We start from the raw sequence: 115,343 nt of genomic DNA, 5'->3' as shown, positions 1-115,343 counted from the left end.
ACCACCGCCGCCTTTGCGCCACCGCTCGAAACTGCCGTGGCAGAGGCGAAAAAACAGGGACTGGAGGTCCAACTGGTGGAGTTTACCGACTGGACCGCGCCTAATGTCAGCGTGGAAAATGGTGACATCGACGTTAACCTGTTCCAGCACAAACCTTTCCTTGAGAACGCCAATAAAGAGGGCGGTTTCCACCTGGTGCCTTATGCGCCAGCCATTATTAATAACATCGGCCTGTACTCGAAAAAACATACCTCGCTGGACCAGATTCCCCAGGGCGGTACGGTGGCGATTGCCAATGACCCAATTAACGGCGCGCGTGGTCTGCTGCTGTTGCAGAAGGCCGGGTTGATCACCCTGAAGCCTGGCGTGGGGCTGAAAGCCACCGTCGATGATATTGCCAGCAACCCGAAAGATTTGAAGATTATTGAGGTGGAAGCGGTACAACTGTCGCGTTCACTGGACGAGGTCGATTTGGCGCAGGGCTACCCGCATTATCTGCGTCTGGCAAAAACCATTGATCCGGAAAAAGCGCTGCTGTTTGACGGGCTGGAACACCCGGAATATGTGATCCAGTTTGTGATTCGTGACGGTCATCAGGACGACCCGCGTCTGGCGAAGTTTGTGGATATCTATCAGCATTCGCCAGTGGTGCGCGCCAAACTGGATAGCTTTTACGGCAAGCTGTATCAGCCGGGCTGGAGCCAGTAATCATGGTGAGCCTGACGTTACCCGGTGAGCAGGACGCTGTGCTGGATCCTGCGCACGAAGGATCGGGTAAGGCGCATGTACAGATACTGGGTCTGAGCAAACGCTATGCCGGACAGACGCAGGACGCGTTAAAAAACATCAACTTGCAGGTTAAACGCGGCGAGATTTTCGGCATTATCGGACGTAGCGGTGCCGGTAAATCGACCTTGATCCGCTGCCTCAATCGGCTTGAAGCACCGAGTGCCGGGCAGGTGGTGATAGATGGCATCGACATCGGTACTTTGCGTGACCGGGAGCTGGTGCAGTGGCGACGCCGCACCGGCATGATTTTTCAGCACTTCAATCTGCTGTCGGCGAAGACGGTGCGGGAAAACATTGAGCTGCCAATGAAAGTCGCCGGGGTGCCTGCCGCCGAGCGTCAGCGCAAAGTCGATGAACTGCTGGCGCTGGTGGGGCTGGAGCAGCGTCAGCACGCCTGGCCTGCTCAGCTCTCTGGCGGCCAAAAGCAACGGGTCGGTATCGCACGCGCGCTGGTACATGACCCGGAATTGTTGTTGTGTGATGAGGCTACATCGGCACTCGACCCGGAAACCACCCGCGCCATCCTCGCGCTGCTGAAGAAGATCAATCAGCAGCGCCATATCACCATTGTGTTGATCACCCATGAGATGGATGTCGTGCATGACTTATGTCATCAGGTGGCGGTGATTGATCAAGGCGAAATCATCGAACGTGGCCCGGTGTGGCGTGTGTATAGCGACCCGCAACAGGAGACGACCCGACAGCTCCTTAACCCACAACATCAGGCATTACCGGAATATCTTGTGCCGTTGCTGACGTCGCAACGCCAGAATACGCAGTCGCGTCTGCTGGTTCGGTTGCGCTACACCGGTCAGGGGGCTTCGCCGGATCTTGGTGCACTCAGCCGTCGGCTCGCAGGTGAGGTTACGTTGCTGTTCAGCGCGATTGAATGGGTGGAAAACAAAGCGACCGGCCAGCTGTTGTTGTTGCTGGATACCAGCCATGACCGTGCGGCGACACAGCAGGCATTAAACGGCATCGCCGACCAACTGGAGATTGCAGGATATGTCACTGGGCTTTGAACGTTTGTGGACCGGATTGTTGGACACGCTGTTGATGGTAGGCGTGTCGTCGCTGTTTGCGCTGGCGCTGGGATTGCCGATGGCGGTGATCCTTGTGGTGACCGGACGTGGCGATCTGTTCCCCAATCCCTTATTGAACCGGTTGTTGGGCTGGGTGGTGAATCTGTTTCGCTCCATCCCGTTTCTGATCCTGATGGTGGCGCTGATCCCTTTTACCCGCTGGGTCGTTGGCACCACCTACGGCGTATGGGCGGCAACGGTGCCACTGACCCTGGCGGCCACGCCGTTTTTCGCGCGTATTGCCGAGGTGAGTTTACGCGAAGTGGACAAAGGATTGACCGAAGCAGCGCAGGCGATGGGGTTCCACCGCTGGCATATCGTCTGGCATGTGCTGCTGCCGGAAGCGCGGCCAGGCATCGTCAGCGGTTTTACCATCACGTTAGTCACAATGATCAACGCCTCTGCTATGGCCGGAGCGATTGGCGCGGGTGGACTGGGTGACCTGGCATATCGCTACGGTTATCAGCGCTTTGATATGCAGGTGATGCTGACGGTGATTGTGGTGCTGGTGGCACTGGTCACGCTGTTGCAATTGTTTGGCGACCGTTTATCGCGTCGTCTCAATCATCGTTAACGAATCGTCAGTTGGCTGAGTGTCTCAAGCAGCGCATCCACTTTCGGCAGCAGTTGCTTGCGGCGCGGCCATACCAGCGTCAGCATTAGGCCATCAGGTTGATGGGCGGGCAGGATAATCTCCAGTTCGCCGCGCGCCAGCGGTTCGCGTATTAGCCAGGAGGGCATCTGCGCAACGCCCAGTCCGGCGCGCACCGCCTGCACCTGTGCATCCACATCTCCCATCGCCATACGGTGCGGTACGCTGCGCCATTGCACATGACCATCCTCGGCTTGCAGCAACCAGGGTTTGGTACTGCCATCGATGCGCTCGTATAAAATCGCCGGATGTTGCAACAGGGCGTGGCTGTTGGTGGGACGACCGGCGCGCGCCAGATAATCCGGTGCAGCGCAGAACACCATGCGTTCGCGCCCCATCTGACGGCAGGCGAGTGAGACCGGAATATTCGGCGTATCGCCAATACGCACCGCCACATCAATCCCTTCATCGAACAGATCCACCATCCGATCGGAAAAACGCAGGCTCAGTTTCAGTTCAGGATGTTGCTGGCAAAACGGCACCAGCAGAGGCATCACTGCCAGACGACCATAAGTGTTGGGCACCGCCAGCCGTAATTTGCCAGACGGTATGCTGCGCTGAGCCGCCAGCACTGCCTCGGCCTCTGCCAGTTCTTCCATAATGCGGAGACAGGTCTGGTAGTAAGCATTACCGGCATCGGTCAGCTTCAGACTGCGCGTGGTACGTTCCAGCAGTCGGGAGCCGAGGCGTGTTTCCAGCCGGGTGACGCTTTTGCTCACCGCCGAGCCGGTGATATGCAGGCGTTCTGCCGCCGCTGAAAAGCTGCCGCATTCGACGCTGGCAACAAAGGGGACGATATCTTTCAGACGTTGATCGTGCATCTATTCATGAACTCAGGTTGTGAATGATGTGAATTAATGCCAGAGATGAGAATTCAATTCTTCATTACGCTAATGATTACGCAAACTAAGGAGAAATGAAATGCAGAAGCAGGCGTTAATTGTTGGTATCAGCGGCGTGATTGGTCGTGCGCTGGCCGAGAAACTGTTACGTGAAGGTTGGCAGGTGACCGGGTTGTCGCGTGGGCGTGGCGCCGTGCCAGAAGGATGCCACAGCCTGACCGCGGATCTGACCGATGCCGTAGCAGTACGTCAGGCATTGGCTGGAGTGAAGCCGGATGCGGTGTTCTTCAGCATCTGGGCGCGGCAGGCAAATGAGAAAGAGAACATTCGCGTTAACGGTGCGATGGTGCGCAACGTCATTGAGGCGCTGGGCGAGCGGTTGCACGGTGTACATGTGGCGCTGGTGACCGGGTTGAAACACTATCTCGGGCCGTTCGAAGCCTATGGCAAAGGGGCGGTGCCGGTTACGCCGTTCCGCGAGGAGCAGGGGCGTCAGCCGGTCGATAATTTCTATTACGCGCAGGAGGATGAGATCTTTGCCGGTGCGGAGAAATACGGTTACCGCTGGAGCGTGCACCGTCCTCATACCATTATCGGTTATGCCCTCGGCAACGCGATGAACATGGGCCAGACGCTGGCGGTGTATGCCACGTTGTGTCGCGAAAAGGGCTGGCCGTTTATTTTTCCCGGCTCACCGGAACAGTGGCACGGCGTATCGGATGTCACCGATGCCGGTTTGCTAGCTGAGCAACTGGTATGGGCGGCGACCGCACCGACGGCAGCCAATCAGGACTTCAACGCGGTGAACGGCGACGTTTTCCGCTGGAACTGGCTGTGGCCGCGTCTGGCGGCGTATTTTGGTATTGAAGCCGCCGACTATCCACCACAGATGATGCCGTTGGAAGGACGTATGCAGGCAGCAACTGACGCATGGCGCGAGATTGCGCAGCGTGACGGATTGCGCGAGGCGGATATCGATAAGTTGGTTTCATGGTGGCATACCGATGCCGATTTAGGCCGTCCGATGGAAGCTTTTACCGATATGAGCAAGAGTCGCAAAGCCGGGTTTATTGGCTATCAAAGTACGCTGGATGCGTTTGTTCAGTTGTTCGAAAAGCTCAAAGCGGAGCGGGTAATTCCATAACGTTACATAAGAGGTTGTCACGGATCGCATAACTGGAAAAAAAAGCACGAGTTAGCGCAGCGGCATGGACAAAAATTTGGGATAAGTCAGGCGGTTGGATTAGAATCGCAGCGGGTGCTTGAGGCTTTCTGCCTTAAGCATTTGCCAACGGCAGAAAGAGAAAAGCCCCAGTTAACATAGGACGTCTTGCCGGACGTTTTACATTAAACTGAGGCCACTTCTAATGCCACACGCATTTAGAGTAGCCTCTTACGGACCTTCGGGTCAAGGAGAAGTAGGCTATGAAGCAGCATATGGCGCGGATTGTCGCCCTGATCGTTATCTGTACCGCCGTTGTAATGGCGGTGCTGGTTTTGAGGAAAGACCTTTGTGAGGTCCGCATCCGAACTGGCGATACGGAGGTTGCTGTTTTCACAGCTTGTGAATCTGTCAAGTAAGAGAGCCGGCGGGGAGCGATCCCCGCCAACTCTTTAGGTTGTTACGGCTGGCCTCAATGCACCCGCTCCTCAACATTTACCTTATCGCCACCCAACGTTTCCCCACCAGTACCGTCAGGACCACAATGCTGGCAATCGCTGCCAGATGCATAAAAAAATCCACCTTATGCAGGTGCACCGGATGGCAAAACGCCAGCAGCGTTACCGCCATGCAGGCGACACCGAATCCGGCCATTGCCAGGCTGCGTACCGGATTTAGCGCCCGGGTGCGGCGCAGGCTGGCAATCATCATCACCATCATCGGCGTGCTGACCACCAGCAGAAAGGTATAACAGTTGGTGCCGTCCCCGACATGCAGCGGCGGCTCGACGCGGGGAATATTCAGGATACTGAGTGCCAGCCACAGCAAACCCAGCGGCAGTAAGGCCTTCCAGCTGATGCTACGGCGTCCGGCAATGCTCATATTAAAGGCGCTACTGATCGCAAGCCAACCGAGCAGGAACGCCAGCGCCAGTTGCACCATTGCCCAGTGCGCACCGGGTTGTGACCAGTCCGTCAGGCTACGTTGTACCAGCAGGCTGGCGAGTACGCCGCACGGCAATGCAATCGCCAGCCAGACCAGCACGCGCCACCGGGTGGGTAACGGGCGCTTCACCGGCTGTGCGGCCTGGCTGAGTTTTTCTATCAACAGGTTGTGGTCAGTCATGATGTGCTCCAAAGCGGCGTAAATTGGTCAGCGCGCGATGCAGTAACGATTTCACTGCTGCGACGCTCAGGTTGTTATGCGCAGCCGCTTCCATCAGGCTCATTTCGCGTAAATGAACATGTTCGACAATCTCCCGCTGGCGTGAAGGCAGCTGGCGCAAATAGCCGGCCAGCTCCTCCTGTGAATCCTGACGCGGTGGCGTCGTAGGGGCAGGCACGTCAGCCAGATGATCGTCGGCCACCTCCCAGCGTTGATGCCGCCCACGACGGCGCAACGCATCCACGGCGCGTGCCGAAATAATCGCCATCAGCCAGGGTAAGAACGGATACGCGGGATCGTAGGTATGACGCACCCGATGCACCGTTAGCAGCACATCCTGAATGACGTCCTCGGTCAGCGCGTCGTCAGCGAGCTGTTTTCGTACCTGCGATCGAATCACCGGCACCAGCGCTTTCAGCAGTCGGGTATATGCAGACTGGTCGCCCGCCTGCGCCCGTTCCATCAGTGCAGGCCAGTTGTCGCGCTCGGTATCGCTTGTATCCATATTCCGCCTTGTTGGGTCAGGCTTTTTTGTTCGCCGCCTGAGTCAGCGCATCAACCACAATGCCGGGGGTAAGCACCTGCGGCAGTACTTTTGGCGGCCCGCCATTGGCCGGATATACCAGATACATCGGCAGACCGCCCTGGCCGAACTCACCCAGTGCGTCATCGACATCGGGGTTAAATTTGGTGGAATCAGCCACCATGTAGACGGTGCCGGTTTTTGCCAGCGCCTCTTTCACGGCCTGGGTTGATAGCGAGGTTTTCTCGTTAACCTGACAGGTTATACACCAGGATGCGGTGAAATCGACAAAAATGACTTTACCGTGCCCGCGCTGCTCGGCGAGGGTTTGCGGCGTCCATTTTTCTTTGGTCAGGGTGGCGGCAACCTGATCGCCTGGCAATGCGGCTCCTGGCTTGATCATCCCCGGCAGAGGGGCCAGTACCGCCATCACCAGCACGGCGGTGATGGCAAACAGCACCTTATGGCCTTTGCCGGCAAAACGGCGTTTCTGCGCCATGCCGTATAACCATCCGGCAAAACTCAACACCACCGAACCGGCCAGCAAGGTTGCCAACGCGCCACTGCCTGCCTGCTGTGCCAGGATCCATACCAGCCAGGCATAAGCGCCAAACATCGGAAAGGCGAGGCCGCGTTTCAGAATATCCATCCAGGCGCCAGGGCGCGGCAGGAATTTTGCCAGCGCCGGAAACAACGACACCAGGGTAAAAGGGGCTGCAAACCCGAGCGCCAACGCAAAGAAGATCACCAGCGCTACAGCCGGGGGCTGGACCAGTGCATAACCGATGGCACTCGCCATAAACGGCGCAGCACAAGGGGTGGCGACGATGATCGCCAGTGCACCGGTCAGGGCTGAACGCACAAAGGCACCGCGTCCGATATCGATCGCGCCTACCTGCTGTACCGACAGACCCACTTCAAACACGCCCAACAGATTGAGGGCTGCCGCGAGAATCACCAAAGCCAGCAGAGCGATCACCAGAGGGGATTGCAGCTGGAAACCCCAGCCCACAGCCGCACCACCGGCGCGCGCTGCCAGTAAGATACCTGCCAGCGCCATCATGGTCACCACCACACCGAGCAAAAACGCCAGTCCTTCACGGCGGGCGCTGGCGCTGTTATCGGCATGGCGTAGCAGACCCAATGCTTTCAGCGAAACCACCGGGAAAACGCAGGGCATAAAGTTAAGAATAATGCCGCCAATAAAGGCGGCCAGCATGGCGGTTAACATCGCTGGCCTCGTCGATTAGTTAGTCGCGGTTTGCGGGTGGGCGTCGCTGTACTGCTTCACGGCTGCAAGGGCTTTCTCGATATGTGTATCGGGGTTTCTGTCAGTATAACTCAGCAAAATGTCGCCATTTGGTGCGATCACGTAGGAGGTTCTGTCAGACAGCGTCTTGCCCTTCATCTGCATGGTGGTCTGATATTCCGCCGCCACTTTGGCTCCCGGATCGGCCGCTACCGTGAATTTATCGCGACACTCCAGTTTCGAGAAGTCGCTGACCTGGTCGGTATTTCCGGCGGTGACACCGATCACCGTCGCCCCCATTTTTTTGAAGCTATCGGTAGCTTCAGCAAAATCATGGGCTTCGAGGGTACAACCTTTACTGAACGCGGCCGGGAAGAAGTAAAGTACCACCGGACCTTTCTGCAACGCCTGTTGCAGTGAGAAGGTCAGCGGTTTGCCTGCCAGCGCGCCTTGCAGTTCAAAGTTGGGGGCTTTGGCTCCGACCGGCAGCGCGGCCAGCGCCGAGCTGGAGAGGCCTAACGCGGCAGCTATAGTCAGGGTACAAACGAGATGTTTCATGCGTTTCATTATCTGCTCCTGCGGGGTTGAGGGTATTCCGGTTGTGTGACGCTGTTAATTCAATTCGCTGGAGCTGTCAGGAAAGTTTCGGTGTGAATAAATTTTTTTTGCGGGTGTGTCAATCTGCGGAAAAAAGTGCCGATAACAGGGCTGTGATTTTTTATGCGGGTAGAAAAGGGAGAAAATTTCAATGCGTGTTACACATAAAATCAGCCTGGTGGCGCTGATGTTGTTTTCATCATCAACCTTTGCGGCACCCATAGACGGGGTGGCTAGTGAGCCATTTAAAATCGACAACGAAGTTATCTGTCTGAAGGAAATTCAGCAGCAGATGACGCCGTATCTTAAATCCTTCGAAGAAGAGAAGGGCGTTAAATATAAATTTATCGTCAAATCCGGGCTGAGTTATCAAGAGATGGCGGGTTTACGTCTGGAAGTTAAACGTATTGATGGCGGATTGAACGATCACATCGCCGATATGGATTATTACTGGGTGCAGGAGCGTGGCAGTATGTGCCAGCCCGCTTATCTTATTCTCGACAGAACAGAGAAATAACTATCCACGGCGATGACTGGCGCGTGGTTGTTGGCAGAACGTTTATTGCTGCAATCGCGCCAGCATGCGCAGGCTATTGGAAAACAATGCGTCGGCGATACGTGGTGGAAAATCAGCCGGTAAAATACGCTCTACCTGGTGGATCGCGGTGGGTAATTGCGCAATAAAGAAATCAATAATGTCCACCATCCGGTTTGGGTCGAAATTCACCGCTTTGGCGGTTGCGATAAAGTGACGCGGGAATATTTTATCGATCTCCATTTTTTTGCCTTTCGTCGCTTTCAGTCCCATCGCCAGTTTCAGGTCACGGATATTTAATCCCGTACCGCCCAGCACAGGATAAGCAGAGATGACATCATAGAAAGGCGTCAACCGATAGCTACCGCCTCTTTCAATAAATACCGAGAAGTTTTTCGCATGTCCGTCTGTGGCGCCAATCAGCCATTGGAAGACCTGGAATTTCATAAATGCATCACGATCTTCCAGTGCCTGGCTCGACCCCATCAGGAACGCCATGATATCGGCAATGCCTGGACCACCATCAGATTCATACTTCAGAGCAGAAGGCAGCCCAAAGGTTTGGCACATGTCCTCCTGGGGTAAACGCAGGAGTTGTGTTTTGTGGGCATTCCAACGGCGATCAAAACGCTCCACCGCCAGGGCACGGATATTACCGGCATGAATAATGGTGGCCGCAGGCACATTGAAACCGAGCGCACGGGCAAGGGCCAGACAGGCATATTCATTCTCAACACTTTCGCGCATATCCAACGTGGCGAAGGGTTGTTTAATCTCGCCAATTGGTAATTTAATGATATGTGAGGTGGGGGTGGAGCCGTGCGGGATACTCCAGCCTTCGGCAGTTTTCAACAATGCCGTTTTTTCCTGGGCACCCGCCACCGAAATGCGAAAATCTTCTTCATCCCGGATCATACCGAGCGGTATATCCGTCTGGTATGCCGATAAAACGCGGATCAGTTTCTCTTCATTGAGCGTTTCATACTGTAAACCCTGGTTCGAAGGGAAACTGTCTGCGGGGAGTAACATCACGGCACCCACGCTGTCTTTGCCAACTTCACGCAACAGGTCAAAAGGTTGACGTGATTTTGCCCTGTAACGGGCAACAATCCGGTCGCGAATCAAGGGACTATCTGGCAGCAGGTTATCAAAATAGTTGATAACGCTCTCTGAAGTGATAACAGGCAATTGCAGCGGCAGGGACAACGAAAGTGGGCGTGCAAGCCGGTTATCCAGCCAACTCTCGGCATACTGGAAGGTATGCGCACCATTGCTTTGTCGGGTGAACACGCCAACACGTTCACCATTCATCCATGCCATCAACGCCTGTTTCACCAGTCATTCTCCTGATCGTAAATCGCTGGTGTTTCGTTTGCCTCAAGCTTCTCGTAGATATCCAGCTTCAGTTCGAGGGATTGCAGGATCTTAAATAGCGTCGCCAGGGTTGTCAGGTCGGGATTATTTTCAAAATGGGAGATGGTGGCTTGTTTCAACCCCACTTTTTTGGCGAGTTGCGTCTGCGTCCACTGATTTTTCTGCCGTATCAACCGGACGTGGTTAGCAAGTTGTTTTGGACTATAAATCATCGTGAATCCTTACCGTATTCAGGATCGGGCTGGGCAGATAACGGATTATCCCTTGGTCAGGATATCATCCAAACTATCCCTCCTGGAGGATAAAGTCAAGATTATCCCCTTTAGAGGATAATGATACATTTATCCCCTGAAAGGGATAAGCGCAGTGAGCACCTTTTACTTATAACCCCAACTAAACTCCCTATGTCCTGTGCAGCGGGGCGCTCTGCTATAACAACACCCGTTATGATAATGAGCACGGACCCCGTTTATGGATATTCGTAAAATCAAAAAACTGATCGAGCTGGTGGAAGAGTCCGGCATTGCTGAGCTGGAAATCGCGGAGGGTGAAGAGTCGGTTCGCATCAGCCGTTCACCTGCCAATATCAGCTACCCGGTGCAGCAGCAGGCCTATGCTGCGCCTGTGATGCAACCCGCCGCCGCTGTCCCCGTTACCGCTCCGGTAGCGGAAGTCGCTAAACCTGACATCAGCGGTCATATCGTACGCTCACCGATGGTCGGCACCTTCTATCGTACCCCAAGCCCGGACGCGAAAGCCTTTATCGAAGTCGGCCAGAAAGTTAACGTCGGCGACACCCTGTGCATCGTTGAAGCGATGAAAATGATGAACCAGATCGAAGCCGATAAATCCGGCGTGGTGAAAGCGATTCTGGTGGAAAGTGGCCAGCCGGTTGAATTTGACGAGCCGCTGGTTGTCATCGAATAACGAGGCGAACCATGCTGGATAAAATTGTCATTGCTAACCGCGGTGAGATCGCGCTGCGCATTCTGCGTGCCTGTAAAGAGCTGGGCATCAAGACTGTGGCGGTTCACTCCACGGCAGACCGCGACCTGAAGCACGTACTGCTGGCTGACGAAACCGTCTGCATCGGTCCGGCGCAGTCGGTCAAAAGTTACCTCAATATTCCGGCCCTGATCTCCGCCGCCGAAATCACCGGCGCAGTTGCGATCCATCCGGGGTATGGCTTCCTGTCTGAGAACGCCGATTTTGCCGAGCAGGTCGAACGCTCCGGCTTTATCTTTATCGGTCCGAAAGCCGACACCATCCGCCTGATGGGTGACAAGGTATCGGCGATCACCGCGATGAAAAAAGCGGGTGTACCGACCGTTCCGGGTTCTGACGGCCCACTGACGGAAGACATGGAGAAAAACCGTGCCTTCGCCAAACGCATCGGCTACCCGGTGATCATCAAAGCCTCCGGTGGTGGCGGTGGTCGTGGTATGCGCGTGGTGCGCAGCGACAAGGATCTTGAGCAGTCCATCAACATGACGAAAGCGGAAGCCAAAGCGGCTTTCAACAACGACATGGTGTACATGGAGAAATATCTCGAGAATCCGCGTCATATCGAAATCCAGGTGATGGCCGACGGTCAGGGCAACGCCATCTATCTGGCGGAGCGCGACTGCTCGATGCAGCGTCGTCACCAGAAAGTGGTGGAAGAAGCGCCGGCACCGGGTATCACCCCGGAACTGCGTAGCTTTATCGGCGACCGCTGTGCCAAAGCCTGTGTCGATATCGGCTACCGTGGCGCGGGCACCTTTGAGTTCCTGTTCGAAAACGGCGAGTTCTACTTTATCGAGATGAACACCCGTATTCAGGTAGAACACCCGGTCACTGAGATGATCACCGGTGTTGACCTGATCAAAGAACAGCTGCGCATTGCTGCCGGTCAGCCGCTGTCCATCCGTCAGGAAGATGTGGTGATCCGCGGTCATGCGGTGGAATGCCGTATCAACGCCGAAGACCCGAACACCTTCCTGCCGAGTCCGGGCAAGATCACGCGCTTCCACGCGCCGGGTGGCTTCGGAGTGCGCTGGGAATCGCATATCTATGCCGGTTATAGCGTGCCGCCGTACTACGACTCCATGATCGGCAAGCTGATCACCTACGGTGAAAACCGTGACGTGGCGATTGCGCGCATGAAGAATGCGCTGGCGGAGCTGATCATCGACGGTATCAAGACCAACGTCGAACTGCAGATGAAAATCATGTCCGACGAAAACTTCCAGCAGGGTGGGACCAATATCCACTATCTGGAGAAAAAACTGGGACTTAGCAACCTGTAAACCGGAGGTCAGTTTTGTCAGCACTTTCCTATGTGACGGGCGACCGTCACTCTGCCTGGTCAACCTATCTGACTCAGGTCGAACGCGTATTGCCGTTGTTGGGCGATCTCAGCCGCTGGGCCGATACGCTAACCCACCCTAAACGCGCGCTGATCGTTGATATTCCGCTGGAAATGGACGATGGCACGGTACGTCATTTTGAAGGGTATCGCGTACAGCACAACCTGTCGCGCGGGCCGGGTAAGGGGGGCGTGCGCTTCCATCCTGACGTCACCCTGGAAGAAGTGATGGCGTTGTCAGCATGGATGACCATCAAATGTGCCGCGCTAAACCTGCCGTTTGGCGGCGCGAAAGGGGGGATACGTGTCGACCCTGCGCAGCTTTCACGGAAGGAGCTGGAACGTCTGACGCGCCGCTATACCAGCGAGATTGGCAACATGATCGGGCCGCAGCAGGATATCCCGGCACCGGACGTGGGTACCAACGCGCAGGTAATGGCGTGGATGATGGACACCTGGTCGATGAATGTCGGTGCGACCACGACAGGCGTGGTAACCGGCAAACCGGTGCATCTGGGTGGTTCGCTGGGACGCGTGAAAGCCACCGGACGCGGGGTGTTTGTTACCGGTTGTCGTGCGGCGGCGATGTTGGGGCTGGATGTTGCACACAGCCGCGTGGCGGTGCAGGGCTTTGGCAATGTGGGTAGCGTCAGTGCGGAGCTGTTTCACGCGGCAGGGGCGAAAGTGGTTGCGGTGCAGGATCACAGCGCGACGCTCTGGCTGGCAAGCGGGTTGGATATCCCCGCATTACAGGCATGGCAGCAGAACCACGGCAGTATCAAAGGTTTTCCACAGGCAGACCATATTGCTGACGAAAGCTTCTGGACGCAGGATTTCGATATCCTGGTGCCTGCCGCGCTGGAAGGGCAAATTACCGCCGAACGCGCCAGCGGGTTAAGCTGTCGCCTGGTGATTGAAGGGGCGAATGGCCCGACGCTGCCGGAAGCGGATGATGTATTGCAGCAGCGTGGGATTGCGGTCGTCCCGGACGTGATTGCCAATGCTGGTGGCGTGACCGTGAGCTACTTCGAATGGGTGCAGGACTTCTCCAGCTTCTTCTGGAGTGAAGAGGAGATTAATCAGCGGCTCGACGGCATTATGCAGGGCGCGATTGATACCGTCTGGCAAAAAGCGGGGGCGTTGCAGGTCACGCTACGCACTGCGGCATATGCGTTAGCCTGTGAGCGTATTCTGCTGGCGAGGAAAGATCGCGGGTTATATCCGTAAAATTCCTGGCTGATATTGCGCGATAAATCGCACCGCTACTGTAGGAGGAGTTGTAGCGGCGCGATTTATCGCGCTTTTTAAGCAGCGTACAGTGCACGCTATCTTCACATCAGAACTGATACACCAGCCCCAGCGCTAACTGGTCGTCATTCGGCAGACCAAGCTTGTTATTGTCGTCGAGCAGGTTGATTTTCCATGCGACAAACGTCTTCATATTTTTGTTGAAGTAATAAGTCAATCCGGGTTCGAGGAACTTCAGCAGATACTCATCGCCAACACCTTCAATATCTTTCGCTTTGGTCTGTACCCAGGCGATGGACGGGCGAATACCGTTGATAAATTGATACTGCAAGGTGGCTTCAAAACTTTCGGTCTTGTTCGCGAAACCGCTTTCGCCAGTCAGGCTGTTGCTGATGGCATAGGCGTTACGTGTCTGGCCGTAAAAAGTGCCGAAATACCACTGATTGTTGTCATATTTCGCGCCAACTGCCCAGCTCTCGCCGTGCGCACCATGACCATAAACACCGTCAGCATTTTGCGCATTGGTGCGATCAAGATTGGCATAACCACCGACAACGCTGATGCCTGAGTCCAGCGCATAACCCAGAGACGTGGCCCAACCATCGCCGTTGGAGGTACTGATGGCATCACGCTCGTTTTTGCCCTGATATTGCAGACCGAAGCTCAGACCATCCACCAGACCGAAAAAGTCACGGTTACGGTAAGTCGCCACGCCAGTAGAGCGGCCTCGCAGGAAACCATCCGCGCTGCCGGTTGCACCACCAAACTCTGGCAGGACGTCGGTATAGGCAATGGCGTCATACACCAGACCATAGTTGCGGCCATAATCAAAGCTGCCGTACTGCCCCACTTTTAAACCAGCAAAGCCCAGACGGCTTTTGTTGCCCTTCTGCGCATCGCTGCCACCTTCGCTGTTATTCAACTGAATTTGTTGTTCCCACTGACCATAACCGGTAATCAGGTCGTTAACCTGGGTTTGGCCTTTGAAACCAAAACGCATATAGGATTGATCGCCATCGAGGCTATCGTTGTTGGAAATATAATTTTCAGCCTGTACCTTGCCGTACAGATCGAGTTTATTACCATCCTTGTTATAAATTTCTGCCGCATGGCCCACACCAGAGATTAACAGGGCGCTGGCGATACAGGATTTAATCGAAAGCTTCATCATTTATTCCTCGTTTTTGCATTTGTCATCTTGTTGGGATAACTCATCTCACTAACTTAATAATTAGTAATGAAATTAAGTTCGAAAAAGCGCCGCTGGCAGGCAGCCAGCGGTGAAGCGCATACACAGGTTTTTGCAAATGAATACAGATGATGAGGGTCGAGAGGTTTATATTTCTTATGTTTGAGTCATCTGTTAAGCGCGTTAACGAAACGTGCTAAATACCGTCCTACCATAGGGGCAGAAATAAAGGTTGCGATAAGATAATTTTGTTTTGGCTGGATAGTATTTACTTATTGCCTGCTCAGGCCTTTTCTTGTGGGTGCTCATATAAAACACCTATCTGGCGAAAGGCATTCCTTCTTACCGGTAAAAAAATAAAGTCGATATATTCTTGAAATAATAACGCAGGCGTTAACCAGCGATGAGAGTAAGATGAATATACGGCGTCTGAAGTCTTTTATTACCATTGTGGATATGGGTAGCATTACCCGTGCGGCGGATGCGTTGCATATTGCGCAACCTGCACTGAGCCAACAACTGGTGGCGCTGGAGGAACACTTTAAACGGCAGTTGTTGATTCGCAGCCAGCAGGGCGTGATGCCTACCGAGGCGGGGAAAGTGTTGTATGGTCATGCCAATGCCATGCTGCGTCAGTTTGCGCAGGCGGAGGTGGATGTCCTGAGCGCCGGGCAGTTGCTATCAGGACGGGTATCGGTCGGGCTGGCACCGTTCAGTGCCGCTTCCACGCTGGCGATGTCGTTGTTGAGCGAAATGCGGCAACGCCATCCGGGCATTCTGCTGCATTTGGTCGAAAGTGTCGGGCAAGCCTATAGCGAGTTGGTCGCAAACGGGCGGCTGGAGATGGCGCTGTTGCACGGTTGTGGCGGCATCAAAGGGCTGCATTACCAACCGCTACTGGAAGAGTCTTTGTATTTTGTCGCCCACGCTGATTTTGATTTCGACGATGACGGCGGTCCGTTGCAGGTTAGCCAGCTCGCGGCTATGCCGATGGTACTGCCACCCGCTTACAACTTTGTGCGTCGTGCAATAGATGAAGCCTTCAGCCTGCACCAGCAAACCATCAATATTGTCGCTGAACTGGAAGCAGTAAAAAGCATCGCCAGGGCCGTGGATGCTGGCCTGGGTTGCACCATCATGCCAAAGGCGATTGCCGAGCATATTCAGTCGGAATCGCGCAATGTGATTATTCGATCCATCAGTGGCCCGGCCATCAGCCAGACGCTATCGCTCTGTGTATCGGACCGCACGCCGTTATCGGAACCGGCAGCGGCGGTACGCGAGCTGTTAATTGAGCTAACGTCGGGGTTGACGCAGGTAGGGAGGATCCTTAGCTGACTAAACAGGCCTGATGCCGCGACAAAACAAACTCAGCGTGTGGGCGACAATCTTTTCACGGTTGAACGCCGGATCGTTGGCAAAGCGTGAGAAGGGCACCAGCACCATACTGAGAATTGACGTCATCAACAGTTGCGGCTCCAGATCCGGGTTGAGTAGACCTTGCTGCTGCCAGCCCTCAATCAGGCTTTTAACTTTATCGCGCTCCGTATGACCGAAGCGATTTTTAATATGCTGGCCTAATCCTCCCTGACCTTCGGTAACTTCCTGCATCCACAGCGGCCCAAACCAGTGATGGGTGGCGATAATATCGGCAATCTCGCGGATAAACGCGCTGAAAGTAGTGACAGGGTCACGCGGCTCATTAACGAAATGCGCCACCAGACGCTGGCGCAGCGGCAAAAAACGTTCCTCAACCACCACATCCAGCAGGGCTTCGCGCGACTTAAAGTAATAATTCAGCATCGCCGGGCTAACGCCTGCCTTACGCGCAATGGCATTCAGCGACGTCTCCGCAATGCCGTGTTCCGCATACAACGACAGGGTGATATCCAGCAAATGTTCGCGCTGTTGGGCATTGATTGCGCCGCCGCGTGGACGACCGGGACGGCGCGGTTCGGATTTAGCTGATTTTCCCTCAGAAGGGACTTTCTGTGCGGTCATTTTTGCTTACTCACTTGTATCCTGTCAGACTTCGATCAATATTAATTGTGTATTTAATTAATTTCAATCTGGTGTCCCCTATGAAATCCGAATCTTTGGCACAACACGCTGCCAGCGGCGACCCGGCGCGTCAGTCATTTGGCTGGTTACTGGGCGCATTAATGCTGGTAATGCTGTTATCGGCCCTGGACCAAACCATTGTTTCCACAGCCTTACCGACCATTGTGGGTGAGCTGGGCGGGTTGGATCGCCTGTCATGGATTGTGACAGCCTATATGCTGGCTTCAACCCTTGTTGTACCGCTGTACGGTAAATTTGGCGACCTGTTTGGCCGTAAGCGCGTGCTGCAAATCTCGGTGATTCTGTTCCTGGCAGGCTCCGCGCTCTGCGGGTTGGCGCAGAACATGGAACAGCTGATTTTTACCCGCGCCTTACAGGGGCTGGGCGGTGGCGGCCTGATGGTGGTGAGCATGGCGGCAGTGGCCGATGTGATCCCGCCTGCTGAACGCGGTAAATATCAGGGATTATTTGGTGGCGTGTTTGGTCTGGCAACGGTGGTTGGCCCGTTGCTGGGTGGTTTTATCGTGCAACACGCCTCCTGGCGCTGGATTTTCTATATCAACCTGCCGCTGGGTTTGTTTGCGCTGCTGGTGATCAACGCGGTGTTTAAGGCCGACAGCAAACGCAAAGCACATGAAATCGACTATCCCGGTGCGTTTTTCCTCAGTCTGGCGCTGGTGGGGATCACCCTGTTCACCAGCGAGGGCGGCTCGGTGCATGCCTGGTCCGATCCACAACTGTGGTGCATCCTGGCATTTGGCGTGGTGGGGTTGATTGGTTTTGTTTACGAGGAACGTCGCGCCTGGGAGCCAATTATCCCGCTGACGCTGTTCCGCAACCGCAGCTTCCTGCTTTCCAGCCTGATCGGTTTTATTGTCGGAATGTCGCTGTTCGGCAGCGTCACGTTTCTGCCGCTTTACTTGCAGGTGGTAAAAGGGGCGACGCCTACCGGAGCCGGATTGCAGTTGTTGCCGCTGATGGGCGGCTTGCTGGTGACCTCGATTATCAGCGGTCGCATTATCAGTCATACCGGCAAATATCGCCTGTTCCCAATTGCCGGTACTTTGCTGGCAACCGTCGGCATGGCGCTGATGACTACGTTGACGCTGGACGACCCCACCTGGCATATCTGGCTGTTCTCCAGCATTCTCGGGATGGGAATGGGGATGGTGATGCAGGTACTGGTGCTGGCGGTGCAGAATACCGTCTCGCCGGACAGCATCGGTGTGGCAACCTCATCGGTGACCCTGTTCCGCTCGGTTGGCGGCTCAATTGGCGTGGCGTTATTTGGCGCGATATTCAGCCAGGTGCTGAAATCAGGCCTGACAAAGCTGATGGAAAAGGGCGCCGAGCTACCGCGCAGCCTCGACCCGGAAGCCATCCACCATCTGCCAATTGAGGTACAGACGCCGTATTTGCAGGCCTTCGGTGATGCGGTACACGCCGCTTTTATGATGGCAGCGGCCGTGATGTTGCTGGCATTTTTGTTGTCGTTGTTTATGCCGGAATCGACGTTACGACACAAAAACGCCTGATAACTTTTCAGACCATCGCTTTTGCGGCATAGTAGTGCCGCATCGCGATGCGCCTGGATCAGCAGACAGGCAATAACTGAGCTGGCTAACCCTTATGTTTATCAACTGAGAGGAGCCAGCCATGTGCGCTGCCCGTATCTGGATCAAAAACCCCTTAGCAGTCTTTCTCCCTGAACAACTCGATGGCCGTGGTGGTCTGGTGATTGAAGATTCGCGTATCAGCGAAATTCTTCCTCTCGGCGCGTCACCGTCGCAGCCTTGCGATAATGTGGTGGATGCGCGTGACCATGTGGTGTTGCCTGGCCTTGTCAACGCCCATCATCACTTCTATCAAACCCTGACCCGCGCCTGGCTGCCGGTGGTGAACCAACCGCTGTTTCCGTGGCTAAAAACTCTCTACCCGGTGTGGGCGCGTTTAACGCCGGAGGCGTTGCATCTGGCTAGCCAGGTGGCAATGGCGGAGCTGTTGCAGTCCGGCTGCACCACCGTCAGCGATCATCATTACCTGTTTCCGCAGGGCATGGAGCAGTCGCTGGATGTGCAGGTCGAGGTGGTGCAACAGTTGGGTATGCGCGCCTTGCTGACGCGCGGCTCGATGAATCTTGGCGAAGAACAGGGCGGCCTGCCGCCGCAGCACACCATCCAGGATGCTGACACCATTTTGCAGGACAGCCTGCGCCTGATTCAGCGCTATCACCAGCGTCATGACGGCGCGCAAATTCAGATTGGCCTTGCGCCTTGTTCACCGTTCTCCGTCACCACCGATTTGATGCGGGAGATCGCCCGTCAGGCGCAGCAGCACGATGTCCGTCTGCATACTCACCTTGGCGAAACGCTGGATGAAGAAGCCTTTTGCCAGCAAACCTTTGGGATGCGCACCGTCGATTATCTGGAGCATGTGGGCTGGCTGAGCGATCGCACCTGGCTGGCACATGGTATTCATTTCAATGACGACGAAATCAAACGTCTCGGTGCCGCCGGAACCGGAATTTGCCATTGTCCGGTATCCAATATGCGGCTGGCGTCGGGGATTTGCCCGACGGTGGAGCTGGAAGCAGCAGGCGCACCGGTAGGGTTAGGTGTTGATGGTTCGGCCTCGAATGATGCCTCGAACCTGATGTACGAAGCGCGCCAGGCGTTATATCTGCAACGGCTGCGTTATGGCGCACAGCAGATCACACCACAACGGGTATTGCGCTGGGCGACCGCAGGTTCTGCTCGTCTGTTGGGGCGCAGGGATATTGGTGAGCTGGCGGTCGGAAAGCAGGCCGATCTTGCGCTGTTTAAACTGGATGAGCTGCGTTTTAGCGGCAGTCACGATCCGCTTTCGGCGTTGATTTTGTGTGGCGCGGAGCGGGCAGACAAAGTGATGGTGGGGGGCGAGTGGCGCGTGTCGGACGGTGAAATTATCGGGCTGGATAGCGAGGCGTTGATGGTAAAACATCGCGCTGCCGCCAGGGCCTTGATTGCCGGAATGTAATCCATACGCCTGTATCGGCGCGATTTATCGCGCCGATACGGGCGTTACCCTGTCACATCCGCGCGGCGTTGCAGCGTTTTCACCGCATCCGCGGCGGATTGTCCCAGCTCGCGCAAATCCAGACCCGCAATCAGATCATCCTGCATAATGATGTTGCCCTGGCAGAGCAGCGCTTTGATGCGCGCCCGTCCACCGCAGGCAATTGGCCCAATCGCCATATCATGCAGGCCGAAGTAGCGCGGATCGTCCAGTTGGTAGATGGCGATATCAGCCGCCATGCCCGGTGCGATTTCCCCGGTGTGCAGTCCCAGCACCTGAGCGCCACCCTGCGTTCCCCAACGGAGGACATCTTCAATGCTGGCGGCATCGCCACCCCCTTCAAACCGGCCACCGGCATAACGCGGTTGCGCCAGCATGCCTTTACGCGCACGTTGCAATTGCCAGGCCGCGTGCGTTTCGCTTTGCATATCGGCCGCTTCGTTCGACGCCGCGCCATCGACACCAATGGAAACTTGCACACCAGCCTGTTCCAGCGCAACCAGGTCGGCAATGCCACTACCCAGACGGGCGTTGCTTTGTGGGCAGTGGGCAATGCCACTGCCCGCGGCACCCAGCAAGGCAATCTCCTCAGGCAACAGTTTGACCAGATGGGCGAACCAGACATCGCGGCCAATCCACTCATGTTCGGCGCAGAACTGCAAAGGCGTCATACCAAATTTGGCTTTAGCGGCATCGAGATAATCCACGGTTTCGGACAAGTGGCTGTGCAGACGAATGCCAAGCTGACGCGCCAGACGGGCGCTGTCGCGCAGTTCCTGTGGCGTGGTGGAGTGCAGCGTAGTGGTGGGGGCCATCACCACCTGGCGCATGGCGAGAGCATCCGCCTGATGATATTGCGCCACCAGCCGTTCAACATCGGCCATCATGGCGTCGAATTTTTCCGGGCGCAGCGCGGTGGGCAGATCACTTTCTAACCCACGACTTTGGGTTGCGCCACCCCGGCATAAGACAAAACGCACGCCAAGACGCTGCGCCTCTTCAAACAGGATCTGCGCGCCATCGAACGGCATATCTGGCCAGTAAAGGTAGTGATGATCGGCAATGGTGGTACAACCGGAACGCACCAGTTCCACCAGCCCGATCCGTGCTGCAATGCGGAAGGTGTGTTCATCAAACGCGCCGCGAAAACGGTAGGGCGTGGCCGCCAGCCAGGCCCCGAGGCTTTGATTTAGTCCCTGGGGCTCGCCCTTCAGCAACGACTGGAACAAATGATGATGGGTATTCACCCAGCCGGGATAGACCACACAGTCGCGCGCGTCGATGACCTGCTCACCGGCCTGGGCGGTCAGGCTACCCATTTCCAGGATCAAACCCTGGTCGATTCGGATATCACGCGCCGGACTGCGCGGCTGCTGGCGGTTGCCGGTGAGAATGGCAGAACAGTTTTTTATTAGCATCTTGCAACCTGCCTTACATCGCCGCCTGGCGATAGAACTGGGTGGTAAAGGCTTTTTGCCACGGGGTGGCGGCATCCAGCAGTCCGGCTTTCACCATAAAGTCGCGTGTGGTTTGCCAGCGTTGTGGCGTCATCACCCCCAGCCCCTGTTTCGCCGCATCACCACCATCAATCAGATGCAGCGCCTTCATCTGAGAAACGCCAAACGCGAGGATGGCATCGGTCATCTGCGGGTTCTCTTTTTTGATCAGCGCATTCCCGGCAGCAGGATCGGCGAGGTAAGATTTCCAGCCCTCCATCGAGGCTTCCACAAAACGTTTCATCACATCAGGTTTTTGCTGCAACAGGTCGTCACGGGTAACCAGAATGCCGCCGTAGGCCGGATAACCGTAATCGGCGAACAGGTAAAATTTGCTGTCCGGCTGCGCGGCTTTGATCTGTTGCACTTCCGAGGTGGCGTAAGCTTGCTGGGCGGTATTTTTATCGGCGAGGAACGGTTGCATATTGAAGGTATAAGGGCGCACCTGACCATCGCTGAGTTTATATTTCCCCTTTAGCCAGGGCCACCAACTGGCCTGGCCACTGGCGGACACCAGCACGGTTTTGCCTTTCAGCCCTGCCAGATCCTTCACGTCACCGTGGGTCATGATGCCCTGAGGATCAAACTGGAATGGCGCAGCGATGGCTTTTAACGGGAAATTACGCTGGATGCCCTGCAATACCTGAAGATCGTAGCTGACGATGACATCGGCGCGGTTAGCCAGCAGCAACGTCATATTGTTCAACTGTGGCCCGCCGGATTTTACCTCGACATCTAAGCCATATTTTTTATAGATACCGGTAGCCACGGCCTGGTAATAACCACCTTGTTCGGCCTGCGCCACCCAGGTGGTTTGCAGCACCAGCTTATCCGTCGCATGGGCGAGGGCAGAGGCAGCGATAAGCGCTGTAAACAGGGACAAACGGAAGGACGACATTGACATAACAAACCCCCAAAGCAAACGCATACATTGTGTCTGTTATCAGGGGATGATGCGGCGTATGAACCTGCTCACGATGCATAACACCGTCCCCTGACGAGGTACAGCCGAAGCTGTAGAGCAATGTTCCGCATGACGAAGACGCCACGCTAACCGCTTATACTCTGCATCGAATTTAGCAAAGCCCATGCCATTCTCGTGTTCATTGCTTATCCGAATGAATTTATTGAAGAAACGTGATGGCAGAGTGGGTATGTTGGTGTTGTTTTGCTTTTTTGTGATGCATTGGTTGCTGATTTGCACTTCCGTGGTGCATCTGCGCCCGTGGCGGCACGATTTATCGTGCGTCTTTTGCAAGTGATGCCCAACACCTGCGCGATAAATCGCGCCGCTACGGGCGGTGCGTTTTTTGGCATAGTTATTGCCTGTGATAAAAATGAGTAGAAGCTGTCAGCCGCGGTGATTACCCGGTAGGTCATTGCTCGATCGCCCGCCAGACGGGCGCGGGGATGGCCTGTCCGTTGTTGCGCAGGTCATCCGTTATCTGTTTATAACGAGGTGTACCAATGGAAAAGACAACAGCTTACGCCATGCATGAACTCACCAAAGAATCGCGCATGGGCGCACGCGGCAGTGAAGCGGCGCGCGAAATACGCATCATCGACCTCTCCGATTTTGACCAGCGCAAACACGAAATTGCCGACCAACTGTGGCAGGCCGCCACCGATATTGGTTTCTTCCAGGTGGCCGGTCATGGCATTCCACTGAACGATATTAACGCCGCCTTTGCCAATGCCGAGCGCTTCTTTGCGCTGCCGGAAAGCGACAAGGCGCGTCATCCCCTCAGTCGCAATGCAGGCTGGGAATACCGCGCACAGATTCGTCCTTCCACTGGCAAACCTGACCACAAAGAGTCGTACCAGATCACCCTGCCGCGAATGGATGGCCTGTGGCCGGATGACAACACCTTGCCCGGCTTTCGCGCTGAAGTGATGAAATTCGAACGTCAGTGCTGGGCGGTGGGGATGCAACTGCTCTCCTGCTTTGCCCTGAAACTCGGTTTCCCGGAGGACTTCTTCACCCGTGCACATGAACCTTCCCGTGAGACTTACCAAAGTACGCTGCGTATGCTGCATTACTTTGCCATCACCGGGGAGGTGGACGGCCCGTGGCGTGCCGGTGCGCATACCGATTTCGATTGTCTGACCTTGTTATTTCAGCGTGACGGGCAGGGTGGTTTACAAGTGTGTCCCGGCAAAGAAATGGAAGACCAGGTATGGACGCCCATTACCCCACTGGAAGGTGTGATTACCTGCAATATTGGCGACATGCTGATGCGCTGGAGTGATGATAAATTGCCGTCGAATTTCCATCGTGTCGCCAATCCGCTGCCTGGTGTTTCCGTACCGGCGCGTTATAGTCTGGCGTTTTTCTGCCAGGCAAATGAAGACGTGATAATTGAAGGACCGGAGAAAAAATATCCACCGATTTCGGCGCAGGATTATCTGGCGCAACGCATCAGCGCCAACTTTTCCGGTAAATATTGACAATAATTTGAGCTAAGTTTTATTTCTACCGGGCAGAATGGTGATAATCATCCTGCCCGTGCTGACTATTTCGCCAAAATAAGATTTAACTATTTACCGCAGGAAATATCCTGGTATTGTGGTGTAAGCTGTAGTAAGTCAAAAGTAAGGTCGTGTAAGTCTGGTTGGTTCTGATGTTCCGGTCATCGGTCCTGCGGTATAAACCTGAATCTTTATTGAGTGAGCGACATATTCAGCCATGAACCCCTCAGCCATCACCCAAGCGCTGGCCGCTATCATTTTTCTCTCTGTCGCGGGATGTTCATCCCATCGTGCTGAGCAGGTTAATAATGATTCAACAGAGCAACAGCCCGATCTTATTCCGGTGATTGCTGCGCTGCACGATCAAATGCATTCCTGGCAGGGAACGCCTTATCAGTGGGGCGGCACGCAATTGTCGGGTGTGGATTGTTCCGGCTTCGTCTGGCGAACATTAAAAGATCGTTTCAATATTCCGATGGAGCGCGTCACCACCCGTGAATTAATTCAAATGGGTGAGCGGATACAACCGGGCCATATGCAGCCGGGCGATCTGGTATTTTTCCGCATAAAAAATGAGTTGCATGTGGGTTTTTACGACACCGATCAACAATTCCTCCACGCCTCAGCCAGCCAGGGTGTGATGCGTTCCTCATTAAACAATCCGTACTGGAAATCGGTATTTATTCAGGCGCGTAGATTGCACAAAGAGTACAACGCCGAAATTACGCTGAATAAAACCACCTAGTTCCTGCCGGAGAGATACACTGTTTATCAATGCGTCAATGTTAAGGATGCCAGGTGAACAGTACTCAACCGCAACGTCGGCGTGTTTCGCCGGAACGCGCTATTTTCTGGTCCGATCGCGATGCGATGATCCGGCAGGCATTATCACAGAGCCTGCCGTGGCTGGCCTTCGTTAATATCAGCTTTGCTCTGCTCATCATCTTGCGTGATCAATTATTTGATCATTTTGATGCGAGTTTATCGTCGCATCAAACGCTGATCCCGGTTATCGAGACCGGTATTTATCTGATCATCGCCGCATCCTTGTTATTGCTGGTGATACCTGCGCTGCGCCTGGCGCTGTTAATCGTGATCAGCCTGATCTGGTCACTCTGCTGCTACTGCTTCGCCGTTTACTGGCAACTGCCGTTTACTTATCCACTTGGCGTCATTTTGTTGCTGACGGCAATGGCTGCGCTCTATTTCTACCCAGCGGGATTGCTGGGCTACGTGTTGCCACTCTGGCTGGCGTTACCCATAGCCAGTTTTCAACTTAATCAGGGCATTAACCATCGCTTTACGATTATCTGGCTGATCTTCACGCTGATCCTGCTTTATGGCCGCTACATTTTGTTGCGTTGGTTCAATGAGGCGTGGCAGCGCTATGAACAGAATCAGCTGCTGATCTCGCGGCTGGATATGCTGGCACATCAGGATGCCTTAACCGGCACCGCCAACCGTCGTGCACTGGAACAGCACCTTGAGCAAGCGATCACGCAACATCGGTCGTTCAGCATCATCATGCTTGATGTTGACTACTTCAAACGCTACAACGACCACTACGGCCATCAGGCGGGAGACGCGTGTCTTGCGGCGGTGGCGGCAGTGCTGAAGGATGCGGTGCGTACCCCGGAAGATGTGGTGGGGCGTTATGGCGGCGAAGAGTTTGTGGTGATGTTACTGGATGCCACAGCGGCACAGGCTGAAGCGGTTGCTGAACGTATTCAACAACAATTGCAGCAGCGAGGGCTGGAACATGCGGCGTCAGAGGTGGCGGAGCATGTCACCGTAAGTCAGGGTATCGCCAGTGCGGCCCCTGAACGTACGGCGGAGCAATTAATTGCACAGGCCGATCAGGCGTTGTATCGAGCCAAACAGCAGGGCAGAAATCGCTGGGTGCATTAGCGTTGCCTGTTGTTCGGTAACAGCCCCGGTAAAGGCACCACCTGGCAGAGATAGCGCAGACGTCGCCAGACATATCGCACGCTGCGCCAAAGCCACTGACGGCATAGCCACAGCGCACCACAAAGCAGGCCTAACCCCGCCAGCGACAGCAGATAGGTTCCCCACGCGGTTCTGGCGGTTACCTGCAACACTTTCTCACTGCCTGCATTGCGGGCAGGGGAAAAACTGTAAGTTGCGCCAGGTAAATCAGCTTGCTGCCACTGTTGATGAACAGTATCCCACCAGCGTAATTGCAAAGGGGGAATCGACAACACACCAGGCTGTGAAGGCAGGTAACGCAACCGTTCTACGCGCTGCACCCCGACCTGTTCACCTCGTCCACGGGTGATGACGCTGTTTTGTGGTGCCAGTCGCTGCGTGTCACTGCCGGGAATGGCGTAGAGAAGTTGTGGAATTTGTGACGATGTCACATCGGTGGCGCTTAGCGTCACCACCCGTTCAATCACATCACCAATATGAAGCTCTTTATCTCTGGCGGCGGAGTAGGTCTGCCATTGCTGCTGGAGAGTCAGACTGGCTGCGGGCAGGAAACGATCGGGCTGCCGGACATCAGCAGGCCAGCTGACAGTTTTTTCCAGCGCTGCCAGTTGCACGGTTTTAGGCGGTTGTCCCGTAGATTGCAGAGTGATCTTCATGGCGGGGAGTCGCAACCTTCCCTGATCCCAGGCCGTGACTTTACGTTCCAGCCGCACGCCACTCCAACTGATGCCGTGACTCTGGCGACTCACCAGCTGATTGGGTGGCGTGGTGCTAAGCAGAACACCATTGTTGATAATCATCGCAGGCCAGCTGGGAGGCGGGTTAAACCAGCTGTCGGTCCAGAAAGTGACGGCAACGGTAGCAGGCTGACCCGGCACCAGTTTATCGGGCGCAATCAGTTCACGCGTGATATCCATATCCGCGTGCGCGACTGGCAACATCAGCAACAGCAGGCTGAATAACGTTTTCACGGTGCCTCCTCTGGCGCTGAATGATAGAGATTTTCCAGCAGGCCACCGGGTGACAGGGAGAGATTGTCATACCATTGCGTCAACTGCGGTGTTGCACCAACTTGCGGTTGGATGTCTTGTTGATTGACACCCTGGTCGGCTTTGAGATCTTGCTTGATGGCATCAGGATCGTAGTTGTTATCTTCTGACTGACTGGCCTCGCGTTCGCGCTCTTTTTGCCGGAGTTGCATGACTATTTCGGCGATTTTATGGCGATTATCGCGGGCCATTGCCCAGTCAGGACGCAGGCTCAGGGCCTGGTCGTAGCTGTTCAATGCCTGCTGCCATTGTTTCATCTGGGCATAGCAGTTGCCTGCCCACAGCAGGCTTTCCGGGCTGGGGGACAACTGGCGAAACGCAGCCAACGCAGCCGGGTAATCGGCGGCGAAATAGAGGGCGATGGCGCGGCGTTGCGCATCCTGGAAATGGTCAGCCGCTGCGGCATAATCGCCGTTATCAAAAGCGTGCTGCCCTTGCATATCCGGGGAAATCCAGACATCAAGCCAGGCGGCACGGCTATCAGGTGCTGCGATGATCAGCACTGGCACCAGCAGCAGACACAGCAATTGCCTGCGCCACACCAGCATCAACGCCAAAAGTGGCACTATCAGCCAGTAACCGCTGTCTTTCCATTGCAGATCTTTGCGCGCATTTTGCTGCTGACTGGCATCTTGCTGGATATGACTTTTCACCGCCTGAATATCCTGGTTGTCGCTGACAGACATCAGCGACACCGGAATTCCTGCATCGCGCAGTTGCTGGAAACGGGAAACATTCAGGCGCGAGTCGATACCGCGTCCCTCAAGCGACTCCGGTAGCGCACCACCGCGTGCGGTGCCAGGCACCCAAATCTGTAATGGCAACGCTTGTTGTTGCAGCCAGGCGGCATCTGCGGCGCTGAGGTTATCAGCGATCAGCAGCAGGGAGCGAGGGGTGCGGCCATCATCAGCAGGCAGATATTTATTTGCCAGCCGGAAGGCCGCCTGTAACCCGGAACCCTCGGCATCGGGCAACTGCTGCGGCTGCTGGGCGTTAAGAAACAGTGAATAGAACGCCGGATCATCGGTAAGCGGGGTAGTCAGAAACGCCTGCGCGCGAAATACCACCAGGCCAAAACGGCTGCCGGGCATCTGCTGCATCAATGTTGCCACTTTCTGTTGTAAGCGTTGCTGGCGCGTGGGGGGAACGTCCTCTGCCAGCATACTGAGATCCTGTTGCAGGATGACCATCACGTTACTTTTCGGTGTCAGTGCATCAGGCAGCACTCTCTGCCAGCTGGGACCGGCCAGCGCCAGCACACCGAGGGCAAATAACCAGGGCAACACCTGCTGCCAGCGGCGTGCTTTTTTGACGACTAAAGCGTCAGCCAGCGGTTTGTCCATTAATTGATACCAGGTGCTGCGCGCACGAAAGGTCATCAGCACCAGCAACGGACACAACAGCAGTCCCAGCAAGCGCCACGGATAGAGGAAATGGAAGTCGCTTATCATCGCCGCTCCTGCCAGGTTCGCCATACAGTCATCAACAACAACAGCAGCAGCGCCATCGCTAACGGCCAGTGAAACAATGGCCGATGCCACGACCAACCCAATGTTTTCACCTGCTGTGGCGTCAGTGCATCGATTTGCTGCCATACCTGTTGCAGTGTTGTGCTGCCGTTGGCGGCCTGCCACATCTGTCCACCGGTTAGCCGGGCAATTTCCCGTAGCAGATCAAGGTCGACTTTGTCCTCTCCACTGCTGTTGACGTCACCAAAAGCGATGGTATGCACCAGCACATGATGTTCAGCCGCCAGTTTTGCCGCCAGCGTCGGAGCCAGTTGTGACGCGGTATCGTTGCCATCCGTTAACAGGATCACCATCTTGCCAGCGTCAGTGGCGAGACTATTGTCTAGCTGTTTCACCGCCACCCCTAGCGCATCACCAATCGCGGTTTGCTGGCCGATCATGCCCGGACTTAACTGGGCGATACGCGTTTGTAACGCCTGCTTATCTTCGCTGATCGGTGCAAACGGCCATGCCTGGCTGGCGAAAATCACCAAGCCAATGCGATCGTCTTTGCGTTTATCAATAAACGCCCGCACGGTTTGTTGTACCGCGTGCAGGCGTGTCATACCGCTTCCTGCATCGTTTTTTTCCATCGAACCCGACACATCCAGTGCCAGCACCATATTGCGCATTGGCTGGGTGATCAGTTGAGGGGGCATCACATATTCGGGACGGGCAAGGGCACAGACCAGCAACAACCAGACCGGCCAGAATTGCAGGCGCGATAGCCATCCCGGCCTGTTACGAGGAGTGGCGGGTTGCAGAGTGTCGACGAGGGCGGGTAAAAAAGGGACGCGCACCACATCCTGCGCCGGGACATCGGCCGGTAATAACCGACGAACCAGCCAGGGAAGCGGCAGAAGTAGCCAAATCCACGGCCAGGCAAACTCAAGACGCGTCATCCACTCAGACATCGGGTAATCCCTCCAGCCACTGGCGGATCTGCTGACGCAGACGTTGGTTGAGTTCAGCGTCCAGTTGCGTATCGCGCTGGCAATAGCGTTGACTGAGTTGCGCCCGCGCGCTTTCATCCAACGGCAGCTGCTGCAAAAGGTGTTGCGGGGTCTGCCACTGGCTGACATCCCGTCGGGTGTGGTGCACCAGTAAAACGCGTTTGATCAGCAGCAACCAGTCATCGGCAGTATGAATACTCGCCATCGCCTGACGTGCCTCGCGCCGCCAGCGGTTACGCCGGAAGCGGGCCAGTCGTAGCAGCAGCCAGCCCAACAGCACCGCCAGACAAACCAATGCCAGCACGATCCAACCGGGTGGCAGTGGCAGCCAACCCGGCGCTGCGGGCAGTGGGGGATGTTGCAAATCCGGTACGCTAAATCCTTTTGCCAGCATGGATATTCTCCCGCTGTAGTTGTGGCAGCAGTGGCTGTCCAACGACGATGTTTTGCACCTGAATGCCAATATGTTCTAAACGTCGTTTCTGCTCCGCCAGTCGGGCGGTGACCTGCTCCTGAATTGCCGTGCTTAACATTGGTGTCAGGGAAAATGCCACCTCTGTCCCGGCATAGTGCGCGGCCAGATTGCCGTGAGCAGGTAAACGCAAATGCAGGTCGTCGAGAGTGACGTAAGCGGTGATTTCACAACGTTTCCGCAAGCCGGCCAGCAGGGCTTCACTGCGTTTATCCAGATCATGAAAATCACTGATCAGCGCCAGCCAGCTACCCGGAGGCAACAGGGTGGACAGGCGCTGCAACACCGAAGCCAGGGTGACGGCACCGCTACGATTCTGGCGATAGCGTTGCGGTAATTGCTGGTTGAGCTGGCTGAGATCGTCAAACAGGCGTGGCAAGATGACGCGCGGTGAGCGACAGGGATGGAGTATCACTTGATCATCGCCAAACAGCGCGGCACCCAGTCGGTCCCCATCATGCCAGCTGCGCCAGGCCAATAATGCCGCGATGGTTGCGGCGGCCACTGATTTCGTCTGCTGTTGGGTGCCAAAAAACATGTCAAGTCGCTGATCGACCAACAGGAAAACCGGGCGTTCACGTTCCTCGTTATACAGCCGAATCCAAGGCGAGCGGAGTCGTGCGGTGGCCTGCCAGTCAATCAGCCGTACATCGTCGCCGGGCTGATAACGACGCAGGCTGTCAAAATTCAGGCCACGGCCCTGTTGACGTGACGCCCGTTCTCCGACGAGAGCGCCAGGCGGGATTTGGCCGGGAGGATTACGCAACTGCTGCGCCGCACCTGCCAGCGCCATGAGCGCGGTTTTATCTATCGTCACCGCCTTGTTCATCATGCCACCACCGCATCAAGCAGCATGCGCACGGCATCATCGGCAGTGCAGTTATCTGCCGCCGCCTGATAACTGAGCAGCAGGCGATGGCGCAGTACCGCTGGGGCGATGCGCTGAATATCCTCTGGCAGCACAGCATCGCGCCCCTCCAGCCAGGCGTATGCCCGGCCACAGCGATCAAGTGCCAGGGTGCCACGCGGGCTGATACCGAGGCTGACATAACTGGCAAAGGCGTCACTGACTTGCTGCGGCTGGCGCGTCATTGTCACCAGATTGACGATATAGCTTTCCACCGTCGGGGCGACATAGACGCTGGCGATGGCCTGCCAGCAGGCGGCGATCTCCTGCTGGCTGAGGGAAAGTTCTGGGGCAACTGGTGCCGTAGTTGTGGGATTCGCCTGATATTTTGCCTGCTGTTCGGCGCGTACCAGTTGCATAACCCGTTGTTCATCGGCTTTGGATGGGTAATTGACGATGATCTTCATCAGAAAGCGATCCAGTTGCGCCTCGGGCAACGGCCATGTCCCTTCTTGATCTACCGGATTCTGGGTTGCCAGCACCATAAATACCCCCGGCAGCGGCCAGGTTTTTCCAGCCACGGTGACATGGCGTTCCTCCATCGCCTCCAGCAACGCAGACTGAACTCGGGCCGAGGCGCGGTTGATCTCATCGGCCAGAATCAGGTTGCCAAACACCGGTCCCGGACGGAAACGAAACTGGTCTTCTTCCCGTGTAGCCTGTTGCTGATAAATCTCGCTACCGGTGATGTCGGACGGCAGCAGGTCCGGGGTGAATTGAATACGGCGATACTCCCCCTCAAGGTGTCGAGCCAGTTCCCGCACCGCACGGGTTTTTGCCAGGCCAGGTAAACCCTCCAGCAAAACGTGACCATCACAGAGCAACGCGATAATCATCATGCGTACCAGTTCCTGCTGACCTAATACCTGTTGATTCATGCTGGTTTCGAGCGCCAGCAACTTGTCTCGCAATTCCATCAGGCATGCTCCCGTTGCTGTTGTTGGATCAGGGTGGCGATGCCCACCAGGATCGGTTGCGCAAAATCGAAAAAGGCTTTGATGCCAGGGCAGAGGTAGTTCAAACCCAGTTCGCCCTCTTTGCTGCGCACCAGACGATTTTTTGGGCATTCGCCCCAGCACAACTTCAGATAAGGACATTGCTTACAGACTTGCGGCAAGGTATCGCGTTTACCCATGCCAAAGGCTTTTTGCCGTTCGGAAAAGGCCATATGTGCCAGGGTGTTGGTGTGAATATTGCCGAGTTGATATTCCGGGTAGACGTAATGATCACAGGCGAAGATGTCACCATTTTTCTCAATGGCCAGACCTTTGCCGCAGAATTCGGAGGTGACACAAATCTGTGCGGGCTTACCCATCGTCTGCGCTACCGCCGTCTCAAACAGGTTGACCTGCACCCGGCCCAGATCGTTGTTCACCCACTCTTCAAACACGGCGATCAGAAAGCGACCCCAGTCATCGGGATCGACTGACCAGTCCGTCACGATGGAATCAAGATCGCCAGGACGCGCGCGGCGGCTGCCGGTTACCGGGATGCTGTCATCACGCCAGAAATGGGGGGCAGTTTGTTTAAATTCCACTGGCTCGACGCAAGGATTGAACTGGATATAGGTTGCACCCAGCTCACGGGTAAGAAAACGATAAACGTCCAGTGGGAAGCGCGCGTTGGTGCGGTTAACTGTCACCAGCGCATTGAAAGGCACCTGATGGCGTTTCAGCGCCGCGACACCGGTCATCACCTTGTCGAACGTAGGTTTGCCGCTGCGCGTCAGTCGATAGCGGTCATGCAGTTCGGCCGGGCCATCAATCGAGAGGCCTACCAGAAAACGATGTTGTTTAAGAAAACGCGCCCAGTTGTCATTCAACAGGATACCGTTGGTTTGTAGATCGTTTTCAATGCGTTGACCGGGTTTCTGGTATTTCTTCTGCAAGGCAACCACTTTCTCGAAATACTCCAGACCCATCAGCGTCGGTTCACCGCCTTGCCACGAGAAAACCACCTGATCGCCATCCTGACCCTCGATATACTGGCGAACGAAGGTTTCCAGCACCTCGTCGCTCATCCCGGCTGACCGATCCTGATGTAGCAGGCCTTCTTTATGGAGATAAAAGCAGTAGGTGCAATCGATATTGCAGCGCGAACCGGTGGGTTTCGCCATCACATGAAAGCGGCGTTGATACGCCGGACCTTTGCCGTTGTACTTTTCGGCTGAGGGGAGTGCACGTACCGGAATGGTGGTGGTGTATTTCATCTTGCCCTCCTGAACGGGCGGTAAACCGCCCGTTGTATTGGTGACAACATTAATTGGTGGCTGGGCTGCCTTGATCGATCAGCGACTGAACATCGGAAACGGTAAAGGAGCCAGGTTTCTGTCTTGGAGGGAACTCTTTAAAACTTTGTAGCATCTCTCCGACATATTTCTGTGCACCGCCCATCAGGAACAGCCGACTGTAGAACCAGTTGCCGTAATCCATACCGGTATCGCCTTTTTCCAGTGGGTCCACATCCATATCGAAGATCAGCGGCACGCGCAGTTTGGTGAAGGGGTAACGCCAGACATCCAGCCCACTGTGTTCCTGGATCATAAAGTGCGCTTTCCAGCGACCGTATCGGATAGCCAGCAGATCGCCATCATCGCTCCAGTAGAAAAACTCCTTACGTTGGTCCGGTCCTTTGCCTTGCAAGAAATCCAGTTGGTTATAACCATCCAGATGGACTTTGTAAGTCATTGCGTTGGTCTTGTAGCCTTTAAGGAGTTGCGAGCCAATATTGGGATCACCCGCAGCGGCGACCAGGGTTGGGAACCAGTCATAGCTGGCGAAAATGTCGTTAATCACGGTGCCTGGTTTGATATGACCAGGCCAACGGATCATGGCAGGGACGCGGAATCCTCCCTCCCAGCCGGTATTTTTCTCCCCCCGGAAGGGGGTCATCCCGGAGTCTGGCCAGGTGGCGAGCATTGGGCCGTTGTCGGTGGTGTATATGACGATGGTGTTATCTTCGATGCCAAGGTCTTTAATTTTCTTCAGTACCTCACCAATCGTCTTATCGTGCTCAACCATACCGTCAGCGTAGGTACCCAGACCGGTTACACCGATGCTATCCGGCTTGAGGTGGGTTTTATTGTGCATACGGGTGGTGTTGTACCAGGTAAAGAAAGGTTTACCGGCCTTCACCTGACGTTCCATAAAATCGTTATTGGCCGCCAGCGTTTCGTCATCAACAGTTTCCATACGTTTAACCGTGAGCGGCCCGGTGTCTTCTACCTTACCGTCAGCAGTGCTTTTGATGACGCCACGCGGTCCAAACTGTTTACGGAAAGCCGGATCTTTCGGATAGTCCGGGTTTTCTGGCTCCTCTTCGGCATTCAGGTGATAAAGGTTGCCCATAAACTCATCAAAACCATGTGCAGTTGGCAGAAATTCATCCCGATCGCCGAGGTGATTTTTCCCGAACTGCCCGGTGGCATAACCCAGTTGTTTCAGGATGGTGGCTATAGTGGGATCTTCTTTCTGCAAGCCCTGTGGTGCACCAGGCATACCGACTTTACTCATACCGGTGCGGAAGGGCATTTGCCCGGTAATAAAGGCCGATCGGCCCGCAGTGGAACTTTGTTCGGCGTAGTAGGAGGTAAATTTGGCACCTTCTGCCGCAATGCTATCAATATTGGGTGTTTTATAACCCATCATTCCCTGGTTATAGGTGCTGAGATTCCAGTAACCGATATCATCGCCAAAGATCACCACAATATTGGGTTTACCTTTGTTTTGCTCCGGCGCTGTCGAAGGCGTGTTATCGGGAGCGGCATGGACGCTCCACGAACAACAAGCCGCAGCCAGCATGGAAGAGGCGAGCAGCGATTTGCAAAAAGGAATTTTTGACATGTCTGTGCTCCGTTATCTAGTGGGTACGGGCTACTAAACAAGAAAAACATTAAGGCGTTATTCATACGCCCCTCCTTTTCCCCGGCTTAAAAAACGCAATTGAAGCAGTTGTGACAAATCATCTGCCGCATATTTCAATGAATATGCAGTCACGGATACCTGTATTAATCCATCGAGTCATAACGGCTCCTGAGTATCTTTTTGCGCAGGCGGAGCGAACCAGTTTTCCGGTTTAACCAACACCGCACCCTCCGGTTGAGTGACGAAATTCGGCGACATAATCTGTACGCCAAATTCGTTGAACACATCCTGGATATGACTGTGCAGCTCAGTTCTGGCTGTGGCGAGCGAAGCACCTGGCGGCAAGCGCACCTGAAGCTCGTAGGCGATGTACCAATCCATCAGCGCCAGTTGGCGCACCAGCGGGGGTTCCTGATGATCGATGATCCGCGTTCTGCTGGCGGCCAGCTCCAGCATGCTGTGTACCTGCCGCCAGGGAGTGTCATAGCCGATGGTGACGCTGGTGGTCAGGTTAATGCCCGCACCTTTTTGCGTCGTGCTCAGGTTGGTGATTTTTCCGCTCACCACCACCGCATTGGGTACGGTGACTTCGTAGTTTTCCCGCGTCACCAGTTTGGTCGACAGCATACCGACTTCGGTCACCACACCTTCGTTATCATTGATACGAATGACATCCCCTTTGCGTAACGCGCGTGAATAAGTCAGTACCAGGCCACTCATGGCGTGGTTCATGACGCCTGCCGATCCCAGCGTCAGCATCAGGCCAAAGAACACGCTGATACCTTTAAAGGCCAGCGAATTTGCCCCCGGCAGAAAGGGGTAAGCCGCTGACAGGGCAAACAACCAGATAGCCACGCTGATTAATCGCCGCGTGACGCCAACCGTTTCCGGATGCAAGCCGGGAATATGCAGATTGCCGTGTTCCACGCGTCGCAGCACCAGCCGAATAACGCGGGTGACAAACGCGGTAATCAGGAAAATCACCACAACAATAAACAGCCCTGGCAATGCCGACAGCACGGCAATGCCGATACCCTGCAACAGGCCCAGCGCGTAATTGCCCAGGTCCATGCCCCAGACACGCGTGTAGGGAAACATCCGCAGTACCCAACTCAGCCACACGTAACCCGTACCAAGGCAAATGATCAGCAACAAGGTTTGATAAATGCGGAGACGCACTGGCCCGAGAAAACTGCGTACCGACGCGGGCAGGAGAGGTTTGCGATTGGCGGGGCGGGTTGTTTCACTGCGGGCAAGCCATTTTGTCAACCGCCAGCACAGGACCAGCAACAGGATAAACGCTACCGCACCTACCAGGCTTTTTGCCAGGGAGGTCAGGATATAACGGGGTGAATATTGTTCCTTTAACGACAGGCGTATGATTTCGAGACGCTGGCGTACCACCTCGGCGGCCTGTGGCAGCGTCATATCATCACCCTCATCGAGGTCGGCCTGAACCAGTACCATAAAGGGCTTCTGATTGACCGAAAATACCATCGCCTGCTGGTGGTAACGGGTCAGTAATTGCGTTGTGACCGGCTGTTGCAGGTCAGTGACCGTAAGTGTGCGCAACTGCTTGACGATGCGCTGTACCCGTTCTTCCGGCGTGGTCAGACCAAAACCCGCCTGCAACATCACTACGGGTTGATTCAGCAAGGTCAGGGTGCGTGCCTGTTCCTTAGGTGTGGGCGACTGGCGTGGTTCCGCACTCAACAAGCTGAGAGGAATAAGTAAAAGCAGCCAGCAAAGAAGATAAACGCCGCTTTTCATCGTCGATTCTCCATCAGAACTGGTAGCTGTAATTCATGCTGAAAAAATAGATGTTGGGATCCTGATAACTGCCTTTGACCAGCGGCGAAGAGACTGACGACGATTCCATATTGAGATACTCAAAGGCTGCGCCGATATTGCTGGACGCGGTTAATTGATATTGCGCGCCAATGCCATAGCGCCACGCGGCACCGGAAGGCATGGTCATCGAGGTATCGTCCTGGTTTTGGTAAAAGCTGCTGTCGTAAGCAATGCCTGTGTTGAAACGCCATTGGGCATTCGGACGAAACTGTACGCCCAGAGCGGTATGCCAGGTATCCTGCAATTTATTTTCCCGTGTCAGCGGTTGGCCGCTGACGGTGATCTGATTTGCGCCATAGGCACTCCAGTCCTGCCAGCCCAAATCCGCCAGCAGTGACCATTGTTGATTGAGGTCATGCACGGCACTCAGCATTAACTGAACGGGGGTATTCACCTGGGCCGCAATCGGAAAGGTATAAGAGACATTATTCAACTGCGGAAAGCGTGCTTCCCCGTTGATATTGAAGTGGTATTCGGTTTTGCTGGTATAGGTCAGGCCAATGCGTGTGGCATCGGTCACCTGCATCAACAGCCCGGTGCGGAAATTCAGCGCCCAGTCATGATCGGTCGTTTTCTCATCTTGCCCATCCACGTTGCGCGTTAGCGAGAGAAAACCATAATTGATGCCAAGTCCCAACCCCCAGGAGAGTCGATCATTGATTTTCCAGGCAATCGCCGGACTGAGCGTCATACCCACCAGCGTGCTTTTTTTGATCAACCGATCGCCAGCCCACTCGCCAAAATCCAGCCCGAGTCCGTAGTTACCGTATAAGCCGATACCTGCCGACCAGCTGTCGTTGAGACGCTGGTGGTAAAACAGGCTGGCACCGGGAAACCAGCCAATGGTGTTGCCGGGGCTGTTGCCGCGCAGGGCCGCATCATTGTCGAGGGTGTAGGGGGTATCGCCATAGAGCGCTTGTAAGCCACCGGTGATCATCCGGTCCGGCAGGTGCGTCATCCCTGCCGGATTGGTCATCAGGGTGGAGGCATCTTGCGCACGGGCAGCCTGTCCGGCACCCGCCAGACCGATATCCTCAGTGGCAATTTCATAGAGATAGAGGCCACTGGCGTGGCTGGTGCCGGTAAGCAAAAGACAGCACAAGGATAAATTTACGCGCTGCATGATGGCCTCACCCGGTTAATGACTCATAAAAGCGGACTTATCGGGGCAGTTAACCTGCGCTATCTGTTGCCGGTAAGTATCTTTGTGCTGGGCTTTCAACGCCTGAGCAGCATGAATCACGGCATCATGGTTATCTTTGCTGTTAAGAAAAACCTGGCGGATATGCTCATCTGTGGTTCCCGCCGGAATGTGGCAATGTTGTTTCAGGTCGCCAATGATTTGCTGTTCTCTCAGGGCATAAGCGAGATCGTCATAGGGTGATTTCGCCAGACTTATCAGGGGACAAAGGTTGATCACTAAAACTAACAAAGGTAAGTAACGCATAACGCCTCCTCAATGACTGTGCTCACTCACAGGTGGGAACACGGTATTCCAGTCTGCTTTCATACTGATCACCGGCCAGCCTTGTTTCTTCGCTTCGTCCAGACCTTTATCCAGCCTGCCGATGCTGGATTTACGGTCATAGGCATATTCACGGTCAGCATCATCGTGATGCAGATAGAGAACCAGATTGGTTTTCGCTCCAGCGGCGACGTATTGCAGCATCGGCAAATCACCGTCGGAGTTGCCAAACGCCAGAATAGGCATACGACCAATATTTCGATAAATCGCGATAGGCTTATTGGCGCCATCATCGATAAAGTTAATCGCTCCTTGCTTAATCAACCGGGGTTTACCGTCTTTACCGATTTCAAAGGTGAGTTTGTCAGTGGAACCGATCACCTGCTCTGGCGGGATGCCATAGGTTTTTTCCGCCCAGGGGCGCATAAAGTCAGTGCCACCACCCGAAACGATGTAGGTTTTGAAACCGTTGGCGCGTAGATAACTCAGCAATTCCAGCATCGGCTGATAAACCAGTTCGGTATAGGGGCGTTTGAAACGCGGGTGACGTGCGGTTTGCAGCCACTGCGTCACACTGGCTTTGAAATCCTCGGTCGTCATCCCTGCATCGGCAGCATGTTCAATCGCCATCAGACCCTCATTACCTGTCGCCGCGACAGCCTGCATATCGTTTTCCAGTATCCCTTTGAACGGTTGTTGGTTTTTCCATTCGGGATGCTGGGGAGCCAGCGCTTTGATGCGATCCATCAGGTAGATCAACTGAACGTAAGCGGGCTGTTCAATCCATAAGGTTCCGTCATTGTCGAATACCGCAATCCGCGCCTCTGGCGGCACATATGCGGCACCGCCCGGCTGTGTGGCTTTTTGGACAAAGCTGACCAGCTTTTCTTTCGCGGCTGAGTCGTTCCAGCCAGGCAAAACGGCTGCCGCATTGACAAGCGGCAAGCAGAAGCCAATCCAGAGAATCAACACCGCAATGGCATGTATAGGTTTCTTCACTTTCAATACCTCATCCAGGGGGACACGATGTTGAACGAGAACTCAAATTTGTCCATGTTGCCTGACAACGCATTCACTTTGGCGGGATTACCGCTGATTTTGGCAGCACCTTTATCCAGCGCCTGTTTCAGCATGGACAGGTGCTTTTTTATTTCATTCATAAATCTCTGCTTAGTGGGATAAAAACTTAATCAGTACCAAGTCTTGCTGAAATCAAGGCCAGAGAAAAATAGAAAACAGGAAGAAATACGTCGGTGTAATAGTTTCAAATTCATTGCTGTTTTGAAGTAACCGTAGCCGATGAATTATAGTAATCAAGCGAAGCGCTAAATTATTTTTATGGTTTTTAATCGGTTTTGGATGCAATGTGATAATTAATAATTATATTTTTTTGTCCTTATTAAGTTTTAAATAGATGGCTTGCAATTTTTCAAACTCAGTCTAAAAATTTAATTGCTGCAATAATCATCCAAAATTCAATACGCTTTGAGGTGTGATAATGAAAAAGTTGATGGCAAGTATGCTAGCGATCGTCACCGCTTCGTTAATTTGTGGTTCAGCCTTTGCGGCAAAGGAAATCAGTAAAGCTGAAGCGAAGCAATACGAGAAAGTCGGGACGGTAAGTTCTACCAAAGAACATACTTCTCCGCGTGCGGCGATGGAGGAAATTTCAAAAAAAGCGGATGAGATGGGCGGAAAATATTTTGTCATTACCTCGGGTAATGAGGGTGACAAAGTCCGTGCCACGGCAACGGTTTATAAATAAATACGCAGCGCCCTGTTAATGCAGGGCGCTGCCCTTATTTATCAGAACTGATATGACACGCTGACCGAGACATTACGCGGTTCACCGTAAACGTAGCCACTCATATATGTGTAATACGTACGGTCGAACAGGTTATTCACGTTAGCCTGCACAGAAACCTGTTTAGTGACCTGATAGCGGGCAAACAGGTTAGCCAGCGGGTAGCTGCCCTGGTAAACGCGTTTCGTGCTGCCATCGGGGGCCGAGACATCTTCAAACACACGGTTTTGCCAGTTGATACCCCCACCAACAGTGAGTTCCTGAAGCATCGGCAGGCGATAGCTGGTAAACAATTTAAAGTCAGTTTGCGGTTGATCCGGGTTATAACGGCCCTCCGAGTCTCGCGCGACATAGCGGGTTGCGCCAAAGGTCATTTGCAGGTTATCGGTGAGCGCGCCGTTCAGCTCAAACTCGGCACCCTTACTGCGTGCTCCTTTGGTTGTGGAATAAGCCTGCTCGCTACTGTTATTAACATAAACACCATCTATTGCCTGACCGACATTGTTTTGTTCAATACGGAAGATAGCCATAGTTGCAGTCAGACGACCATCAAACCAGGCGGATTTCAGGCCGGTTTCATAACTTTTACCCGTGACTGGGGACAGATAATGTCCACTGGTGTCACGATAGGTTTGCGGCTGGAAGATAGAGGTATAACTAGCGTAAGCCGACCAGGTATCGTTGATGTCATACACCACACCCGCATATGGCGTGATGTTGTTTTTATCCATATTGCCACTGCTACCATTGGTGCTGTATTGGGTGTAACGTGCACCGACAATCAACGACAGCGGATCGGCAAGTGAGAAGCGAGCGGCTGTGTAGGCCGATTTCTGGCGCACCACGTCATCTGCGTTCTGGTACCAGTCACCCCACGTTGGCTCTGCGACATCGCCATTCCAGTGATTGTTAAAGATACCGATATCACTGGCGGCGATATCACCGGCATCCTCATCCGTAATGCCGTTGCTGCTATATGTCACATTATGCTGACGGCTGTAACTCACACCGGCCATCAGTTGATGCTGACGTCCGAACAGCTCGAACGGACCGCTGGCATAACCATCCACCGAGGTCAGCTCACGCTTGCCGCGGTCCATACTGCCAAACCCATCGGCACCTTCACCGGTGTCCTGGTCCGGGTTCGACAAATAACCCACATACAGGAGTTTATCGCTGAAAGTGTTTTCAGCATGTGTGCCGTTCAGGCGGAAAGTCCAGCCATTATCGAAGTTATGTACCAGATCGGCATACACTTTGCGTGCGGTGGTGTGGTAGTAGGTCCAGTCGGCAGCAGAGTTCAGGCTGCGCGTGTAATGGGTCAAGGCACCATTGCTGTAAAACACCGGATTGCCACCCCAGGTGGGGTCTTTGGTGTCAGCATCCTGATAATCATAGCCGAGTGATAACGTGGTGTTGTCGGTGATATCCGCATCCACCACGCCATAGAGGAATTTGGTGTTTTTGCTGTAACGATCCAACCAACTGTCTTGGTTCTGATAACCCGCAATCACGCGACCACGCACCGATCCTGATTCATTCAACGGGGTGGAAACATCCGCGACATAGCGTTGTTTATTCCAGCTACCGTAACTGGCGCTGAGCGTGCCGGTGAACTCTTTGCTGTCGGCGTGTTTACGCACCATATTGACGGAGGCCGATGGGCTACCCGCTCCTGTCATCAGGCCGGTTGCACCGCGAACTACTTCGATACGATCATAAATTGCGGTATCTGACGCTGCATCGCCATAGTTCCATGCATCCCCGACGGTGGTTGGAATACCGTCAAAGGTAAAGTTGTTCAACTCGAAACCACGCGAGAAATAGTAGGTGCGCTCACTATCAATCAAGTTACTGGTGATGCCCGTGGTGTTATTCAGAACATCATTGACCGTTTGCAGTTGCTGATCCTGCATACGCTGCTGGGTAATGACGCTGACGGATTGCGGCACATCGCGCGGGGTCAGCAGCAGCTTAGTGCCGGCACGCGTGGTTTTTACCTGGTAATCGGTCTTGTCCTGTGCGGTGGTGTCGCTACTGGTGTTGGCATTAACCACCAGATCTTGCTGAGTCGTCGTAGTATCTGCCGCCAGTGCTGGATTGAGTAGGGTGTGTACCGCCATTGCCAACAATGACACGGTGAAGGTTTTGCGGATACCAGACGCGCTAAAGCCCGCGCGAGTTTCCCTGCGATTCGAAGACATAATATTTCCCGCCAAAATAAACGTGGTCTGCTGTTGTGTCGCTTCTGATTTTTATTACGCCACAGCCATGCTGGGCATTTAACGCTAAGAAGCGCATAAATTGAGAAAGCCAATGATAATCATTTGCTTTAAAAATTCGAAAAAGGTTTCATTCAAATGTGTAAACATTTGTATAGGTGATTTAAATCAATTGGATAGGGGCGTAGTTACCCATTTAATTGCTATCGTTTACTTAATTCAGCCGGGGATTTAGCGTTGAAACCGGGTATTTTTCAGCTGAAAATCGCGTTTACGTTACAGGTGATTCATCTCCGCTAACCCATTGTTTACGGCTAATTTGCTTAGTTTTCGTTAATGCGTATTATTCTCATTCTTTCTACGTTCCTTCCGTGATGGCTACGGCCTGCCGGAATCCGTTTATCCATTGATGGAGTTCAGAATGAAATCGTTTTTCAGCCCGCGTCAGGCCGCCATTGCAGCCGCCGTCATCGCCGCCTTTAGCCTGATGGGCTGCCAGGCTCCGGCCAAAAAAGCCGAAGCACCTGTCGCCGCTGCGGCGGTGAAACCAGCGGATACCCAGTTGACCCAACGCGTACTGGGTGATGGCCTGTATGAACTGGCGTACTCACCGGCAGCGAATGCGTTGTTTGTTGCGAGTGCCCAGGGCTTTAAAGACGTGAACGGCGGGATGATTTATCGTCTCGACCCCACGACCCTGGCGACCAAAGGCGAAACCCATACCGATCTGAAAAACTTCGGCATGGCGATTGAGGGTGAAGGTAGCGTGTTCTACACCACCAACTCGCTGGATGGTGGCGTGTCGAAAGTCGATGCACAGAGCGGCAAAGTGCTGGAACGCCTGATGTTGGGTGGCAAGAAAGATAAAGACGGTGATGTGCCGGGTGCGCGCGAAATGCTGCTGCACGGCAATGAATTGTACGTTGGCCGCGTAGCCGATCCGGGCTTTATCTCGGTGGTAGATACCAAAACCTTCAAACTGAAAACCACCATCAAGAACGCCGGTAAGTGGGTAACGGGGATCATTTACTCGCCGCTGACCGATCGTGTTTATGCTGCCAATGGCGCAGGTGAGATTGTGGTGATTAATCCGCGTACGCATAAAATCGAGCAGCGCTGGACAGCGGGTGATGGCAAGGAATATCTGTTCCTGAATATGGCCGAAGATCCGGCCACCGGTCGTCTGTTCGTCACCGACGATTCCAAAGGCAAAACCACCCTGGTATTCGACGAACACAGCGGCAAAGTGATCAAGCGTATTCCGGGCGATGCGCTGGGCATTAAGTTCAACGCCAAACGCAATGAGATCTATATTTCGCAGCGCGAGTCGAAGAAAGTGTTGCAGCTGGATGCGACCAGCTATGCGGTGAAAAACAGCTGGTCATTCGACACCAATCCGAACAGCCTGCTGGTCTCTGCGGATGGTCAAACCCTGTATGTTTCCCTGAAACAGGCGTTCAATAAAGACAACTCCACCCAGGGTAAAGACAGCGTGGCACGGATTGCGCTGAAATAAGTACACCTGAACGTAGCAGCGCGATTTATCGCGCTGCTACGTATAGTATGTAGCAAAAAAATGCGCGATAAATCGCGCCGCTACCCAGGCCCCCTCTGACCATGTCGCAATCTTTCTTCTCTCAGCAAGCATTTGATATTCGCCTCGAATGGGGCAGCAGTGCCGCAGAACATCTGGCACAGCACGTCGACTGCGTGATTGTGGTGGATGTGATGTCGTTTTCTACCTGTGTCAGTCTGGCGAATGAGAAGGGTGCATTGATTGCCCCATGGCCGTGGAAGGATGATTCGGCTCAACGCTATGCCGCTGAAATTGGCGCTCAGGCTGCCAGTATTGACCGTCGTTTCTCTGATCGTACTTTTACTTTATCCCCCGCATCCTTATTAAAAATCACCCCCGGAACCCGACTGGTGCTGCCATCACCAAACGGTTCAACTGTCGCGTTTAAGGCGTGGGAAAAGGGCGCGCAGGTGTTCACTGCCGGACTGCGTAATCGACAGGCCACGGCTGTTGCCTGTCGGCATTATCACAGCATTCTGGTGATCCCCTGCGGTGAACGCTGGCCGGATGGTAGCCTACGTCCGGCGATTGAGGATTATGTGGCGGCAGGTGGGATCGTTGCTGCTTTGGGGGAACGCCTGCGTTCACCGGAAGCGGAAATGGCGCTGGCGGCGTATCAATCTGCACGGCAGCACGATTTTGCTCCGTTACAGCAATGTGCATCGGCGCTGGAGTTGATTGAAAGGGGTTTTGCCGACGATGTTGAGCTTTGTCTGACGCTCGATAAGAGTGACACCGCCAGTCAACTGATTGACAACTTTTTTACCCCCTGCATTTCCTCGTAGCGGCCCCCCCACGTTCATTTCCTGACCGATCCCACTCATCTCTGACGCAAAAACTTCATCTCGTACGGTTTTTGTTTAACTTTCATTTAATATATTAATAACCAGTGCAATTATGAGTCATTTAATTAATGTTGCGTTGTGTGATTGTTAATATTCGAAGCAAATAAATAACAGCTAACAATGATGTCTTTCGCCATCGCCTGGGCGGTGGTGTTGAGTAATGTGAAAAGTCAGGGAAACAACATGTTGCAGTCAGACGATCTTTCCGCCGGAAAGATCCAACTCTCACGCCGGAAAGTGCTGCTTTCTGGTGCGGTGATCATTGCCAGTGGGCTGGTCACCTCGGCGTTACCGTCGTTTGCGTTTGCCCAACCGTCACCCGGTTTTGCCCCTTTTATGCAGATCTCCCGCCTGCTGGTGAATCATCAGCTGGATGATGCCGTCGGTCAGCTCATGCTGGCACTGCTGGAAAGCGAAGAGCAGGGCTTGCTGGAGAACATCAACCAGCTTCTCGCCATCGCCCGGGTGCGCAACGCTTTTAAGGTGGAAGATTTCTTCCCGGACATCCCGCAGGGCGCATTACAAAACCTGGCGTACAAAATCATCTTTGGCTGGTACACCGGCAGCCTCGCCCCAACGCGCTCCACTAAGACCTTCGCTTATGAACAGGCGCTCACCTGGCACACCACGTTGGATGTGATCACCATTCCGTCTTACGGCATCAGTGGTCCCAACAACTGGCAGCGCGCTAACACGCCGGTCCTTCCCGTACCGCAATTCTGAATCTGATAAGAAGACAATTATGGCAGCCCCAAATCAGTCACCTGTGGTGATCGTCGGTACCGGCGTGGTCGGTGTGGTGATCGCAGAGCAACTGCTGGACGCCGGTATTCCAGTCCTGATGCTGGAAGCCGGTCCGCGCGTCTCGCGTGCCGAGATCGTGGAGAACTACCGTAATCTGCCGCTGGCAGCTAAAGGTAACCCGATAGAGTGTTATCCCTCGCGCGAATGGGCGCCGCACCCGGAACCCGCGGGTGCCGGTAAAGGTTACCTACAACTGAGCGGCAATGATTCCTACGCCCAAAGTTACGTGCGCTATGCCGGTGGTTCGACCTGGCATTGGGCGGGCACTTGCTGGCGTCTGACTCCTGCCGATATGCAGCTACATACCCGGTATGGCGTAGGTCGCGACTGGGCTTTCGACTATGACACGCTGGAACCTTACTACGTACGCGCCGAGTACAAACTCGGTATCTGTGGTCCGGCTGACCCAGCGTTGCAATGGCCACCGCAGCGCTCAAAACCCTATCCAATGCCAGCGCTGCCGTTTGGTCCTGGCGAAGCGCGTTTTACCGAGGTGGTACGCGAGAAGCTGGGTCTGCATAACATCCCGACAGCGCAGGCGCGTAACAGCGGCACATCATACGATGACCGTCCCGCCTGCTGCGCCAATAACAACTGCGTTCCGGTATGTCCGGTCGGGGCCAAATATGATGGCGCGACCGCGTTGTCACGCCTGGAAGCCAAAGGGGCGACCATTCTCGATAACGCAGTGGTGTGGCGCATTGAAACCAATGCCAAAAACCACATCGAAGCGGTGCATTACTATGACCAACATAAGCAAACCCATCGTGTCAGCGGCAAGCTGTTTATCATCGCCTGTAATGGTCTGGAAACGCCCAAACTGCTGCTGATGTCGGCGGATAGTCGCAACCCGAACGGCATTGCCAACAGCTCGGATCAGGTTGGGCGCAATATGATGGACCATCCGCAAATCACCATGACGGTGACGCTGGAAGAACCCTACTGGGCAGGTGTGGGGCCGGTGGTCAACAGCGGGATTATGGAAACCTCGCAGGGGGATTTCCGTTCCGAGCACGCCGGAGCCTATTTCCGCTTCAACAACTTTGCCCGCAACCGTTTTGTCACTTTTGGCGCGTTGCAGAAAGGGCTGGTGGGCAAAGCGCTGGACGAAGAAATCCGTCGCATGACTGCCTGCACCGCTGACATTGTGTTGGCGCATGAAATCCTGCCGGATGCCAACAACCGTCTGACGCTCTCCGACAAAAAGGACTGGCTCGGCCTGCCGAAACCAGCGATTCATTACGACGTCGGCGACTACGTCCGTCGTTCTTATAACGACTACTCGAAACCGATTGCCGACCGCATCGCTGAGGCGATGGGCGCTATCGACAAGAAATTTTCCAAACAGTTTAACCAGAGCAAACACATCATGGGCGGCACCATGATGGGCAATGATCCGGCTAATTCGGTAGTGGATAACGTCTGTCGTGCGCACGATCACCGTAACCTGTTCCTGCCGGGCGGCGGTGCGATGGCGAGTACCGCTTGCGGCAACAGCACCCTGACCATGGTGGCGCTGGCATTCAAAGCGGCTGATGCGATCGTCAAACAGGCACAGGAGGCGTGATGATGCTGAAGTTAAAACCTGCCGCCCTGGCGCTGATGTTGGTTTTTGTCGCTGGTGCGGCGCATGCCGCCAGTGATGATGCACTGGTGAAAAAGGGTGAATATCTGGCGGTGGCCTCTGACTGTACCGCCTGCCATACCGCCTCAGCTGCGAAACCGTTTGCCGGTGGCAAGGCCATTGCTTCGCCGGTTGGCGCTATCATCGCCACCAATATCACGCCGTCGAAAACCGACGGGATCGGCGATTACAGCGAGCAACAGTTTGCTGATGCGCTGCGTAAAGGTATCCGGGCTGACGGCGCACATCTCTATCCGGCGATGCCTTACACCGCGTATGCCACGCTGACTGACGACGATATTCATGCGCTGTATGCGTATTTTATGTCGGGCGTGCAGGCGGTCGATCACCCCACGGCACAGACGCATCTGCCGTTCCCGCTGAACCTGCGGTTTTCCATGATGTTCTGGAATGCGTTGTTCCTGAAAGCGCCAGGTTATCAGCCGGACGCCGCACAAAGCGCCAGCTGGAACCGGGGGCGTTACCTGGTGGAAGGGGCGGCGCACTGTAGCACCTGCCATACCCCGCGGGGTTTCCTGATGCAGGAGAAAACCGCTGATGCCTTTACCGGTGCACAGGTGGGTTCGTGGTATGCACCGAACATTACCGCTAATCCGGTCAGCGGCATTGGTCAGTGGTCGCAGCAGGAGCTGGTGACTTATCTGCGTACCGGCCGTCTGGCGGGCAAGGCGCAGGCGGCGGGTAGCATGGCGGAAGCCATTACCCACAGCTTCCAGCATCTGTCGGATGCCGATCTGACGGCGATCGCCGAGTATATGCAGAGCGTGCCGGATCATACCGCCTTCGCTTCCGGCCCTTCGCGATTCACCCAGGGTACGCCCGGCAACAACCTTGTCGCCTTCCGGGGGCAGGCTTTTACGCAACCGGTCAGTGATGAGGGAGCACGGCTTTTCTCGGGTAACTGCGCCTCCTGCCACGGCAGCAGTGGGCAGGGTACCAAAGATGGTTTCTATCCCAGCCTGTTCCATAACAGCGCCACGGCAGAGCGTAATTCTTCTAATCTTATTGCGACTATTCTGTTTGGTGTCGAGCGTGATACCGCGCAGGGCAACGTGTTTATGCCGCCCTTTGGTGCACAACCGAACGCACTTAACCACCTGAATGATCAACAAGTCGCCACCTTGTCGAACTGGATTCTGCATCGCTACGGCAATCAAGGCGTGACAGTGTCACCTGAGCAGGTGGCTGAAATCCGCGCTGGCGGTCCTTCGTCGCCGCTGGTCCTGCTGGCACAGCTTGGGGTTGCTGGTGCTGTACTGGTCGCGATCATCCTGCTGATTTGGCTGTTATGGCGGCGTAAACGTTAACCCCTTACCACTGGAAAATAGTATGAAGCTCTACTCACGCCGTCGTGTGCTGAAGATGGCCGGCCTGGTGGTCATCACCAGCGCCGCAGGTCATCTGTTGCCGCTCCCGCGTCTCAATGCCGCGCAATCGCTGGCCAATGCATCCGCGCAGGCGGATTTTATTCAGGTTTCTCAATGGCTGACGCAGCAGGAGAACCTCAACAGCGCCGTTGCTCATGCGTTGCTGATTGCCCTGAATCAAACCCAACAGAATTTCATGGCCGGACTGACGCAGCTTAAAGCCTTGCTGCAAAGCCAGCCGGAGCTGCTGCAACAGGAGCAACTGACCTTTGCCGCCAGTGATGCGGCCAGCGAGAAACTGGCGCAAGCGATTCTCGCAGGTTGGTACAACGGCGTGGTCGGCAAAGGCAAACATGCGCTGTACGTCACTTACGTAAATACGCTGGCCAACCAACTGGTGAATGACAAACTGGTGCCGCCGAGTTTCTCGTATGGCAAATGTGGCAGCTGGGCGCAACAGCCCTGATTTTTAAGAGCAATGTCGTTAATGAATAATAAAAATTCTGCCGATGTGGTGGTGATTGGCGCGGGCGTCAATGGATCACTGCTGGCAACCCGACTGGCAAAAGCGGGTAAATCGGTCCTGTTGCTGGAATCGGGTCCGAAAGTGGGTCGTGACGAGCTGGTGGCGCGTTTTCGCGCCTCGGCGTTCAAATCCGATTTTATGTCGCCATATCCGTTTTCCGAGCTGGCACCGCAGCCGCGTTACACGCCGGAACCGAATGATTACCTGCATCAACTGGGGCCGCACCCGTTTGCCGCTCAGTACATCCGTATGTTTGGCGGGACCAGCTGGCACTGGGCAGCGCAGTTATGGCGTTTTGTTCCCAACGATTTCCGTCAGCAAACGCAATATGGCGTGGGTAAGGACTGGCCGTTTGGTTATGACGAGCTGGAACCTTACTACTACGAAGCGGAAGACATTGCCGGAGTGGGTGGATCACCCGATAACGGCTCTCCGCGCAGCAAACCTTACCCGATGGAACGCGTACCGGCCTCCTGGCTGCAACAGCGCGTCACTGCGCGGCTGGCACCGGATTTTACCGTACTGGATGACAGCACCGGGCGTAACAGCCGCAGCTATGATGGCCGTCCCGCCTGCTGCGGTAATAACAACTGTATGCCGGTGTGTCCGATTGATGCGCAGTATCACGGCGGTCTGGCGGCACAACAGGCGCAGGACAGCGGCGTGCAGGTGATCACCGAAGCGGTGGTGTATCAACTGGAGCATGATGCACAGGGTAAGATTGTCGCCGCCAACTACTACGACTGGAATAAAGTCAGCCATCGCGTAACCGCAGAAACTTTCGTGCTGGCAGCCAACGCCATTGAAACGCCAAAGCTGCTGCTGATGTCGGCCAGCGACAGGTTTCCACAGGGAATTGCTAACGCGCGCGATAACGTGGGGCGCAACCTGTGTGATCACCCGGCCATTGGCGTTACCTTTGATGTGGATGAAGAAATCTGGCCTGGCCGTGGGCCGGTCAGCCCGTGCTCCATCGGTCAGTATCGCGATGGCGATTTCCGCCGCGAACATGCGCCATTCCGTATCGATATCTCCAACGCCTCCCAGGTCGCGGCAGTGACCAAAGAAGTGCTGGCGGAAGGCTTCTTCGGTAAGAAATTGCAGGAGGAGATCCGTTTTCGTGCGGCGCGTCGCCTGAGTATCAAAAATGCGATGGAGCAGCTTCCCGATCCAGATAACCGTGTCACGTTGAGCAGCAACAAAGATGCGCTTGGCTTGCCGACACCGGCGCTGTACTGGAATGTCAGCGATTATGAGTTGAAGGGGACGGAAAAAACCCGCGCGTGCTATGACGCCATCGCGGCAAAGCTGGGGGCGACCAACATCAAACACAGCAAAAGCGGCAAATTTTCCAACCGTCAACATATCACCGGCACGCTGTCGATGGGGATCGATCCGGCGACCAGCGTCACCGATGCCTGGGGACGCGCGCACGATCATCACAACCTGTTTATGGTTGGCACCGGCGTGATGCCCACGGTCGGCACCTGTAACGTGACACTGACTGCGATGGCGCTGGCGCTGCGCACCGCCGATAAAATTTTGCAGGAGACGCAACATGGCTAAGCAATGGAAAGCATGGCTGGCTGCGGGTGTGCTGGCTGTGGTCGCAGGTCAGGCTCAGGCTGCCGATCAACAGGCGCAGATCAAACGTGGCGAATATCTGGCGATTGCCGGTGACTGCGGCGCCTGCCACAGCGAGGAAGGTAAAGCGCCGTTTAGCGGTGGGCATGCCATCGCCAGCCCGTTGGGCACTATCTTCAGCACCAATATCACGCCGTCGAAAACCGCCGGGATTGGGAATTACAGCGAAGCGCAGTTTGCGGCTGCGTTGCGTCAGGGGGTACGCGATGACGGCAGCCAGCTCTATCCGGCGATGCCATACACCGCCTATGCGAAACTGAGCGATGAAGATGTGGCGGCGTTGTACGCGTATTTTATGCACGGCGTGCAGCCGGTGGATGAGCAGCCGCAGAAAACCGCGTTGCCATTCCCGTTCAATCTGCGTTTCAGTATGGCGGCGTGGAACTGGCTGTTCCTCGACAAACGGCCCTTCCAGCCTGACGCCACGCAATCGGACGAGTGGAATCGTGGTGCTTATCTGGTACAGGGGTTAACCCATTGCAGCACCTGCCACACGCCGCGTAATTTCCTGATGGCGGAGCAGTCGGCAAAAAATCTTCAGGGGGCTTCGCTGGGTACCTGGTTCGCGCCGGATATCACCGCCGCCACGTTGCAGGGCAAACCGCACTGGACGCGTGAGATGCTGGCTGACTACCTGGCGACCGGTCATGCCAGCAATGGCGCGACGGCGGGTGGACCGATGCTGGAAGCGATCGATAAAAGCTTCTCACGCATGACGCCGGAAGATCGCCAGGCGATCGCCACTTATCTGCTGCCGGCAGAGGCGGCAACCCAGGCGAGCGCGGCGAAACCGGGCCTGACGCCGGTGCAGGGCGATGATACGCCACAGGCCAGCCTCAGCAGTGGTGCCGCCCTGTATCGTAGCAACTGCGCCGCCTGTCATAACCTTGCGGGTCAGGGATTAAATGGTCTGCCCGCGCTGCAAAATCATCCGGTGCTGAATAAGCCAACGGCAGATAACGTAGCAATGGCGGTGTTGCAGGGTGTCTGGCCGGAAAAAGGTCAGGGGATGATCGGTTTTGCCGCGTCGCTCAGTGACGCGCAGATTGCCGATATCACCAATTACGTGATGCAGGATATCGGGCACAGTCAGGTGCAGATCAGCGCCGACCGGGTGAAAACCCTGCGGGCGGGTGGCGCCGCATCACCCTTAATGTGGATGGCGCGAGCGGGTATGGCGCTGGCAGGGGTGGTGATCGTGCTGGTGTTGTTGTGGTGGCGCAGAAAACGCGTGCATTAACAGCACGTACCCGGCATAGGGGCGCGAGCAATCGCGGCGCTATGTCGGGTGCGCCTCTTCAAATATTTTGAATGCTTTCAGCAAAAGCCCCCGCTGTTACTCACCACGCGACAGATTTATTCTTCCTCACATCAGGTCACACGATGCCACAACGGCAAAAATATCGCGTCAATCAGAGGGGAATCATATGCATAATAATCATGAAGTCGCAGCCCAGGCGGCGGCATTTGTTCAATCGCTCAAATCACATCGCCATGCCAATATGCCCGCGATTCGTTTCCGCCACTGGCCGCAATTTATCTCGACGGTGCGCGAATTAATGGAAAAAAATTAACACAACCTGACCAGTGACAATATTTCCTGCTTCTGTATTTGCAAAACCTTCAGAAACTTCCCAGACTTTAAGCTCTATTTAAATGTTTCTTAAGGATAAACCATGCGAAGTTTTCTGGCGGCTTTGTATGTGGTTCTGTTTTTCTCTGTGGCCCCCGTTCAGGCTGAAGGCACCCTCAGCAACGGATGGAACTGGTTAACCAATGATATTTCCCAGACCTGGGAACAACCGCAAAATTACGATCTCTATCTACCGTTTATCGCCTGGCATGCCCGTTTCGCCTACGACAAAGAAAAAACCGATAACTATAACGAAACGCCGTGGGGCGGTGGTTTCGGTGTCTCCCGTTATAATGACGAGGGCAACTGGAGCGCGCTCTACGCCATGATGTTTAAAGACTCGCATAATATGTGGCAGCCGATTGTCGGTTACGGGTGGGAAAAAGGTTGGTATCTCGATAATGCGCATGATTTTCGCCTCGGGCTTGGTCTGACGGCGGGTATCACCGCGCGTGACGACTTTGCGAATTACGTGCCGCTGCCGATTGTGCTGCCGCTGTTCTCGGCGGGTTATAAGCGCGCAACCGTGCAATTTACCTATATCCCCGGCACCTACAACAACGGCAATGTGCTGTTCGCGTGGTTACGTATCGGTTTTTAAATCACGGGAAATTATATGGCGATGTCGCGCGTGCAACAGTGGCTGAACCGGCCAGGGCCAACTCTGATCTCGCTGCTGAAACTTATCCTGGCGGGCATCGTGATCATCGCCGTCATTTTCCTGATTGCGCGTATTTATCAGTCTGAACGTGGTGCACCGCTTCAAAGCTGGCATACCTGGTCAGCGGATGAGATGAACGAAAAAGAGATCGACCACGCCACTTTCGCCGATTATCAGGCGCGGGAAGCGGCGATTTTCGCCGAGATGCAACGCGACATTACCAACACCCTGGACGACGCAGAAAAAACACCGCTCAATCGCTACTACGCACAAAGCCTGGTTTATCCGGCGCGCTTTCAACCAGACTGGAATCGTTCATTTATTCTGATGCCGCAAAGCACGCCGCGCGGCGCGGTGGTTCTGCTGCACGGTCTGACAGACTCCCCCTACAGCATGCGCTATCTGGCAGAAGATTATCGTCAACAAGGATTCGTGGCGGTGGTGCCACGTTTGCCGGGGCATGGCACGGCACCGGGCGCGTTAACCCGCGTCAACTGGGAGCAGTGGCTGGCGGTGACCCGACTGGCGGTGCGCGAAGCGACAAGGCGTGCCGGTACAGCGGTGCCGCTGCACCTGGTGGGATATTCCAACGGCGGAGCGCTGGCAATGAAGTATGCGCTGGATGCGCTCAACGATCCTGCGCTGCGCCAGCCGCAACAGATTGTACTGCTGTCGCCCATGATTGGTGTAACGACCTTCGCCCGTTTTGCTGGCCTGGCGGGCCTGCCTTCGGTGTTACCGGCTTTTGCCAAAGCGGCCTGGCTGAATGTGATGCCGGAGTTTAACCCCTATAAATACAACTCGTTTCCGGTCAAAGCGGCGCGCCAGTCGTGGCTGCTGACGCAGGCGCTACAACAACAAATTTTGTTGCAATCACGCCATCAGGGGCTGGCTAGCCTGGCGCCGGTATTAACCTTCCAGTCAGTGATGGATTCCACCGTCAGCACCCGCGCGGTAGTGGCATCGTTGTACCGTCATCTGCAAAGTCGCGGCAATCAGTTGGTGATTTTCGATATTAATCAGGCCGCTGAACTGCGCGCCTTATTACGCCCTGATTTGAACAACGCCGTCAGCAACCTGTTACCGCCTGCACCGCGTCCCTATGCGACAACGGTGATCACCAATGCGACACCCGCCACCGCCGACACGGTGGCGCGCGACACGCCGGCCAATCAACGGGCGGAAACGGTGCAGCCGCTGCATATCGCCTGGCCGCCTGGGATGTACTCCTTGTCTCATGTGGCGGTGCCATTCCCGCTGACGGATTCGTTGTACGGGCTGCAACCTGCGGAGAAGAACCAATTTGGCATCAGCCTGGGCGCGATTTCATTACGTGGTGAGAGCAATACGCTGAGCGTCGGGCTGGATACCCTGATGCGCGCCAATTCGAATCCGTTTTTTGACTACATGATGGCGCGAATTAACCACCATATTGCCTGTAGCCACCAACCTGATATCGCAACCTGTTTTGGCGAGCAGTAAAAAAAGCAAAAATGTTCCGAATAGAAATGGCGGCTGCGCTGTTTACTCTCTGACAAGGTCACTTCGATGCCATTTCGTGAGGATACATGATGAAAACGAACAACAGGGTTCGCTGGTTAATCCTGCCTGCTTTGCTGATGGCGCTACATCTCCCTGCCGCGCTGGCTGCCGGGGACGATAGCAGTGAAAGCAAAACGCCAGATTGCCCGAAAGGCCAGGTATGGGACAGCAAATCCAAACGCTGTGTACCGGATAAAACCAGCGCGCTGACCGAAGAAAAACGCCACGGGATGAATCTGGTCTGGTGGCGTAATGCGGGATACCAGTTTGTCCTGATTGGACGTAGTCCCAGTGCGCAGTTGATGCGCACTGCCACAAAGTTAAGCCATATCCCGTAACGGCGCGATGTATCGCACGGGTTTAAAAACGCAGCGACAGGCAGGTCAATCCGCCATCCATCTTGCGAATCTCACTGGTATCCAGCGCGATGATGGGCATATTTAGGGTACGCAACTGCGCCAGCGTTGCCGGGTAACCGGTTGGGGTAATCAGCGTATCATTGATCAGCAGGGTATTTCCGGCGTACATTTCGTCGTCGGGAATGACCAGATGATTGTATTGCGCAAATTGCGGCAGGCGCGCAAATTTTTCTGTGGAAATCAGCGTGTTTTTTCCGACATAGTTTATCGCTGACTTCAGATGCAATCCTTCATCCACTTCAACAGACGTGACACTGTAACCATGAGGTTCCACCAGACTGGCAAATTCGCGGATCCCGGCCTCATTGGTCCGTGTGGTCAGCCCGATATAAAACGCCTTATCGATCAGCATGACGTCGCCACCTTCCAGCGTGCCTTTGTCACTCATTATCTTCAGTGGGCGAAAATCCTTCAGCACCGCTTTCATCGACTCGACTTCACCCGCGCGGGCGGGTGCACCAGGATGGGTGATAACCGCCAGTTCCGGGATCACCACGGCGGTATCTTCAACAAAATGTGCATCGGGAAAATCCGCTTCGGCGGGTAACAGCGTCACCTTCAATCTGAGCGTTAACATGGCGTTGAGATAATCCCAGAACTGACGGCGGGTGAGTTCAGCGTCCGGTGCGCCCAGAGAGGCGGTGGTCAGGCCCGCCGCGCAGTTTTCAGCCGGGAGTCGAGCAATAATTTGCGTAAAAGCCATCTGTTTATCCTTAAGTCGTGGGGTGTCTGACCACAAATCTATCCTTTTCAACTGGCGAAAGACAACTTGACAACGCGGTCCGCAGAATGGTTGTATCATACAACCTTATTTAACCGACGTTGATTAACATGACGGATACCACCCTTATTCAGACCATTCGTGCCGCATCACGCTTGATGGTGCGCGAACTGGGCTTTATGCAAACCACATTGGCGGCGACCAACTATTCCGCTTCGGCGGTGCATACCTTGCTCGAAGTCGCCAACCACCATGCAATCACGGCCGCTAAGCTGGTACACATCCTTGGTCTGGAGAAATCCACGGTCAGTCGGATGTTGGGGAAATTGATCAACGCCGGTGAGCTGGCCGAATTACCTTCTGACGAGGACGGCAGGGTGAAGCAACTGGTGTTGACTGAGCAGGGCAAGGCCAGTGTCGCCAGAATCAATGCTTACGCCAGCGCGCAGGTGGAACAGGCGTTGGTGCAATTAAATCGGGAGCAGCAGCAGGCGGTCGCCCGGGGACTATCCGCGTACGCGCAGGCATTACAGGCGCGCCGTGATCATGCGGTCACCACGCCGGAGATCGTCATTACCACCGGTTATCAGCCTGGCTTGATTGGCAGGATCGCGGAAATGCACGGCAGCTACTACGCACGTCAACATGGGTTTGGTCATTTTTTTGAGGGCAAAGTCGCCAGTGGTCTGGCTGAGTTTACCGGTCGCCTGACCTCACCCCGTAATCAAATCTGGGTCGCCAGTCAGCAGGGCCGTATTGTCGGTTCAGTGGCGATAGATGGTGAAGATTTAGGTAACAACGAGGCGCATTTGCGCTGGTTTATCCTTGACGATGGCTGTCGTGGCGCGGGATTGGGGCGTCAGTTGCTCAGTGCAGCCATGACATTTTGTGATCAGCAGGCGTTTGCTGCGGTTCAACTCTGGACCTTCCGTGGCCTGGATGCCGCCCGTCGGCTGTATGAATCCTTTGGTTTCACCCTGACAAACGAATGGCAGGGTGACCAGTGGGGGCAAAGTTTGCAGGAACAACAGTTTACGCGTCAGGCTAAAGCACGGTAACGTGCTTTTTTGCCAGCAGCTGTGCCATGTCAGCCTCCAGCGGTTGGTCCACGATCAGCGTACTGGCGAGGGAGAGATCGCCAATCGCGAAGGCCGAAGCCGAATTCATCTTTTCTTGCGAAACCATCACGACAGTATCAGCAGCCCTGGCGGCCAGTGCACGTTTCACCCCAGCCTCTTCATAATCGCCGGTCGTCAGACCGGCAGTTTTATGTACGCCTGTGACGCCCATAAAAAACAGGTCTGCGTTAATGCGGGCAATTGACTCCAGCATCGCTGCACCGACGGTAACAATGGAGTGCCGAAACAGGCGACCGCCAATAATGATGACCTCCACCCGTGGGTAATTCAGCAACCCCATCGCAATACTTGGGCTGTGTGTAACTGCGGTAAAGGCAAGATCCGCTGGCAGCAGTTTGATCATCTCTGCCGTTGTGGTGCCGCCATCAATAATCACCACCTGGCCCGGCTGAATCAGCTGGACCGCTTTCCGTGCAATCTGTTGCTTTGAACTTATCTGCACGTTTTTGCGTGTTTCGAACGGTGCAATCGCCGCTGAGACGGGCAGGGCTCCGCCATGTACCCGCTGCAACAAACCTTCTGCTGCCAGCTCTCTGAGATCACGACGGATAGAGTCTTCCGATACGGCAAAGCGTTGGCTCAGTTCACTGGATTGCACCTGTTTTTCCTGACTCAGAATGTCAAGAATTTGCTGTTTACGCTGACTGGATAACATGCACCTTTTTTCCTGATTGTGCTTGTATGTGCACGATTATGCATGCTAGCGTAAAAAATGTCATCTTCAACAGGAATAAATCATGAAAGAAACATCATCGCGTGTCAGGCACATCAGAGAACAACTGCTCTCGGATAATTGGTATACGTTGAAAAAATATACTTTCGAGTTTTTACGCGCCGATGGCCGTTGGCAGGAACAAAGCCGGGAAGCCTACGATCGCGGTAACGGGGCGGTAGTGTTGTTATTCAACCGTGAAAAAAACAGTGTCGTGCTGACCCGGCAGTTCCGTTTACCGATTTATCTCAACGGTCACGACGGTTTTCTGATTGAGGCGGCCGCAGGCCTGTTGGACGATGCGTCACCCGAAGAACGTATTATTGCTGAAGCCCAGGAAGAAACCGGCTTTCGCATTCAACGTATCGAAAAAGTGTTCGAAGCCTTTATGAGTCCGGGTTCGGTAACGGAAAAACTCTATTTCTTTCTCGCGGAATATCAGGAACAGGACCGTAACGGCCAGGGAGGCGGACTAGCCGAAGAAGGCGAGGATATAGAAGTTCTGGAATGGCCGCTTACTCTCGCACTTAAGGCGATTGAAACGGGTGAAATGATGGATGCCAAAACCATCATGCTGTTGCAACATCTGGCGTTGCGCCTGCAAGCGGAGAAAACGTCATGCTGATTTAATTATCCAGACACACAGAAACGAAAGGTTTTTGTGTGTCCCGTCGTGGTGTTTATCCTTTCCTGCCGATACGGCGATGGCGCTATTATTTTCCTGCTGAATAGCGATGATAACCCTCGAGAAAATTCATGGGGCAGACTGCGCCAGAGATTGATTTTCATACCATAAACCTTTATCAGAGCGGAGGATATTGGCATGAATTCTTTCAGGTGAAAATTAATCGAACCTTAATAAAAAATAAAAACGCGCTGGCATTAGTGTAATTAATAATATTTATCATCCACACTCTCCCCATCCCCACAGGGACGATTCCTGTTATGATTTGGTTAAAATCGGTCGTTGGTTTTATTACAGGAGCGCTCCATGCTGGACATCATGCATTTCCCCCTTTTTCTCGCCTCGGTGTTTTTACTTTGTATTACGCCCGGCCCTGACCTGGCGTATGTGGTGGGGCAAAGCGTGGCGAATGGACGACGTTCCGGGGTGATCTCGGCGGCAGGCGTGGCACTGGGTAGCTGTACCCATGCGATTGCCAGCGCCATCGGATTGACCGCGCTGATTGCCGCCTCGCCGCTGCTGTTTACGGTGATCAAATATATCGGTGCCGCGTATCTGATTTTTCTCGGCAGCAAAATGGTGTGGAGCACGCTGATACGGCGACAGGCCGCTTCCGGCGCTGACGAACCGGTCGCTAAATCCACCGCCAGCACCCGCAGCCTGCTGTCGCGTGGCCTGATCACCTCCATTACCAATCCCAAGGTTTTACTGTTTTTTATCGCCTTCTTCCCACAATTTGTGGTGATTGACGGCGCGCATCATGCGCAATCTTTCCTGATTCTGGGCCTGACCTATGCGTTGATTGGTTTCGCCACCGATACCTGTTTTGCGCTGTTAGCCGGTGGGGCTGCCAGCGCGGTCGCGAAAAATGCTGCGATGCAGCGCCTGCTGGATCGGGTGGTGGGCATCACCTTTATTGGCCTGGGGATTCGTCTGGCGTTGACCCGTCGCGGCTAACCTTTTTTCTGGAGAGGCAATTCATGGCAACAGCGGTTATTGGCATCGTCAGTGACGAGTTCACCAATCCCAACAGCGTAAAGATGCTGAATGAAGTGACGCGGCAATTAAACGCGCGGGGTTGTCTGAGCCTGCTGCTCAACGTCGATTCACGCGAGCATTACCTGACGTTACTCAATCAGGCTGGTGAGTTGGGGATCACCGGATTGATTTTCCTCACCGCCCTGTATGGCGAAGAGACGAGGTCACTCCCGGCTATCTGGCTGAGTGGTGAGCGGGCGCTGCGCGTGGATGGCTACGCGGCGGGAGAAGAAATAGGTCGCCTGTTATTGGCTCAGGGGCATCAGCGCTTTGGTTTTATGCGTGGACGTGAAACCCAGACGCAACCGCGTCAGATGCAGGGCTATGCCGCCAGTCTCGAGGCCGCAGATAAAACGCTGGATCAACAATTCGTGGCGGGTAACGACGACCGTGAGTTGGCGTACCAGGCAATGATGGCCTACCTGAAAAAAGCGCGTGCATCAGAACGTATCAATGCGTTGTTTTGCGAGAATGATGTGCTGGCTTTCGGTGCCATGCAGGCGGTGCGGGACTTCGGTCAGGGCGTGCATATCGGCGTGGTCGGTTTTGATGATGTTGACGAGGCGCGTTCCTCTGCCTGGCATCTCACCAGCTGGGCGCAGCGTCGCGATTTGCTGGTGGCGGAGGCGTTAAATCGCCTGCTGGACAACCGTATCGACAACAGCGGGGCATGGCAACAGGGCGAATTGCAGGTGCGTCATTCGCATCATGGCAAACACGTTCATGGCGAAATGTCACAATGCGGTTGTGCCAGCCGCCATTAATCGGCAAAACCGCGCCGCATGTTCCGTCGCGGCGCGATTTATCACGCACCGTTATGCAATTCTGCACGCACCGTAGCGGCGTGATTTATCACGCATAATTAATGACGATATAATTAAATTCGGTCCTAATCAGTTTCTCGCTGAAATTATCCACAGGTTGAATGATGATTAATTTAATTGTGACGCCTTGCACACATCACAAATAATAACAGGATAAATATCGTTCGTTAGCGGGTGGAGTTATTAAGCTTAAGGGCGCAGAGTATGTCTCTATGCTCAACTGCGACATTCAAAACTTAATAACCAGCCAACTATCTGAAAGGTACTCACATGTCTGAAAATCGTGGAGTGGTCTACATAGGTAAAGGTAAAGTTGAAGTCCAGTCGATTGATTATCCAAAAATGCACGATCCCCGAGGGAAGAAAATAGAACACGGGGTGATCCTCAAAGTGTTATCCACCAATATCTGCGGTTCCGATCAACATATGGTGCGTGGGCGAACTACCGCCCAGGAAGGCCTGGTACTCGGCCATGAAATCACCGGCGAGGTGATTGAACTCGGGCGCGATGTCGAAAGGTTCGCTCTCGGTGATGTGGTGTCGGTGCCGTTCAACGTGGCCTGTGGCCGTTGCCGTTCCTGTAAAGAACAACATACCGGTGTCTGCCTGACGGTCAACCCGGCCCGGGCCGGGGGCGCGTATGGTTACGTGGATATGGGCGATTGGGTCGGCGGCCAGGCGAAGTATGTGCTGGTACCTTATGCCGATTTCAACTTACTCAAGCTGCCGGATCGTGAGCAGGCGTTAGAGAAAATCAAAGACTTAACCTGTCTTTCCGATATTCTGCCGACCGGCTTTCATGGCGCAGTCACCGCTGGTGTCGGCCCCGGCAGCACCGTCTATGTGGCAGGGGCTGGTCCGGTGGGGATGGCGGCTGCGGCGTCAGCCCGTCTGCTGGGGGCGGCGGTGGTGATTGTCGGTGATATGAATGAGGCGCGCATTAAACATGCGGCACAACAGGGTTTCGAAGTGGTTGATCTCAGTAAAGATACCCCGTTGCATGAGCAGATTGCTGATATCCTCGGCGAGCCAGAAGTGGATTGCGCCATCGATGCCGTTGGTTTTGAGGCGCGTGGACACGGCCATGAAGGCGCGCAGCATGAAGCCCCGGCCACGGTGCTTAACGCGCTGATGCAGGTGACACGGGTGGCAGGAAAAATCGGGGTGCCCGGTCTGTACGTCACCGAAGATCCGGGTGCGGTCGATCAGGCTGCCAAAATGGGTAGCCTGAGCATTCGTCTCGGACTGGGCTGGGCGAAATCACACGCCTTCCAGACCGGTCAGGCACCGGTGATGAAATATAATCGCCAACTGATGCAAGCTATTCTGTGGGATCGCATTCCGATTGCCAAAATAGTGGGTGTTGAAGTGATTTCTCTGGAAGATGCACCGCGCGGTTACAGTGAATTTGATTCCGGCGCACCGAAAAAATTTGTTATTGATCCGCATTTTTCTTTCTCGAAACCCTAGCCAGAGAACCTATTTTTTGTGTGAGAATGTCATCGGGTAATTGTTAGAAAACTGCGCCAGTATTTAGCAGAGAAATAGGGTACTGGCGCAGGGTGAGATTCAGGTTAAATAATTTACCTTTCCTGACAATTTATTATTCGCCATCGGTGGAACGGGTTAATTCTTCCCAGCGATCCATCTCCTCATGTAACGTTGCCAGCTTATTTCGCACCAGCGTCAGCGCATCACTGCCCAGTAACAAATGCGACGGCGGATTGTCGCTGGCGATAATGGCCAGCATCGCCTGTGCGGCTTTTTGCGGATCGCCCAATTGTTTGCCGCTTTTCTCCACGCGCGCCCGGCGGATAGGATCGAACAAGGTATCGTAATCAGGGATGCTGCGCGCGCTACGAACCATTGAACGTCCCGCCCAGTCGGTGCGGAATGAGCCGGGTGCCACGGCAGTGACGAAGATGCCAAAAGGCTGGAGTTCTTTGCCCAGCGCTTCGGAAATGCCTTCCAGCGCAAATTTGCTGCCGCAATAATACGTAATGCCGGGCATGGTGATAAATCCGCCCATCGAGGTGATGTTGATAATGTGGCCGCGACGGCGTTGGCGCATATACGGCAGTACCGCTTTGATCACCGCCACGGCACCAAACACGTTGACGTCAAACTGACGGCGCATCTCCTCCAGCGAGGACTCCTCCATCACCCCTTCATGGCCGTAACCGGCATTGTTGACCAGCACATCAATCGCTCCCTGGTGGGACTCCACGGCATTGATGCAATCTTCAATGGCGGAGAAATCGGTCACATCCAGCAGGCAGGCGCTGGCATAGCCAGGTTTCAGCGCTTCAAACGCCTGCTTTGCCGCCTGATTGCGTACGGTGCCAATCACCCGATGGCCCTGGCTCAATGCCTGTTGTGCCAGCGCACGACCAAAGCCGCTACTGACGCCGGTGATAAACAAGGTCTTGGTTGATGACATAAGATTCGCTCCCTAAAAACGTGAAAATGCATAATATTCTCACCCATGACTTGTATTGAGGCCGTATCTTCTGCTTTTATTGCCTAATCTTATGAGGGGGTGGGTTATGAGCGATAATATCCAGGCGCAGATGGTGACGTTGCTGCGGGCGCTGGCTCCGCAGGAAGGCTATAACCTGACCGCGCTGGAGCAGGTACGTATCCTGCGTTCTGACCGACCGCTGGCGCGCACGCCGGTGCTGTACGATCCGGGCATCGTGATTGTTTGCCAGGGCAGCAAACGCGGTTATCTGGGCCATCAGGTGTATCTTTATGACGAGCAGCAATACCTGGCGGTATCCGTACCGGTGCCTTTTGTGATGGAAACAACGGCGTCAGCCGAACGGCCATTGCTCGCCATCTACCTGCATCTGGATTTCGCGGTGGCGGCGGAGCTGATGCTGCAACTTGATCAGCAGGGCGGTACGCTGCCGATCCCTGCGCCGCAAAGTATGATGTCCAGCCCGATGGATGCCGTAATGAAAAGCACCGTGTTGCGTTTTTTGCAGGCGCTGCATGACCCGCGTGATGCGGTGATCCTCGGGCCAGCATTGATGCGTGAGTTGTATTATCGCGTATTGACCGGCGCGCAGGGCAGCGTATTGCGCGCTGCGTTAAGTCAGCAGGGGCAATTTGGTAAAGTCAGTAAAGCGTTGCGCCATATCCACGCCTGCTATGCGCAGCCGCTGCAACTGGCGCAACTGGCCGCCGCCGCGGGGATGAGTGTGCCGACTTTCCACAGCCATTTCAAAGCGATAACCGGCGTAGCCCCGATGCAGTACGTGAAGTCAGTGCGACTGCATCAGGCGCGGATGTTGATGGTGCGCCAGACGCTGACCGCGGCAGCGGCCAGTTTCGCCGTGGGATATGAAAGCCCATCGCAGTTTAACCGTGAATTTAAACGCCTGTTTGGCCTGCCGCCCGCCGAGGAGAGCCGCAGGATGCAGCAACATTTTGCCGTGCCGCCGGAACAGCCGGACGCGATATTTATTTCATCGCATTAACCACGCGCGATAAATCGCGCCGCTACGGACCGGTTTGCGTAGCGGCGTGATTTATCACGCCCGGTCTGTCATCCACTGCTCAATAATCTCCCCGTATAACGCCTCCGCTTCCGTCAGCCGTGACAGCAGGCAATATTCATCGGTCTGATGCGCCAGGGTCGGTTCACCCGGCCCCAGTATCACGCAGGGCGGTGAACCGAGTGCCGGCAGCAGCAGCGAGGCATCGGTAAAGTAAGGCACAATACGTGTCGTAAGGGGTTCGTCGTGCAGCGGCTGACATAACTGGAAAATCTGCTGTATCCAGCGTTGCTGTGCGGCACTCAGCACCGCAGGCAGATCCACCAGGGTGGTGATAAACACCGTTTCACCCAGGGTGGTGGCCAGGCGCTGGCGGATCTCAGCATGTTGCAGATTCGGCGCGGTGCGGATATCCACATCAAAGGCGGTGCGGTCCGGCACCGAGTTGATATTTAATCCGCCCTGAATGCGGCCGACGTTGAGCGTCGGCTGCTTCATTAACGGATGTGGCGCACCCGGTGAGAAATGCTGAATCTTGCCCAGCGCCTCGGCTGCGAGGTAGATGGCGTTGATACCAAGATGCGGCATCGCACCATGAGCGGTTTTGCCGCGCGTTTCACAACGTAGCCACAACGCACCCTTATGCCCGATCACCGGATAATTGGCGGTCGGTTCACCGACAATCAACGCCCCCGGCTGGGGCAGCGTTTGGCTGGCAATCAAGGCGCGAGCGCCGTCACAACCGGTTTCTTCGCCGCCGGTGAGGTACAACACCACGCCGCTGCCCGCCATGATGGCATCTTTATGTCGGACGCAGGCGAGGATAAACGCGGCAATCGCCGCTTTCATATCGCTGCTGCCTCGACCATACAGGCGGTCATCGCGCACATCGCTACCAAAAGGATCGAACTGCCATTCGGCGTTACCGAGTGGGACGGTATCCAGATGGCCGGTAAAACCGAGTGGCGCTCCACCCGCTGCACCGGGCAGGGTGGCGATGAGATTGGCGCGCCGATCGCCGAAGCTGTGGCGCTGCACGGTAAATCCTGCCTGTTCGAGGTAATCTGCCAGCCAGGCCATGCAGGCGGCCTCGTCACCCGGTGGATTGATGGTGTTAAAACCCAGCAATTGCTGGGTTAAAGCGACGACTGCGCTCATGCGTGTGCCCCGGTGAGCCAGTCGAGACAGTTGATCCACAACTGACGAAAACCGGACCATTGGGCAAACTCCGGTGGCAGCCAGTGGGCCGACATGTCGCTGGTCCACACCAGGGTGCGTCCCTGTTGGTACTCACGCACCGCCAGCAGTGGATGGGCGGTGCCCGCCACTGTCGCCAGCAACTGACCTTCCGGCTGCATCTCCACTTCGTTGTAGCCCAGCAACCACGGCATATCGCCAGGCAGATTCTCCAGCACCGCATGGGGGGTGGTCTGCTCCAGATAACAACCTTCCGGTCGCTCCACCCGGTCATCCCAGGCGAGACAACGTACCGGCAAGGTCTGCTCCACCGCTGTGTTGCGATAACGCGCGCCACCGTTAATGCCCTGGAAGCTGTAGTAACCACCAATCATCATCAGTGCGCCGCCCTGTGCGACATAATCATGCAGCAGCGTCAGGCGATTGGCGGTGCGCTGGCTTTTCAGCCAGGTGGCCGGATGCAGCAACAGGGTATTGGCCCCGATATCCGACAGAATAATCACATCCCACGCCTGCAAAGCTTCCAGCGTCAGCGGAAACTGCTCCGGCGCTTCATGTACCGGCATATGGGTGATCTGATAAGCGCTATCCGCTAACGCGGCAAGAAAATCTACCGCGCCGTTGTGCCAGGTAGCGGTAGCAAACTGATCAAAGCCTTTGATATGTGTCGCGGTGCTGGTCCAGGATTCACCTACCAGCAAAACCTTTTTCGTCATGATTATCTCCATTACGCGCCAAATACCCGCTGCGGGTTGGCGATCATCAACGTTTCTAACTGCTCGCCGCTGACGCCATGACGGCGCAAACGCGGTACGAAGTTTTTCAGGATATGACCGTAGCCGTGCCCGCCGTAACGGGTCAGCATGGTTTTCAGGAACACATCCTGCGATAACAAGATCTGATTGATGTAACCGTCGTCGATCAGGGCACAGATGGCGCGGGCGTTCTCTTCATCCGATGGCGATTGCGCCTCTTCATCGGCGTAGTAATAGCCCATGCCAATCATGTCGTACTCGAGATACGCACCGCGATCCGCCAGCTCACGCTGATAGGTTTTATCGGCGTGGCTGGGGTTCATATGGCACAACACGGTATGCCGCAGATCGGCCCCTTCCTGTTCCAGGATGTCCAGCACCTTGTGGCCCAACCGTTCCCAGCCGGGCAGATGCACCTCAATGGGCACGCCGGTCGCCGCGCTGGCGCGCCCGGCAGCACGCAGGGATTTCTCCTCGTCTGCCGTGAAGCGGCTGGACACGCCAATCTCGCCAATCAACCCGGCCAGCACTTCGGGTTTTTCCGCCAGGCCACCCAGGTCATAAATCAGTTTCTCGGTGAGTTGTTCCACGCTGGTGGTTTTCACCCACTCCGGGTGCGAGGGTTGCAGATACAACCCGGTGCCCATCACGATATTCAGGCCGGTCAGACGCGCGATGCGTTGCAGGGCTTTGGGATCGCGTCCAATGCCGATATTGGTGGGATCGACCACGGTTTCCCCGCCCAGCGCGCGGAACTTCATCAGCTCCTCGATCGCCACGTCGACGTCAAACAGCTGGCAGTTATCTCGGCTCATTAGCGGATTCAGTGACAGATCACCGAGATTTTCGATGCGAACCGGCATCTCGGCGATATGGCGATCGCTGCAACAGCAGGGCGGTACCCACTTGCCCGAGGCATCGAGCAAAATATGTTCATGCATCAAGGTGACGCCCATCTGATCCAACGGCAACGGGCCGAGGACGGTCATCACGTAACCACTCTGCACGCCGAGCGGCAGGGGGTCGGGATGACGGAAAATCGAACCTTTCATCAGCTATCCTTTGGCGGTGGCGCGGGCCGGGTTGAGAATGCGCGTGTTAATCCAGATGGCGAGCAGGATGATCGCGCCGGTGGCGATTTGCGTGTAGAACGGCGAGATATGCGACAGGATCAACCCGTTCTGGATAATGGCGATGGAAAGTGCACCGAGCAGCGTGCCGATCACCGTACCAAATCCGCCAAACAGGCTGGTGCTGCCCAGCACCACCGCCGCAATCACCTGCAATTCAAAGCCTTCGCCCTGGTTGGAGGAACCGCTACCGAGGCGGGCTGTGATGATCATCCCGGCCAGCGCGGCGGCCATACCGCTGATGATGTACACCCGCATCACCACCGCTTTGGTATTGATACCGCTGCGACGCGCCCCTTCCGCATTCGCGCCGATGGCGGTGACGTAGCGGCCAAAACGCATATGGTTCAGCACCACATGACCGACAATCAGCACCACAATGCCAATCAGCGCTGGCATCGGAATACCCACCACCCACGCACGCCCCATAAAGGTGAAGGGGCTGTCGCCAGGAACCGGAATCGAATAACCCTGCGTGATCAGCAGCGCCACACCACGTACCACCGCGAGGGTGGCGAGGGTGACGATAAACGCCGGGATCCCTTCATACGCGATAAAGAATCCATTGATCGCCCCGACCAGCGCGCCCATTGCCAGCCCGCCGATCAACACGCAATACCACGGCCAGCCCCAGCTGTTGAGGGCAATGGCGGATAACGCGCCCACCAGCGCCAGCGTCGAACCGACCGAGAGATCAATACCGCCGGTGGTGATCACCAGCGTCATTGCGGTGGCGACAATCAGTAACGGCGCGCTCTGGCGAATGATGTTGAGCCAGTTAGGCGTAGTAAGAAAATTGCTGGTGATCAGCGAAAACACCACGCAGCAGAAAACGAAAAACAGCGCAATGCTGACCACGCCCGAATGGTTATGTAGCAGGCGTTTGGGTAGCGAATGCTGAATCATGCGTGTACCGGAGAGGTTAACCATACTCATACTCGTTCCCTTAGTGGGCGTGGGCAGACGGCGCGCTAAACTTCTCACCGACGATCAGGTTGACGATTTCACTCAGGCTGGTGTCGGCAACCCGACGATCCGCCACGTTGGTGCCTTCGTACATCACCATGATGCGATCGCACACCAGGAACAGATCCTGTAACCGGTGGGTGATCAGGATGACGCTGACGCCACGCGCGCTGACGCGTTTGATCAGCGCCAATACTGCCTCCACTTCGGCCACTGCCAGCGCGGCGGTCGGCTCATCCATGATCAACACTTTTGGGTTGAAGGCGGCTGCACGAGCAATGGCGATCGCCTGGCGCTGTCCTCCGGAGAGATTACGCACCAACAGCCGGGTATCGGGAATCGAGATCCCCAAACCCTTCAGCATTTCGCGTGCATCGGCGTGCATTTTTTGTTGATCGAGAAAGGGCACACCCAACAGGCGTTTCATGGGTTCACGCCCCATAAACAGGTTACCCGCCACGTCTACCGTGTCGCACAGTGACAGATCCTGATAAACCATTTCGATATGGCAACGACGGGCATCGGCCGGATTGGCAAAACGCTGCTCCTCGCCATCGATGCGAATGGCACCACTGGTGGGGACCACCGCGCCAGAAAGCACCTTGGTCAGCGTGGATTTACCGGCACCGTTGTCGCCTACCAGACCCAGCACTTCGCCGGGGGCCAGCTCCAGATTGACGCCGCGTAGCGAGCGAATCGATCCGTAGGTTTTGGTGATATTGACCATCTCAACCCGTGCCGGGGCGGCACGTTGCTGCTGTTGCATCTCAACACTCCCCTTGTGAATCAAACGGAGACGTTGCATCAGCGGGCGTATCACGCGGTAAAGGTTCACATCTTGTAAACCGGTTTACCCGATGCGCGTAATACGTGCCGCTGACCAACGCATGTCTTGCAGAGATATTTGTTCGCCAGGAGAAAGATAGCAGAGACTGTGCCAGGTGAAAAAATCACCTGATTGAATGCTGTCTAACCGATTGTTTACATAGATGAAAAATTTTTATTTTTCGAGTAAACCGGTTTACTAAACGACAGGAATTTTGCTGATGCTGAGCCAGCAGGGTGCAGCGATGCGCCATTTTAGCGCACAGGGTTTAACCGGCTGATGGAGTCACGGGCGATCCATTCCACCGGAAAGCGGGTTTCCTGTGCAGCGGGAAGATCGCCGTGCAAGAGCGCCAGCATCTGCTCCACGGCGGCACGCCCCATTTCGCGTGCGGGCTGGCGGATGGTGGAGATGCGCGGTTGCGTGAATTCGGCATAGCTGGCGTCATCGAAACCCACCAGCGACAATGCATCCGGGGCGCGTAAGCCCTGTTCACGTAACCCATCCAGCAGGCCAAGCACCAGGTAGTCACTGGCGGCAAACACCGCAGTGGGACGCTGTTCGGCGGCAAAGAAATGGTGCAGCGCCTGGGCACCAAAACTGCGTTCATATTTGCCAAACAATACCCACTCCGGCACCACTTCCAGCCCGGCTTGCTGCATGGCGGCGCAAAAACCCTGGTAGCGTTCGCGCACGCTCATCAGCGCATCCGGCCCACCGACAAAGGCGATATGACGATGGCCGGCTGCGATCAGTTGTTCGGTTGCCAGCTTGCCGCCCTGCACGTTGTCGGCGAACACTTTGGGTACGCTGCTGCCAGGGATATCTTCGTCGAGTAACACAATTCGCTGCTGACGCTGCACCTCTTTGCGCAGCAGGCCGTTATCCGGGCGGTTGGTGGTAAACAGCAGGCCATCCACCTGGCAGGTATCCAGCCAGCGGATAAACTGGCATTCCTTGTCGGGATTGTTGCGGGTGATGCACAGCACCAGGCTGTAGCCATGCTGTGAGGCGGCTTCTTCGGCGGCATCCGCCAGTTCAGCAAAGAAGGGGTTGGTAATATCGGGCAGCACCAGGCCCAGGGTTTCGCTGCCGCCTTTGCTCAGGCGACGCGCCAGTGAGTTGCCTCGATAATCGAGCTGGCGAATCGCATTTTCGATACGTGTGACGGTATCCTGCGGCAGCACCAGCGAATGATTAAGATAACGCGACACGGTGGCTTTGGATAAGCCGGCCAGTTGCGCGACATCGGAAAGTAATACGCGTTTTTTTGTCATGAATGCACACCTTTTATCGGCACAGCATTAACACATTTTTCCCTGCCAGCGACAGCGTTTTAATACAAAATATTTACTTGACATTGTTTGGTGTTCAGAGAATGTTATTAGCCTGTTTACCCGATGTCGTTTTTCCTTTAGCGCTTTTCACTCGCTCACTGAACGGAGTTCATGACGGAAAAGTAATAAAGGCCGCCTGTGCAGGCAGCAAAGTTATTCTTTGCTGTTAAAGATATTTGTCCCGCAAAAAACTTACCCACTTGGGGTGCAGACTCTTTTTGACGAGGGCAACGATGATGTTATTTAACACCAGCAAGAAAAATGTGTTTTCCTGTGTTGTGCTTCTCTCTTCATTAATCACCACTTCCGCGCTGGCGGCATCAGCAGATTATGCGTTGGTGCAAATCAACCAGCAGGCGCTATTTTTTAATCTGATGAATAAAGGTGCGCAGGAAGCGGCCAGGGCCAGCGGTAAAAATGTCGTTATCTTTAATGCCAACGATAATCCGGTTTCACAAAATGATGCCATCGAAAACTATATCGAGCAGGGCGTAAAAGGCATTATGGTGGACGCCATCGATGTCAATGGCATTATGCCAGCGATTAAAGAAGCAGCGGCGAAAAATATTCCGGTGATTGCCATCGATGCGGTATTACCGGCAGGCCCGCAAGCGGCGCAGGTCGGGGTGGATAACGTCGAAGGCGGTAAGATCCTCGGTAAATATTTCCTCGGTTATGTCGACAAAAGTATGGGTGGCAAAGCACGGGTTGGCGTGGTTGGCGCGTTGAACTCCGCCATCCAGAACGCTCGCCAGAAAGGCTTTGAAGATACGATTAAAAGTAATAAAAACATCAGCGTGGCGGATGTGGTCGATGGCCGCAACATCCAGGATGACGCGATGACGGCAGCGGAAAACCTGATCACCGGCAACCCGGATCTGACCGCCATTTACGCCACCGGTGAACCGGCGCTGTTGGGCGCGATTGCGGCGGTAGAGAACCAGGGCCGCCAGAAGGATATCAAGGTGTTTGGCTGGGATTTGACCGCGCGCGCGATCAACAGCATCGACCAGGGTTATGTGGTGGCGGTGCTGCAACAAGACCCGGAAAAAATGGGTGAGGAAGCGGTGAAGGCGCTCAACGCCCTGACGTCGGGTAAGACGGTAGCCAAACAGATCCAGGTTCCGGCGACGGTCGTCACCAAAGAGAACGTTGGCAGCTACCGCTCAATGTTTAAATAAGATCTCAATCGTAGCGGCGCGATTTATCGCGCAGCTTTTTCCAGCATCGCGCACCGGATCGCGTGATAAATCGCGCCGTTACGGTTGCGGGATACGAGAAAGAAGGGTTTGCAGTTCTGCGCGTGTCGGGAAGGCACGCCAGGTGCCGCGTCGGCTGACGGTAATGGCGGCGGCGGCAGTCGCGTGGTGTAACGCCAGGCTATCCGGCGCGGTTTGCCGCAGCAGACTGGAAGCAAGCAGCACGGCGAGGAAGGTATCACCTGCGCCGGTGGTATCAATAACCTCAGCCTGAATGGCAGGCACCTGCCAGTGCTGTTGGTCACGTTGTAATTCGGCACCGGATGCACCAAGGGTGATGATCAGACTGCCGTGTGGTGGCAGCCTGGGTTTCAGCAACGCCGCTTCGCCCTGGTTAACCACGGCGATATCGACCCACGGCCAGCAATCCACAAACGCCGGGTTGACCGGGGAGGGGTTGAATACCGTGGTCATGCCACGCGATTTTGCCAACTGGAATAGCGCCAGCGTGGTGGGTGCGTTGAGATTGCCCTGTTGCAGAAAAATATCGCCGGGTTGTGCGGTCTTTAACCAGTCGCTGACCCGTTCCGGCGTCAGGCTATTTGCCGCGGCGTTGCTGGTCATAATGGCGTTATCACCGTTAGCGGTGGTGAAAATAACCGAGTTATCACTGAAGGGAACACTGGCAACGGCAGGTAATAACAGCAGATTTTCATCACTGGCGCGCTGGCGTAACCATTCACCCTGCGAATCTTCGCCGGTCGCGGTGATTAATGATGTGGTAAGACCACAGCGGGATAATATCATGGCCTGATTGGCACCTTTACCGCCAACATCGCTATGAACTTTATTTCCCAGGGCGGATTCGCCCTCGGCAGGAAAATGATCAACCTGCCAGAATTCATCGACGGTAATATTACCGCATACGTAAATATGCATGGTTTTCTCGAAAAGGTGATTAAGATGGCAGTTATCTCAGCAGAAAAGGGTAATGCAATACAAGCGATATTTTCACGTCAAAAAGCAGTGATTGGCGTTATTCATTGCGATGCTTTTCCCGGTACGCCAAAATATCGTGGATCGTCAGTGGGTGATATTATTGATCGCGCGTTGCGTGATGCAGATAATTATCTCTCCGGCGGCGTGCATGGTTTGATTGTTGAGAATCATGGCGATATTCCATTTTCTAAACCCGAAGATATTGGCCCGGAAACCTCGGCGCTGATGGCGGTGATTACCGAAAAGATTCGCAGCCGCTTTGGCGTGCCGTTGGGTATTAACGTGCTGGCGAATGCCGCCATCCCGGCGCTGGCAACGGCACTGGCGGGCGGGGCCGATTTTATCCGGGTTAACCAGTGGGCCAATGCCTATGTGGCCAACGAAGGATTGATCGAAGGGGCTGCCGCGAAAGCGCTGCGTTATCGCAGCCAGTTACGTGCCGAGCATATCCGGGTGTTTGCTGACAGCCATGTCAAGCACGGCAGCCACGCCATTGTTGCCGATCGTTCCATCCCCGAGCTTACCCGTGACGTGGAATTTTTTGAGGCGGATGCGGTGATTGCTACCGGGCAACGCACCGGCGACAGCGCCACCCTGAGCGAGATCGACGAAATTCGCAGCGCCACCTCGCTGCCGCTGCTGGTGGGGTCGGGCGTGACACCGGGTAATGTGTGCGAAATCCTCGGACGTACTCAGGGGGTGATTGTCGCCAGTGCGCTGAAGCGGGACGGCGTATGGTGGAACGAAGTGGAACTGGCACGCGTGAAGCATTTTATGGGCATTGCGAAAGCGGCGTTGGGGGAATAACCATGTCATTCACTGACCGCTTATTACAGGAGCATCAGGGGTTATGGCAGGCGATGCAGCAGCATCGCTTTGTGCTGGATATTGAACAGGATCAGCTGGATAGCGCGGTATTCAATCGTTACCTGGTGTTTGAAGGCAACTTTGTCTCCACCGCGATTGCCATCTTTGCGCTGGGTATCAGTAAAGCCCCGGATATCCGTCAGCAGCGCTGGTTGATCACCGTGTTAAACGCACTGGTGGATACGCAGATTGCCTGGTTCGAAGAGGTGTATACCCGGCGCGCTATTGATCCCGCCAGCGTACCCGCAGACGTACCGGGGGTGAAACGCTTTGACGCCGGGATGTTACACACAGCGCAGCAGGGAAGTTATGCCGAGATCATCACCATCATGTTTGGCGCGGAGTGGATGTATTACCACTGGTGCGCACGGGTGGCGCAACAACATCAACGCGATGCGGATATCCGCCGCTGGATCGAACTGCATGCGGAAGAGGCGTTTTACCAACAGGCCAGTTGGTTGAAAGCGGAACTGGATGCCTGTGCGCTCACATTGTCGGAAAGCGAACTACAGCGACTGTCGTCGCTGTATGCCGATGTGCTGCGCTGGGAAATCGATTTTCACAGCGCCGCCTATGGTGATTAACCGAGGTTAGCCGGGAAGTCGGCGGGCAGCTCGCTCGCCGCACAGGCAATCACGCTGTCGTCATCAGGACCACAGTCGCGCACAAAGGTAATGGTGGCAAACTCGTCAATGACGGTGGTGGGATAAACCGGCCCCTGTTCGCGATACGCCGCCATTTCTTGCAAATGGTCGTTCTGGAAACAGACGGTTTTTTCCGGATTCAGCATCACCCATTGCGGGAAGAAAATGGTGCCGTGGAACACGCGGTCAGCAAGGTTAGCAATCAGGCTGACGTCGGTGCCGGTCGGTTCCGTCCAGGAAATTTTATACACGTCAGCCGCCACCCGCACGATATACGCCTGCTGACCTTTCACCCAACGGTTACCCACCAGCCCGCTGTGAATGCGGTAATCCAGTGTGGTGGCATTTTTCACGTAGATCTCATAGTTCCAGCCATTGTCGTAGGTGTAGACCAGATGTTTACCGATAAAACCGCTCAAATCTTCTTTATTGAAATTGCTCATTGTTGATCTCCTTCAGTTGATGCACCTACGATATCGCTGTAAAAATTGAATGAATAACGCTAATTTTGGATGGTTTTCATCTAAAAATTGGATGTGTTTATGTTCAGAACCACGCTGGAGCAGTGGGCAATCCTCGATAAGGTGGTGGAACTGGGGGGATTTAATCAGGCGGCAGAGGCGATGAACCGCAGCCAGTCCTCCGTCAGCTACAATCTTTCGCTGTTGCAGGAACGTCTGGGCATTGCGCTGTTACGTATCGAAGGGCGCCGGGCATTGCTCACCGCACAAGGCGAAACCTTACTGGCGCAGGTGCGCCCGTTGCTCAATGCTTTTCACGCGCTGGAAGTGCGCGCGGCCAGCCTGCATAACGGAGCGCGCACCCAACTGGAACTGGTGGTGGATAATATTTTCCCGCGCCAGACGTTGTTCCGGGTGTTGCAGCAGTTCCAGCAGTGCTATCCGGCCACACAAATTCAGCTTACCGAAGTGCTGGAATATGACGATCCCCTGCATCCCGCCGTTCCCGATGCGGATGTGATGGTGATGACGCGACGTGAAGATGTCTCCGGGCGGGGACAATGGCTGATGAACGTCGATTTTCTGGCGGTGATCCACCGCGATCACCCGCTACTGTCGCTGCCGCAGCCGCTCACCGAGTATGATCTGTCGCGCTATCCGCAAATTCGCATCGGCACTTCACGTTCTCAGGCACCGCATGCCTCGGTGGGACAATCTGAGCAGTGGTTTTTCTCCACGGTTGATACCGCCATTGAGGCGGTGATGCATCAGGTGGGGTACGGCTGGCTACCGCAGGGGCGCATCGCCGAGGCGTTGCTGCTTGGCGTGCTGCAACCGTTGCCGCTCAATCACGGAGGCCGCCGGAGTACGCCAATGCATCTGATTGTAAAAAAGGAGCTGATTCCGCTGGATGATCAGGTGATCGCCTTGGTTAACCTGTTCACCCGTTATTGTTCAGGGCAGGGTGCTGTCACCGGCACCTAAGGCACGTTGCATAATCACCGTGTCCAGCCAGCGGCCATGTTTGAAGCCGACCGAGTGTAAGGTGCCGGTCACGGTAAAGCCGGCAGAGCGGTGCAGGGCGATAGAGGCGCTGTTCTCGCTGTTGCCGATCACGCCAACCATCTGACGATACCCCTGTTGCTCGGCCCATTGCAGTGCCCGCGCCAGCAGCTGACGGCCAATGCCGCGTCCGGTGAAGCGCTGGTCGATATACACCGAATCTTCCAGACTGAAGCGATAGGCAAAGCGTTCACGCCAGCGCGACAGGTAGCAGTAGCCGAGTACCACGCCATCTTCCACCGCCACCAACCACGGCAGTCCGGCGGCCGTGATTTTGTGCAGGCGCGCCAGCATGGTGGCATCATCGGGGGGATCGGTTTCAAAAGTGGCGCAACCATGCAGGACATGGTGGGCATAAATTTGTTGGATGCCGGGGATATGTTGTTCTTCTGCCTGCAAAATTTCCATCGTTACCGCTCTCGTTTGTTATCTGCTTTCAGGCTACCCTGTTGGCTTACTCAATGGCAGCGCGACCTGCTTATGCGCGCTATAAGGAATTTTTAGAGATGGCCAGTCTCAATCTTGATCATCTGGACACCTTCCGGTTAGTGATTAGCCGGGGAAGTTTTTCCGGTGCCGCCGATGTGCTCGGCCTGTCGCAACCGGCGGTCAGTCTGCAAATTCGTCAACTGGAGCAATCGCTACAAACCCGGCTGATTGAACGCACCGGGCGCGGGGTGCGCGCTACGGCGGCGGGGCTGGCGTTGCTCGAACATGGCGAACATATTGCCAGCGCTATCGCTGCCGCGCTGGCGGCGGTGACGCAGCAGGCGGAGGAAATCAGCGGGACGGTGATCATCGGGACGGGCGCGACCGCATGCATTCATCTGCTGCCGCCCTTGCTGCAACAACTGCGCCAGCAGCACCCGCAGTTAAAAGTGGATGTGCGCACCGGCAACACCGCGGCCATTATACGTGCGGTGGAGGAAAATCAGGTGGATATTGGCCTGGTGACGTTGCCGGTCGCCAGCCAGAGCGTGCATGTCAGCGCGTTGTACGAAGAAAAGTTCCGACTAATTATGGCGCGCGACAGTGCAGCGGTGGTCGAGCCTGCGGAACTGGCCCCGTTGCCGCTGATTGTGTTCGAACCGGGTAGCGGTACACGCGCAGTGATTGATGGCTGGTTTCGCGAGGCCGGGGTGCGCGCCACGCCGGTGATGGAGTTGGGTAGCATTGAGGCGATCAAGCGGATGGTTCGAGCCGGGCTGGGTTACAGCCTGGTGCCGGCTATGGCGCTGGCGCAGGAGGATGATCGGGCCGGGTTATGCGTGCTGGAACCGCAGCCCGCCTTACAGCGTACGCTGGGCACCGTGATGCGCCAGGACCGCATCGTCAGCCGTGGGATGACGGCAGTACTGGAGGTCTTGCGTCATTCACCCACGATTTTCTCCCTTGCGCGATAAATTGGTGCTCACATCGTAGCGGCGCGATTTATCGCGCGATGTTTCAGCGGTTAACGCAGGGGCAGTCGGTACATCTTCTGTTGCATCAACTCTGCCTGGCGGCTGTTCATCACCGGCCACGCCTGGTGGGGGAACAGATACAAACGTACGCTGGCGAGATGGAACAGCGGCGTCAGCAGGCTTTCATCCCACATTGCCAACCGTTCCAGCATCAGCAGCAGGATATCGATTTCATCCAGCAGGTCCGGGTGCGGCGGAGTCTGTAGCGATTTGAGGCGGCGTTTCAAAAACAGCCCCAGTTCGTGAAACATCTGTCCACTATCGAGCTGATATTTTGCCAGCAGATCCTTATGGCGCGCGTAGTAGTCAAAACTGTTTACCCCCAGCCACACCTCGGTCAATAACATGCCGGCAGCGGTCATATCCGGTTGCGGATCGAGGCGCAGACGCGGCAGCACCACGTTCAGCTTATCCAGCATCAGGCCGATATAGCGCTGACGTCCGAGCAGAGAAGAACCATTTCGCTCCGTCTCTTTGATAAAGCGCAGCAGCTCACGCAAACCGATACGCACTGCACGACGCGCGGTCCAGGACGGGCGCTTGTTACGCATAATCGCCGTCAGGATCACCGCAAACAACACCCCGGTCATTGAGGCGATGGCGGTGTTAAACAGCGCCACCAGGTCAGGGCGAAGATGGTGGCCGAGGCCGATAAAACCGGGGATCTGGATGGCGACGCTCAGGCCGATCATATTGGTGGTGGGACGGGCAATCATCATTCCCAGCAGAATAAGGCCGGGTGCCAGACAAATCATCAGCGCCTCAAATGAGGTGGCCTGGGGCAGCAGAATTGCCACATACACCACGCTGATAATGATGGCGACGATCACGCCACGCACAAACAGCTTCATCGAGGTGAGCGGGGTATCGAGACTGGCAAAAAAGGAGCTGAGGATTGCCGCCATTACTGGCGCGGAGGCACCATCACGCCAGCCAGTTGCCATCCACAGCAGACAGGAGCCGAAGGTGGCGCAAAACGCGGTTAACGCCGAGAGGCGAATTAAACCCTTGTCATAAAAGCGATGGGTGCGTTTGCCGCGTGCCAGCGAGGTGTCGCCGGACAGGTCGCTGACCAGCCCTCCCACACTTTGATACGCCCCGGCAATGCGAACAAAATCCGTCAACCTCTCCAGCACGCCGGTCAGCAACAGACAGGATTCGGTGGGTAATTCCCCCTGTCGCCAGGCTTGGTTGAGTTCCGCCTGACAGGCGGCCAGCGCTTGCTGAATGTCGTGGGTGTCGCCCACCGCTTCTCCATCATGCAACCACAGCAAAAACTGGCGAAAGGTTTGCGCCACATTTTCCGGGAAGGTGATGTTCAGTTCTGCTAAGCGTTGCAGGCGAATCTCGATGGCGATCAGTGTCGGGATCAGATAGGACAGATGTTGGTATTGCACGCTGACGAGGCGAATCAACTGGCGTGCGGCATTCCCTTCATACACGCAGTGGGTGATCAAAATCTCCACCTGTTGCGGGTTGGTCGCCATGCGGATCAGAATATCGTCACGTTCCGGTGATTTCGCCGTCGGGATACCGGAGAGCAGGTCGCCGCACAGCTTACGGGCGTTGAGATACCACTGGCTGACGCTTTGTTCCAGCAGGCTGCGCATCGACACCGGAAACAACAAACCATGCACCAGGCTGCTACAGACGATGCCGAGGGTAATCTCCTCAATACGAGACAACACCGTGCTGGTGATCCCCAGCGGGGTGGTGACTTCCGGGAAGCCCATGATCGCCGCGCTGTAACCGGCCAGCATAAAGACATAGCTTTTCGGCGTGCGGTCGTGCAGCGACAGATACAGGCAGACGCTGACCCACAGCGAGACGCACAGGCTGAACAGCAACGGGTGTTCAACCGTCAGCGGAAAGATAAAAAAGATAAACACCCCACCCAGCAGCGTACCGAGCAGACGGAACACCGATTTGGAGATGGTCGAGGCGGAATAGAGTTGCGACGCAACAAACACGGTGGTCAGTGCCCAGGCCGGTTTGTCCTGATTCAGTTCCAGTGCAAAATACAATGCCAGAAAGGCGGCCAGACAGGTTTTTACAGCAAAAAAAACGGCGTTTTTTGAAAACCACGGCATGACAGTAATAAGACCAGGAGACGCTAAGTGCGGCGTATCCTGCCAGAATAAAAAAACTGCTCACCTCGATAAATACGACAAATTGTTTCGTAATAAAAAAAGATGTTTTTACGGGGTGATCTATTGAGGGCTAATTATTAAATTTCCCTAATGCGGCATGGAGCATAAAAGGCAGGGGAATGGGCCGATTAGACGCTATTTTGTCCATCTTGCAGCCTTTGTGGGGTTTTAAGCGCCCTCGGTCATCAGTGTGGTAAATGTGATCTGGATCATGTTTTTCCGTAAAAGCGCCTTCAGCGCGCAATAACCATAAAATAATTTCGCGCTGAAGGCGGCGTTTCCCTGCGCCAGATCAAGCCATTACGGGCAAAAATCCGTTTTGACTTAAAATCTGTTGGGCGACAGGGGATTGCAGAAAATCTGCCAGTGACTGTGCTGACGGCTGACAAAGCGCCCAGGCGTATTCGGCCCGAATGTTACAGGCTGGCGGAATGGTGAAGATGTGCAGCTCAGGACATACGGTCAGGCGCGGTGCGTAGCTGGTGTAACCGATAAACATATCCGCATGATCCTGTGCCAGCAGCCATCGGGCAGCCAACTCGCCGGGTGGCACGATCAGGCTTTGTGGCCCACCGACCAGGCAACGGGCTTTGTTCTCCAGTAAGCGACCCATGCCGTGCTGCCGCTGCTCAATGGCGGCAAACAATTGCCAGGTATAGTCGCCGGAAGGATCGCTATGCGGCGTGGAGGTGGCGAGTCGCAGGTCAGGGCGAGTCAGCACGGTTAACCAATCTTCTCCCGGTCTGACCCGATCGCGCTTCACGGTCAGGCACAGGCTATTGGCGGCAAAGCGGCCGGTTTGTTGCGCCAGCCCGCATTGCCGCAAGTGCTCCGCGTGGGCGGTGTTCGCAGAGGCGAACAGGTCACAGCTTTCCCCGGCCAGAATACGTTCACGCAGCAAACCCGCCGGGCCGAAATCAGTGTCGACCGGTGATCCCCAGGCCGCTACTAACGCTGGCCAGACGGGCCGAAGGCTACCTGCTGCCAGGACGCGCAACGTTGTCATGATAATGTGTCCGGTAAAATTGTTGATACCAACGATCGGCTTCCTTCTGCATGTTGATGTCGCGGAATTTTTCCGGGTAGAGTTTCTTCGCCATCCACAATTCACCCAGCCCGATGGCTTCCGGCATCGGATAACCCCAGGCTTTGGCATATTCCGGCATCAGCCAGACACGATGGTGCTTCACCGCATCGATGCTCTGCCATTGCGTGCTGTGCGTGATCTCATCCACCACCTGTGGGTAGCGGTCCTGCACAAAAATGACCTGCGGATTCCAGGCAATCACCTGCTCCATGCTCACCTGTTTGAAACCCTGAATGGTGGCAGCGGCGACATTCAACGCCCCGGCGTGAGACATCATTAGCCCGGTATATTTTCCGGCACCGTAGGTGGTGAGATCCGGGTTCGCCATATAAGCCCGTACCCGTTGTTGCTCAGGCACGGAACGCAGACGATCGGTGACCTTCTGACGACCGGCGAACGCGGCGGCAATCAAGGCTTTGGCCTGCGCTTGTCTGTTGACCACTTCGCCAATCAGCGTGATGCCCTCCTTAATCCCCAGATTGTAGGCCTGCTCCTCATCCTGCATGGCAGGGTTGATTTTGCCTTGCTGACCGGCGTCGTCATGGCGCAGCGAGATGGCGATCACCGGAATGCCCAGCGCGGAAATTTTATCGATCATCTCCTTCGGCGCGTAGTTGGTGACAAACACCACCTGCGGATGCAGCGCCACCAGGCTCTCCATATCAACGTGAGTGAGATCGCCGAGCATCGCTTTGTGATTCAGTTCCGGCACCAGCGTGGCGTAGCCATCGCCGAGTTGTTGTTTCCAGTTGGCGAGAATGCCGACGATTTTGTCGGTGGCATTGAGTTGCACCAGCAAATTGAGGGTTTGATGTTGCAGTACCACCACGCGGTCAACCTGATCGGGAATGGTCACCTGACGGCCAATCTGGTCTGTGACCACCCGGCTGGCAAAACTGGATAAAGAGGTAAGCAATAACACGCCCGCCAGGGCGTAACGGTAAAAAGGGCGATTCATAATAACTCCTGGTTTCGATATGTGCGGAAGTATATAGCGATGGAGGTGGAGGGGATATACAGCATTGCCCTTTTAATTTTTATCGATATATAATAATTTACACAACGATAATAATAACCTTACAAAACAATACCATAAGTAAATATTTTATTAATCCAGGCAATGGCAAGGTAATGGAAATTAAATCGCGTAACACCCCGCTTATCAGTCTGATTAGCGTCAGCATACTGATGGCGATTCACGCCCAGGCGGCGGAACAACCCGCTCTGACCGTCACCGCAAACCCGAATAACACCCCGTCATCGGTCGAGAAAAAAGCCACGTTAGGTAATTCAGGCAGCCAGGAAATCCGTAATACGCCCTGGTCAGTGCAAACGGTTTCACCGCAATTAATGAAACGCCAACAGCTAAAAAGTATCAGCGATATTTACCGCTATATGCCTTCGGTGCAGGGGGATGGTGCCCGACCACAAACGCGAGGTATGCAAGGAAGCGTGGTGCAGAACAGCATGATTGACGGATTGAATGTCGTCTCCACCACGGATTACGCCGCCGCGCAGTTTGACCATCTGGAAGTGCTGAATGGTTTGGCCGGTTCGCTATATGGACCGACTAATCCGGCGGGATTATTTAATTTTGTCAGCAAACGTCCCACCGATTCCCCACAACATAGCGTCACTATCGGCGCGGGAACCGGCATCAGCCATTTGCTGGCGGGGGATTTTAGCGGTCCACTGGATGATAACGATCGGCTGCGTTATCGCCTCAATCTGCTGGATGATGAAGGCAGTGGCTACGTCACAGGCAGCAAAAAGCGCCGCCAACTGGTCAGCTTCGCGCTGGATGCCAACCTCACCGATCAGACGGTGCTGGAAACCAATTTTAGCTACTACCATTTTTACGACAAAGGGCTGCCGGGTAAATTCGCGCTGGGTAGCGGTCTGACCTTCCCGGCAGCGCCAGATCCGAAAACCGCCCATCTCGGCCAATCTTACGCCGGGGATAATAACCACACCCTGACGGCGGGCGTGCATCTGAAACACGATTTCGATGGAAACTGGCAAGGCGAGGTGGCCGTGCTGCGTCAAATTGCCGACCGTGAATCAACAGCGGTGACCAATACCTTTACCGATAACCAGGGGCATTACACCACCACCACCTCATCCGCCACTGCCAGCCGTTTTACCATCAACAGTTACCTGGCAAACCTCAATGGTGAAGTAGATACCGGCTGGGTCCACCATCAAATCGCCGCCGGGGTACGGGGGTTCGTCTGGAAAAATATGAACCCGAAAGCCGGTGGCACCAGCACATTGGGCAGCGCGTCGTTGGATAATCCCCAGGCATTTGCCGAGCCGGACTATCCCGATTTTACCGATCGCTATCACTCAGCCACCGCCACCCAACATGCGTTTTTGCTCAGCGATAATCTGGCGTTTTCTCCGCAGTGGAGCCTGCTGCTGGCGGGCAGCGAAAGCCTGCTTAGCTCGGCCAACTACAGCAAAACCGGCAGCCGCAGCAGCGAGTCGTCAAATAGTGGTTTTAGCGGCTCAGCCAGCCTGATGTATAAGCCGGTTGATCCGCTGACGCTGTATGTCAGCTACGCCGACAGCCTGCAACAGGGCGACACCGCACCCGCCACCGCCAACAACGCAGGCAACATCCTGGCGCCGTATCGTAGCCGTCAGGTTGAGGTGGGGAGCAAACTGGCGGTCAATAAATTGCTGCTGACTGCCGCACTGTTTCAGATCAAGCGTCCTTATGCCTTTACCAACGCCAACGGTGACTATGCGGTGGACGGTGAGCAGCGTAACCGGGGCATTGAGCTGATGGCCGACGGCGATGTCACCGAGCGTTTACACGTCTATGGTGGCATGACCTGGCTGGACCCGCGTCTGCTGAAAACCGCCAGCGCGCAGACGGAGAATAAACAAATCGTCGGTTTGTCGCGCTATGTTGCCAGCCTGTTTGCCGCTTACGACCTGCCAATGCTGAGCGGTACCGATATTCACGGCGGCATGCATTATGTCGGGCGTCGTAGTACCGACAACCAGAACGAGGGTTGGGTCAGCGGTTACACCACGCTGGATGCGGGGGCGGCGTGGAAGACGCAACTGTTCAACACCGCCACCACCTTCCGCCTTGATGTCACTAACCTGACCAATCGCCACTACTGGACCAATATCGTGCCGGGTGGGCTAAACGGCTACAGCGGTTCTGGCTATGCCAGCGCGCAACTGGGCGAACCGCGTATGGTTCAGGTTTCCATGCAACTCAATTTCTGATCGGGAGCAAGGCCATGTTAAAACCTTTCTGCGGGCTGGCGCTGCTGGTAATTAGCGCTGTGGCTCAGGCCCAAACGGTGACGGACGATGTGGGTCAGCAGGTGGCAATTAGCCATCCGGTGACGCATATCGCCGATGCCTGGTTCGCTCACCATTCGTTGCTGATGACGCTGGGAGCGGGGGACCGTATTGTGGCGACGGTGAATCATCCGGCCGATCGCCCCTGGATGTTTAAGGTGCAGCCAACGTTGTTTCAGGCGCTACAGGCGCACGGTAAAACCTTCGCCAGCGAAGCGCTGGTGGCGCGTCATGTCGATGCGATTTTCGTTCCGGCCCATGATCCTGATGCCCAGTCTTACCGGCTGGCGGGGATCCCGGTGCTGGAGATGCAATTTGATGACTTTGCCTCGCTGCGCCGCTCCCTCACCACCACCGCGCAGGTGGTGGGTACGGCTGAGGCCGAGGCACGCGCGGTGGCGTATAACCATTATCTCGATCAGCAAATTACCCGCATTCAGGCGAAAACACAGGGGTTAAGTGCCAGTCAGCGTCCTCGCGTGCTGCATATTCAGTCGCTGCATCCGTTGAAAGTGGATGGCCGCGACACCCTGATTGATAGCTGGATCTCGCTGGCGGGAGGACGCAATGTTGCGGCGGGCATTGAAGGCAATATGAAGCCGATCTCCCCAGAGGAGGTGATTCGCTGGAACCCGGATGTGATCATTATTGGTGCAGGTGCGGGAACCCTGGCGGATTCCGATTACGCTGCTCTGTTTGGCAGCGTCAATGCGGTGAAAAATCATCGGGTGTGGCAGAATCCGGCAGGGGTGTTTCCGTGGGATCGCTATGGCACCGAGGTGGCGCTCCAGATTCAATGGGCCGCAGCCAAATTGCATCCTGAGCTGTTTCCCGATCTGAATATCGTCGACGCCACGCGCGATTTTTATCGCCAGTTTTATGCGTATCCATTGAGCGCCGCTGAGGCCGGACGCATCTTACAGGCGCTGCCGCCTGCAACCTAAAACCGCAGCGAATAAAATGCTACAGCAAATAAATCAACAATTTTAAGCATGAAAGAAAGCCGCACCTGTTGGACCAATAATTCAGCAGTTAAATAAAATTACAAGACATATCAAGCTGTTCCCTTTACATATCTCTACAATCAACGAAATAAGCACCGGGGATGGCGGCATCTCTCCCCGGTTGCGTAGCGGCGCGATTTATCGCGCTGTTTTTTTTAGGGTTAAAATCGCGCCGCTACCTTGTGTCTTTTAACGGAGTCGCCTTAATTCTTAAGGTTAACTTAATGTTGAGATGTGGCTCACATCAGGGAGCAAAATAATATCTGGCAATGTCACGAGCAAATAGAGTTTTTCCTTTTTTTACTATGCTGGTTAGCGGGAATGTTTATTATTCTCACGGGGAGTGATACTAATAATTATTATCATTTCGCTTTTAGCCACTTTTGGGAGCACTCAACTTGCTGGCCACGTTCATTATCGCATTGCGCGAAGGCCTTGAAGCCGCATTAATCGTAGGCATTATCGCCGCTTTCTTACGCAAAAATGGCCGTTCGCTCACCGCGATGTGGTTGGGTGTCGGTTGTGCGGTGATACTCTCCCTTGGCGTGGGTTTTGTGCTGAACCTGACCGAAAACGCGTTACCGCAGGCGCGTCAGGAGATGATGGAGTCCATTATCGGCCTGGTGGCAGTGTTTTTTGTCACCGGCATGGTGATGTGGATGAACAATCATGCGCACAACCTCAAGCGTCAGTTGGAAACCGAAGCAGCAGAAGCCATCAGCCATTCCAGCGCCTGGGCGTTGACCAGCATGGCGTTTCTCGCGGTACTGAAAGAAGGCTTCGAAACCAGCGTATTTCTACTGGCGACTTTTTCCGCTTCGCAGTCGGCTGCCTGGGCGGCGGTGGGTGCCGTATTGGGGTTACTGGCTGCCGTACTGGTAGGATGGGGCATCTATGTCGGTGGCATCCGTATTAACCTGTCGCGTTTCTTCCGTCTTACCGGGTTGTTCCTGATTCTGGTTGCTGCCGGTTTAATTATCTCCGCGTTACGTAGCGCGCATGAAGCGGGATGGTTAAACACCGGACAACAACGCATTGTTGACCTGAGCTGGCTGGTGACTCCCGGCACCGTGCAATCGGCGCTGATTACCGGCGTGCTGGGTATTCCGGCAGATCCGCGTCTGGTGGAATTCGCAGGCTGGATTATCTATATCGTGGTGGTCGCGGCGATGATCTACTGGCCTGCCCACTTAAGACCGACACCAAAAAGAGCCGCACAGTTCACCACCGTGACCGGCGCGGGCCTGACGATCACCGCGTTGTTACTGTTCTTTGGCTATCCGGCACCGGATGTGGACATTCCTGATCAAATTCCGTTGGTCAGCCGCACCTCGCAGCAACCGGTCGGCCATATCAGCAGCCAGCCCGGCGCAGGCAAACAGTTTGCCGTCACGCTTGAGGGACAGGCAGCGGAAACGCTGGTGGTGCCTGCCGATCAGCTCAGCAACGTCAGCACCTCGGGGCGTCAGGAGTGGCAGGCGAGTTTCAGCTATGAACCCGCCGATGCCAGTTCACCGCTGACGCTCGACCAGGTCATGGCCGCCTATGGCAACCGCATCCCGGTTGGCTTAAGTCCGTCACAACATCCCGGTCCTTATGACGCCAAATGGACGGTGAATTGCCGTGTTGATGCCGCCATGAGGCGTGGCGTGTTGGTGAGCGCGGAATCTCAGGCCGGCACCTTTATCACGTTATCGGGCGGTGGCCTCCAGTCTCCCCGCACCATCAGCGCGCGGGCGCGTACCGCAGAAGCCGGGTGCGACTGGCAGATCAGCCCGACCTGGTCACAGGATATTGAACAACGCTTGCGTGATGCGGTTGTTGCTCATGATATCTGGCACTTCTGGGCCGTTATTTTACCTTCACTTTTTGCCATTCTGGCCTTCACCTGCTTTTTCTCAGCCAGTCTCCAGTTCCGGCGGCTGAAAGGTGTTCGTGCCCGAGGACGCAGCAAACAGGGACTGCTGGACAGTTCAACTCACCAACTGCCTGAAAAATAAACAGGAAGGCACGATGAAGACAAAACCGTTCTCTACAAAATACGCGCTGATTGCAGCAGGGATTTCTGCGGCTTTAATGCTGTCCGTGGATGCGCAGGCGGCTACGGCAGCGCCGGTGAAAAACGGCGCTTCACAGGTCAACATCACCATGACCAGTGAAGGCGATGGCACCTGCCATATCGACCATACTTCGGCGAAAGCGGGTCCGGTCACCTTCACCGTGGTCAATAAAACCGCGACCTCACTGACTGAGCTGGAACTGTTAAGCGACAACCGTATTCTGGGCGAAAAAGAGAACCTCGCACCGGGCCTGCCTGCGGTGAAATTCACCGTCACGCTGGACGGCGGCACCTACCAGATTTATTGCCCGGGGGCGAAACAGGAGTTGACTAACTTTACCGTCACCGGTAAAGCGGCGGCAGCTCCGACCGGCAGCGTCGCGACGCTGTTGGAAGAGGGCACCAAAGGTTACGCCAGCTATGTTAACGGCGTAGTGGATGCCATGGTGGTGGCGGTCGATCGTCTGAAGGCAGACATTGATGCGGGCGATCTGGAAAAAGCCAAAGCAGACTACGCCAAAGCGCGTCCGTTCTACGAACGTATCGAATCTGACGTCAGCGGCTTCGTGTTACCGGGCTTTAAAGCCACCGATAATGCAGGCAACCTCGATTACTTAGTCGACATGCGTGCGTCCAACATCGATCCGAAAGTGGGCTGGCATGGTTTCCACGCTATTGAACGTGAGCTGTTCAGCAAAAAAGCGATTACGCCGGAAACCAAACAACTGGCGGCTGAACTGCAAACCAACGTACACAAACTGGATGAGCAGGTTAAGCAACTGACTTATAAACCGGAAGACCTGGCAAACGGTGCTGCGGATCTGCTGGAAGAAGTTCAGAGCAACAAAATCAGTGGCGAAGAAGAAGCCTTCAGCCATCTCGATTTGATCGATTTCGCCGGTAACATCGAAGGTGCTGAGCAGGCATTCGCCTTCCTGAAACCGGGTCTGGAGAAAATCGATCCCGATCTGACCAAGCGTGTCACCGAGCAGTTCGCGTCAGTGCGCGCGTTACTGGAAACTTACCGCGACCCGGCGATTCCGGGTGGCTACAAGTACTACACCGCCGAACTGAAGGCCTCAGAGGGTGCCAAACTGAGCCGTGCTGTACAGGCGTTGCAGGAACCGTTGTCCAAAATCGCTGAAAAAGTCGCAACCAGCGGAAAATAATCGATGAACGATAAGTCCAAACCGGCCAGGGAGGCCGGTAATTTCACCCGGCGAGATTTATTGAAAGGGGCGGTCGCCAGCGCCCTGACGATTCCGGCAGTCAGTTCGGCGCACGGACAGATTGAAGCGCAGCATAATCCCGAAGATCGTGTTGACCTGTCGCGCGAGCATGCTTTTTATGGCACCGGTGGACAGGTGGGTATCGAAACACCCCCGCAGCGCCATATTATGTTTATGGCGTTTGACCTGACCTCGCAGAATCCGCGCGATCTCCAGGTTTTGCTGGCGCGCTGGTCATCCGCCATCGCGCAGATGATGCGCGGCGAAACCATTGGTCAGATTGAACCCGCGCGCAACAGCGGAGTGGGGGGCGATACCGGCGAAGCGATGGATCTGGGGCCCGCCTCGTTAACCGTCACCGTTGGTCTGGGGCCGCGTATTTTCAATGAAGCAATGGGCCTGGCAGGGAAGAAGCCGCCGCTGATGCGCGAGTTGATTCAGCTACCCAGCGACAACTTTGAGCCGGAACTGACCGGGGGCGATCTCTCGATTCAGGCCTGTGCTGATGATCCGCAGGTGGCGTATCACGCGGTGCGTAACCTGGCACGTATCGCCAAGGCGACGGGCACCGCGGCGACACGCTGGTCGGTGTTGGGATTTGGCCGCGCCTCCGCAGGTAAGGGGCAATCCACGCCGCGCAACCTGTTTGGTTTTAAGGATGGTACGCGCAATATCACCGAGAAAGCCGATTTCAAACGCCATGTGTGGATTAATGAGGGTCCGGCCTGGCAGCAGCAGGGTAGCTATCAGGTGGTACGTAAAATTCGTATGCACATCGAGAACTGGGATGTGGACCGCGTCAGCGATCAAAATAATATCTTTGGTCGCCATAAGCTGTCCGGTGCTCCGCTGAGCGGTCATAAAGAGTTTGATCAGCCTGATTTTGAGGTCAAGGATCAAAGCGGTGAACGGGTTATTCCGGCTACGGCGCATATCAGCCTGGCGGCGCATGAGAATAATCAGGGTATTCGTATCCTGCGACGTTCTTATAATTATACCGATGGCTTAAATAATCTCGGCTTTCTCGATGCGGGATTGCTGTTTATCAGTTATCAGAATGATCCGGCACATTTTGAAACCTTACAGGCTAAATTGGGCGCGGCAGATGCGTTGAATGAATATATTTCCCATATTGGTTCAGCCATTTTCTTTATTCCACCGGCACCGGCTGAAGGTTCATATATCGGGGCGGAATTATTCACCTGATTAAATGCACATCGCCAGGGGAATGGTGCCTGGCGATGTGCCTGCTGTGTGCCAGATTGTTCGGTAATCCACGTTTTAACCGTAAGCCACTTTGTCATTAATATGATACAGGGTTGCAGTCGCCGCCATCACATGCTGACCATCATTGCCCGGTTGATGGGAATCGACATTGGTGATGTGGTAGCCCACGGCACCCGCTTCCAGCGCCTTTTTCACAAAGGCGTCATTAAGTTCTTCCATAGAGGTCACCCAACTGACGCTGGTAACCCCAACCGGGTGGATCGAGGCAATTTCACGGTGAGATAATCCTGAACGGACCAGTACCGGGTTAATTGTCTTTTCAGTAAAAATAGAAATGATGTCGTTAACTAAAGCTTTCATATCTGACTCCTCAACGTGACTGGTAAGCCAGTTATACGTATGACGATGGGTTGTTGTCGTTTAATCTTCGTTGATAAATATCGACGGTTGCGCACGGCAGGTAATCACCACCGTTAGGAATAATAAATACCTTTTAGCCGACTGAATTTTAGCTTTAACTGCTAATTAACACGCAGGCAAACTTCTGCCACAACTCCATTAACTTTACGCGAAATTTTTTTCATTTGATTACATTTGTGTCGCGATGGGGGCGCCCGGTACAGATCTTCGCACCAGATTATAAATAACATGTTAAGGATTGGTTTACTCTGAGCCTGCCTGACGAGAAGCCGGCAATGACTTCTCTATGCCACATCATAATAAACATTCTTCACGTCCGATTAGCCCAAATGAATTTGGGCTTCTTTTTGTCGTTCCCTGAAAAAACCTTGTTCGTTCTGGTTAACGCTTTTGGCCGCATACACTTTGCGTTACAAATTGTTATGATATAACATCCCCATTTTAACCAATGGAGAGTCTGGTTGTGGTAAGCAAAATTAAAAAAATCGTGTTATCTCTGGGATTAATCGGCCTGAGTTCATCGGTACTGGCGCATGGGGATCATGCGCACGGTAAGCCACTTACGGAAATGGAGCAGAAAGCGGCAGAGGGCGTATTTGCCGATAAGGACGTTAAAGACCGCAACCTCTCTGACTGGGACGGTGTATGGCAATCGGTTTATCCGTTACTGGTTAACGGCGATCTCGATCCGGTGCTGCGTAAGAAGGTGGAAAAAGATCCCAGCAAAACCTTTGCCGACGTCAAAGCGTATTACCGCAAAGGCTATGTCACGCAGGTTGATACCATCGGCATCGAAGACGGTGTGATGGAATTCCATATTGGTGCGAAGTCCAGTTCCTGCCACTACCGCTACGACGGACACAAAATTCTGACCTATGCATCCGGGAAGAAGGGCGTGCGCTACCTGTTCACCTGTCAGGATGCTAACAGCCCGGCCCCGAAATTCGTTCAGTTCAGCGATCACATCATCGGCCCGAGAAAATCGTCGCATTTCCATATCTTTACCGGCAACACCTCCCAGGAAGCGTTGTTGAGTGAGATGGATAACTGGCCCACTTACTATCCCTGGCAAATGCAGACCGCCGAGGTCGTGGAGGAGATGCTGCACCATTAAAATGCGTTGATTCAGTCATCTCAGGCCTATTCGTAGCGGTGCGGTTTACCGCGCAGGTTATCCGGCATCATGCACGGAATTGCGTGATAAATAGCGCCGTTACACCGCCTGCCACCCCTTAGCGGCGCGGTTTACCGCGCGTGGTTTGAATTCGAAACGGTAATAAAAAACGTCATAACTTCCTGATGTTTTTTATTAACCAATTTCACATTTCTTTATCATTTAGTGCTATCCCCCCGACAAAAGTACGGAATCTGATAAAAACCTGATAACAGTTTTGAAACTTAAACGGTAGGATGTTACCCGTAACTTTGGTGCTCCTTTCTTCTCAACATCAGGTATCCCATGAAACGACATTTTCCAACTGAAACCGTTTCTGTCAGCAAAAATGGAACCGGTTCCAGTCGCAGGGAATTTCTCTTTGCGACCCTGGGTTTAACGCTGACCGGTGTCGTCGCAAGCCTGCCGGGCAGGGCGTTTGCCGCCAGCGTTGTCAGTGGTAGCGATGCGGTGAAGCAGTTTGTCAGTCTCTCCCAGGCCATCACGGAACATAAGCATCTGGATACGGTGCTGGCGGCGCGTTTTTTTGCCGCTTTTAGCCAGCGCGATGCGCAGTTCGCTCCCCGCCTGACGCAACTTGCGTTGTTGTTACAACCCGGTATGTCTGCGCAACAACTGCTGGCGAAAGCCGACAGCGCAGGTCTGCACGATTTCCTCTATCAAATCGTCACCGCCTGGTACACCGGAACCGTGGGTGATGACTATCACGGCACGCTGGTCGCCTATAAGCAGGCGTTGATGTACCAAACCGTCAGCGATGGTCTGGTGGTGCCGACTTATTGTGGCAACGGTCCGATCTGGTGGACGGCCCCGGTGCCGGAAGAACGCAATGGGCTGATTGACTCGCTGTAAACACTCCTTATAAAAAACGAAGAAAACCATGAAAAAACCGATTTTCTCTGCGCAGGGCGATGCCTCCGCAGACATTGTTATTGTGGGCTCCGGTGTGGTGGGTGGTTTGATGGCCAATGAACTGGTCAGTCAGGGCTATTCCGTACTGGTACTGGAAGCAGGTTTACGTATCGATCGTGCACAGGCGGTGGAAAACTGGCGCAACATGCCCTTTGCCAATCGCGCCGGTTCCGATTTTCAGGGGTTATACCCGCAGTCAAAGTTTGCCCCGGCACCGCTCTATTTCCCGCCGAATAACTATGTCAACGTCACCGGCCCTAACGCCGCCAGTTTTCAACAGGGCTACCTGCGTACCGTCGGCGGCACCACCTGGCACTGGGCGGCATCCTGCTGGCGTCACCATCCCAGCGATTTTGTGATGCAGTCGAAATATGGCGTGGGTCGCGACTGGCCGATCAGCTATGACGAGCTGGAACCCTGGTACTGTCGGGCGGAAAACGAAATCGGCGTCGCGGGACCGAACAATGTGGCGATGCAATCCCCGTCTGAACGCAGCCAGCCTTATCCGATGGAGATGGTGCCGTTTGCCCACGGTGATAACTACTTTGCCAGCGTGGTGAACCCGCATGGTTACAATCTGGTGCCAATCCCCCAGGGACGCAGCACCCGTCCGTGGCAGGGGCGTCCTACCTGCTGCGGCAACAATAACTGTCAGCCGATTTGCCCGATCGGGGCGATGTACAACGGTATTCACCATATTGAACGTGCGGAGCGCAACGGTGCGGTGGTGCTGGCGGAAGCGGTGGTTTACAGAATCGATACCGATGACAACAACCGGGTGACGGCGGTGCACTGGAAGGACAGTTCCGGTGCCTCACACAAGGCCACCGGCAAAGCCTTTGCCCTGGCCTGTAACGGCATCGAAACCCCGCGTCTGTTGTTGATGGCAGCCAACGGCGGTAACCCGAATGGCATCGCCAACGCATCAGATATGGTGGGGCGCAACATGATGGATCACTCTGGCTTCCACTGTTCCTTCCTGACTGAAGAACCGGTCTGGCTGGGACGTGGCCCGGCGCAGAGTAGCTGCATGGTGGGCTATCGCGATGGCGATTTCCGTCGTGATTATTCGGCGAACAAAATGATCCTCAATAACATCTCACGCGTGGTGGCGGCAACGCAGCAGGCGTTGAAAAAAGGTCTGGTGGGCAAAGCGCTTGACGAGGAAATTCGCTATCGCTCGATTCACAGCGTGGATATCTCCATCAGCCTCGAACCTTTGCCGGACCCGGAAAACCGTCTGACGTTAAGCAAAACCCGCAATGATCCTCACGGTCTGCCGTGCCCGGATATTTATTACGATGTCGGTGATTATGTGCGTAAAGGAGCCGAGGTGTCGCATGCGCAACTGGAACATATCGGGCAGTTGTTCAACGGTAAAGAGTTCACCATCAGCAAGGGCCTCAACGCCAACAACCATATTATGGGTGGCGTGATTATGGGTAAAAGCGGTAAAGACGCGGTGGTGGATGGTAATTGTCGCGCCTTTGACCATGAAAACCTGTGGTTGCCTGGCGGCGGGGCGATCCCTTCCGCGAGCGTTGTGAACAGCACCCTGACTATGGCGGCACTGGGACTGAAAGCCGCGCATGATATCGCGCAGCGTATGAGGACACTGGCATGAAGAGATTAATTGCCAGCAGCCTGGCGGCCCTGGTGACGTTTGGCGTTCAGGCTGCATCGCTCGATACCCATCTGTTGCAGCAGGGCGAGCAGGTTGCCATCGCTTCGGACTGCCAGGCGTGCCATACCGCACCCGGCAGTAAAACCGCGTTCAGCGGCGGCTATGGTATCGCGTCGCCAATGGGGGTGATATACGCCACCAACATCACCCCATCGCAAAGCGGTATTGGTCACTACAGTGAAGCCGAGTTCGCAGCGGCGGTGCGTCATGGTGTGCGTGCCGATGGGGCGCAGCTCTATCCGGCAATGCCTTACACCTCCTACAGCATGATGACCGACGCCGATGTGCACGCCCTGTATTACTATCTGATGCATGGCGTACAGCCGGTGGAAAAACAGAATCCACAAACCCATCTGCCTTTCCCGTTCAGCCTGCGTTTTAGTATGCGGTTCTGGAACATGATGTTTGCTAACGACAAAATGTGGCAAAACGATGGCAGCAAAAGCGCTGAATGGAATCGGGGCAATTATCTGGTAAACGGACTGGCGCACTGCAATACCTGCCATACGCCGCGCGGTTTTATGATGCAGGAACAACAGGATCGCCCGCTGGCTGGTGGTCCATTAGGAAGCTGGTATGCGCCGAATATCACCTCAGACCCGATCAGCGGCATTGGCGGCTGGAGTGATGACGAGCTGGTGCAGTATCTGAAAACCGGACGTGCGCCAGGGAAAAATCAGGCCGCGGGCGGTATGGCGGAGGCGGTGGAGCACAGCCTGCAATACCTGCCGGACAGCGATCTGCACGCCATTGCGGTTTACCTCAAAGGCACGACGCCACTGCGTGATGAGGGAGAGACGCAACCGGCCTTCAGCTACGGCGCGCCGATGGATGTGGAAAACAGCCTGCGTGGACGCAACCCGAATAACGCTAATCACTCGCTGACCAACGGTGCCGCGCTGTTTAGTGGCAACTGCGCCAGCTGTCACCAGCCGGATGGGGCGGGGAGTGCCAACCAGGCTTATCCCTCGTTGTTCCACAACACCGCAACCGGTATGCGCAATCCCAACAACCTGATTGCGGCGATTCTGTTTGGTGTTCAGCGTGATACTACCGACCATCAGGTATTGATGCCGGGCTTCAGCTCGCCATCCTATGTTGATAAGTTGAGTGATCAACAGGTAGCCGATATCAGCAACTTTGTGCTGAAAAACTACGGCAACCCTGACGTCACCGTGACGGCAGACGATGTGGCCTGGGTGCGGAAAGGCGGCCATCCGCCACTGCTGGTCCGCCTGCAACCGCTGGTGGTGCCGGGCATCATTGGGGTGATTATCCTGGTGCTGGCCGGAGTGGCGCTGAGTGTGGTGCTGCGGCGTAAAGGCAAAAAATAGTTGTGATTAATAGGGCCAGGCTGATCACCTGGCCCATTTTGTTACGGCGAAGTGTTACAGCCGTTGTGACTTGTCGCAAGATTCGCGCGATAAATCGCGCCGCTACATCATGTTTAAACCGTTATTTTGTTGTCGCGGCACGATTTATCGTGCTGATTTCATTGCCTCATCACGCTGCGTGTAACACCTTTTGTTAACACGTTTTGCAGTGATGTCGGTCGCAAAAATATTTTCCAGACTCTCTTTAATAGATAGCAGTGCTAAGCATCTATTCGAAGGGGGCGTTATGCAGGACTCTATTCCCGGAACACGTTGGTATCGCGTTATTGCGCCGATTTTAATTGTTTGCATCATCTCCTTCATGGACCGCGTCAACATCAGTTTTGCCTTGCCGGGTGGCATGGATCAGGATCTCGCCATTACCAGCCAGATGGCGGGCATCATCAGCGGTATTTTCTTCATTGGTTATCTCTTCTTGCAGGTGCCGGGTGGGCGCATTGCGGTTAATGGCAGCGGCAAGCGGTTTATCGCCTGGTCGCTGGTAGCATGGACGGTGGTGTCGGTGGCGACCGGTTTTGTCACTAACCACTATCAACTGCTGGCGCTGCGTTTTGTGTTGGGTGTATCGGAAGGGGGAATGCTGCCGGTAGTCTTAACGATGGTCAGTAACTGGTTCCCGGAAAAAGAGTTAGGGCGTGCGAATGCTTTTGTGATGATGTTCGCGCCGCTGGGAGGTATGTTCACCGCACCGATTTCTGGATACATCATCAATGCGCTGGACTGGCGTTGGCTGTTTATTATCGAAGGTGGGCTGTCGGCGGTGATCCTGCTGGTGTGGTGGCTGGTGGTAAGTGACCGTCCTGAAGAAGCACGCTGGTTGCCGGAGCGCGAAAAGGAGTGGCTGCTGCGCGAACTGCATCGGGAACGTGCGGCTGCGCGCGCTGTGGCACCGGTAAGCAAAGCGCCGTTAAAAGCAGTGTTCCGCAATCCGGGGCTGATGAAGCTGGTGGCGCTGAACTTTTTCTATCAGACCGGCGATTACGGTTACACCCTGTGGCTGCCCAGCATCCTGAAAAACCTGACCGGTTCGAATATGACCGGTATCGGTCTGCTGGCGGCCTTGCCCTTCGTCGCCACGCTGCTCGGTATCTATGCCATCTCATGGCTGAGCGATCGTACCGGTAAGCGCCGTCTGTGGGTGATGGTGTCGTTGTTTTGCTTTGCTGCGGCGCTGCTGGCCTCGGTGGTGCTGCATCATAACGTGGTCGCCGCCTACATCGCGCTGGTGGTGTGTGGTTTCTTCCTCAAGGCCGCTACCAGCCCGTTCTGGTCGATTCCCGGGCGTATCGCTGCGCCGGAAGTAGCGGGAAGTGCGCGCGGGGTGATCAACGGGTTGGGTAATCTGGGCGGATTCTGCGGGCCGTATCTGGTCGGGATGATGACCATGCTGTACGGACAAAATGTGGCGGTGTGCTGGCTGGCCGGATCGCTGGTAGTCGCGGGGTTGATTACCACACAATTACCCAAAGCCTGTGACCGTAATCCGTCTGTCGGACGTGATGGCAGCGAGCAGGATAATCTGGTTACCCTGAAACATTAAGTCAGTGGCCGCGCAGGCGTTGGGCTGCGCGGCGTCCTCAATGCTTACCAGCCTTTGATAATGTCGCCTTTGTAAATCTCGTTAGCTTTGTTCAGCACTTCGGGTGACTGGAAGGCTTCCTTCAGCTTCTGAATATTCGGGCTGTCTTTATTATCTTCACGCGCCACGATGGCGTTCACGTAAGGCGATGCTTTGCCTTCCATAAACATGCCATCGCGCGAGGCTGACAGGTTCGCCAGCGCGGCAAAGTTGTTGTTGATGATCGAAACGTAGACCTGCGGATCGTCGAGGGTACGCGCCAGTTGCGGCGTATCGACTTCAACAAACTTGAGGTTTTTCGGGTTAGCGGTAATGTCCAGCGTCGTTGGCAGCAGGCCCGCTTCCGGTTTCACGCTAATCAGCCCCTGCGCCTGTAACAGCAGCAGGCTGCGGCCCAGAGTGGTGGCTTCATTGGAAATGGTGATGGTCGCGCCATCCGGCAGATCTTTTAATGACTTGATCTTGCGTGAGTAACCGGCAATCGGGAACACGAAGGTATTGGTGATCACGGCAAAATGATAGCCACGCTCTTTGGACTGCATTTCCAGATACGGCAGGCTCTGGAAGGCATTGGCGTCGACATCTTTGTTGAACAGCGCTTCGTTAGGCTGGACGTAGTCGTTAAAAGCCACCACATCGACGTCGAGATGATATTTGTCATGCGCCACCTGCTTAACGGTGTCCCACAGCGCCTGGTCTGGTCCGGTGTTGATCGCCACCTTGACACTGTTGTCGTTGTCTTTATTGCAGGCGCTGAGCAGCGTAACGGATGCGGCCAACAGTACGGAGAGTAATTTTTTATTCATAACGACGTTCCCTTCAGCATATCTGGATAATCTGGTGCACATTTCTCGCGTAGCTGCGCGACTTATCGCGCGGATTTTGACCTTTTCCGCACGATTACGCGATAAATCGCGTTGCTACGTTGCGCACGCACTATAATCTACATCCAGACGTCTGTACATCCGGATGGGGATCGTTTGCTGCAAATTGCAGCGCCGCGGGAGGTAACCGAAACCGCCTGTTTTGAAAAGCCGCTGTCTTTTTTTTGTTGGATACTGTGCTGCCTTAACCTTGTTCAATTCCCAGGGACTCACGATGTTTCACCTGATCTTCAGCATTCCCGGCTGGTATGTTATCGCGCGCTTTATTGCGCCCCTGGCCTTGCCACTCGCGGTGAAGCTGGTGTTTTCTGCCGTGGTGCTGCTCGCCACGCAATACCTGTTTTTCAGTCGCTTCACCTCCGGCAGTATCATGTCGCCTGAAATGCCGCGTCCGGTGATCATCCTGTTCAACTGGGCGTTCTGTGCGGTGCTGTTCCTCGCCATGTTGCAGGTGGTGATGGATGCGGCGGCGTTGCTTGCGCTGTTGTTGGGACATCCGCTGACGATAGCTCCCGCGTTGCGTTATGGCGCAGGGGGCGTAGCCATGTTGCTGGCGGCGGTCGGCGTGCATCAGGCGATACGCGTGCCGCCGGTCAAGGATGTGGTGTTTAACATCAAAAACCTGCCGCCAGAATTTGAGGGCTACCAACTGCTGCAACTGACGGATTTGCACATCAGCAAGCTGTTCAATGCCCGGTGGACCACGAAGATGGTGAAAAAAGCGATGGCGCTTGATGTTGATCTGATTGTGATCACCGGCGATGTCATTGATGGCACTCTGAAAAATCGGCGCGCTGATGTTGAACCGCTGCGCGGCCTTAGCGCCCCGGATGGCGTGTTTGCCATCACCGGCAATCACGAATATTTCTTTGAGCAGGCGGCCTGGACCGATCACCTCGCCTCGCTGGGGCTGAAGCCGTTGCTCAATAGCCATACGGTGGTGGCGCGTGACGGAGCCAGTCTGGTGATTGCCGGGGTGACCGATGCTTCAGCACCGGGCAGAGGTGCTCCTGGTCCGGATTTGGCGCGTGCGCTGGTGGGCGCGCCGGAGCGTGCCCCGGTCGTGTTGCTGGATCATCAACCGCGCAATGCCCGACAAAATGCGGCGCAGGGGGCGGACGTGCAGCTTTCCGGGCATACCCACGGCGGGTTAATCGCCGGGTTTGATCGCCTGTTTGCCAAACCCAATGGCGGCTATGTTTCGGGCCTGTATGCGGTGGAAGGGATGCAGTTGTACGTTAACAACGGCACGGCGTTGTGGCCGGGGATGGCGGTGCGCTTAGGTCGTCCTTCCGAGCTGACGCGCATCACGCTTCAGCCCGCGAAATAGATTACGCATTTTTCAGCACCACCACGGCATAGCGACAGAGCTGCGTTGTGGTGTTGCTGAAGATGCAGTCACTGGGATCCCCCAGTTCGAGGCAGTCACCTGGCTGCATTTCAAAGGTATGATCCCCTTCCTGAAAACTCAGCGTTCCTTCCAGCACCCAAATCAACTGACGCCGTGACAGATAGGATATCGCCGGCATTGGTACGTTCACCCCGGCAGGTAAATCGACACTGACCAGATCGACAGGTATCTGACCTGGTGAGACATGACGGCGAATATAACCGGTCTCCGGGTCCTGCCAGACCGGTTGCTGCGCCTGTCGGATCAGGGTGCCGGTCTGCACTTCGCTCAGGGCGATCAACTGCGACATACTCATATCAAAAGAACCGGCAAGTCGCGCCAACAGGGTCGCCGTCGGGCTGCTTTCGCCGCGTTCAATTTTGTGGATCATGGCGCGGGAAACCCCAGAGTTATCCGCCAAATCGGTTAGTGACCAGCCGCGTTTTTCCCGCTCGGCTTTTACTTTTTGTCCAATACGGATATTTATGCTGTCTTCTTTACTGGATTTTTCGTCTGGCATAGTGGATAAATAATATAGTGAACGAAGCATCTACTTTAGTGACAGAACCATGAGGTGTCCAGAATGAATATACGCCCGGCAGTGGAGCAGGATGCGGCAGTGATTGCCGACATTTATAACGACGCGGTGCTGCACAGCACGGCAATCTGGAATGATAAAACGGTCGATGTGGCGAACCGTGTGCAGTGGATGGCTGACCGTCAGCACGCCGGTTTTCCGGTGTTGGTGGCGGTTAATGCGGATGAGGCGGTGCTTGGCTACGCCTCCTATGGTGACTGGCGTCCGTGGGATGGTTACCGCTTTACCGTGGAACACTCGGTGTACGTGCTGAAAACTGCGCGTGGCAAAGGCGTTGGGGAAGCGTTGATGCATGCGCTCATCACCCACGCCACGCAACAGGGAAAACATGTGATGGTTGCGGGTATCGAGTCGGAAAATACAGCCTCGATTGCTTTGCATAAAAAACTCGGTTTTCGCGATGCCGGTCGCGTCAGTGAGGTGGGTAACAAATTTGGCCGCTGGCTGGATCTGACCTTTCTCCAGTTGCACCTCGATCAACGGGAAAAGCCCTGACAGGCAGGCTGTCAGGGGCAGGGTTAACCCTGTATTGAGCTGGCAAAGGTGCTGAGATGGTTTGCCACCGTTTGTGCGGCTTCCACCGGCAGCAGATGACCTTTACCGGGGATGATATGGACGTCAGCCCAGGGATAAAGTCCGGCGATCGCCTGTTGAACCACTGCGGGAGGATCAACCCGGTCGTGCTCTCCCGCCATAATGATGATTGGCAGATGGATGTGTTCGGCGGCAGTACGCAGGTCCTCACGCGATGCCGTAAAGATCCAGCCATCTGCCGCGTCGTCACTGACGCGAAGCGCATCCCGGACCAGCATTTCTTGTTGCTGAGCCGTCAAATGCCCTGCGGTTAAGACGTTTTCCAGTGTCCAGAGCACCGATTCACGGCTGCTGTAAGCCATACGCATCTGGCTGCGCTGTTCTTCACTGATGTTCATCGGGGCGAGCGGGGCGGAAGCCACCAGCGCGAGAGCCTCGACCTCCTGATTCAGACGGCTGGCGAGCAGTTGGGCCGTCTTCCCACCCATTGAGTGTCCAACTAAAATCACCCGTTTCAAGTTTAACTCTTTGATCACATTGTAAACGTCATCGGCATGGTCAGCGGTGCGATAGCCCTGCCCACCAACCGCTGACTCTCCTGAACCGCGTGCATCAATCGCGACACAACGGAATGTATGGCTGAGGAGATTGATCACCGAAGACCATGTTGCAGAAGAACCTCCCCAAAAATGCATAAAAACCAATGCAATATCGCCACTGCCGTTATCGGTTACATGCAGTTCTACACCCTTGCTGACTATTTTCATTGTTGCCTCGTCGTCTGAGAAATCGTCAGCAACAGTATCTGCAACAACGTAATGGTTTGGAATCAGCGAGAAAATAGCTATGGTAAGTACTAAAAATATATACAAGGTAATGGCAGGATGGACCGACTCGTTAGCATGTCAGTATTTGTCACCGCGGTAGAAGAGGGCAGCATCGCGGCCGCGGCGCGCCGATTGAGTCTCTCCGCCGTTATGGCAGGGCGCTACCTCAACGCGCTTGAGGAAGCGCTATCGGTAAGGTTGCTGGAACGCTCCACCCATCAGTTAAACCTCACCGATGCCGGTGCATCCTACTTTGCAAAAGCAAAACGTATCCTGAACGATATTCGTGAAGCAGAGCAGGAAGCCACAGCGAAACATATTTCCCCGCAGGGAAGCCTGCGCATCGCGGCCCCGGTCACCTTTGGCACCCTGTATCTGGCACCGTTAATTGCTGCGTTTATGCGTGATTATCCGCAGGTCGATATTCAGTTGCAGCTTCTTGATCGCTTTATCGATCTGGTTGATGAGGGGGTTGATCTGGCGATTCGTATCGGCCAGTTGCCTGACTCGGATCTGGTTGCCCGGCGTATCATCGATTATCGCTTATTAGCCTGTGCCACGCCTCGTTATCTGGCGGGGGCGGGTATGCCGGTGTTGCCGGAGGATTTGTATCACCACGTCCTGATAGGTTACTCGGGTACCATGACAACATCGCCGTGGCGTTTTAGCGCCGCCAGCGGTGAGGTGAGTCAAATCGCGCCCAGCTGTCGCGTTCTCGCCAACAACACCGGCATAATGGTTGAACTGGCCTTACAACATGCCGGAATTGTCTATGGACCTGAATTTGTGGTGCAACCGCATTTACAGACAGGCGATTTGGTCGAGGTGTTGCCGGATTATCGTTGCCCGGTGATCTCATTGTTTGCTGTTACGCTTAACGCCAAATACGTCAATACCAAAACACGATTGTTTATTGGCTATCTGCAACAGGCTCTGGCCCCGCATAAATCTTCCGATACACCGCCGGCGTTAAACCGGTGACTTTAATGAATGCTCGCCGCATCACATCGCTACTGCTGTACCCGCAGAGCGCGGCGATAGATTTTACCGGGTGATTGGCGGTCAGCAGCTCGCGCGCCAGGGTGATGCGGGCTTCTTCCAGCCACTCACCGGAACTGACGCCCATTTCCTGATGAAACAGGCGGTTCAGATGACGGGTGCTGAGTTGGATATGCGCGGCCATCTGCGCAACACTTTTTACCGTAGCCAGATGCGATAATGTCCAGCGTTGCAGATCCTGCAATGCTGAACGACCGTCCAGAGAGGTCTGCTGTTTACGTACGAAATGCCCTTGTCCGGCAGGCCGCCTGAAAAACATCACCAGATTCGCCGCAACATCCAGCGCCACTTCACGCCCCACATCTTCTTCAATAAAACGCAGGGCTAAATCCATGCCCGATGTGACGCCTGCCGCCGTGCGCAGTGGGCCATCCGCGACATAGAGCGCATCAGCGTCCAGCGCAATGGCCGGGTAGCGTTGCGTCAGGGTTTTGGCAACCGACCAGTGGGTGGTGACTCTGCGATGATCCAGCAAGCCGGTTTGTGCCAGCAATAACGCGCCAGTACACACCGAGCCAAAACGTTGGCTGTGCAGACAGAGTGGGGTGATGGCGGCAAGTTGTGTCGCGTTGAGGGAAAAATTCTCGGCATCCGGTGCACCTGCGATAAGAAAACTCATCGCGCCCTCAGGAGCAGGATCGTCCAATTGGCAATCGGCGGAGAGCCTGACACCGGAAGAGGCCACAATCTCCCGACCCGCTAATGACATCACCCTCGGCTGGTAGACCTGACGATGCAGAATGCGGTTGGCTTCAGCAAATGCATCCAGTGGGCCTGCCACATCCAGCAGCTGGACGCCAGGCACCGCCAATATCACGACGTTATGCGCCATCTTCATCTCCTGAGTCTGTTTATATCGCAATGTCCGAAATCGTCAATTCAGGGCTAATGTAGACATTCTCGCATCCTTTTAGAATGGCAGCCAGACATCCAACAGGAGACACATGATGAACTTCACCGTACAAGGCATTCGCATTCCCGATACGCAGATGATGCGAGACGCAACCGCTTTTATCCGTGACACTGAATCTGACCTGCTGTTCAACCATTCCAGCCGGGTTTATTACTGGGCGGCTTTAGCAGGCCAGCAACGCAATCTGAAAGTCGACCATGAGTTGCTGTACGTTGGCTGCATGTTCCACGATATCGGGCTGACCCATGAACATTGCAGCTGCGATAAGCGTTTTGAAGTGGATGGAGCCAATGCGGCGCGTGAGTTTTTACGCGGTTATGGGGTGGAAGAGGGCGAAATCGATAAAGTCTGGACTGGCATTGCGTTACATACCACCCCGGGCATTCCGGAGTTTATGGCCCCGGAAATTGCGCTGGTCACGGCAGGCGTGGAGATGGACGTACTGGGTATCGGCTATGAAGGGTTTGCGGCGGATGACCGGGAGGCCGTGGTGGCACAACATCCGCGTAGCGCCAGTTTCAAGGAAGAGATCATTCAGGCATTCTATGACGGTATCAAACATCGTCCGCAAACCACCTTTGGCAATGTGAAAGCCGATGTCCTGAAGGATAAGGATCCCGCGTTTCAGCCGATGAATTTCTGTCATATTATCCGGCAGTCGCGCTGGCAGGGATAAACGTCTTAATTACAACATACGGCAACGCGTTCTGGCATCCTCTCTCCGGCAACAATGCGGCCTGTTTGGCCGCTCTTTTATTTTAGTGGTAGCGATTCCACAGCCTGTGCTTTTGCTTTCCTTTTCCACATCAGCGGAATAATGCCGAATATTTATCTTCAACTCGCGAAATTTATTTAACTTTATGTATTTTAACAAGTAAGTGACTTTTCTTAAAAATATCGCACGGAATTATAATGTAGCGACCTTGTGATAACGTTTACACTAATGCTGTAGTTTCTTTACAGTTGTCACGTTTTTTCCTTCAAGGTTAATAAAATGTCACGGGCTTCCCGAATTCTAAATTTGTTAACGCTACTCTTTTCAGTGGTTTGCGCTGCATGGCTGCTGATTGGTGGTGTCTGGTTACTGTCGCTGGGCGGCAGTGCTTATTACCTGATTAGCGGCCTGGCAATGGCAGCGTTTAGCTGGCTATTGCTGAAGAGAAAGCGCAGTGCGCTTTACCTCTACGCTGCGATTCTGTTCTTTACCGCTATCTGGGCCTGGCATGAAGCCGGGAGCGATTACTGGACGCTGGTTCCACGTCTGGATATCTGGGTGTTGCTGGGTATCTGGTTAATTCTGCCTTTCAGCTACCGTCAATTCTCTGTCAGCAACAACAAACCGTTGGGTGCAATGCTGGTCGCGCTGCTGGTTAATGTGGCGTTGTTGGCCGGTTCTGCACTGCACGATCCCCAGGAAATCAACGGTGAGTTGCCGCTGACCGATAAAGCCCCGGCGACATCCACCGTTCCGGCGGAAGACTGGTCAGCCTATGGCCGTACCCAGGAAGGCGTCCGTTATTCACCGCTGCAACAGATCAATGAACACAACGTCAAGGATCTTCAGGTTGCGTGGCAGTTCGAAACGGGTGACCACAAAACCGCGAATGACCCTGGCGAGATCACCAATGAAGTGACCCCGCTGAAAATCGGCAACATGCTGTATCTGTGTACCCCACACCAAATTCTGATTGCGCTGGATGCTGCCAGCGGCAAAGAGAAGTGGCGTTTTGACCCGCAGTTGAAGTCAGACCCGACTTTCCAGCACATCACCTGCCGTGGCGTGTCGTACCATGAAATGCCAACGGCCGCAGCGAGCAACGCCAGCCAGCCAGCCATCTGCGCGCGCCGCATTTTCCTGCCGGTGGATGATGGCCGTCTGTTTGCGCTGGATGCTCAGACCGGTGAACGTTGCCAGAGCTTCGCCAACAATGGTGAACTGAATCTGCAACATCAGCAGCCAAATGCCTATCCGGGTGGCTACGAACCGACATCTCCGCCGATTGTCACCGATAATATGGTGATCATCGCAGGTTCAGTCACGGATAACCTGTCAACCCGCGAGCCTTCTGGCGTCATTCGTGGTTTCGATATCAACAGTGGCAAACTGGTGTGGGCCTTTGATCCGGGTGCTAAAGATCCCAATGCGCTGCCTGCGGATGGTGAAACCTTCACCGCTAACTCACCGAACTCCTGGGCACCTGCCGCTTATGATGCCAAACGTGACATTATCTATCTGCCGATGGGCGTCTCCACACCGGATATCTGGGGTGGCAACCGCACGGCGGAGCAGGAGCGTTTTGCCAGCGGCCTGTTAGCGCTGCACGCGTCAACCGGCAAGTTGGCCTGGTTCTATCAGACGGTGCATCACGACCTGTGGGATATGGATCTGCCGTCGCAACCGACGCTGGCGGATATCACCGATAAAGACGGCAACACCGTTCCGGTGGTGTATGTACCGGCGAAAACCGGCAACATCTTTGTACTGAATCGTGAAACCGGCAAGCCGGTGGTTCCGGCACCGGAAACCCCGGTACCACAAGGGCCAGCGCAGGGCGATCATCTGAATCCAACCCAACCGTTCTCTGAACTGACCTTCCGTCCTCAGCAGAAATTGCAGGGCAAGGATATGTGGGGCGCCACCATGTTTGACCAACTGGTGTGCCGCGTGATGTTCCATCGTCTGCGTTATGAAGGCCCGTTCACGCCGCCGTCAGAGCAGGGGACACTGGTATTCCCTGGTGACTTCGGCATGTTCGAATGGGGTGGCATTGCGGTGGATACCGACCGTCAGATCGCAATTGCCAACCCGATGGCGATGCCGTTTATCTCGAAACTGATTCCGCGCGGGCCGGGTAACCCAATCGAGCCAGGTGCCGATGGTGCCGCTGGCTCAGGTTCTGAGTCTGGCGTGCAACATATGTACGGTGTGCCCTATGGCGTGGAGCTGAATCCGTTCCTGTCGCCGTTTGGCCTGCCTTGTCTGCAACCTTCGTGGGGCTTTGTCTCGGCGATCAATCTGCAAAATCACCAGATTGTCTGGAAAAAACGTATCGGTACGGTACGTGACAGTGCTCCAGTGCCGCTGCCGTTCAAAATGGGTGTGCCGATGTTGGGTGGCCCGGTGACCACCGCAGGCAATGTGTTCTTCGTGGCAGGTACGCTGGATAACTACCTGCGCGCCTATAGCGTGCGAAATGGTGAGTTGCTGTGGCAGGCGCGCCTGCCAGCCGGTGGGCAAGCCACGCCAATGACCTATTCGGTTGATGGTAAGCAATATGTGGTGATTATGGCGGGCGGTCACGGCTCGTTTGGCACCAAATTGGGTGATTATGTGATTGCATATAAACTGCCGTAATCAGTAATCGTCAGACGGAAAACGCCCCCATTTGGGGGCGTTTTTATTATTTATTATTACTGTTCTGCATATTTTCGAACTGTGTGGTGAGATAAGTACTGGTATTATTTAATGCGTTAAGCATGGTATCCAGATGAGTAAATTGGCTTTTATAACGGGCTATGGTGTTATCTATTTTTTTACTGGCGTTATTATATTGATCGGTCAGCGCATTTAGCTTTTTACTGATGCTGTCCGTCGCTCCTTGCAGAACACCTTTGCTATTCAGCATTGCTGCCAATCCGGTTCCCAGCCCGGTCGCCACGCCAGTGGTTTTACCATCTCCGGTGAAGATATCCCGCACTGCGTCCGGTGTGGCAGAGATAGCATTACTGAGCTTGTCGGCATCAAGCCTCAGTTTGCCGTTCTGTGGATCAGTGGTGATACCCGCCTGGGTGAGGGTTTTAAACGTTGCCGACCCCGAGCCATTGGCCAGAATGCCTTTTAATTGCGTCTGGATTATTCGCAGCGTGCCGTCACCTAATAGCGCACCATTTTTTGTATCTTGATCCTGACCAGCATCGACGGGCGTATATTTGGTCAGGTTACTCATCGTATCCTGGAGCGAATTGTAGGCATTGACCCAGTCGGTAATGGCGGTTTTCGCTTTAGAATTATCGCTGGTAATGCTGAGCGTTTGCGTGCCGGATGTCTGGTCATTTAGCTTAAGCGTTACACCTTCAACCGCATCGGTAATAACATTACTGCTGCTCTCTATGCTGACATTGTTAATGCTAAGGAGCGCGTTTTGCGCCGCAACATTCTGTGTCAACCCTTTGGTGGTGACTGCCGCGTCGTAACCGATAAAATCCTGCAACGTGTCATCGCCAGTCACCTCAATTCCTTTCACCGCATGACCGGTCCCTGTCTCGGTGGCAGTCAGTGAGAGGCGATACTCTTTATCGGATACGCGGATCAGACTCGCGCTGATACCGACATTAGCCTTATTGATGCTATCGCGCAGCGCAGAAAGCGAAGTTTGATCTTTGCTTAAGGTGATGCTGTGCTCTTTGCCATCCTCCATGCGAATTTTCAGCGTCCGACTATCAGCATCGCTACCCAGCGGTAACTTCAAATCACTCTTTGCCGCACTGGTTAACGTCTGGGATTGCGCCAGTTGTGTCACACTGATGGTGTACTTTCCGGGGATGGCACTCCCACCCGAGTCGGCACTAAAGGCGGTGGTGCTACTGGTTGCACTGGTCTGGGTATATAGCCCACTTTCCTGCAATTTACTGTTGGCAGTCTGAAAACTCTGGATGGCTGTTTTCAGACTGCCGTAGGCCGACAGCTTCGCTGTGGCCGCACTTTGTTGCTTTGAAATGGGTGTCAGAACCTGTTTCTCGGCGCTGGTGAGCTTGTCGAGAATTTCATCAAGTTTTAGCCCAGAGCCTATTCCTAACGTTGAAATCCCTACCATTCCCTTCCTCCTGTTAATATTTTATTACATTTACACTCTCAATCATTACAGAGAAATGGGATCTTATGATCGATAGGCTTACGCAATCCTTACATAATGAGGTGCTTTTCCCGGTATATAGCGTAATGGCGAGCAGGTAAGGTTAAAATTTGAGCTAAAAGGTAGGGGGGGAGGGCGTAATGGGCTATGCTTGGATACAGCAAGCCTTCATGTAAAACCAAAACGTGGGTAAGGGTGCAGGAATCGTTCGACTTCCTTTCTTATTAAGTTGGATATTAAAATGCATAAATTAATAATCCGAATATTAGGATACCATTTGCTCGTTTTGGTTTTCTGGTGTTATGCCAGTGAAATAAATCTCTATTCAGTCAATACCGGTTCTTTTGTTTACCATCTGACCGGGAATCACGGGCAATACACGGAGAATTTCGAAAATAACTTTTTTTCTGTTGAGCGTAAAGTCTCTGAAGATTCGAAATACAGCGTGTTACTTGGCACAATGAAAAATAGTTTCGACGATCGTTGTCTTGCGATGGGCGTGAGAAGGGACTGGGCCTCCTGGGATAACGGGTGGGTGTTCAAAGGCGTATATGGATATACCGGCGAGTTCTTTTTCGATGCATTTAAAAATTGTGGTGATCACGGTTCTTATCATGATTTTAAAAAGGCAACTGGCATTGGATTTTCACCTTATATTTATCATGGCTTTCAATATAATTTCACTTCTTATTTTGGCATCGAAACGGGGATTATCATTCCCAGCGTGTTTGTTATTACTGTGCAGTGGAGTTTCCGGTAACCCTGGGACGGGTGCGCTTCTGGTGACATAAATGTCATGATTTAGTCATGCGACGAACCAATCGGTAGATTTTGTCTATCCATGTTGATAATGTCACCCTGATTTCCCGGTTTTGAATGTCACTTGCTACTGTTTTCTGATGAAAAGGAAAGGGGAGTGAGGTCGTTTTTCAGGCCGGGTTTAAAGGGTGATAGCGCAGCCAGAATCGGTGGCTTGAAGTAAATGATAACCCCTTCGGATCAGGTGATGCTGTGATGTTGCTGAGCTATAATCATCATCCCTGTACATTAGAGAAGATTGCCAAACTGAAGCCTGTCCAGTTAATCTGAGGTTAACCGGATGAAAATGTGCTTTCGCAATGAACTTTAATCCCCGGATTAACCTCTAAATATCCATAAAAGACTTTTTTGAGTATTTTTTATACAGTTAGGGTGCTGCAAACGTGAAGAAAAAAAAACTATATCTCATAGACCAAATTTTAACGCTTTACTCGCGATTTTTTAGCAGGGAAACAGCACCTTCCTTACATGATCTTAATCCCAAAACTGTGGTGATCTATTCCACCACTGCACTGGGCGATTTTCTGATGAATACACCGGCTATTTGGAGCCTTAAAAATCGCTTCCCTGCCAGTCAATTCATTTTGGTTTCCAGTAAGAAGAATAAGGATTTAGTTAGCCGCTATCAGTGGTTTGATAAAATCTATATATGGGACAATAAGTTACTGAATTACCTGCCATTATTCTTCAAGTTGCGCCGACAGAAACCCGACTTATCGGTGATATTACACGGCCATTTTCCGTACGATGTTATGAGCGCAGTATTAACTGGCAGTAAGGTCATTGTGCGCGACCATTACGGCAGCGAGTCGCCACTTCTTAATAAACATCTGGACCATTACTCGGGTTATTTCGACGATCACACCATTAAACGCAAACTTAAATTGATTGAGTCGCTCGGTGCGCAGTCGCATCAGACCCGGATGCATCTGCCGGAATCGGAAAGCAGCGTTACGAGATCAGGTGACCACCTGCGTATTGGATTTCAGTTAGGTGCATCTAAAGATATTCGTCGCTGGCCACTAACATCATTCTGCCAGTTGGTGGCAGCGCTGCTTACTCGTTGGCCTGACTGTGAAATCATCGTGACCGGTGCGCCGCATGAGCAGCATCTTGAACAGGAGTTTATTGATAGCCTGCCGCTGCATTACCGAAAAAATGTTACGCCGATGGCGGGTAAAACCAATCTCAGCGGCTTGATTAACTTGATCCGCAGCCTGGATCTGTTGGTAACGGGTGATACAGGACCGATGCATATTGCGGTCGCTGCGCAGGTGCGTACCGTCAGCCTCTTTTCTACCGCCAATCCACGTTATACCGGCCCCTGTCAGGACAGTGACCGTCATATCATTATTCACCGCCCGCCTGAAGATGACTCGCAACATCCCATGACTTCGATCACCGTTGAAGAGGTCGAACAGGCCATAGTGAAACTGGTGGGATAATGACTAACACGACACAACCCTCCATGCTGGCAGCGGTGATTGCTCTAATCGAATATCATAACAAGCCAACCGCGCTAGGTTGGTTTAAGAAAGTTGATCACCCCAACTTTTACGTGCAACAGTTACCCCTGAATGAGTTTGAATTTGCAGATCTGATGAATGACTTTTTTATCACTTTTGCAGTCAGTTCAAAGCATTATGATGATGCACGCTATTTTCCGGCAACACGCCTGCAATTCTCTTTGTTTACCCGTCGGAAGGGGTTTTCTTATCACCCCTTGACGGTTGCACTGCTATGCGAAGCGGCCAGACTTGGACACTGGCCTGAGGTGGTTACTGAATGATGGTTTGCAGGAATGCGTCGTAGACCTCATCCGTACTGAGCGAGCTGACATGGCGCGAGGCTGGTTGCAATACCTTATGCTTCACCTGCCAGGGATGCCAACATGCCGGGTCACTGTCACCAAATAGCGCGACAACCGGAAGTCCCAGCGCAGCGCCAATATGCATCGCGCCACCGTCACTGCTTACAAGGCCGCGAGATAAGGACATGGCCGCGATAAGCTGTGGCAGGGTGGTTGTCGCCACCGCTTTCACCGGCAGGTGCGTGCAAAGTGCCATAATTTCGCGAGCTTTGTCGTCATCACCCGGATGGCGTGGATTGTCTCGGCTACCGGGTGACCACAGCAGCATAATCTGACAACGATGCCGGGTAGCAATTTTGTCTGCCAGTTCAGCGAACCGGGCGGCCTCCCATTGCTGGCTTGGCTTGCGGGCGCTAATTTGTAATGCATAAACCGGGAGAGAGGGATCGATGGCGTAGCTGTTACGCAGGTTGTTTGCACTCTCAGCATCCGGCAAAAGCGTCAGTTTACCTGGCGCAGTGGCGCTGAGATTAAACGGTCGTCCAAGGCTGAACAGGATTTCACTGATATGTTGCTGAGACTGACTAGCCGGTGGAAGCAGGTCGGTAATCAGCGGATGTGACTCTTCGCCTAAAGCAATGACTCTGCCAGGACGTATGATTTTTACCCATTTCAGTCCGTGCTGGTCCCAGCGGCTTTTTGCGAGGACCACCGCGTCATACTTCTGCTTTTTCAGGTTAATCATCAGCATCAATCGTTGGAACAGGCAGTTCAGTCGACCCTGACCTTCGTCGCGGTGATGTAGTTTGGTGTAATACAAAAGTTGTCGTATATCGGGATTATTTTTTAATACCGGTGCCGCATAATTATTGGTTAGTACATCGACCTGATGCTGGCCAGACTGTGCGAGCGCACTTAAAAGCGGCGTCGTCAGTAGCGTGTCGCCAATATTATCCCGACAAATAATTAAAACCTTCATATCTGGTATCCTCTGCGCACAGACTGCTCTGGCTGGTCGAAAATTAGGCGCGCACCGTTAACATCTTAAGAACGTTAACATGACGGCAAAAGTTAACATATTAGTCAGCAAACAGCGAGGTTGGTTCAATAGATCGGATAACCGGAAAAGGCGGATGGTTTAATTTGAACTTTAAAAGGTTTTCGTTTTGTATGAGAAAAGAAAGCGTTTTTTATATCGCTTAAAATAACAGCATAATGACAGGGCATATTATGAACTGACTAAAAACAGGCATTACAATACCTCGATCTTTAATGAGTTTGGGTTTCTTTTGCATGCTGTGACACATTTTTGACAGAATGAAGTCGGAAATCAGCAGCTACAGCCTCGAGTGTGCAGTCCTGGCGCGGGCTGGCTTTTACCTGGAGTGGCTCAGCTATGGAGAAGACGAGGAGATGACTACGCATTTCAGCATTGATAGACGGACGATGCGGCGCACATTCATTGCCAATATTGGTACGCACCATCCTCTGGTGCTTCTTCTTGCTGGTCGCGGGCATAAGTCACTCTCAACTTGGTTCAGAAAATATTCTGAGAAATAAGTTGTCTTTTTATTTGCACAGTGGTTCCCATGTTCTGTTACAACTCATGGTTGCACACAAGGGTTTTCGGATCTTGCATAGCCCACGCATGACAAGGTTTTATTCTTGATGTTGAAATTATAAAAAAAAAGAATTTATCTTCTGCTGAATACAGGCCATGTAATCATCTTTTTGTGAATCATTGAATGATCTTCATAAGAACAAAAGCGCGAGTAAGCTATAGTAATCAATTGATTTTATTCATTAAAATCCTGATTTTTATTTTCCTGTCCATAAACGATCACGTAAAAACCCGTAATTTAATACCGTTATTTGGCCCTCTGAATAGCCAATTGTCTTAAGGCATAACTTATAACGCATGACGAAAGACAGTGACTAAAACCAACATATCTCCTCATTGGCAGGGAAATAACCGAAGCCTGTCTTCGGCTATGCAGAGGAGATATCACCACCATGAGTTCGCCAGAAGCGCTGTTAAAAAGTCTGTTAACCCGTCTGTTAGGTGTTCCTACCGACCAGTTGCGTGACGACAGTGATTTGATCTACCACGGTCTGGATTCGATGCGCACTATGCGGGCCGCCAGTGAACTGCGCCGGGCAGGAATCGCCGTCAGGTTTACCGAGTTGATTGGAAAAAGGACGCTGGCTGAGTGGATTGCAATTGTGCAGTCGGCCAGTGGCGTAAACGCGTCCTCTGCCATTCACCACAATGTAGGCGAAACTCCCTTTGAACTGGCAGAAATGCAACATGCCTTTTGGATCGGTCGACAGGAGCAACAGCAACTTGGTGGTGTCACCGCCCATTTTTATGCTGAGCTGGATGGGGCGGCGTTAGATCCTGAGCGTCTTAATAAGGCGTTTCAGCAGCTTATCTCCCGACATTCGATGCTACGCCTGCGGATCAATAGCGAAGGATTGCAGCACATCGCTGCCACTGAAAATCTCTCGTTGCAGGTGAATGATTTGACCCCTCTTTCCGACTCGGAAGTGACAACAGAGCTGGAAAGATTCCGTCAGCGTTATACCCACCAGCGACTGGATATCGAACAGGGTCAGACGATGATGTTGGCACTGTCACAGTTGCCCAGAAAGCGAAGCCGACTGCATCTGGATCTGGATATGATCGCGGGTGACGCCGCCAGTTTACGCATATTGCTGCGCGAACTGGCCTCACTCTATGCCCAACCTTACGCCTCCCTTCCTGAGCTAAGTTTCAGCTACGCTAGCTATCTCCAGCAAAAGCGTAAACACCAGCAATCGCAGTGGCAGCAGGATCGTCTCTGGTGGCAACAGCGTTTAGCTGATTTGGCCGGTCCACCCGCCTTGCCATTACGCACGTCGACCGATGTCCCGCGTACCGAACGCAAACATTTCTGTCTAGACGAAGCACAAAGCCGCAAGCTGACACAACTAAGCCAACAGGCTGGGCTGACAGTGCCAGCGGTGTTGGCAACGCTGTTTTCCGAGACGATAGGTTTGTGGAGCGGTGCCGCGCCCTTTGTGCTGAATCTGCCGGTATTTTCGCGCCATTCAGACCATCCCCAGGTAGATCTTTTGGTCGGTGATTTCTCCAGCTCGGTGCTGGTGACGGTTGAACCTGCCTGTCAGCCTGACTTTATCGCGCAGGCGAGGGCACTTCAGGGTCAGCTGCATCAGGCAATGGCGCACTCGGCTTACAGCGGCGTTGAAGTGCTGCGCGATCTGACCCGGCAACAGCATGGAGAACAGGTACTGGCCCCGGTGGTTTTCACCAGCGCGCTGGCGCTGGGGGAATTGTATGAGCCACAGGTCAGACAGACGCTGGGCGACCCTGTGTGGTCCATCTCGCAGGGACCACAGGTGTGGCTCGATGCGCAGGCCACCGAATATCAGGGCGGTATCCTGCTGAACTGGGATTTTCGTGCCGACCTGTTCTTGCCGCAGGTTATTGAGGCGATGTTTGACTGGTTCTGCCAGCGCACGTTGCAGTTGCTGGAGGATGCTGTCAACTGGCAGAAACCGCTATCCACGCCTGCTCCGCTGGTGTCATTCCCTCAGCCCGAAACACCCGTATCACCGGCTATCCCGCTCCATCAGCGCTTTTTCCATCAGGCACAGCAACAGCCTCAGGCGATTGCGCTGATGTGGGGGGATGAGCAGCAACTCACCTATGGCGAGCTGGCGCATCAGGCGTTATGTGTCGCCGGTTATCTGCAAAAGCAGGGCGTGGAAACAGGCGACTCCGTTGCTGTCAGCATGGGTAAAGGCGTTGGGCAGGTTGTCGCCGTGCTGGGCGTTCTGGCGGCTGGTGCAACCTATGTCCCTTGCGGCATTGATGTACCGTTGCTGCGCCGCCAGCAGGTCTATCAGACGGCGGACGTGCAGTGGGTTTTGAGTGATGACCGCCACAACTGCCAACCGTCCTGGCCGGAAGAGGTCACCGTGGTGGCGCTTAGCACAGCGTTAGCCGCTCCTCCTTTGCCATCATGCCTGCCCATTTCATCCCAGCAGGCCATGTACGTCATTTTCACCTCCGGATCGACGGGTACGCCGAAAGGTGTAGCTGTCTCACATGACGCAGTTGCTAACACCATTGATGCTGTTGACGACTTGTTCCGGTTCACTACAGCGGATCGTACCATCTCGCTTTCGGAACTGGATTTTGACCTGTCGGCTTACGATATCTTTGCCAGCCTGAGCCGTGGAGCAGGTCTGGTGGTGGTCGATGAATTCCAGCGCCGTGATGCCCATGCCTGGGTGGATTTATTACAGCGCTGGCACGTCACGGTCATCAGTTGTGTCCCGGCGTTATTGGACATGATCCTCACCGCTGCGGCGCATAATCCCTTGCCATCCCTGCGTCTGGTGATGATGGGTGGCGATCGCATCCCGGCAGAGATGGCCTCGCGCTGGTGGTCACTGACCGGAAAGGCGGCATTTGTCGGGCTGGGTGGCATGACGGAAGCGGCGATCCACTCGACGGTCTTTGTGTTGCAACCCGATGATACGCGATGGTCAGCGGTGCCTTTCGGGCAGCCGCTGGCAAACATGCATTGCCGTATCGTCGATGCCCGTGGCCGCGATTGCCCGACCTGGGTCGGTGGCGAGCTGTGGGTCAGTGGACCCGGTCTGGCGCTGGGGTATCTGAAAGATCCAGTCCGTACCGCGGAGAAGTTTGTTGTGTATGCCGGTCGACGCTGGTATCGCAGTGGTGACCGGGTACGTTACTGGCCTGAAGGCAACATTGAGTACATTGGGCGTACCGATCACCAGATTAAAATACGCGGTCATCGTATTGAACTGGGTGAGATTGAAACCGCGTTGCTGAGCCACCCTCAGGTGCTCCAGGCAAGCGTTGGCGTGGTATCACCGGCTGCCCGACAGTTGTGCGCCAGCCTGGTGACGTCGCAACCTTTGAGTCATGCAACGCTGCGCGACTGGTTACAGGCGCAATTGCCAACCTATGCCGTGCCTGAACACTATCAGTTCCTCGCGGAAATGCCGCTGACGGCTAACGGTAAACTGGATCGTCGTGCATTGCAGCAGCAGGCTGAGCAGCAATTGGCGAGCACTGAGCGGCAATTTCAGCTTCCCGCAGGGGAGATTGAGCAACAGGTCGCCGCTCTCTGGCAGCAGTTGCTCCAGGTCGAGGAAGTGGGGCGCGAGGACAATTTCTTCGTGCTGGGGGGTGACAGCCTGATCGCCACGCGTTTAATCGCCAGGATGCGTGAGCTGAACCTCACCGCCCCTCTGGCGGAACTCTTCGCCACGCCAACGCTGGCGGCATTTTGTAGCCATGTGCGGCATCAGCAGCAGATGCCTGATCAGCCACTCAGCATTGATGAAGCCAGCCGCTATCAGCCGTTCCCACTCAGCGATATTCAGCGAGCCTTCTGGATTGGTCGCTCCGGGGAAATGACGCTGGGGGCGGTAGGGTCGCACTTCTACATTGAATTTGACGGTCAGAATCTGGACGTTGTGCGACTGGAAAAGGCCTGGCGTCAACTGATCCAGCGCCATGACATGTTGCGTGTTTGCGTTACAGAGGAGGGGCAACAGCAGGTCGCGGAGCAACCACCAGCGTGGGAAATCCAGCAGCACTGGTTGCATGAGAATACACAGGCTGGACTGGCAACCCTGCGCGAAAAACTGTCGCATCAGGTTTACGATCCCTGCCAGTGGCCGTTGTTCGCCATCCACGTTGCTCACTATGCGCAGCGCCAGCGTTTATTCGTCAGTCTGGACAGTATGATGCTGGATGGCCGCAGCATCATGGTGCTGTTCACTGAGTGGGATCAACTATACCGCGATCCTCAGCTCTGCCTGCCGGAACTGCATATCCGCTATCGCGACTATGTTTTGCAAAATCGCCCAACGTCCGAGCGTGAGCAGCAGGCACAGGCCTGGTGGCAACAGCATCTCTCAACATTGCCGGAACGCCCCGCGCTGCCGCTGGCGGTCGCGCCGGAAACCCTACAACAGCCACGTTTTCGCCGCTGGAGTCATGAGTTATCGCCCAACCGCTGGCAACAGTTAAAAGCGGTGGCGCAACGTTACGGCATCACGCCGAGTGTGGTGCTGGCGGCGGCCTATGGTGAAGTACTGGCGCGCTGGAGTAATCAGGCCGCGTTAGCGATTAACCTGACAATGTTTGATCGTCAGCCACGCCATCCGCAGATTAACCATGTGGTCGGTGATTTCGCCTCAATTCTGCTGCTGGGTTATCAACGCAGTGCCGGAGGCGATTTCCTTGCTGCGGCACAGCGCCTGCAACAGCAGGAGGGGGCGGCGCTGGCGCAACGCGACGTGTCCGGGA

At 54.6% G+C, this 115,343-nt stretch carries 105 protein-coding genes (2 of these 105 only partly in view); 58 read left to right on the top strand and 47 right to left on the bottom strand.

Features of this window, described 5'->3' with window-relative positions; all coding sequences use genetic code 11:
- The 3 genes in view from AC6I8N_RS22260 to AC6I8N_RS22250 are tightly spaced (at most 2 nt apart) and all read left to right on the top strand, a layout consistent with a single transcriptional unit that may run on beyond the window.
- Positions 1–708: the 3' portion of a MetQ/NlpA family ABC transporter substrate-binding protein gene (locus AC6I8N_RS22260; protein WP_208726408.1), read on the top strand. The gene continues 90 nt to the left of window position 1, outside the view; the window shows 708 of its 798 coding nt (coding positions 91–798); the start codon falls outside the window, past its left edge; its stop codon occupies positions 706–708.
- 2 nt (positions 709–710) lie between these two features.
- Positions 711–1,811 (top strand): methionine ABC transporter ATP-binding protein, encoded by a 1,101-nt coding sequence (locus AC6I8N_RS22255; RefSeq protein ID WP_497830798.1) that lies wholly within the window; start codon positions 711–713, stop codon positions 1,809–1,811.
- On the top strand, positions 1,795–2,445 hold the full coding sequence (locus tag AC6I8N_RS22250; RefSeq protein WP_497830797.1) for a methionine ABC transporter permease: 651 nt from the start codon (positions 1,795–1,797) through the stop codon (positions 2,443–2,445). The genes AC6I8N_RS22255 and AC6I8N_RS22250 overlap by 17 nt, the downstream gene beginning before the upstream one ends.
- On the opposite strand, the gene AC6I8N_RS22245 is transcribed toward AC6I8N_RS22250, so the two are convergent.
- Positions 2,442–3,344 (bottom strand): LysR family transcriptional regulator, encoded by a 903-nt coding sequence (locus tag AC6I8N_RS22245; RefSeq protein ID WP_497830796.1) that lies wholly within the window; start codon positions 3,342–3,344, stop codon positions 2,442–2,444. The genes AC6I8N_RS22250 and AC6I8N_RS22245 overlap by 4 nt on opposite strands.
- A gap of 100 nt (positions 3,345–3,444) precedes the next feature.
- Between AC6I8N_RS22245 and AC6I8N_RS22240 the strand changes: the two genes are divergently transcribed.
- Both AC6I8N_RS22240 and AC6I8N_RS22235 read left to right on the top strand, forming a co-directional pair.
- Positions 3,445–4,509 carry an SDR family oxidoreductase gene (locus AC6I8N_RS22240; protein ID WP_497830795.1) on the top strand — a complete coding sequence of 355 codons (1,065 nt, stop codon included), beginning with the start codon at positions 3,445–3,447 and terminating at the stop codon, positions 4,507–4,509.
- Positions 4,510–4,790: 281 nt separating this feature from the next.
- Positions 4,791–4,946, top strand: a complete 156-nt coding sequence (locus tag AC6I8N_RS22235; RefSeq protein ID WP_013511466.1) for a Hok/Gef family protein — start codon at positions 4,791–4,793, stop codon at positions 4,944–4,946.
- A 76-nt stretch (positions 4,947–5,022) separates the two neighbouring features.
- Here the strand turns inward: AC6I8N_RS22235 and AC6I8N_RS22230 are convergent, their stop codons facing one another.
- The 4 genes from AC6I8N_RS22230 to AC6I8N_RS22215 are packed head-to-tail and all read right to left on the bottom strand — an operon-like array spanning position 5,023 to position 8,030.
- On the bottom strand, positions 5,023–5,652 hold the full coding sequence (locus AC6I8N_RS22230) for an NrsF family protein (protein ID WP_415174309.1): 630 nt from the start codon (positions 5,650–5,652) through the stop codon (positions 5,023–5,025).
- Positions 5,645–6,196, bottom strand: coding sequence for a sigma-70 family RNA polymerase sigma factor (locus AC6I8N_RS22225; protein WP_497830794.1), 552 nt, complete (start codon positions 6,194–6,196; stop codon positions 5,645–5,647). The genes AC6I8N_RS22230 and AC6I8N_RS22225 overlap by 8 nt, the downstream gene beginning before the upstream one ends.
- A 16-nt stretch (positions 6,197–6,212) precedes the next feature.
- Positions 6,213–7,445, bottom strand: a complete 1,233-nt coding sequence (locus AC6I8N_RS22220) for a protein-disulfide reductase DsbD family protein (RefSeq protein WP_497830793.1) — start codon at positions 7,443–7,445, stop codon at positions 6,213–6,215.
- A 15-nt stretch (positions 7,446–7,460) separates the two neighbouring features.
- Entirely contained in the window at positions 7,461–8,030 is a 570-nt protein-coding gene (locus tag AC6I8N_RS22215) for a peroxiredoxin (RefSeq protein ID WP_497830792.1), read from the bottom strand.
- Between the two features lie 181 nt (positions 8,031–8,211).
- Between AC6I8N_RS22215 and AC6I8N_RS22210 the strand changes: the two genes are divergently transcribed.
- Entirely contained in the window at positions 8,212–8,577 is a 366-nt protein-coding gene (locus AC6I8N_RS22210; protein ID WP_497830791.1) for a hypothetical protein, read from the top strand.
- Positions 8,578–8,619: 42 nt separating this feature from the next.
- Here the strand turns inward: AC6I8N_RS22210 and AC6I8N_RS22205 are convergent, their stop codons facing one another.
- Both AC6I8N_RS22205 and hipB read right to left on the bottom strand, forming a co-directional pair.
- The gene (locus tag AC6I8N_RS22205; RefSeq protein ID WP_497831168.1) at positions 8,620–9,915 is read right to left on the bottom strand and encodes a type II toxin-antitoxin system HipA family toxin; all 1,296 of its coding nucleotides are present in this window, start codon (positions 9,913–9,915) and stop codon (positions 8,620–8,622) included.
- An 11-nt stretch (positions 9,916–9,926) separates the two neighbouring features.
- Complete coding sequence (gene hipB, locus AC6I8N_RS22200; RefSeq protein ID WP_208726431.1) at positions 9,927–10,181, bottom strand: type II toxin-antitoxin system antitoxin HipB; 255 nt, start codon at positions 10,179–10,181, stop codon at positions 9,927–9,929.
- 259 nt (positions 10,182–10,440) lie between these two features.
- On the opposite strand from hipB, the gene accB reads away from it, so the two are divergent.
- Genes accB through AC6I8N_RS22185 form a run of 3 tightly spaced genes read left to right on the top strand, consistent with a single transcriptional unit; the run spans position 10,441 to position 13,543 of the window.
- A complete protein-coding gene (gene accB / locus AC6I8N_RS22195) occupies positions 10,441–10,896 on the top strand; it encodes an acetyl-CoA carboxylase biotin carboxyl carrier protein (protein ID WP_208726434.1) in 456 nt (151 codons plus the stop codon).
- Positions 10,897–10,907: 11 nt separating this feature from the next.
- The gene (accC, locus tag AC6I8N_RS22190) at positions 10,908–12,257 is read left to right on the top strand and encodes an acetyl-CoA carboxylase biotin carboxylase subunit (protein ID WP_497830790.1); all 1,350 of its coding nucleotides are present in this window, start codon (positions 10,908–10,910) and stop codon (positions 12,255–12,257) included.
- A 14-nt stretch (positions 12,258–12,271) separates the two neighbouring features.
- On the top strand, positions 12,272–13,543 hold the full coding sequence (locus tag AC6I8N_RS22185; protein ID WP_208725736.1) for a Glu/Leu/Phe/Val family dehydrogenase: 1,272 nt from the start codon (positions 12,272–12,274) through the stop codon (positions 13,541–13,543).
- A 109-nt stretch (positions 13,544–13,652) separates the two neighbouring features.
- Here AC6I8N_RS22185 and AC6I8N_RS22180 read toward each other — a convergent pair whose 3' ends face one another.
- Positions 13,653–14,735 (bottom strand): porin, encoded by a 1,083-nt coding sequence (locus AC6I8N_RS22180; RefSeq protein WP_302474918.1) that lies wholly within the window; start codon positions 14,733–14,735, stop codon positions 13,653–13,655.
- Between the two features lie 432 nt (positions 14,736–15,167).
- On the opposite strand from AC6I8N_RS22180, the gene nac reads away from it, so the two are divergent.
- Positions 15,168–16,091: a nitrogen assimilation transcriptional regulator NAC gene (gene nac, locus AC6I8N_RS22175; RefSeq protein ID WP_497830789.1), complete on the top strand. Its 924-nt coding sequence runs from the start codon at positions 15,168–15,170 to the stop codon at positions 16,089–16,091.
- Here the strand turns inward: nac and AC6I8N_RS22170 are convergent, their stop codons facing one another.
- A complete protein-coding gene (locus AC6I8N_RS22170; protein WP_208725728.1) occupies positions 16,092–16,754 on the bottom strand; it encodes a TetR/AcrR family transcriptional regulator in 663 nt (220 codons plus the stop codon).
- Positions 16,755–16,834: 80 nt separating this feature from the next.
- Here AC6I8N_RS22170 and AC6I8N_RS22165 point away from each other — a divergent pair, with 80 nt between their 5' ends.
- Together AC6I8N_RS22165 and AC6I8N_RS22160 are read left to right on the top strand one after the other, a co-directional pair.
- Complete coding sequence (locus tag AC6I8N_RS22165) at positions 16,835–18,349, top strand: MDR family MFS transporter (protein ID WP_497830788.1); 1,515 nt, start codon at positions 16,835–16,837, stop codon at positions 18,347–18,349.
- 121 nt (positions 18,350–18,470) lie between these two features.
- A complete protein-coding gene (locus tag AC6I8N_RS22160; RefSeq protein ID WP_497830787.1) occupies positions 18,471–19,829 on the top strand; it encodes an 8-oxoguanine deaminase in 1,359 nt (452 codons plus the stop codon).
- A gap of 44 nt (positions 19,830–19,873) precedes the next feature.
- Here AC6I8N_RS22160 and AC6I8N_RS22155 read toward each other — a convergent pair whose 3' ends face one another.
- Positions 19,874–21,286 carry an amidohydrolase family protein gene (locus tag AC6I8N_RS22155; RefSeq protein ID WP_497830786.1) on the bottom strand — a complete coding sequence of 471 codons (1,413 nt, stop codon included), beginning with the start codon at positions 21,284–21,286 and terminating at the stop codon, positions 19,874–19,876.
- Between the two features lie 13 nt (positions 21,287–21,299).
- Positions 21,300–22,262 (bottom strand): ABC transporter substrate-binding protein, encoded by a 963-nt coding sequence (locus tag AC6I8N_RS22150; RefSeq protein ID WP_244634076.1) that lies wholly within the window; start codon positions 22,260–22,262, stop codon positions 21,300–21,302.
- A 569-nt stretch (positions 22,263–22,831) separates the two neighbouring features.
- Here AC6I8N_RS22150 and AC6I8N_RS22145 point away from each other — a divergent pair.
- The 3 genes from AC6I8N_RS22145 (at position 22,832) to AC6I8N_RS22135 (ending at position 25,741) form a co-directional block, all read left to right on the top strand.
- On the top strand, positions 22,832–23,812 hold the full coding sequence (locus tag AC6I8N_RS22145) for an isopenicillin N synthase family dioxygenase (protein ID WP_497830785.1): 981 nt from the start codon (positions 22,832–22,834) through the stop codon (positions 23,810–23,812).
- Positions 23,813–24,050: 238 nt separating this feature from the next.
- On the top strand, positions 24,051–24,578 hold the full coding sequence (locus AC6I8N_RS22140) for a C40 family peptidase (protein ID WP_497830784.1): 528 nt from the start codon (positions 24,051–24,053) through the stop codon (positions 24,576–24,578).
- Positions 24,579–24,631: 53 nt separating this feature from the next.
- The gene (locus AC6I8N_RS22135) at positions 24,632–25,741 is read left to right on the top strand and encodes a GGDEF domain-containing protein (RefSeq protein WP_497830783.1); all 1,110 of its coding nucleotides are present in this window, start codon (positions 24,632–24,634) and stop codon (positions 25,739–25,741) included.
- Here the strand turns inward: AC6I8N_RS22135 and AC6I8N_RS22130 are convergent.
- From AC6I8N_RS22130 to AC6I8N_RS22070, 13 genes are all read right to left on the bottom strand, one after another.
- Positions 25,738–26,751 (bottom strand): oxygen tolerance domain protein, encoded by a 1,014-nt coding sequence (locus tag AC6I8N_RS22130; RefSeq protein WP_497830782.1) that lies wholly within the window; start codon positions 26,749–26,751, stop codon positions 25,738–25,740. The two genes, AC6I8N_RS22135 and AC6I8N_RS22130, sit on opposite strands and share 4 nt — an antisense overlap.
- Positions 26,748–28,277: a VWA domain-containing protein gene (locus AC6I8N_RS22125; RefSeq protein WP_497831167.1), complete on the bottom strand. Its 1,530-nt coding sequence runs from the start codon at positions 28,275–28,277 to the stop codon at positions 26,748–26,750. Before AC6I8N_RS22125 ends, AC6I8N_RS22130 begins: the two co-directional genes overlap by 4 nt.
- Entirely contained in the window at positions 28,277–29,251 is a 975-nt protein-coding gene (locus AC6I8N_RS22120; RefSeq protein WP_497830781.1) for a VWA domain-containing protein, read from the bottom strand. The genes AC6I8N_RS22125 and AC6I8N_RS22120 overlap by 1 nt, the downstream gene beginning before the upstream one ends.
- On the bottom strand, positions 29,244–29,684 hold the full coding sequence (locus AC6I8N_RS22115) for a DUF4381 family protein (RefSeq protein WP_497830780.1): 441 nt from the start codon (positions 29,682–29,684) through the stop codon (positions 29,244–29,246). Before AC6I8N_RS22115 ends, AC6I8N_RS22120 begins: the two co-directional genes overlap by 8 nt.
- On the bottom strand, positions 29,665–30,591 hold the full coding sequence (locus tag AC6I8N_RS22110; RefSeq protein WP_497831166.1) for a DUF58 domain-containing protein: 927 nt from the start codon (positions 30,589–30,591) through the stop codon (positions 29,665–29,667). Before AC6I8N_RS22110 ends, AC6I8N_RS22115 begins: the two co-directional genes overlap by 20 nt.
- Positions 30,591–31,586 carry an AAA family ATPase gene (locus AC6I8N_RS22105; protein WP_497830779.1) on the bottom strand — a complete coding sequence of 332 codons (996 nt, stop codon included), beginning with the start codon at positions 31,584–31,586 and terminating at the stop codon, positions 30,591–30,593. Before AC6I8N_RS22105 ends, AC6I8N_RS22110 begins: the two co-directional genes overlap by 1 nt.
- Complete coding sequence (locus AC6I8N_RS22100; RefSeq protein WP_497830778.1) at positions 31,586–32,878, bottom strand: anaerobic sulfatase maturase; 1,293 nt, start codon at positions 32,876–32,878, stop codon at positions 31,586–31,588. The genes AC6I8N_RS22105 and AC6I8N_RS22100 overlap by 1 nt, the downstream gene beginning before the upstream one ends.
- A gap of 49 nt (positions 32,879–32,927) precedes the next feature.
- Entirely contained in the window at positions 32,928–34,511 is a 1,584-nt protein-coding gene (locus AC6I8N_RS22095; RefSeq protein WP_497830777.1) for an arylsulfatase, read from the bottom strand.
- Between the two features lie 177 nt (positions 34,512–34,688).
- The gene (locus AC6I8N_RS22090; RefSeq protein WP_497830776.1) at positions 34,689–36,302 is read right to left on the bottom strand and encodes a mechanosensitive ion channel family protein; all 1,614 of its coding nucleotides are present in this window, start codon (positions 36,300–36,302) and stop codon (positions 34,689–34,691) included.
- A gap of 13 nt (positions 36,303–36,315) precedes the next feature.
- Entirely contained in the window at positions 36,316–37,506 is a 1,191-nt protein-coding gene (locus AC6I8N_RS22085) for an OmpP1/FadL family transporter (RefSeq protein ID WP_497830775.1), read from the bottom strand.
- 15 nt (positions 37,507–37,521) lie between these two features.
- Positions 37,522–37,830, bottom strand: coding sequence for a YicS family protein (locus tag AC6I8N_RS22080; RefSeq protein WP_497830774.1), 309 nt, complete (start codon positions 37,828–37,830; stop codon positions 37,522–37,524).
- Positions 37,831–37,839: 9 nt separating this feature from the next.
- Positions 37,840–38,847 carry an HAD family hydrolase gene (locus AC6I8N_RS22075; RefSeq protein ID WP_497830773.1) on the bottom strand — a complete coding sequence of 336 codons (1,008 nt, stop codon included), beginning with the start codon at positions 38,845–38,847 and terminating at the stop codon, positions 37,840–37,842.
- Positions 38,848–38,849: 2 nt separating this feature from the next.
- The gene (locus AC6I8N_RS22070) at positions 38,850–39,008 is read right to left on the bottom strand and encodes an alkyl sulfatase C-terminal domain-containing protein (protein ID WP_497830772.1); all 159 of its coding nucleotides are present in this window, start codon (positions 39,006–39,008) and stop codon (positions 38,850–38,852) included.
- Positions 39,009–39,346: 338 nt separating this feature from the next.
- On the opposite strand from AC6I8N_RS22070, the gene AC6I8N_RS22065 reads away from it, so the two are divergent.
- Positions 39,347–39,613, top strand: coding sequence for a YdgH/BhsA/McbA-like domain containing protein (locus AC6I8N_RS22065; RefSeq protein ID WP_497830771.1), 267 nt, complete (start codon positions 39,347–39,349; stop codon positions 39,611–39,613).
- 41 nt (positions 39,614–39,654) lie between these two features.
- Here the strand turns inward: AC6I8N_RS22065 and fhuE are convergent, their stop codons facing one another.
- Positions 39,655–41,856, bottom strand: a complete 2,202-nt coding sequence (fhuE, locus tag AC6I8N_RS22060) for a ferric-rhodotorulic acid/ferric-coprogen receptor FhuE (RefSeq protein ID WP_497830770.1) — start codon at positions 41,854–41,856, stop codon at positions 39,655–39,657.
- 439 nt (positions 41,857–42,295) lie between these two features.
- Here fhuE and AC6I8N_RS22055 point away from each other — a divergent pair, with 439 nt between their 5' ends.
- The 12 genes from AC6I8N_RS22055 to AC6I8N_RS22000 all read left to right on the top strand — a co-directional run bounded on the left by AC6I8N_RS22055 (position 42,296) and on the right by AC6I8N_RS22000 (position 54,455).
- Complete coding sequence (locus AC6I8N_RS22055; protein ID WP_497830769.1) at positions 42,296–43,390, top strand: YncE family protein; 1,095 nt, start codon at positions 42,296–42,298, stop codon at positions 43,388–43,390.
- A 101-nt stretch (positions 43,391–43,491) separates the two neighbouring features.
- On the top strand, positions 43,492–44,235 hold the full coding sequence (locus AC6I8N_RS22050) for a 2-phosphosulfolactate phosphatase (RefSeq protein WP_497830768.1): 744 nt from the start codon (positions 43,492–43,494) through the stop codon (positions 44,233–44,235).
- Positions 44,236–44,415: 180 nt separating this feature from the next.
- Positions 44,416–45,018, top strand: coding sequence for a sugar dehydrogenase complex small subunit (locus AC6I8N_RS22045; protein ID WP_497830767.1), 603 nt, complete (start codon positions 44,416–44,418; stop codon positions 45,016–45,018).
- A 19-nt stretch (positions 45,019–45,037) separates the two neighbouring features.
- On the top strand, positions 45,038–46,666 hold the full coding sequence (locus AC6I8N_RS22040; RefSeq protein ID WP_497830766.1) for a GMC family oxidoreductase: 1,629 nt from the start codon (positions 45,038–45,040) through the stop codon (positions 46,664–46,666).
- Positions 46,666–48,051: a c-type cytochrome gene (locus tag AC6I8N_RS22035; protein WP_497830765.1), complete on the top strand. Its 1,386-nt coding sequence runs from the start codon at positions 46,666–46,668 to the stop codon at positions 48,049–48,051. The genes AC6I8N_RS22040 and AC6I8N_RS22035 overlap by 1 nt, the downstream gene beginning before the upstream one ends.
- Positions 48,052–48,073: 22 nt before the next feature.
- Positions 48,074–48,577, top strand: a complete 504-nt coding sequence (locus AC6I8N_RS22030; protein WP_497830764.1) for a sugar dehydrogenase complex small subunit — start codon at positions 48,074–48,076, stop codon at positions 48,575–48,577.
- Positions 48,578–48,598: 21 nt separating this feature from the next.
- Positions 48,599–50,203: a GMC family oxidoreductase gene (locus AC6I8N_RS22025; RefSeq protein WP_497830763.1), complete on the top strand. Its 1,605-nt coding sequence runs from the start codon at positions 48,599–48,601 to the stop codon at positions 50,201–50,203.
- Entirely contained in the window at positions 50,196–51,521 is a 1,326-nt protein-coding gene (locus AC6I8N_RS22020; protein WP_497830762.1) for a cytochrome c, read from the top strand. Before AC6I8N_RS22025 ends, AC6I8N_RS22020 begins: the two co-directional genes overlap by 8 nt.
- A gap of 187 nt (positions 51,522–51,708) precedes the next feature.
- Positions 51,709–51,855, top strand: coding sequence for a hypothetical protein (locus AC6I8N_RS22015; protein ID WP_208725671.1), 147 nt, complete (start codon positions 51,709–51,711; stop codon positions 51,853–51,855).
- Between the two features lie 102 nt (positions 51,856–51,957).
- Positions 51,958–52,515, top strand: a complete 558-nt coding sequence (gene pagP, locus AC6I8N_RS22010) for a lipid IV(A) palmitoyltransferase PagP (protein WP_208725668.1) — start codon at positions 51,958–51,960, stop codon at positions 52,513–52,515.
- Positions 52,516–52,530: 15 nt separating this feature from the next.
- A complete protein-coding gene (locus AC6I8N_RS22005; RefSeq protein ID WP_497830761.1) occupies positions 52,531–54,057 on the top strand; it encodes an alpha/beta hydrolase in 1,527 nt (508 codons plus the stop codon).
- Between the two features lie 86 nt (positions 54,058–54,143).
- A complete protein-coding gene (locus AC6I8N_RS22000; RefSeq protein WP_497830760.1) occupies positions 54,144–54,455 on the top strand; it encodes a hypothetical protein in 312 nt (103 codons plus the stop codon).
- A gap of 22 nt (positions 54,456–54,477) precedes the next feature.
- Here the strand turns inward: AC6I8N_RS22000 and AC6I8N_RS21995 are convergent, their stop codons facing one another.
- Positions 54,478–55,239 carry a dimethylarginine dimethylaminohydrolase family protein gene (locus AC6I8N_RS21995; protein ID WP_497830759.1) on the bottom strand — a complete coding sequence of 254 codons (762 nt, stop codon included), beginning with the start codon at positions 55,237–55,239 and terminating at the stop codon, positions 54,478–54,480.
- Between the two features lie 128 nt (positions 55,240–55,367).
- Between AC6I8N_RS21995 and AC6I8N_RS21990 the strand changes: the two genes are divergently transcribed.
- On the top strand, positions 55,368–56,315 hold the full coding sequence (locus tag AC6I8N_RS21990; protein WP_497830758.1) for a bifunctional helix-turn-helix transcriptional regulator/GNAT family N-acetyltransferase: 948 nt from the start codon (positions 55,368–55,370) through the stop codon (positions 56,313–56,315).
- Here the strand turns inward: AC6I8N_RS21990 and AC6I8N_RS21985 are convergent.
- Entirely contained in the window at positions 56,302–57,051 is a 750-nt protein-coding gene (locus AC6I8N_RS21985; RefSeq protein ID WP_497830757.1) for a DeoR/GlpR family DNA-binding transcription regulator, read from the bottom strand. The genes AC6I8N_RS21990 and AC6I8N_RS21985 overlap by 14 nt on opposite strands.
- Before the next feature lie 82 nt (positions 57,052–57,133).
- On the opposite strand from AC6I8N_RS21985, the gene AC6I8N_RS21980 reads away from it, so the two are divergent.
- The 4 genes from AC6I8N_RS21980 to fdhA all read left to right on the top strand — a co-directional run bounded on the left by AC6I8N_RS21980 (position 57,134) and on the right by fdhA (position 61,125).
- Positions 57,134–57,733, top strand: coding sequence for an NUDIX domain-containing protein (locus AC6I8N_RS21980; RefSeq protein ID WP_497830756.1), 600 nt, complete (start codon positions 57,134–57,136; stop codon positions 57,731–57,733).
- 366 nt (positions 57,734–58,099) lie between these two features.
- On the top strand, positions 58,100–58,750 hold the full coding sequence (locus AC6I8N_RS21975; RefSeq protein WP_497830755.1) for a LysE family translocator: 651 nt from the start codon (positions 58,100–58,102) through the stop codon (positions 58,748–58,750).
- Between the two features lie 23 nt (positions 58,751–58,773).
- Positions 58,774–59,595: a substrate-binding domain-containing protein gene (locus tag AC6I8N_RS21970; RefSeq protein WP_497830754.1), complete on the top strand. Its 822-nt coding sequence runs from the start codon at positions 58,774–58,776 to the stop codon at positions 59,593–59,595.
- 330 nt (positions 59,596–59,925) lie between these two features.
- Positions 59,926–61,125 carry a formaldehyde dehydrogenase, glutathione-independent gene (fdhA, locus tag AC6I8N_RS21965; protein ID WP_208725646.1) on the top strand — a complete coding sequence of 400 codons (1,200 nt, stop codon included), beginning with the start codon at positions 59,926–59,928 and terminating at the stop codon, positions 61,123–61,125.
- Between the two features lie 133 nt (positions 61,126–61,258).
- Here the strand turns inward: fdhA and AC6I8N_RS21960 are convergent, their stop codons facing one another.
- On the bottom strand, positions 61,259–62,095 hold the full coding sequence (locus AC6I8N_RS21960) for an oxidoreductase (protein ID WP_497830753.1): 837 nt from the start codon (positions 62,093–62,095) through the stop codon (positions 61,259–61,261).
- A 106-nt stretch (positions 62,096–62,201) separates the two neighbouring features.
- Between AC6I8N_RS21960 and AC6I8N_RS21955 the strand changes: the two genes are divergently transcribed.
- Positions 62,202–63,137, top strand: coding sequence for an AraC family transcriptional regulator (locus AC6I8N_RS21955; RefSeq protein WP_497830752.1), 936 nt, complete (start codon positions 62,202–62,204; stop codon positions 63,135–63,137).
- A 54-nt stretch (positions 63,138–63,191) separates the two neighbouring features.
- On the opposite strand, the gene AC6I8N_RS21950 is transcribed toward AC6I8N_RS21955, so the two are convergent.
- The 6 genes from AC6I8N_RS21950 to AC6I8N_RS21925 form a co-directional block, all read right to left on the bottom strand.
- Positions 63,192–64,313 carry a M20 family metallopeptidase gene (locus tag AC6I8N_RS21950; RefSeq protein WP_497830751.1) on the bottom strand — a complete coding sequence of 374 codons (1,122 nt, stop codon included), beginning with the start codon at positions 64,311–64,313 and terminating at the stop codon, positions 63,192–63,194.
- Positions 64,310–65,068, bottom strand: coding sequence for a glutamine amidotransferase (locus tag AC6I8N_RS21945; RefSeq protein WP_208725641.1), 759 nt, complete (start codon positions 65,066–65,068; stop codon positions 64,310–64,312). The genes AC6I8N_RS21950 and AC6I8N_RS21945 overlap by 4 nt, the downstream gene beginning before the upstream one ends.
- Before the next feature lie 11 nt (positions 65,069–65,079).
- Positions 65,080–66,159, bottom strand: coding sequence for a phosphotriesterase family protein (locus AC6I8N_RS21940; RefSeq protein ID WP_497830750.1), 1,080 nt, complete (start codon positions 66,157–66,159; stop codon positions 65,080–65,082).
- A 3-nt stretch (positions 66,160–66,162) separates the two neighbouring features.
- Entirely contained in the window at positions 66,163–67,173 is a 1,011-nt protein-coding gene (locus AC6I8N_RS21935; RefSeq protein ID WP_208725639.1) for an ABC transporter permease, read from the bottom strand.
- A 10-nt stretch (positions 67,174–67,183) separates the two neighbouring features.
- Positions 67,184–67,930 carry an ATP-binding cassette domain-containing protein gene (locus AC6I8N_RS21930; protein WP_415174439.1) on the bottom strand — a complete coding sequence of 249 codons (747 nt, stop codon included), beginning with the start codon at positions 67,928–67,930 and terminating at the stop codon, positions 67,184–67,186.
- Positions 67,931–68,283: 353 nt separating this feature from the next.
- Positions 68,284–69,306 (bottom strand): LacI family DNA-binding transcriptional regulator, encoded by a 1,023-nt coding sequence (locus AC6I8N_RS21925; protein ID WP_208725638.1) that lies wholly within the window; start codon positions 69,304–69,306, stop codon positions 68,284–68,286.
- A gap of 293 nt (positions 69,307–69,599) precedes the next feature.
- Here AC6I8N_RS21925 and AC6I8N_RS21920 point away from each other — a divergent pair, with 293 nt between their 5' ends.
- Positions 69,600–70,547 carry an ABC transporter substrate-binding protein gene (locus AC6I8N_RS21920; protein ID WP_497830749.1) on the top strand — a complete coding sequence of 316 codons (948 nt, stop codon included), beginning with the start codon at positions 69,600–69,602 and terminating at the stop codon, positions 70,545–70,547.
- 78 nt (positions 70,548–70,625) lie between these two features.
- Here AC6I8N_RS21920 and AC6I8N_RS21915 read toward each other — a convergent pair whose 3' ends face one another.
- Positions 70,626–71,504: a PfkB family carbohydrate kinase gene (locus tag AC6I8N_RS21915; RefSeq protein ID WP_497830748.1), complete on the bottom strand. Its 879-nt coding sequence runs from the start codon at positions 71,502–71,504 to the stop codon at positions 70,626–70,628.
- Between the two features lie 24 nt (positions 71,505–71,528).
- Between AC6I8N_RS21915 and AC6I8N_RS21910 the strand changes: the two genes are divergently transcribed.
- Positions 71,529–72,371 (top strand): BtpA/SgcQ family protein, encoded by an 843-nt coding sequence (locus tag AC6I8N_RS21910; RefSeq protein WP_497830747.1) that lies wholly within the window; start codon positions 71,529–71,531, stop codon positions 72,369–72,371.
- Positions 72,372–72,373: 2 nt separating this feature from the next.
- Positions 72,374–73,015, top strand: coding sequence for a TenA family protein (locus AC6I8N_RS21905; protein ID WP_497830746.1), 642 nt, complete (start codon positions 72,374–72,376; stop codon positions 73,013–73,015).
- Here AC6I8N_RS21905 and AC6I8N_RS21900 read toward each other — a convergent pair.
- Entirely contained in the window at positions 73,012–73,518 is a 507-nt protein-coding gene (locus AC6I8N_RS21900) for a phenolic acid decarboxylase (RefSeq protein WP_208725633.1), read from the bottom strand. The genes AC6I8N_RS21905 and AC6I8N_RS21900 overlap by 4 nt on opposite strands.
- A 99-nt stretch (positions 73,519–73,617) precedes the next feature.
- Here AC6I8N_RS21900 and AC6I8N_RS21895 point away from each other — a divergent pair, with 99 nt between their 5' ends.
- A complete protein-coding gene (locus AC6I8N_RS21895) occupies positions 73,618–74,520 on the top strand; it encodes a LysR family transcriptional regulator (RefSeq protein ID WP_497830745.1) in 903 nt (300 codons plus the stop codon).
- Here AC6I8N_RS21895 and AC6I8N_RS21890 read toward each other — a convergent pair.
- The gene (locus tag AC6I8N_RS21890) at positions 74,491–75,006 is read right to left on the bottom strand and encodes a GNAT family N-acetyltransferase (RefSeq protein WP_415174438.1); all 516 of its coding nucleotides are present in this window, start codon (positions 75,004–75,006) and stop codon (positions 74,491–74,493) included. The two genes, AC6I8N_RS21895 and AC6I8N_RS21890, sit on opposite strands and share 30 nt — an antisense overlap.
- A gap of 98 nt (positions 75,007–75,104) precedes the next feature.
- On the opposite strand from AC6I8N_RS21890, the gene AC6I8N_RS21885 reads away from it, so the two are divergent.
- Entirely contained in the window at positions 75,105–76,001 is an 897-nt protein-coding gene (locus tag AC6I8N_RS21885; RefSeq protein WP_497830744.1) for a LysR family transcriptional regulator, read from the top strand.
- 50 nt (positions 76,002–76,051) lie between these two features.
- Here the strand turns inward: AC6I8N_RS21885 and AC6I8N_RS21880 are convergent, their stop codons facing one another.
- The 3 genes from AC6I8N_RS21880 to AC6I8N_RS21870 form a co-directional block, all read right to left on the bottom strand.
- Positions 76,052–78,151, bottom strand: coding sequence for an FUSC family protein (locus AC6I8N_RS21880; protein WP_497830743.1), 2,100 nt, complete (start codon positions 78,149–78,151; stop codon positions 76,052–76,054).
- Between the two features lie 352 nt (positions 78,152–78,503).
- Complete coding sequence (locus AC6I8N_RS21875) at positions 78,504–79,217, bottom strand: substrate-binding domain-containing protein (protein ID WP_497830742.1); 714 nt, start codon at positions 79,215–79,217, stop codon at positions 78,504–78,506.
- Positions 79,186–80,256, bottom strand: coding sequence for an ABC transporter substrate-binding protein (locus AC6I8N_RS21870; RefSeq protein ID WP_497830741.1), 1,071 nt, complete (start codon positions 80,254–80,256; stop codon positions 79,186–79,188). The genes AC6I8N_RS21875 and AC6I8N_RS21870 overlap by 32 nt, the downstream gene beginning before the upstream one ends.
- Positions 80,257–80,429: 173 nt before the next feature.
- On the opposite strand from AC6I8N_RS21870, the gene AC6I8N_RS21865 reads away from it, so the two are divergent.
- The 5 genes from AC6I8N_RS21865 to efeB all read left to right on the top strand — a co-directional run bounded on the left by AC6I8N_RS21865 (position 80,430) and on the right by efeB (position 88,117).
- On the top strand, positions 80,430–82,541 hold the full coding sequence (locus tag AC6I8N_RS21865; RefSeq protein WP_497830740.1) for a TonB-dependent receptor: 2,112 nt from the start codon (positions 80,430–80,432) through the stop codon (positions 82,539–82,541).
- A gap of 14 nt (positions 82,542–82,555) precedes the next feature.
- A complete protein-coding gene (locus AC6I8N_RS21860) occupies positions 82,556–83,563 on the top strand; it encodes an ABC transporter substrate-binding protein (protein WP_497830739.1) in 1,008 nt (335 codons plus the stop codon).
- A gap of 458 nt (positions 83,564–84,021) precedes the next feature.
- Positions 84,022–85,623 (top strand): iron uptake transporter permease EfeU, encoded by a 1,602-nt coding sequence (gene efeU, locus AC6I8N_RS21855; protein ID WP_497830738.1) that lies wholly within the window; start codon positions 84,022–84,024, stop codon positions 85,621–85,623.
- A gap of 13 nt (positions 85,624–85,636) precedes the next feature.
- Positions 85,637–86,851, top strand: coding sequence for an iron uptake system protein EfeO (gene efeO / locus AC6I8N_RS21850; RefSeq protein WP_497830737.1), 1,215 nt, complete (start codon positions 85,637–85,639; stop codon positions 86,849–86,851).
- A gap of 3 nt (positions 86,852–86,854) precedes the next feature.
- The gene (gene efeB, locus AC6I8N_RS21845; RefSeq protein WP_497830736.1) at positions 86,855–88,117 is read left to right on the top strand and encodes an iron uptake transporter deferrochelatase/peroxidase subunit; all 1,263 of its coding nucleotides are present in this window, start codon (positions 86,855–86,857) and stop codon (positions 88,115–88,117) included.
- Positions 88,118–88,192: 75 nt separating this feature from the next.
- On the opposite strand, the gene AC6I8N_RS21840 is transcribed toward efeB, so the two are convergent.
- Complete coding sequence (locus AC6I8N_RS21840) at positions 88,193–88,498, bottom strand: YdgH/BhsA/McbA family protein (RefSeq protein ID WP_013511572.1); 306 nt, start codon at positions 88,496–88,498, stop codon at positions 88,193–88,195.
- A 523-nt stretch (positions 88,499–89,021) separates the two neighbouring features.
- Here AC6I8N_RS21840 and zinT point away from each other — a divergent pair.
- From zinT to AC6I8N_RS21815, 5 genes are all read left to right on the top strand, one after another.
- Positions 89,022–89,672, top strand: coding sequence for a metal-binding protein ZinT (gene zinT, locus AC6I8N_RS21835; RefSeq protein WP_497830735.1), 651 nt, complete (start codon positions 89,022–89,024; stop codon positions 89,670–89,672).
- A 345-nt stretch (positions 89,673–90,017) separates the two neighbouring features.
- Positions 90,018–90,584, top strand: a complete 567-nt coding sequence (locus tag AC6I8N_RS21830; protein ID WP_497830734.1) for a sugar dehydrogenase complex small subunit — start codon at positions 90,018–90,020, stop codon at positions 90,582–90,584.
- A 28-nt stretch (positions 90,585–90,612) separates the two neighbouring features.
- Entirely contained in the window at positions 90,613–92,268 is a 1,656-nt protein-coding gene (locus AC6I8N_RS21825) for a GMC family oxidoreductase (RefSeq protein WP_208725619.1), read from the top strand.
- The gene (locus AC6I8N_RS21820) at positions 92,265–93,662 is read left to right on the top strand and encodes a c-type cytochrome (RefSeq protein WP_497830733.1); all 1,398 of its coding nucleotides are present in this window, start codon (positions 92,265–92,267) and stop codon (positions 93,660–93,662) included. Before AC6I8N_RS21825 ends, AC6I8N_RS21820 begins: the two co-directional genes overlap by 4 nt.
- A 286-nt stretch (positions 93,663–93,948) precedes the next feature.
- Positions 93,949–95,262 carry an MFS transporter gene (locus AC6I8N_RS21815; protein WP_208725617.1) on the top strand — a complete coding sequence of 438 codons (1,314 nt, stop codon included), beginning with the start codon at positions 93,949–93,951 and terminating at the stop codon, positions 95,260–95,262.
- A gap of 44 nt (positions 95,263–95,306) precedes the next feature.
- Here AC6I8N_RS21815 and AC6I8N_RS21810 read toward each other — a convergent pair whose 3' ends face one another.
- Complete coding sequence (locus AC6I8N_RS21810) at positions 95,307–96,107, bottom strand: MetQ/NlpA family ABC transporter substrate-binding protein (protein ID WP_013511579.1); 801 nt, start codon at positions 96,105–96,107, stop codon at positions 95,307–95,309.
- A 292-nt stretch (positions 96,108–96,399) separates the two neighbouring features.
- Between AC6I8N_RS21810 and AC6I8N_RS21805 the strand changes: the two genes are divergently transcribed.
- Positions 96,400–97,515 carry a metallophosphoesterase gene (locus AC6I8N_RS21805; RefSeq protein WP_497830732.1) on the top strand — a complete coding sequence of 372 codons (1,116 nt, stop codon included), beginning with the start codon at positions 96,400–96,402 and terminating at the stop codon, positions 97,513–97,515.
- A 1-nt stretch (position 97,516) separates the two neighbouring features.
- Here AC6I8N_RS21805 and AC6I8N_RS21800 read toward each other — a convergent pair whose 3' ends face one another.
- Positions 97,517–98,095: a helix-turn-helix domain-containing protein gene (locus AC6I8N_RS21800; protein WP_497830731.1), complete on the bottom strand. Its 579-nt coding sequence runs from the start codon at positions 98,093–98,095 to the stop codon at positions 97,517–97,519.
- Between the two features lie 63 nt (positions 98,096–98,158).
- Here AC6I8N_RS21800 and AC6I8N_RS21795 point away from each other — a divergent pair, with 63 nt between their 5' ends.
- Complete coding sequence (locus tag AC6I8N_RS21795) at positions 98,159–98,668, top strand: GNAT family N-acetyltransferase (RefSeq protein ID WP_208725614.1); 510 nt, start codon at positions 98,159–98,161, stop codon at positions 98,666–98,668.
- A 23-nt stretch (positions 98,669–98,691) separates the two neighbouring features.
- Here AC6I8N_RS21795 and AC6I8N_RS21790 read toward each other — a convergent pair whose 3' ends face one another.
- Complete coding sequence (locus tag AC6I8N_RS21790; RefSeq protein ID WP_497830730.1) at positions 98,692–99,474, bottom strand: alpha/beta fold hydrolase; 783 nt, start codon at positions 99,472–99,474, stop codon at positions 98,692–98,694.
- Positions 99,475–99,591: 117 nt separating this feature from the next.
- On the opposite strand from AC6I8N_RS21790, the gene AC6I8N_RS21785 reads away from it, so the two are divergent.
- Positions 99,592–100,515 carry a LysR family transcriptional regulator gene (locus tag AC6I8N_RS21785; protein WP_497830729.1) on the top strand — a complete coding sequence of 308 codons (924 nt, stop codon included), beginning with the start codon at positions 99,592–99,594 and terminating at the stop codon, positions 100,513–100,515.
- Here the strand turns inward: AC6I8N_RS21785 and AC6I8N_RS21780 are convergent.
- Entirely contained in the window at positions 100,445–101,425 is a 981-nt protein-coding gene (locus AC6I8N_RS21780) for a GlxA family transcriptional regulator (RefSeq protein ID WP_497830728.1), read from the bottom strand. The genes AC6I8N_RS21785 and AC6I8N_RS21780 overlap by 71 nt on opposite strands.
- Positions 101,426–101,540: 115 nt before the next feature.
- On the opposite strand from AC6I8N_RS21780, the gene AC6I8N_RS21775 reads away from it, so the two are divergent.
- A complete protein-coding gene (locus tag AC6I8N_RS21775; RefSeq protein WP_208726588.1) occupies positions 101,541–102,182 on the top strand; it encodes an HD domain-containing protein in 642 nt (213 codons plus the stop codon).
- Between the two features lie 318 nt (positions 102,183–102,500).
- Positions 102,501–104,861, top strand: a complete 2,361-nt coding sequence (locus AC6I8N_RS21770) for a glucose/quinate/shikimate family membrane-bound PQQ-dependent dehydrogenase (RefSeq protein ID WP_497830727.1) — start codon at positions 102,501–102,503, stop codon at positions 104,859–104,861.
- A 46-nt stretch (positions 104,862–104,907) separates the two neighbouring features.
- On the opposite strand, the gene fliD is transcribed toward AC6I8N_RS21770, so the two are convergent.
- Entirely contained in the window at positions 104,908–106,320 is a 1,413-nt protein-coding gene (gene fliD / locus AC6I8N_RS21765; RefSeq protein WP_497830726.1) for a flagellar filament capping protein FliD, read from the bottom strand.
- Between the two features lie 280 nt (positions 106,321–106,600).
- Between fliD and AC6I8N_RS21760 the strand changes: the two genes are divergently transcribed.
- From AC6I8N_RS21760 to AC6I8N_RS21750, 3 genes are all read left to right on the top strand, one after another.
- The gene (locus tag AC6I8N_RS21760) at positions 106,601–107,119 is read left to right on the top strand and encodes a hypothetical protein (protein ID WP_497830725.1); all 519 of its coding nucleotides are present in this window, start codon (positions 106,601–106,603) and stop codon (positions 107,117–107,119) included.
- Positions 107,120–107,561: 442 nt separating this feature from the next.
- Complete coding sequence (locus tag AC6I8N_RS21755) at positions 107,562–108,623, top strand: glycosyltransferase family 9 protein (protein ID WP_208725608.1); 1,062 nt, start codon at positions 107,562–107,564, stop codon at positions 108,621–108,623.
- Complete coding sequence (locus AC6I8N_RS21750; RefSeq protein WP_497830724.1) at positions 108,623–108,967, top strand: DUF1493 family protein; 345 nt, start codon at positions 108,623–108,625, stop codon at positions 108,965–108,967. Before AC6I8N_RS21755 ends, AC6I8N_RS21750 begins: the two co-directional genes overlap by 1 nt.
- Here AC6I8N_RS21750 and AC6I8N_RS21745 read toward each other — a convergent pair.
- Positions 108,957–109,967, bottom strand: a complete 1,011-nt coding sequence (locus tag AC6I8N_RS21745; protein ID WP_208725607.1) for a glycosyltransferase family 9 protein — start codon at positions 109,965–109,967, stop codon at positions 108,957–108,959. The two genes, AC6I8N_RS21750 and AC6I8N_RS21745, sit on opposite strands and share 11 nt — an antisense overlap.
- 1,034 nt (positions 109,968–111,001) lie before the next feature.
- On the opposite strand from AC6I8N_RS21745, the gene AC6I8N_RS21740 reads away from it, so the two are divergent.
- Positions 111,002–115,343 carry the 5' portion of a non-ribosomal peptide synthetase gene (locus tag AC6I8N_RS21740; protein ID WP_497830723.1) on the top strand. 5,240 nt of this gene lie beyond the right edge of the window, so only the first 4,342 of its 9,582 coding nucleotides appear in the window; the start codon lies at positions 111,002–111,004; its stop codon lies off the right edge, out of view.

It is taken from the genome of Pantoea sp. X-Soil-TKNS-1279, from assembly GCF_059730565.1.
This window is presented reverse-complemented; position numbering and strand designations above follow the sequence as displayed.

Bases quoted from the DNA above. Each gene is read 5' to 3' on its own strand.
- AC6I8N_RS22255 (WP_497830798.1), top strand. From the start codon at position 711: ATGGTGAGCCTGACGTTACCCGGTGAGCAGGACGCTGTGCTGGATCCT.
- AC6I8N_RS22250 (WP_497830797.1), top strand. From the start codon at position 1,795: ATGTCACTGGGCTTTGAACGTTTGTGGACCGGATTGTTGGACACGCTG.
- AC6I8N_RS22245 (WP_497830796.1), bottom strand. From the start codon at position 3,344: ATGCACGATCAACGTCTGAAAGATATCGTCCCCTTTGTTGCCAGCGTC.
- AC6I8N_RS22240 (WP_497830795.1), top strand. From the start codon at position 3,445: ATGCAGAAGCAGGCGTTAATTGTTGGTATCAGCGGCGTGATTGGTCGT.
- AC6I8N_RS22235 (WP_013511466.1), top strand. From the start codon at position 4,791: ATGAAGCAGCATATGGCGCGGATTGTCGCCCTGATCGTTATCTGTACC.
- AC6I8N_RS22230 (WP_415174309.1), bottom strand. From the start codon at position 5,652: ATGACTGACCACAACCTGTTGATAGAAAAACTCAGCCAGGCCGCACAG.
- AC6I8N_RS22225 (WP_497830794.1), bottom strand. From the start codon at position 6,196: ATGGATACAAGCGATACCGAGCGCGACAACTGGCCTGCACTGATGGAA.
- AC6I8N_RS22220 (WP_497830793.1), bottom strand. From the start codon at position 7,445: ATGTTAACCGCCATGCTGGCCGCCTTTATTGGCGGCATTATTCTTAAC.
- AC6I8N_RS22215 (WP_497830792.1), bottom strand. From the start codon at position 8,030: ATGAAACGCATGAAACATCTCGTTTGTACCCTGACTATAGCTGCCGCG.
- AC6I8N_RS22210 (WP_497830791.1), top strand. From the start codon at position 8,212: ATGCGTGTTACACATAAAATCAGCCTGGTGGCGCTGATGTTGTTTTCA.
- AC6I8N_RS22205 (WP_497831168.1), bottom strand. From the start codon at position 9,915: ATGGCATGGATGAATGGTGAACGTGTTGGCGTGTTCACCCGACAAAGC.
- hipB (WP_208726431.1), bottom strand. From the start codon at position 10,181: ATGATTTATAGTCCAAAACAACTTGCTAACCACGTCCGGTTGATACGG.
- accB (WP_208726434.1), top strand. From the start codon at position 10,441: ATGGATATTCGTAAAATCAAAAAACTGATCGAGCTGGTGGAAGAGTCC.
- accC (WP_497830790.1), top strand. From the start codon at position 10,908: ATGCTGGATAAAATTGTCATTGCTAACCGCGGTGAGATCGCGCTGCGC.
- AC6I8N_RS22180 (WP_302474918.1), bottom strand. From the start codon at position 14,735: ATGATGAAGCTTTCGATTAAATCCTGTATCGCCAGCGCCCTGTTAATC.
- nac (WP_497830789.1), top strand. From the start codon at position 15,168: ATGAATATACGGCGTCTGAAGTCTTTTATTACCATTGTGGATATGGGT.
- AC6I8N_RS22170 (WP_208725728.1), bottom strand. From the start codon at position 16,754: ATGACCGCACAGAAAGTCCCTTCTGAGGGAAAATCAGCTAAATCCGAA.
- AC6I8N_RS22165 (WP_497830788.1), top strand. From the start codon at position 16,835: ATGAAATCCGAATCTTTGGCACAACACGCTGCCAGCGGCGACCCGGCG.
- AC6I8N_RS22160 (WP_497830787.1), top strand. From the start codon at position 18,471: ATGTGCGCTGCCCGTATCTGGATCAAAAACCCCTTAGCAGTCTTTCTC.
- AC6I8N_RS22155 (WP_497830786.1), bottom strand. From the start codon at position 21,286: ATGCTAATAAAAAACTGTTCTGCCATTCTCACCGGCAACCGCCAGCAG.
- AC6I8N_RS22150 (WP_244634076.1), bottom strand. From the start codon at position 22,262: ATGTCGTCCTTCCGTTTGTCCCTGTTTACAGCGCTTATCGCTGCCTCT.
- AC6I8N_RS22145 (WP_497830785.1), top strand. From the start codon at position 22,832: ATGGAAAAGACAACAGCTTACGCCATGCATGAACTCACCAAAGAATCG.
- AC6I8N_RS22140 (WP_497830784.1), top strand. From the start codon at position 24,051: ATGAACCCCTCAGCCATCACCCAAGCGCTGGCCGCTATCATTTTTCTC.
- AC6I8N_RS22120 (WP_497830781.1), bottom strand. From the start codon at position 29,251: ATGTCTGAGTGGATGACGCGTCTTGAGTTTGCCTGGCCGTGGATTTGG.
- AC6I8N_RS22115 (WP_497830780.1), bottom strand. From the start codon at position 29,684: ATGCTGGCAAAAGGATTTAGCGTACCGGATTTGCAACATCCCCCACTG.
- AC6I8N_RS22110 (WP_497831166.1), bottom strand. From the start codon at position 30,591: ATGAACAAGGCGGTGACGATAGATAAAACCGCGCTCATGGCGCTGGCA.
- AC6I8N_RS22105 (WP_497830779.1), bottom strand. From the start codon at position 31,586: ATGGAATTGCGAGACAAGTTGCTGGCGCTCGAAACCAGCATGAATCAA.
- AC6I8N_RS22100 (WP_497830778.1), bottom strand. From the start codon at position 32,878: ATGAAATACACCACCACCATTCCGGTACGTGCACTCCCCTCAGCCGAA.
- AC6I8N_RS22095 (WP_497830777.1), bottom strand. From the start codon at position 34,511: ATGTCAAAAATTCCTTTTTGCAAATCGCTGCTCGCCTCTTCCATGCTG.
- AC6I8N_RS22090 (WP_497830776.1), bottom strand. From the start codon at position 36,302: ATGAAAAGCGGCGTTTATCTTCTTTGCTGGCTGCTTTTACTTATTCCT.
- AC6I8N_RS22085 (WP_497830775.1), bottom strand. From the start codon at position 37,506: ATGCAGCGCGTAAATTTATCCTTGTGCTGTCTTTTGCTTACCGGCACC.
- AC6I8N_RS22080 (WP_497830774.1), bottom strand. From the start codon at position 37,830: ATGCGTTACTTACCTTTGTTAGTTTTAGTGATCAACCTTTGTCCCCTG.
- AC6I8N_RS22070 (WP_497830772.1), bottom strand. From the start codon at position 39,008: ATGAATGAAATAAAAAAGCACCTGTCCATGCTGAAACAGGCGCTGGAT.
- AC6I8N_RS22065 (WP_497830771.1), top strand. From the start codon at position 39,347: ATGAAAAAGTTGATGGCAAGTATGCTAGCGATCGTCACCGCTTCGTTA.
- fhuE (WP_497830770.1), bottom strand. From the start codon at position 41,856: ATGTCTTCGAATCGCAGGGAAACTCGCGCGGGCTTTAGCGCGTCTGGT.
- AC6I8N_RS22055 (WP_497830769.1), top strand. From the start codon at position 42,296: ATGAAATCGTTTTTCAGCCCGCGTCAGGCCGCCATTGCAGCCGCCGTC.
- AC6I8N_RS22050 (WP_497830768.1), top strand. From the start codon at position 43,492: ATGTCGCAATCTTTCTTCTCTCAGCAAGCATTTGATATTCGCCTCGAA.
- AC6I8N_RS22045 (WP_497830767.1), top strand. From the start codon at position 44,416: ATGATGTCTTTCGCCATCGCCTGGGCGGTGGTGTTGAGTAATGTGAAA.
- AC6I8N_RS22040 (WP_497830766.1), top strand. From the start codon at position 45,038: ATGGCAGCCCCAAATCAGTCACCTGTGGTGATCGTCGGTACCGGCGTG.
- AC6I8N_RS22035 (WP_497830765.1), top strand. From the start codon at position 46,666: ATGATGCTGAAGTTAAAACCTGCCGCCCTGGCGCTGATGTTGGTTTTT.
- AC6I8N_RS22030 (WP_497830764.1), top strand. From the start codon at position 48,074: ATGAAGCTCTACTCACGCCGTCGTGTGCTGAAGATGGCCGGCCTGGTG.
- AC6I8N_RS22025 (WP_497830763.1), top strand. From the start codon at position 48,599: ATGAATAATAAAAATTCTGCCGATGTGGTGGTGATTGGCGCGGGCGTC.
- AC6I8N_RS22020 (WP_497830762.1), top strand. From the start codon at position 50,196: ATGGCTAAGCAATGGAAAGCATGGCTGGCTGCGGGTGTGCTGGCTGTG.
- AC6I8N_RS22015 (WP_208725671.1), top strand. From the start codon at position 51,709: ATGCATAATAATCATGAAGTCGCAGCCCAGGCGGCGGCATTTGTTCAA.
- pagP (WP_208725668.1), top strand. From the start codon at position 51,958: ATGCGAAGTTTTCTGGCGGCTTTGTATGTGGTTCTGTTTTTCTCTGTG.
- AC6I8N_RS22005 (WP_497830761.1), top strand. From the start codon at position 52,531: ATGGCGATGTCGCGCGTGCAACAGTGGCTGAACCGGCCAGGGCCAACT.
- AC6I8N_RS22000 (WP_497830760.1), top strand. From the start codon at position 54,144: ATGATGAAAACGAACAACAGGGTTCGCTGGTTAATCCTGCCTGCTTTG.
- AC6I8N_RS21995 (WP_497830759.1), bottom strand. From the start codon at position 55,239: ATGGCTTTTACGCAAATTATTGCTCGACTCCCGGCTGAAAACTGCGCG.
- AC6I8N_RS21990 (WP_497830758.1), top strand. From the start codon at position 55,368: ATGACGGATACCACCCTTATTCAGACCATTCGTGCCGCATCACGCTTG.
- AC6I8N_RS21985 (WP_497830757.1), bottom strand. From the start codon at position 57,051: ATGTTATCCAGTCAGCGTAAACAGCAAATTCTTGACATTCTGAGTCAG.
- AC6I8N_RS21980 (WP_497830756.1), top strand. From the start codon at position 57,134: ATGAAAGAAACATCATCGCGTGTCAGGCACATCAGAGAACAACTGCTC.
- AC6I8N_RS21975 (WP_497830755.1), top strand. From the start codon at position 58,100: ATGCTGGACATCATGCATTTCCCCCTTTTTCTCGCCTCGGTGTTTTTA.
- AC6I8N_RS21970 (WP_497830754.1), top strand. From the start codon at position 58,774: ATGGCAACAGCGGTTATTGGCATCGTCAGTGACGAGTTCACCAATCCC.
- fdhA (WP_208725646.1), top strand. From the start codon at position 59,926: ATGTCTGAAAATCGTGGAGTGGTCTACATAGGTAAAGGTAAAGTTGAA.
- AC6I8N_RS21960 (WP_497830753.1), bottom strand. From the start codon at position 62,095: ATGTCATCAACCAAGACCTTGTTTATCACCGGCGTCAGTAGCGGCTTT.
- AC6I8N_RS21955 (WP_497830752.1), top strand. From the start codon at position 62,202: ATGAGCGATAATATCCAGGCGCAGATGGTGACGTTGCTGCGGGCGCTG.
- AC6I8N_RS21950 (WP_497830751.1), bottom strand. From the start codon at position 64,313: ATGAGCGCAGTCGTCGCTTTAACCCAGCAATTGCTGGGTTTTAACACC.
- AC6I8N_RS21945 (WP_208725641.1), bottom strand. From the start codon at position 65,068: ATGACGAAAAAGGTTTTGCTGGTAGGTGAATCCTGGACCAGCACCGCG.
- AC6I8N_RS21940 (WP_497830750.1), bottom strand. From the start codon at position 66,159: ATGAAAGGTTCGATTTTCCGTCATCCCGACCCCCTGCCGCTCGGCGTG.
- AC6I8N_RS21935 (WP_208725639.1), bottom strand. From the start codon at position 67,173: ATGAGTATGGTTAACCTCTCCGGTACACGCATGATTCAGCATTCGCTA.
- AC6I8N_RS21930 (WP_415174439.1), bottom strand. From the start codon at position 67,930: ATGGTCAATATCACCAAAACCTACGGATCGATTCGCTCGCTACGCGGC.
- AC6I8N_RS21925 (WP_208725638.1), bottom strand. From the start codon at position 69,306: ATGACAAAAAAACGCGTATTACTTTCCGATGTCGCGCAACTGGCCGGC.
- AC6I8N_RS21920 (WP_497830749.1), top strand. From the start codon at position 69,600: ATGATGTTATTTAACACCAGCAAGAAAAATGTGTTTTCCTGTGTTGTG.
- AC6I8N_RS21915 (WP_497830748.1), bottom strand. From the start codon at position 71,504: ATGCATATTTACGTATGCGGTAATATTACCGTCGATGAATTCTGGCAG.
- AC6I8N_RS21910 (WP_497830747.1), top strand. From the start codon at position 71,529: ATGGCAGTTATCTCAGCAGAAAAGGGTAATGCAATACAAGCGATATTT.
- AC6I8N_RS21905 (WP_497830746.1), top strand. From the start codon at position 72,374: ATGTCATTCACTGACCGCTTATTACAGGAGCATCAGGGGTTATGGCAG.
- AC6I8N_RS21900 (WP_208725633.1), bottom strand. From the start codon at position 73,518: ATGAGCAATTTCAATAAAGAAGATTTGAGCGGTTTTATCGGTAAACAT.
- AC6I8N_RS21895 (WP_497830745.1), top strand. From the start codon at position 73,618: ATGTTCAGAACCACGCTGGAGCAGTGGGCAATCCTCGATAAGGTGGTG.
- AC6I8N_RS21890 (WP_415174438.1), bottom strand. From the start codon at position 75,006: ATGGAAATTTTGCAGGCAGAAGAACAACATATCCCCGGCATCCAACAA.
- AC6I8N_RS21885 (WP_497830744.1), top strand. From the start codon at position 75,105: ATGGCCAGTCTCAATCTTGATCATCTGGACACCTTCCGGTTAGTGATT.
- AC6I8N_RS21880 (WP_497830743.1), bottom strand. From the start codon at position 78,151: ATGCCGTGGTTTTCAAAAAACGCCGTTTTTTTTGCTGTAAAAACCTGT.
- AC6I8N_RS21875 (WP_497830742.1), bottom strand. From the start codon at position 79,217: ATGACAACGTTGCGCGTCCTGGCAGCAGGTAGCCTTCGGCCCGTCTGG.
- AC6I8N_RS21870 (WP_497830741.1), bottom strand. From the start codon at position 80,256: ATGAATCGCCCTTTTTACCGTTACGCCCTGGCGGGCGTGTTATTGCTT.
- AC6I8N_RS21865 (WP_497830740.1), top strand. From the start codon at position 80,430: ATGGAAATTAAATCGCGTAACACCCCGCTTATCAGTCTGATTAGCGTC.
- AC6I8N_RS21860 (WP_497830739.1), top strand. From the start codon at position 82,556: ATGTTAAAACCTTTCTGCGGGCTGGCGCTGCTGGTAATTAGCGCTGTG.
- efeO (WP_497830737.1), top strand. From the start codon at position 85,637: ATGAAGACAAAACCGTTCTCTACAAAATACGCGCTGATTGCAGCAGGG.
- efeB (WP_497830736.1), top strand. From the start codon at position 86,855: ATGAACGATAAGTCCAAACCGGCCAGGGAGGCCGGTAATTTCACCCGG.
- AC6I8N_RS21840 (WP_013511572.1), bottom strand. From the start codon at position 88,498: ATGAAAGCTTTAGTTAACGACATCATTTCTATTTTTACTGAAAAGACA.
- AC6I8N_RS21830 (WP_497830734.1), top strand. From the start codon at position 90,018: ATGAAACGACATTTTCCAACTGAAACCGTTTCTGTCAGCAAAAATGGA.
- AC6I8N_RS21825 (WP_208725619.1), top strand. From the start codon at position 90,613: ATGAAAAAACCGATTTTCTCTGCGCAGGGCGATGCCTCCGCAGACATT.
- AC6I8N_RS21820 (WP_497830733.1), top strand. From the start codon at position 92,265: ATGAAGAGATTAATTGCCAGCAGCCTGGCGGCCCTGGTGACGTTTGGC.
- AC6I8N_RS21815 (WP_208725617.1), top strand. From the start codon at position 93,949: ATGCAGGACTCTATTCCCGGAACACGTTGGTATCGCGTTATTGCGCCG.
- AC6I8N_RS21810 (WP_013511579.1), bottom strand. From the start codon at position 96,107: ATGAATAAAAAATTACTCTCCGTACTGTTGGCCGCATCCGTTACGCTG.
- AC6I8N_RS21805 (WP_497830732.1), top strand. From the start codon at position 96,400: ATGTTTCACCTGATCTTCAGCATTCCCGGCTGGTATGTTATCGCGCGC.
- AC6I8N_RS21800 (WP_497830731.1), bottom strand. From the start codon at position 98,095: ATGCCAGACGAAAAATCCAGTAAAGAAGACAGCATAAATATCCGTATT.
- AC6I8N_RS21795 (WP_208725614.1), top strand. From the start codon at position 98,159: ATGAATATACGCCCGGCAGTGGAGCAGGATGCGGCAGTGATTGCCGAC.
- AC6I8N_RS21790 (WP_497830730.1), bottom strand. From the start codon at position 99,474: ATGAAAATAGTCAGCAAGGGTGTAGAACTGCATGTAACCGATAACGGC.
- AC6I8N_RS21785 (WP_497830729.1), top strand. From the start codon at position 99,592: ATGGACCGACTCGTTAGCATGTCAGTATTTGTCACCGCGGTAGAAGAG.
- AC6I8N_RS21780 (WP_497830728.1), bottom strand. From the start codon at position 101,425: ATGGCGCATAACGTCGTGATATTGGCGGTGCCTGGCGTCCAGCTGCTG.
- AC6I8N_RS21775 (WP_208726588.1), top strand. From the start codon at position 101,541: ATGAACTTCACCGTACAAGGCATTCGCATTCCCGATACGCAGATGATG.
- AC6I8N_RS21770 (WP_497830727.1), top strand. From the start codon at position 102,501: ATGTCACGGGCTTCCCGAATTCTAAATTTGTTAACGCTACTCTTTTCA.
- fliD (WP_497830726.1), bottom strand. From the start codon at position 106,320: ATGGTAGGGATTTCAACGTTAGGAATAGGCTCTGGGCTAAAACTTGAT.
- AC6I8N_RS21760 (WP_497830725.1), top strand. From the start codon at position 106,601: ATGCATAAATTAATAATCCGAATATTAGGATACCATTTGCTCGTTTTG.
- AC6I8N_RS21750 (WP_497830724.1), top strand. From the start codon at position 108,623: ATGACTAACACGACACAACCCTCCATGCTGGCAGCGGTGATTGCTCTA.
- AC6I8N_RS21745 (WP_208725607.1), bottom strand. From the start codon at position 109,967: ATGAAGGTTTTAATTATTTGTCGGGATAATATTGGCGACACGCTACTG.